Annotated in this window: 101 protein-coding genes, 2 tRNA genes, 1 other RNA gene and 2 pseudogenes (2 of these 106 only partly in view); 57 read left to right on the plus strand and 49 right to left on the minus strand. The window is 65.7% G+C overall.

Features of this window, described 5'->3' with window-relative positions:
- The 5 genes from ppdK to ACW18C_RS12035 all read right to left on the minus strand — a co-directional run.
- On the minus strand, positions 1–1,325 hold the 5' end (the start) of the coding sequence (gene ppdK, locus ACW18C_RS12015) for a pyruvate, phosphate dikinase (protein ID WP_492071082.1). 1,354 nt of this gene lie to the left of the window's left edge; only the first 1,325 of its 2,679 coding nucleotides appear in the window; its start codon is at positions 1,323–1,325; the stop codon falls past the left edge of the window.
- A gap of 453 nt (positions 1,326–1,778) precedes the next feature.
- The gene (glyS, locus tag ACW18C_RS12020) at positions 1,779–4,298 is read right to left on the minus strand and encodes a glycine--tRNA ligase subunit beta (protein ID WP_492071084.1); all 2,520 of its coding nucleotides are present in this window, start codon (positions 4,296–4,298) and stop codon (positions 1,779–1,781) included.
- Positions 4,298–5,191, minus strand: coding sequence for a glycine--tRNA ligase subunit alpha (locus ACW18C_RS12025; RefSeq protein WP_154725358.1), 894 nt, complete (start codon positions 5,189–5,191; stop codon positions 4,298–4,300). The genes glyS and ACW18C_RS12025 overlap by 1 nt, the downstream gene beginning before the upstream one ends.
- An 85-nt stretch (positions 5,192–5,276) precedes the next feature.
- The gene (locus ACW18C_RS12030) at positions 5,277–6,149 is read right to left on the minus strand and encodes a 4-(cytidine 5'-diphospho)-2-C-methyl-D-erythritol kinase (RefSeq protein WP_492071085.1); all 873 of its coding nucleotides are present in this window, start codon (positions 6,147–6,149) and stop codon (positions 5,277–5,279) included.
- A gap of 5 nt (positions 6,150–6,154) precedes the next feature.
- Positions 6,155–8,056 carry a tetratricopeptide repeat protein gene (locus tag ACW18C_RS12035; RefSeq protein WP_492071087.1) on the minus strand — a complete coding sequence of 634 codons (1,902 nt, stop codon included), beginning with the start codon at positions 8,054–8,056 and terminating at the stop codon, positions 6,155–6,157.
- A gap of 100 nt (positions 8,057–8,156) precedes the next feature.
- Here ACW18C_RS12035 and ACW18C_RS12040 point away from each other — a divergent pair, with 100 nt between their 5' ends.
- Complete coding sequence (locus ACW18C_RS12040) at positions 8,157–8,372, plus strand: AbrB/MazE/SpoVT family DNA-binding domain-containing protein (protein WP_035305435.1); 216 nt, start codon at positions 8,157–8,159, stop codon at positions 8,370–8,372.
- Complete coding sequence (locus ACW18C_RS12045; RefSeq protein ID WP_492071089.1) at positions 8,359–8,694, plus strand: type II toxin-antitoxin system PemK/MazF family toxin; 336 nt, start codon at positions 8,359–8,361, stop codon at positions 8,692–8,694. Before ACW18C_RS12040 ends, ACW18C_RS12045 begins: the two co-directional genes overlap by 14 nt.
- Before the next feature lie 19 nt (positions 8,695–8,713).
- On the opposite strand, the gene ACW18C_RS12050 is transcribed toward ACW18C_RS12045, so the two are convergent.
- Entirely contained in the window at positions 8,714–10,369 is a 1,656-nt protein-coding gene (locus tag ACW18C_RS12050) for an electron transfer flavoprotein-ubiquinone oxidoreductase (protein WP_492074016.1), read from the minus strand.
- Between the two features lie 195 nt (positions 10,370–10,564).
- On the opposite strand from ACW18C_RS12050, the gene ACW18C_RS12055 reads away from it, so the two are divergent.
- Together ACW18C_RS12055 and ACW18C_RS12060 are read left to right on the plus strand one after the other, a co-directional pair.
- Positions 10,565–11,362: a uracil-DNA glycosylase gene (locus tag ACW18C_RS12055; protein ID WP_492071091.1), complete on the plus strand. Its 798-nt coding sequence runs from the start codon at positions 10,565–10,567 to the stop codon at positions 11,360–11,362.
- 101 nt (positions 11,363–11,463) lie between these two features.
- Positions 11,464–13,158 carry a lytic transglycosylase domain-containing protein gene (locus tag ACW18C_RS12060; protein ID WP_492071093.1) on the plus strand — a complete coding sequence of 565 codons (1,695 nt, stop codon included), beginning with the start codon at positions 11,464–11,466 and terminating at the stop codon, positions 13,156–13,158.
- A 3-nt stretch (positions 13,159–13,161) separates the two neighbouring features.
- Here the strand turns inward: ACW18C_RS12060 and ACW18C_RS12065 are convergent, their stop codons facing one another.
- Entirely contained in the window at positions 13,162–13,302 is a 141-nt protein-coding gene (locus ACW18C_RS12065) for a hypothetical protein (RefSeq protein WP_492071095.1), read from the minus strand.
- Between the two features lie 95 nt (positions 13,303–13,397).
- Entirely contained in the window at positions 13,398–14,042 is a 645-nt protein-coding gene (locus tag ACW18C_RS12070) for a glutathione S-transferase (protein WP_492071096.1), read from the minus strand.
- A 226-nt stretch (positions 14,043–14,268) separates the two neighbouring features.
- Here ACW18C_RS12070 and ACW18C_RS12075 point away from each other — a divergent pair, with 226 nt between their 5' ends.
- Positions 14,269–15,585 (plus strand): UDP-glucose dehydrogenase family protein, encoded by a 1,317-nt coding sequence (locus ACW18C_RS12075; protein WP_492071097.1) that lies wholly within the window; start codon positions 14,269–14,271, stop codon positions 15,583–15,585.
- Positions 15,582–16,559 carry an SDR family NAD(P)-dependent oxidoreductase gene (locus ACW18C_RS12080; protein WP_492074018.1) on the plus strand — a complete coding sequence of 326 codons (978 nt, stop codon included), beginning with the start codon at positions 15,582–15,584 and terminating at the stop codon, positions 16,557–16,559. The genes ACW18C_RS12075 and ACW18C_RS12080 overlap by 4 nt, the downstream gene beginning before the upstream one ends.
- Positions 16,560–16,580: 21 nt before the next feature.
- Here ACW18C_RS12080 and cysN read toward each other — a convergent pair whose 3' ends face one another.
- Positions 16,581–18,494 (minus strand): sulfate adenylyltransferase subunit CysN, encoded by a 1,914-nt coding sequence (gene cysN / locus ACW18C_RS12085; protein WP_492071099.1) that lies wholly within the window; start codon positions 18,492–18,494, stop codon positions 16,581–16,583.
- The gene (gene cysD / locus ACW18C_RS12090) at positions 18,494–19,453 is read right to left on the minus strand and encodes a sulfate adenylyltransferase subunit CysD (RefSeq protein WP_492074019.1); all 960 of its coding nucleotides are present in this window, start codon (positions 19,451–19,453) and stop codon (positions 18,494–18,496) included. Before cysD ends, cysN begins: the two co-directional genes overlap by 1 nt.
- Positions 19,454–19,621: 168 nt before the next feature.
- On the opposite strand from cysD, the gene ACW18C_RS12095 reads away from it, so the two are divergent.
- Entirely contained in the window at positions 19,622–20,173 is a 552-nt protein-coding gene (locus ACW18C_RS12095; RefSeq protein WP_492071100.1) for a lipocalin family protein, read from the plus strand.
- Positions 20,174–20,227: 54 nt separating this feature from the next.
- Here ACW18C_RS12095 and ACW18C_RS12100 read toward each other — a convergent pair whose 3' ends face one another.
- On the minus strand, positions 20,228–20,797 hold the full coding sequence (locus tag ACW18C_RS12100) for a hypothetical protein (protein ID WP_492071101.1): 570 nt from the start codon (positions 20,795–20,797) through the stop codon (positions 20,228–20,230).
- Positions 20,798–21,118: 321 nt separating this feature from the next.
- Here ACW18C_RS12100 and ACW18C_RS12105 point away from each other — a divergent pair, with 321 nt between their 5' ends.
- From ACW18C_RS12105 to ACW18C_RS12160, 12 genes are all read left to right on the plus strand, one after another.
- Positions 21,119–22,918: a long-chain-acyl-CoA synthetase gene (locus ACW18C_RS12105; protein ID WP_492071103.1), complete on the plus strand. Its 1,800-nt coding sequence runs from the start codon at positions 21,119–21,121 to the stop codon at positions 22,916–22,918.
- 86 nt (positions 22,919–23,004) lie between these two features.
- The gene (motA, locus tag ACW18C_RS12110) at positions 23,005–23,871 is read left to right on the plus strand and encodes a flagellar motor stator protein MotA (protein ID WP_183197950.1); all 867 of its coding nucleotides are present in this window, start codon (positions 23,005–23,007) and stop codon (positions 23,869–23,871) included.
- Between the two features lie 149 nt (positions 23,872–24,020).
- On the plus strand, positions 24,021–24,350 hold the full coding sequence (locus ACW18C_RS12115) for a hypothetical protein (RefSeq protein WP_492071104.1): 330 nt from the start codon (positions 24,021–24,023) through the stop codon (positions 24,348–24,350).
- 81 nt (positions 24,351–24,431) lie between these two features.
- Complete coding sequence (gene mnmC2 / locus ACW18C_RS12120; RefSeq protein ID WP_492071106.1) at positions 24,432–26,204, plus strand: tRNA (5-methylaminomethyl-2-thiouridine)(34)-methyltransferase MnmC2; 1,773 nt, start codon at positions 24,432–24,434, stop codon at positions 26,202–26,204.
- A 67-nt stretch (positions 26,205–26,271) separates the two neighbouring features.
- Positions 26,272–26,694, plus strand: a complete 423-nt coding sequence (locus ACW18C_RS12125; RefSeq protein ID WP_492071107.1) for a DUF6491 family protein — start codon at positions 26,272–26,274, stop codon at positions 26,692–26,694.
- 76 nt (positions 26,695–26,770) lie between these two features.
- Positions 26,771–27,229, plus strand: coding sequence for a hypothetical protein (locus ACW18C_RS12130; RefSeq protein WP_008260774.1), 459 nt, complete (start codon positions 26,771–26,773; stop codon positions 27,227–27,229).
- Positions 27,230–27,528: 299 nt separating this feature from the next.
- Entirely contained in the window at positions 27,529–27,951 is a 423-nt protein-coding gene (locus ACW18C_RS12135) for a DUF305 domain-containing protein (RefSeq protein WP_492071109.1), read from the plus strand.
- A gap of 6 nt (positions 27,952–27,957) precedes the next feature.
- Positions 27,958–29,385, plus strand: coding sequence for a YncE family protein (locus tag ACW18C_RS12140; protein ID WP_492071111.1), 1,428 nt, complete (start codon positions 27,958–27,960; stop codon positions 29,383–29,385).
- 9 nt (positions 29,386–29,394) lie between these two features.
- On the plus strand, positions 29,395–29,913 hold the full coding sequence (locus tag ACW18C_RS12145) for an RNA polymerase sigma factor (RefSeq protein WP_035305343.1): 519 nt from the start codon (positions 29,395–29,397) through the stop codon (positions 29,911–29,913).
- Positions 29,910–30,683, plus strand: coding sequence for an anti-sigma factor family protein (locus tag ACW18C_RS12150; protein ID WP_492071113.1), 774 nt, complete (start codon positions 29,910–29,912; stop codon positions 30,681–30,683). The genes ACW18C_RS12145 and ACW18C_RS12150 overlap by 4 nt, the downstream gene beginning before the upstream one ends.
- Before the next feature lie 80 nt (positions 30,684–30,763).
- Positions 30,764–31,105, plus strand: a complete 342-nt coding sequence (locus ACW18C_RS12155; protein ID WP_492071115.1) for a YybH family protein — start codon at positions 30,764–30,766, stop codon at positions 31,103–31,105.
- A 361-nt stretch (positions 31,106–31,466) separates the two neighbouring features.
- Positions 31,467–32,093 carry a winged helix-turn-helix domain-containing protein gene (locus tag ACW18C_RS12160; RefSeq protein ID WP_492074021.1) on the plus strand — a complete coding sequence of 209 codons (627 nt, stop codon included), beginning with the start codon at positions 31,467–31,469 and terminating at the stop codon, positions 32,091–32,093.
- Between the two features lie 42 nt (positions 32,094–32,135).
- Here ACW18C_RS12160 and ACW18C_RS12165 read toward each other — a convergent pair whose 3' ends face one another.
- Positions 32,136–32,849, minus strand: a complete 714-nt coding sequence (locus ACW18C_RS12165; RefSeq protein ID WP_492071117.1) for a response regulator — start codon at positions 32,847–32,849, stop codon at positions 32,136–32,138.
- 135 nt (positions 32,850–32,984) lie between these two features.
- On the minus strand, positions 32,985–34,601 hold the full coding sequence (locus ACW18C_RS12170; protein ID WP_492071118.1) for a GMC family oxidoreductase: 1,617 nt from the start codon (positions 34,599–34,601) through the stop codon (positions 32,985–32,987).
- A 137-nt stretch (positions 34,602–34,738) separates the two neighbouring features.
- On the opposite strand from ACW18C_RS12170, the gene ACW18C_RS12175 reads away from it, so the two are divergent.
- From ACW18C_RS12175 to ACW18C_RS12185, 3 genes are all read left to right on the plus strand, one after another.
- On the plus strand, positions 34,739–35,854 hold the full coding sequence (locus tag ACW18C_RS12175; RefSeq protein ID WP_492071120.1) for a GAF domain-containing protein: 1,116 nt from the start codon (positions 34,739–34,741) through the stop codon (positions 35,852–35,854).
- A 364-nt stretch (positions 35,855–36,218) separates the two neighbouring features.
- Positions 36,219–37,331, plus strand: coding sequence for a cytochrome P450 (locus ACW18C_RS12180; protein ID WP_492071122.1), 1,113 nt, complete (start codon positions 36,219–36,221; stop codon positions 37,329–37,331).
- A gap of 29 nt (positions 37,332–37,360) precedes the next feature.
- Complete coding sequence (locus ACW18C_RS12185) at positions 37,361–38,284, plus strand: alpha/beta fold hydrolase (protein WP_492071124.1); 924 nt, start codon at positions 37,361–37,363, stop codon at positions 38,282–38,284.
- Between the two features lie 14 nt (positions 38,285–38,298).
- Here the strand turns inward: ACW18C_RS12185 and ACW18C_RS12190 are convergent, their stop codons facing one another.
- The 3 genes from ACW18C_RS12190 to ACW18C_RS12200 all read right to left on the minus strand — a co-directional run bounded on the left by ACW18C_RS12190 (position 38,299) and on the right by ACW18C_RS12200 (position 41,217).
- Positions 38,299–39,204 (minus strand): cation diffusion facilitator family transporter, encoded by a 906-nt coding sequence (locus ACW18C_RS12190; RefSeq protein WP_492071126.1) that lies wholly within the window; start codon positions 39,202–39,204, stop codon positions 38,299–38,301.
- A gap of 214 nt (positions 39,205–39,418) precedes the next feature.
- Positions 39,419–40,366: a subclass B3 metallo-beta-lactamase gene (bla, locus tag ACW18C_RS12195; RefSeq protein WP_492071127.1), complete on the minus strand. Its 948-nt coding sequence runs from the start codon at positions 40,364–40,366 to the stop codon at positions 39,419–39,421.
- A gap of 113 nt (positions 40,367–40,479) precedes the next feature.
- Entirely contained in the window at positions 40,480–41,217 is a 738-nt protein-coding gene (locus tag ACW18C_RS12200) for a carbohydrate porin (protein WP_492071129.1), read from the minus strand.
- Positions 41,218–41,349: 132 nt separating this feature from the next.
- On the opposite strand from ACW18C_RS12200, the gene ACW18C_RS12205 reads away from it, so the two are divergent.
- Positions 41,350–41,790, plus strand: coding sequence for an alpha/beta hydrolase fold domain-containing protein (locus ACW18C_RS12205; RefSeq protein ID WP_492074022.1), 441 nt, complete (start codon positions 41,350–41,352; stop codon positions 41,788–41,790).
- A gap of 251 nt (positions 41,791–42,041) precedes the next feature.
- On the opposite strand, the gene ACW18C_RS12210 is transcribed toward ACW18C_RS12205, so the two are convergent.
- The 3 genes from ACW18C_RS12210 to ACW18C_RS12220 all read right to left on the minus strand — a co-directional run bounded on the left by ACW18C_RS12210 (position 42,042) and on the right by ACW18C_RS12220 (position 45,066).
- Entirely contained in the window at positions 42,042–43,511 is a 1,470-nt protein-coding gene (locus ACW18C_RS12210) for a TonB-dependent receptor (RefSeq protein WP_492071130.1), read from the minus strand.
- Between the two features lie 51 nt (positions 43,512–43,562).
- On the minus strand, positions 43,563–44,204 hold the full coding sequence (locus ACW18C_RS12215; protein WP_492071131.1) for a hypothetical protein: 642 nt from the start codon (positions 44,202–44,204) through the stop codon (positions 43,563–43,565).
- A gap of 76 nt (positions 44,205–44,280) precedes the next feature.
- On the minus strand, positions 44,281–45,066 hold the full coding sequence (locus tag ACW18C_RS12220; protein WP_492071132.1) for a hypothetical protein: 786 nt from the start codon (positions 45,064–45,066) through the stop codon (positions 44,281–44,283).
- Between the two features lie 256 nt (positions 45,067–45,322).
- Here ACW18C_RS12220 and ACW18C_RS12225 point away from each other — a divergent pair, with 256 nt between their 5' ends.
- The 4 genes from ACW18C_RS12225 to ACW18C_RS12240 all read left to right on the plus strand — a co-directional run bounded on the left by ACW18C_RS12225 (position 45,323) and on the right by ACW18C_RS12240 (position 49,224).
- Positions 45,323–45,766: a hypothetical protein gene (locus ACW18C_RS12225; protein WP_492071133.1), complete on the plus strand. Its 444-nt coding sequence runs from the start codon at positions 45,323–45,325 to the stop codon at positions 45,764–45,766.
- Between the two features lie 45 nt (positions 45,767–45,811).
- Positions 45,812–46,567 (plus strand): fimbrial biogenesis chaperone, encoded by a 756-nt coding sequence (locus ACW18C_RS12230; RefSeq protein WP_492071134.1) that lies wholly within the window; start codon positions 45,812–45,814, stop codon positions 46,565–46,567.
- 672 nt (positions 46,568–47,239) lie between these two features.
- On the plus strand, positions 47,240–47,980 hold the full coding sequence (locus tag ACW18C_RS12235) for a hypothetical protein (RefSeq protein ID WP_492071136.1): 741 nt from the start codon (positions 47,240–47,242) through the stop codon (positions 47,978–47,980).
- A 110-nt stretch (positions 47,981–48,090) separates the two neighbouring features.
- Entirely contained in the window at positions 48,091–49,224 is a 1,134-nt protein-coding gene (locus ACW18C_RS12240) for a Fic family protein (protein ID WP_492071137.1), read from the plus strand.
- 150 nt (positions 49,225–49,374) lie between these two features.
- Here ACW18C_RS12240 and ACW18C_RS12245 read toward each other — a convergent pair whose 3' ends face one another.
- Together ACW18C_RS12245 and ACW18C_RS12250 are read right to left on the minus strand one after the other, a co-directional pair.
- Positions 49,375–49,929 (minus strand): hypothetical protein, encoded by a 555-nt coding sequence (locus ACW18C_RS12245; protein ID WP_492071139.1) that lies wholly within the window; start codon positions 49,927–49,929, stop codon positions 49,375–49,377.
- Positions 49,930–50,328: 399 nt separating this feature from the next.
- The gene (locus ACW18C_RS12250) at positions 50,329–51,021 is read right to left on the minus strand and encodes a hypothetical protein (RefSeq protein WP_492071141.1); all 693 of its coding nucleotides are present in this window, start codon (positions 51,019–51,021) and stop codon (positions 50,329–50,331) included.
- Between the two features lie 226 nt (positions 51,022–51,247).
- Here ACW18C_RS12250 and ACW18C_RS12255 point away from each other — a divergent pair, with 226 nt between their 5' ends.
- From ACW18C_RS12255 to ACW18C_RS12270, 4 genes are all read left to right on the plus strand, one after another.
- Positions 51,248–52,372: a hypothetical protein gene (locus ACW18C_RS12255; protein WP_492071143.1), complete on the plus strand. Its 1,125-nt coding sequence runs from the start codon at positions 51,248–51,250 to the stop codon at positions 52,370–52,372.
- The gene (locus tag ACW18C_RS12260; RefSeq protein WP_492071144.1) at positions 52,369–54,564 is read left to right on the plus strand and encodes a hypothetical protein; all 2,196 of its coding nucleotides are present in this window, start codon (positions 52,369–52,371) and stop codon (positions 54,562–54,564) included. The genes ACW18C_RS12255 and ACW18C_RS12260 overlap by 4 nt, the downstream gene beginning before the upstream one ends.
- Before the next feature lie 354 nt (positions 54,565–54,918).
- Entirely contained in the window at positions 54,919–59,925 is a 5,007-nt protein-coding gene (locus ACW18C_RS12265) for a glycosyltransferase (RefSeq protein WP_492071146.1), read from the plus strand.
- A 298-nt stretch (positions 59,926–60,223) separates the two neighbouring features.
- The gene (locus ACW18C_RS12270) at positions 60,224–61,129 is read left to right on the plus strand and encodes a restriction endonuclease (protein WP_492071147.1); all 906 of its coding nucleotides are present in this window, start codon (positions 60,224–60,226) and stop codon (positions 61,127–61,129) included.
- Positions 61,130–61,321: 192 nt separating this feature from the next.
- On the opposite strand, the gene ACW18C_RS12275 is transcribed toward ACW18C_RS12270, so the two are convergent.
- Positions 61,322–62,728, minus strand: a complete 1,407-nt coding sequence (locus ACW18C_RS12275; protein ID WP_492071148.1) for a restriction endonuclease subunit S domain-containing protein — start codon at positions 62,726–62,728, stop codon at positions 61,322–61,324.
- A 2-nt stretch (positions 62,729–62,730) separates the two neighbouring features.
- Positions 62,731–65,445 (minus strand): type I restriction-modification system subunit M, encoded by a 2,715-nt coding sequence (locus tag ACW18C_RS12280; RefSeq protein WP_492071150.1) that lies wholly within the window; start codon positions 65,443–65,445, stop codon positions 62,731–62,733.
- A 202-nt stretch (positions 65,446–65,647) separates the two neighbouring features.
- On the opposite strand from ACW18C_RS12280, the pseudogene ACW18C_RS12285 reads away from it, so the two are divergent.
- Together ACW18C_RS12285 and ACW18C_RS12290 are read left to right on the plus strand one after the other, a co-directional pair.
- Positions 65,648–65,719 (plus strand): annotated as a pseudogene (locus ACW18C_RS12285) (transposase domain-containing protein); the annotation flags it as partial.
- Between the two features lie 133 nt (positions 65,720–65,852).
- Entirely contained in the window at positions 65,853–66,257 is a 405-nt protein-coding gene (locus ACW18C_RS12290) for a hypothetical protein (protein WP_492071151.1), read from the plus strand.
- Between the two features lie 15 nt (positions 66,258–66,272).
- On the opposite strand, the gene ACW18C_RS12295 is transcribed toward ACW18C_RS12290, so the two are convergent.
- From ACW18C_RS12295 to ACW18C_RS12310, 4 genes are all read right to left on the minus strand, one after another.
- Positions 66,273–66,599 (minus strand): DUF2293 domain-containing protein, encoded by a 327-nt coding sequence (locus ACW18C_RS12295; RefSeq protein ID WP_492071152.1) that lies wholly within the window; start codon positions 66,597–66,599, stop codon positions 66,273–66,275.
- Positions 66,600–66,607: 8 nt separating this feature from the next.
- A complete protein-coding gene (traI, locus tag ACW18C_RS12300; RefSeq protein WP_492071154.1) occupies positions 66,608–68,401 on the minus strand; it encodes a TraI/MobA(P) family conjugative relaxase in 1,794 nt (597 codons plus the stop codon).
- Complete coding sequence (locus ACW18C_RS12305; protein WP_492071155.1) at positions 68,398–68,727, minus strand: plasmid mobilization protein; 330 nt, start codon at positions 68,725–68,727, stop codon at positions 68,398–68,400. Before ACW18C_RS12305 ends, traI begins: the two co-directional genes overlap by 4 nt.
- Before the next feature lie 385 nt (positions 68,728–69,112).
- Entirely contained in the window at positions 69,113–69,709 is a 597-nt protein-coding gene (locus ACW18C_RS12310) for a hypothetical protein (protein ID WP_492071156.1), read from the minus strand.
- Between the two features lie 115 nt (positions 69,710–69,824).
- Here ACW18C_RS12310 and ACW18C_RS12315 point away from each other — a divergent pair, with 115 nt between their 5' ends.
- Positions 69,825–70,070, plus strand: coding sequence for a MerR family transcriptional regulator (locus tag ACW18C_RS12315; protein ID WP_492071158.1), 246 nt, complete (start codon positions 69,825–69,827; stop codon positions 70,068–70,070).
- A gap of 143 nt (positions 70,071–70,213) precedes the next feature.
- A complete protein-coding gene (locus ACW18C_RS12320) occupies positions 70,214–71,077 on the plus strand; it encodes a tyrosine-type recombinase/integrase (protein ID WP_492071159.1) in 864 nt (287 codons plus the stop codon).
- A gap of 94 nt (positions 71,078–71,171) precedes the next feature.
- Here the strand turns inward: ACW18C_RS12320 and ACW18C_RS12325 are convergent.
- A tRNA-Ser gene (locus tag ACW18C_RS12325) sits at positions 71,172–71,261 on the minus strand.
- Between the two features lie 138 nt (positions 71,262–71,399).
- Here ACW18C_RS12325 and msrA point away from each other — a divergent pair.
- From msrA to ACW18C_RS12365, 8 genes are all read left to right on the plus strand, one after another.
- Positions 71,400–72,050 carry a peptide-methionine (S)-S-oxide reductase MsrA gene (msrA, locus tag ACW18C_RS12330; protein WP_492071160.1) on the plus strand — a complete coding sequence of 217 codons (651 nt, stop codon included), beginning with the start codon at positions 71,400–71,402 and terminating at the stop codon, positions 72,048–72,050.
- Positions 72,051–72,143: 93 nt separating this feature from the next.
- Positions 72,144–73,466: a VOC family protein gene (locus ACW18C_RS12335; RefSeq protein ID WP_492071161.1), complete on the plus strand. Its 1,323-nt coding sequence runs from the start codon at positions 72,144–72,146 to the stop codon at positions 73,464–73,466.
- 58 nt (positions 73,467–73,524) lie between these two features.
- A complete protein-coding gene (locus tag ACW18C_RS12340) occupies positions 73,525–73,812 on the plus strand; it encodes a type II toxin-antitoxin system RelE/ParE family toxin (RefSeq protein ID WP_008260460.1) in 288 nt (95 codons plus the stop codon).
- Positions 73,812–74,111 carry a HigA family addiction module antitoxin gene (locus ACW18C_RS12345; RefSeq protein WP_492071162.1) on the plus strand — a complete coding sequence of 100 codons (300 nt, stop codon included), beginning with the start codon at positions 73,812–73,814 and terminating at the stop codon, positions 74,109–74,111. The genes ACW18C_RS12340 and ACW18C_RS12345 overlap by 1 nt, the downstream gene beginning before the upstream one ends.
- A 63-nt stretch (positions 74,112–74,174) precedes the next feature.
- Complete coding sequence (locus ACW18C_RS12350) at positions 74,175–76,022, plus strand: acyltransferase family protein (protein WP_492071164.1); 1,848 nt, start codon at positions 74,175–74,177, stop codon at positions 76,020–76,022.
- A 151-nt stretch (positions 76,023–76,173) separates the two neighbouring features.
- A complete protein-coding gene (mdoH, locus tag ACW18C_RS12355; RefSeq protein ID WP_008262960.1) occupies positions 76,174–78,138 on the plus strand; it encodes a glucans biosynthesis glucosyltransferase MdoH in 1,965 nt (654 codons plus the stop codon).
- Positions 78,139–78,268: 130 nt separating this feature from the next.
- A complete protein-coding gene (locus tag ACW18C_RS12360) occupies positions 78,269–78,586 on the plus strand; it encodes a hypothetical protein (RefSeq protein WP_008263590.1) in 318 nt (105 codons plus the stop codon).
- 66 nt (positions 78,587–78,652) lie between these two features.
- On the plus strand, positions 78,653–79,639 hold the full coding sequence (locus ACW18C_RS12365) for an SDR family oxidoreductase (RefSeq protein WP_492071165.1): 987 nt from the start codon (positions 78,653–78,655) through the stop codon (positions 79,637–79,639).
- A gap of 57 nt (positions 79,640–79,696) precedes the next feature.
- On the opposite strand, the gene ACW18C_RS12370 is transcribed toward ACW18C_RS12365, so the two are convergent.
- From ACW18C_RS12370 to rnpB, 13 genes are all read right to left on the minus strand, one after another.
- Positions 79,697–79,981 (minus strand): GNAT family N-acetyltransferase, encoded by a 285-nt coding sequence (locus ACW18C_RS12370; RefSeq protein ID WP_492071167.1) that lies wholly within the window; start codon positions 79,979–79,981, stop codon positions 79,697–79,699.
- 60 nt (positions 79,982–80,041) lie between these two features.
- Positions 80,042–80,425, minus strand: coding sequence for a membrane protein (locus ACW18C_RS12375; protein ID WP_035309608.1), 384 nt, complete (start codon positions 80,423–80,425; stop codon positions 80,042–80,044).
- A 10-nt stretch (positions 80,426–80,435) separates the two neighbouring features.
- Positions 80,436–81,128: a DUF4870 family protein gene (locus ACW18C_RS12380; protein WP_492071168.1), complete on the minus strand. Its 693-nt coding sequence runs from the start codon at positions 81,126–81,128 to the stop codon at positions 80,436–80,438.
- 136 nt (positions 81,129–81,264) lie between these two features.
- Positions 81,265–82,443, minus strand: coding sequence for an FtsW/RodA/SpoVE family cell cycle protein (locus ACW18C_RS12385; RefSeq protein ID WP_008262287.1), 1,179 nt, complete (start codon positions 82,441–82,443; stop codon positions 81,265–81,267).
- A complete protein-coding gene (gene murD / locus ACW18C_RS12390) occupies positions 82,440–83,843 on the minus strand; it encodes a UDP-N-acetylmuramoyl-L-alanine--D-glutamate ligase (protein WP_492071169.1) in 1,404 nt (467 codons plus the stop codon). The genes ACW18C_RS12385 and murD overlap by 4 nt, the downstream gene beginning before the upstream one ends.
- Before the next feature lie 136 nt (positions 83,844–83,979).
- A complete protein-coding gene (gene mraY / locus ACW18C_RS12395; protein ID WP_008259852.1) occupies positions 83,980–85,089 on the minus strand; it encodes a phospho-N-acetylmuramoyl-pentapeptide-transferase in 1,110 nt (369 codons plus the stop codon).
- Between the two features lie 10 nt (positions 85,090–85,099).
- The gene (locus ACW18C_RS12400) at positions 85,100–86,530 is read right to left on the minus strand and encodes a UDP-N-acetylmuramoyl-tripeptide--D-alanyl-D-alanine ligase (RefSeq protein ID WP_492071171.1); all 1,431 of its coding nucleotides are present in this window, start codon (positions 86,528–86,530) and stop codon (positions 85,100–85,102) included.
- Positions 86,523–87,980 (minus strand): UDP-N-acetylmuramoyl-L-alanyl-D-glutamate--2,6-diaminopimelate ligase, encoded by a 1,458-nt coding sequence (locus ACW18C_RS12405; protein WP_492071172.1) that lies wholly within the window; start codon positions 87,978–87,980, stop codon positions 86,523–86,525. The genes ACW18C_RS12400 and ACW18C_RS12405 overlap by 8 nt, the downstream gene beginning before the upstream one ends.
- Complete coding sequence (locus ACW18C_RS12410; protein WP_492071173.1) at positions 87,977–89,749, minus strand: peptidoglycan D,D-transpeptidase FtsI family protein; 1,773 nt, start codon at positions 89,747–89,749, stop codon at positions 87,977–87,979. Before ACW18C_RS12410 ends, ACW18C_RS12405 begins: the two co-directional genes overlap by 4 nt.
- Positions 89,746–90,177 (minus strand): cell division protein FtsL, encoded by a 432-nt coding sequence (ftsL, locus tag ACW18C_RS12415; RefSeq protein WP_050771666.1) that lies wholly within the window; start codon positions 90,175–90,177, stop codon positions 89,746–89,748. The genes ACW18C_RS12410 and ftsL overlap by 4 nt, the downstream gene beginning before the upstream one ends.
- Positions 90,174–91,142, minus strand: a complete 969-nt coding sequence (gene rsmH, locus ACW18C_RS12420; protein ID WP_492071174.1) for a 16S rRNA (cytosine(1402)-N(4))-methyltransferase RsmH — start codon at positions 91,140–91,142, stop codon at positions 90,174–90,176. The genes ftsL and rsmH overlap by 4 nt, the downstream gene beginning before the upstream one ends.
- Complete coding sequence (locus tag ACW18C_RS12425; protein WP_304934548.1) at positions 91,139–91,618, minus strand: division/cell wall cluster transcriptional repressor MraZ; 480 nt, start codon at positions 91,616–91,618, stop codon at positions 91,139–91,141. Before ACW18C_RS12425 ends, rsmH begins: the two co-directional genes overlap by 4 nt.
- Before the next feature lie 467 nt (positions 91,619–92,085).
- Positions 92,086–92,475: RNase P RNA component class A (gene rnpB, locus ACW18C_RS12430), an RNA gene on the minus strand.
- Between the two features lie 78 nt (positions 92,476–92,553).
- Here rnpB and ACW18C_RS12435 point away from each other — a divergent pair.
- Positions 92,554–92,751 carry a hypothetical protein gene (locus tag ACW18C_RS12435; RefSeq protein WP_492071176.1) on the plus strand — a complete coding sequence of 66 codons (198 nt, stop codon included), beginning with the start codon at positions 92,554–92,556 and terminating at the stop codon, positions 92,749–92,751.
- A complete protein-coding gene (locus ACW18C_RS12440) occupies positions 92,752–93,048 on the plus strand; it encodes a type II toxin-antitoxin system RelE/ParE family toxin (protein WP_492071177.1) in 297 nt (98 codons plus the stop codon).
- On the opposite strand, the gene ACW18C_RS12445 is transcribed toward ACW18C_RS12440, so the two are convergent.
- From ACW18C_RS12445 to sppA, 3 genes are all read right to left on the minus strand, one after another.
- Positions 93,045–93,806 carry a peptidoglycan recognition protein family protein gene (locus ACW18C_RS12445; RefSeq protein WP_492071178.1) on the minus strand — a complete coding sequence of 254 codons (762 nt, stop codon included), beginning with the start codon at positions 93,804–93,806 and terminating at the stop codon, positions 93,045–93,047. The two genes, ACW18C_RS12440 and ACW18C_RS12445, sit on opposite strands and share 4 nt — an antisense overlap.
- An 11-nt stretch (positions 93,807–93,817) precedes the next feature.
- A complete protein-coding gene (locus ACW18C_RS12450; RefSeq protein ID WP_492071179.1) occupies positions 93,818–94,141 on the minus strand; it encodes a hypothetical protein in 324 nt (107 codons plus the stop codon).
- A 115-nt stretch (positions 94,142–94,256) separates the two neighbouring features.
- A complete protein-coding gene (gene sppA, locus ACW18C_RS12455) occupies positions 94,257–96,035 on the minus strand; it encodes a signal peptide peptidase SppA (protein ID WP_492071181.1) in 1,779 nt (592 codons plus the stop codon).
- Between the two features lie 223 nt (positions 96,036–96,258).
- Here sppA and panD point away from each other — a divergent pair, with 223 nt between their 5' ends.
- Positions 96,259–96,615: an aspartate 1-decarboxylase gene (gene panD, locus ACW18C_RS12460; protein ID WP_492071182.1), complete on the plus strand. Its 357-nt coding sequence runs from the start codon at positions 96,259–96,261 to the stop codon at positions 96,613–96,615.
- Positions 96,616–96,714: 99 nt separating this feature from the next.
- Here panD and ACW18C_RS12465 read toward each other — a convergent pair whose 3' ends face one another.
- Positions 96,715–97,467 (minus strand): SIMPL domain-containing protein, encoded by a 753-nt coding sequence (locus ACW18C_RS12465; RefSeq protein WP_492071183.1) that lies wholly within the window; start codon positions 97,465–97,467, stop codon positions 96,715–96,717.
- A gap of 236 nt (positions 97,468–97,703) precedes the next feature.
- Between ACW18C_RS12465 and ACW18C_RS12470 the strand changes: the two genes are divergently transcribed.
- Both ACW18C_RS12470 and ACW18C_RS12475 read left to right on the plus strand, forming a co-directional pair.
- Positions 97,704–97,779, plus strand: a tRNA-Ile gene (locus ACW18C_RS12470).
- A 291-nt stretch (positions 97,780–98,070) separates the two neighbouring features.
- The gene (locus tag ACW18C_RS12475; RefSeq protein WP_492071184.1) at positions 98,071–99,843 is read left to right on the plus strand and encodes an SIR2 family protein; all 1,773 of its coding nucleotides are present in this window, start codon (positions 98,071–98,073) and stop codon (positions 99,841–99,843) included.
- A 90-nt stretch (positions 99,844–99,933) separates the two neighbouring features.
- Here the strand turns inward: ACW18C_RS12475 and ACW18C_RS12480 are convergent, their stop codons facing one another.
- Entirely contained in the window at positions 99,934–103,551 is a 3,618-nt protein-coding gene (locus ACW18C_RS12480; RefSeq protein ID WP_492071186.1) for a hypothetical protein, read from the minus strand.
- Positions 103,552–103,740: 189 nt separating this feature from the next.
- Here ACW18C_RS12480 and ACW18C_RS12485 point away from each other — a divergent pair, with 189 nt between their 5' ends.
- From ACW18C_RS12485 to ACW18C_RS12505, 5 genes are all read left to right on the plus strand, one after another.
- Positions 103,741–104,682 (plus strand): TnsB C-terminal domain-containing protein, encoded by a 942-nt coding sequence (locus tag ACW18C_RS12485; protein ID WP_492071188.1) that lies wholly within the window; start codon positions 103,741–103,743, stop codon positions 104,680–104,682.
- Positions 104,679–104,939 carry a hypothetical protein gene (locus ACW18C_RS12490; RefSeq protein ID WP_492071189.1) on the plus strand — a complete coding sequence of 87 codons (261 nt, stop codon included), beginning with the start codon at positions 104,679–104,681 and terminating at the stop codon, positions 104,937–104,939. The genes ACW18C_RS12485 and ACW18C_RS12490 overlap by 4 nt, the downstream gene beginning before the upstream one ends.
- A 258-nt stretch (positions 104,940–105,197) precedes the next feature.
- Positions 105,198–105,764 (plus strand): hypothetical protein, encoded by a 567-nt coding sequence (locus ACW18C_RS12495; protein WP_492071190.1) that lies wholly within the window; start codon positions 105,198–105,200, stop codon positions 105,762–105,764.
- Positions 105,765–105,836: 72 nt separating this feature from the next.
- The gene (locus tag ACW18C_RS12500) at positions 105,837–106,817 is read left to right on the plus strand and encodes an HlyD family secretion protein (protein WP_492071191.1); all 981 of its coding nucleotides are present in this window, start codon (positions 105,837–105,839) and stop codon (positions 106,815–106,817) included.
- Complete coding sequence (locus ACW18C_RS12505) at positions 106,772–108,073, plus strand: peptidase domain-containing ABC transporter (protein WP_492071192.1); 1,302 nt, start codon at positions 106,772–106,774, stop codon at positions 108,071–108,073. The genes ACW18C_RS12500 and ACW18C_RS12505 overlap by 46 nt, the downstream gene beginning before the upstream one ends.
- A 147-nt stretch (positions 108,074–108,220) precedes the next feature.
- Here ACW18C_RS12505 and ACW18C_RS12510 read toward each other — a convergent pair whose 3' ends face one another.
- Genes ACW18C_RS12510 through ACW18C_RS12520 form a run of 3 tightly spaced genes read right to left on the minus strand, consistent with a single transcriptional unit; the run spans position 108,221 to position 112,727 of the window.
- Entirely contained in the window at positions 108,221–110,692 is a 2,472-nt protein-coding gene (locus tag ACW18C_RS12510) for an ABC transporter permease (RefSeq protein ID WP_492071194.1), read from the minus strand.
- Between the two features lie 10 nt (positions 110,693–110,702).
- Positions 110,703–111,386, minus strand: a complete 684-nt coding sequence (locus ACW18C_RS12515) for an ABC transporter ATP-binding protein (protein WP_492071195.1) — start codon at positions 111,384–111,386, stop codon at positions 110,703–110,705.
- A 27-nt stretch (positions 111,387–111,413) separates the two neighbouring features.
- Positions 111,414–112,727: an efflux RND transporter periplasmic adaptor subunit gene (locus tag ACW18C_RS12520; protein ID WP_492071197.1), complete on the minus strand. Its 1,314-nt coding sequence runs from the start codon at positions 112,725–112,727 to the stop codon at positions 111,414–111,416.
- A 108-nt stretch (positions 112,728–112,835) separates the two neighbouring features.
- Here ACW18C_RS12520 and ACW18C_RS12525 point away from each other — a divergent pair, with 108 nt between their 5' ends.
- The 4 genes and pseudogenes from ACW18C_RS12525 to ACW18C_RS12540 all read left to right on the plus strand — a co-directional run.
- Positions 112,836–113,822, plus strand: coding sequence for a sigma-54-dependent transcriptional regulator (locus ACW18C_RS12525; RefSeq protein WP_492071199.1), 987 nt, complete (start codon positions 112,836–112,838; stop codon positions 113,820–113,822).
- A pseudogene (locus tag ACW18C_RS12530) lies at positions 113,819–113,869 on the plus strand (hypothetical protein); the annotation flags it as partial. The gene ACW18C_RS12525 and the pseudogene ACW18C_RS12530, both read left to right, overlap by 4 nt.
- 30 nt (positions 113,870–113,899) lie before the next feature.
- Complete coding sequence (locus ACW18C_RS12535; RefSeq protein ID WP_492074024.1) at positions 113,900–114,112, plus strand: helix-turn-helix domain-containing protein; 213 nt, start codon at positions 113,900–113,902, stop codon at positions 114,110–114,112.
- Positions 114,102–115,343 carry the 5' portion of a sensor histidine kinase gene (locus ACW18C_RS12540; protein WP_492071200.1) on the plus strand. Its footprint extends 6 nt past the window's final position, so 1,242 of the gene's 1,248 nt are visible here — the first part of the coding sequence; the start codon lies at positions 114,102–114,104; the stop codon falls past the right edge of the window. The genes ACW18C_RS12535 and ACW18C_RS12540 overlap by 11 nt, the downstream gene beginning before the upstream one ends.

A 115,343-nucleotide genomic window follows, 5' to 3' on the forward strand; every position in this document is an offset into this window, starting at 1 on the left:
TCGCGCACCAGGATGACGGCTTCGCCCAGACCGGCCAGGCGCTCGGCCTCGTCGGCGTCGAACACGATCTTGCCGGTGGCGGCGCCCGGCGAGGCCGGCAGGCCGGCGGCGATGACGGTGCGGACAGCCTCGGGGTCCAGGGTCGGGTGCAGCAGCTGATCGAGCGCGGAGGGCTCGACCCGGCTGATGGCCTCCTCCTGGGTGATCACCCCCTCGGCCGCCAGATCGACGGCGACCTTCAGCGCCGACTTGGCGGTGCGCTTGCCGTTGCGGGTCTGCAGCATCCAGAGCCGGCCCTGTTCGACCGTGAACTCGATGTCCTGCATGTCGCGGTAATGGCTCTCCAGCGTGTTCACCACCTCGACGAACTGGCCGAACACCTCGGGCATGGCCTCTTCCATCGAGGGGGCGGTCTCGCCCATCTCCTCGCGGCCGATCTTGGTCAGGGACTGCGGCGTGCGGATGCCCGCGACCACGTCTTCGCCCTGGGCGTTGATCAGGAACTCGCCGTACAGGCGCGCCTCGCCGGTCGAGGGGTTGCGGGTGAAGGCCACGCCGGTGGCCGAGGTCTCGCCCATATTGCCGAACACCATCGACTGGACGCTGACGGCCGTGCCCCAGCTTTCGGGGATGTCGTGCATGCGGCGATAGAATTTGGCCCGCTCGTTCATCCAGCTGGCGAAGACGGCGCCGACCGCGCCCCACATCTGGTCGCGCGGGTGCTGCGGGAAGGGATGGCCCAGTTCGCGTTCGACCACGGCCTTGTAGTCCTCGACGACCCGCTCCCAGTCCTCGGCCTTCAGGTCGGTGTCGACGCTGACGCCCAGCCGGTCCTTGTGGGCGTCCAGCACCTCCTCGAAATCATCGTGGCTGAGGCCCAGCACCACGTTCGAATACATGGTGATGAAGCGGCGGTAGGAATCGAAGGCGAAGCGCCGGTCGCCCGACAGCCTGGCCAGACCTTCGACCGTCTGATCATTCAGGCCCAGGTTCAGCACCGTGTCCATCATGCCGGGCATCGACGCCCGCGCGCCCGAGCGAACCGAGACCAGCAGCGGATTGTTCACGTCGCCGAAGGTCTTGCCGACGATCGCCTCGACCTTGTCCAGGGCGGTCTTCACCTGGGCTTCCAGATCGGCGGGATAGGTCTCGCCGTTGGCGTAATAGTGGGTGCAGACCTCGGTGGTGATGGTGAAGCCCGGCGGGACGGGCAGACCCAGCGAAGACATTTCCGCCAGATTGGCGCCCTTTCCGCCGAGAAGGTTCTTCATCGACGCATCGCCGTCGGCGGAGCCTCCGCCGAAGCCGTACACCCACTGAGTCATCTTGCAGTCCCTGAGCTTTGTATAAGGTCCGGCGGGTTCGCCCCGCTCGCACGCGGCATGACTAGCGTGGCGAAACCGGCTTGACCATGGCGCATGTAACAAAACGTGAGCACGAAACCGGTTTCCTTGGGGGTCGGATGCGCCTGTGGGCGGAAAACAGCGGTCGCCGGGGCGCCGACAGGGCGGTCGAGTCGTCCGGATTCAGACTCGGCGTCGAAAAAACACCGTCTAAAGAGTCTAATTAGTCTGAAATCCCCCTGCCCCGCCCCCGGGCCGGAGGCGAAACCAGGATCGCATGGTTTTGGAGGGCGCCGGGATCAGGTGGGCAAGATTGTTGCAAGCCATTGGAATCCCTGGAACCGGACAGGCGGAATTGAGAGGGCAAGGCCTTCGCGGCCTTCACCCCGCCCGAGTCGTCGTCTCCTCCCCGCACAGCGGAGAGGAGACGGGAGATCAGCCGGCGATCTGGCCGAAGTCGGCGACCTGGCCCATGACGTCGCGGACCTGGCCCAGCAGTTTCAGCCGGTTGTCGCGTTCGGCGGGCACGTCGGAGTTGACCAGCACGTCCTCGAAGAACCGATCCACCGGGGCGCGCAGACGGGCCAGGGCGGTCATGGCGGCGGCGAAGTCCTCGGTCTCCAGCGCGGTCTCGACGGCGGTGCGGGCGGCGCCGACGGCGAAGGCCAGGACGGTCTCGGGCTCGGGCTGGTTCGGCAGGCCGGTCTGGACCATGCCGGTCGGGACGGGCCCCTTCTTCTCCTCGGCGCGCAGGATGTTGGAGGCGCGCTTGTAGCCGGCCAGCAGATTGGCCCCGTCGTCGGTGGCGAGGAAGGCGGCCAGGGCCTCGACCCGGCGCACGATGCGGACGAGGTCGTCGTCGCCCAGGGCGAAGACGGCGGCGACGAGGTCGTGGCGCTGGCCTTGGTCGCGCAGGAGGACGGTCAGGCGGTCGGCGAAGAAGTTCAGCAGTTCATCACGCGCTTTCGCTGTGCGCAACGAAATTTCGGGAAATGCTAGTAGGGCCTTTGACTTCCAATCATCGAGTTCAGCCGGATTAGAATGATAGAAATCTCTAATGCGGGGATCAAAATGCTCACTAGCGGTCAGTATGAGAGAAAGAGTGTCATAGAGGTCTCGCGACGCCGGTTTTGTAAGGGCTTCGCTTGGAACTCCAAGCGCTCCAACCATTCCAGACACCACAGCTAAGTCTAGCCCGCTCAGATATCCGCCAACGACGCGTTTTTCGGTTTCAACTAGATAGGTCTTGGCGTGGCGCGCCTCGTCGGTATCAACTAGAGCATTGAACACTGCGTGATAACGGTCCCAAGGCAGTGCGAAAAATCGGTGCTGAGCCTGCGCTATCAGGTCACCGAATTCAGCCCGCACCCCGTTCTCCAGCACCAGCCGGATCACGCCCAGCGCCGCTCTCCGCAGCGCGAACGGGTCCTTCGAGCCCGTGGGCTTTTCGTCGATGGCGAAGAAGCCGACCAGGGTGTCCAGCTTGTCGGCCAGGGCGACGGCGACCGTGACGGGCGCGGTCGGGACCGTGTCGGCGGGGCCTTGCGGCTTGTAGTGGTCGCGGACGGCGTCGGCGATGCGGTCGCGCTGGTCACGGCCCCACCCGCGGTCGGCTTCGCCTCCCGGTCCCTCCCCATGAAGGGGAGGGAGAGGATCGGGCGCGGTTTCTCCCTCCCCTTTATGGGGAGGGACGGCGGAGCGCAGCGAAGCCCGGGTGGGGAAGTTCGTTGCGGTGCGGGCGTAATAGCCGCCCATGATCCCCTGTAGTTCCGGGAATTCGCTGACCATGCCCGACAGCAGATCGGCCTTGGACAGGCGGGCCGCCATCTCGGCTTCGTCGGGGTCAGCGCCCACCAGGGGGGCGATCTCGCGGGCGAGCGCTGCGATGCGGTCGACGCGTTCGGCCAATGTGCCCAGTTTGGCGTGGAAGGTGACGCCGGACAGTTTGGCGTTCCAGGCGTCGAAGCCGACCTTCTGGTCCTCGTCCCAGAAGAAGCGGGCGTCGTTCAGGCGGGCGGACAGGACGCGGCTGTTGCCGGCGGCCAGGGCCTTGCCGCCGTCGGTCGCCTCGACATTGGCGACGACCAGGAAGTTGGGAGCCAGGCCGTCTTTCGAGGGATCACGGACGGCGAAATACTTCTGGTGCACCTTCATCGACAGGCGCACGACCTCGGGCGGCAGGGCCAGGAACTGCGGGTCCATGTCGCCCAGGATCGGGGTCGGCCATTCGGCCAGCCCCGCCACCTCGTCCAGCAGGCCGTCGTCATCGACCAGCACCAGGCCCTTGGCGGCGCAGGCGGCCTTGGCCTGATCGAGGATGCGCAGCTTGCGGTCGGCCACGTCCAGCAGGACGAAATTCTGTTCCAGCTGGGTGCGGTAGTCGACGAAGTCGCTGACCTTCAGCAGCTGGCCCGAGCCCATGAAGCGGTGGCCCTCGGTGATGGCGTCGGATGGGATCCCGTCGATCTCGAACGGGACCACCTTGCCGTCGAACAGGCACAGGATGCGCTTGATCGGGCGCACCCAGCGCAGGGTTCCGGAGCCCCAGCGCATCGACTTGGGCCAGGGGAAGGTGCGGATGACCTGGTCCACCGTCTCGGCGACCAGATCGGTGGTGGCCCGGCCCTTGGACGACAGGACGGCGAACAGGACACCGTCGCGCTCGGTCAGTTGATCGCGGGTCAGGCCGGTCTTGCGCAGGAAACCTTCCAGCGCCTGTTCCGGCGCCGAGGCGCGCGGGCCTTTCAGCTCTTCCTCGCGGTCGGGCGTGGCGGCGGGCAGGCCGTCGATGACCAGGGTCAGGCGGCGCGGACCGGCATAGGTCGTCAGCGCGTCCCAGGTCAGGCCGGCGGCCTTCAGCCGGTCGGAGACCATGCGCTCCAGGTCGCGCGCGGCGCCCTGCTGCATGCGGGCGGGGATTTCTTCGGAGAAGATTTCGAGGAGGAGTTGGGGCATCAGGCGGTTTTCCGCTCTTGTTCAACGTAAGCGAGGGCGCAGGCTTTGCAGAGTTCGCGGATGCGGCCGATGTAGCTCTGGCGTTCGGCGACGGCGATGGCGCCGCGGGCGTCCATCAGGTTGAACAGGTGGCTGGCCTTCAGCACCTGGTCATAGGCCGGCAGGACCAGGGGCTGATCCTGCGGGCCGCGCATGTCCAGCAGGCGCGAAACCTCCGACACCATGTCCTCGAACCGGCGCTTCAGCCCGTCGACGTCATAGCCGTGGAAGTTTGCTTCACTCTGTTGGCGCTCGTTCTCCAGGAAGACCTCGCCATAGGTCAGGCCTTCCTTGGTGAACTTGAGGTCATAGACGTTGTCCACGCCCTGGACATACATGGCCAGACGCTCCAGCCCGTAGGTCAGCTCGCCCGAGACCACGTCCACCTCGATGCCGCCGACGCCCTGGAAATAGGTGAACTGCGTCACCTCCATCCCGTCGCACCAGACCTCCCAGCCCAGGCCCCAGGCGCCCACGGTCGGGTTCTCCCAGTCGTCCTCGACGAAGCGGATATCGTGCAGTTTCGGATCGATCCCGATCGCCGCCAGCGAGCCGAGGTACAGTTCCTGAAGATTGTCCGGGTTCGGTTTTAGTATCACCTGGTATTGGTAATAGTGTTGGAGGCGGTTCGGGTTTTCGCCATAGCGGCCGTCGCCGGGGCGGCGGCTGGGCTGGACATAGGCGGCCTTCCACGGCTTGGCGCCGAGCGCACGCAGGACGGTGGCGGGGTGGAGCGTGCCGGCCCCGACCTCGATGTCATAGGGCTGGAGAATGGCGCAGCCCTGCTCGCCCCAATAGCGGTGCAGGGTCAGGATCAGATCCTGGAAGGCGAGCGGCTCGGTCGAGGTGGTCAAATCGGGCTCGGGAGGGGCTGGAAAAAGGACGGCGGACCATAGGGCCCGGCGCCGCGCGCTTCAACACGCGCTGGGGATTTATGGCTCAGGCGGCGGCGAGGCGGGTCGCGACGACCCAGGCCGTGGGATGGGCGGCCGACAGAGCGGCTGCGGCGGCGGCCGCGTCCGCGCTGGACCGGCACAGGCCGAAGACGGTGGCGCCCGAGCCGGACATCCGCGCCAGGGCCACGCCGGGCGTCGCCGCCACCGCACGAACCGCGTCGGCTATGGCGGGCGTCATGGCCTCGGCGGGGGGCTGAAGATCGTTGCGGAGGCCGGCCAACCAGTCGATGACGGCAACCGGGCTCCAGTCCAAAGGCGGCGCGGGCCGGTCGGCGGCGCGCGGCGGACTGGCGTCATAGGCCCGGTAGACGGCGCCGGTGGGCGACGGAACGCCCGGATTGAACAGGACGGCCCACAGCGGCGGCAGACGCGGCTCGTCGGTCAGGACGTCGCCCCGCCCCTCGGCCCAGGCGGTGCGCATCCGCAGGCACATGGGGCCGTCGGCGCCGACCACCCCCGCCACGGTCTCCAGGGCCGCATCGTCGATGTCCAGACCCAGGGCCTGACGCGCCAGCTTCAGCGCCGCCCCCGCGTCCGACGAGCCCCCGCCCAGGCCGGCGGCGATGGGCAGGCGCTTGTCCAGCGTGACCTTCAGCAGCGGTTCGCCTGCGCCGGTCGCCTCGCCCACGGCGCGAAGGGCGCGCAGGATCAGATTGTCGGGCTCGGCCGCCAGGCCCCCGCCGAACGGGCCGGTCACGGTCAGCGACAGCCGCGCCGCCGGTTCGACCGTCACCCGGTCGCCCACATCGGCGAAGGCGACCAGGCTGGACAGCGGATGATAGCCGTCGGCGTCCACCGGGCCGACGTGCAGGAACAGATTGATCTTGGCCGGAGCCAGGGCCGTCAGCGCGGACATGAGGCCTAGTGCGACCCGCTGGTCGCGGGCGCCGCGTCGTCCAGGCCCTTGGCGATCTTGCGCTCGACCTCGGCCTTGCGTTCGGGCTCGGGATCCAGGCTCAGGACGCGGTTCCACAGCCAGACCGCCTCGCGCTGGCGGCCCACCCGCCAATAGGCGTCGCCCAGGTGGTCGTTGATCTCGGGATTGGCGGGCTCCTTGTCGACCGCCTCCTCCAGAGTGACGACGGCGGTGTCGAAATAGCCCTGTTTGAACTGGGCCCAGCCCAGGGAGTCCTGGATGTTGCCGTTCTCGGGCTCCATGGCGTAGGCCTGGGCCAGAAGGCCCGCGCCCTGATCGACGCGCAGCCCCTTGTCCACCCAGAGATAGCCCAGATAGTTCAGGGTGTTGGCGTTGTTCGGATCGGCCAGATGCGCGGCCCACAGCTCCGCCTCGGCCTCGGGGATGCGGTCCAGGGATTCCAGGGCGGCGCCGCGCAGGAAATGGATCTGGGCGCCCTGGGTCGCCGTGTTCAGCAGCGGGCCGCTCAACAGGGCCAGGGCCGCCTCATACTGCTCCAGCTGCATCAGCTGGCTGGCCATGACCAGGGCGATACGGGGATCGTCAGGCTCGGCGGCCGCGGCGGCGCGCAGCTCGGTCAGGGCGGCCTGCGACTGACCGTCCTCTTCCAGGTTCAGCGCCAGCTGGGCGCGGGCGTTGGCGTACAGCACCGGATCCTCCGGCCCGACGCGCGACAGGGCGGTGCGGGCAGCGGCCTTCAGTCCGACCCGGTCCAGCACCTGGGCCAGCTGGATCTGGGTGGCGGCGTCTTCTTTCAGGTTCAGGGCCAGGCGCAGATAGACCACCGCGAACTCGTTGCCGCGCTCGGCCACCGCCTGGGCCGCCGCCGTGGTCAGGGCCTGGGCCGCGCCCTGGCGGTAGTCGGGCGACGCAGGGGCGCGCCTCCCGGCCTGAAGCCGCGCCAGAGCGCGGGCGGTGGCCAGATCGACCTGCTGGCCCTCCATCGCCGCCTGATAGACGGCCAGGGCCTCGTCCCGCTTGCCGCGTCGCTCCAGGAACTCGCCATAGGGGCGGTGGAACAGGGCGCCGATGGTCGGCATGTCGGACAGGGCCTTTAGCTCGGCCTCCGCCTCGGCGTATTTCCGACGCTTCTCCAGCAGGAGCGCCCGGTTCTGGCGGGCGAAGGCCAGGGTCAGGACGTCGCCCTGGGCCGGAGGCGCGGCCAGGGCGCGGGTCCAGTCGCCGGCGGCCGCCGCGATCCAGGGCGCGACCATCAGACCGGCGCGGCTGTGCGGCGCGGCGATGGGCCGGGCGACCAGGGCGGCGTTGGCGGCGCGGGCGTCGCCGTGGACGAAGGTCTGGACGGCCGAGATCAGCCGGCCGATCTCGATGAAGGCGGGCGCGGCGTCGGCGGTCGGCGCCAGTCGGCCCGCCACGTCCAGATCGCCGCTGAGCAGGGCCGAGGTGAAGGCCTGTTCGCGCACGCGGGGCTGTTCGGGCGTCAGGGCCGCGGCCTGGGCCAGCCAATCGGCGCCCTTGGCCCCCTCGCCCGTCATCAGGGCCAGTTTGCCGGCCAGGTACAGGCCATAGGCGCTGCGGCCCTGGGCGTTCAGCGGGACCGGCGCCCAGACCTCGGGAATGGCGGGCTCGGAAGGGTCGTCGGCGATGACGATATGGGGCGGGACATCGCCCTCGGGCGTCTGGGGCGCGCCGTCTTCCGGTTCGTCCTCGAACGGCGCGGCCTCCTGAACCTGGTCCGGTTCAAGTATGACGGCGGGCGGATGGGCGTCGGACGGATTGGCGGGCGCCGAAGCGGGGCCCATGTCCTGCGCCGCCGCCCCCTGGGCCAGGGCCAGGGCGAGGACGGTCAGGGAGGCGGCGAGCAGGCGCGAACGGGAGGCGATCATGCCGCGACCCTTCACGGTTTCCCCTGCCCCCGCAAGAGGACAGATGGTTGACGAGGGCGGGCGACGGCGTATCGTAAGGAAAATCCTTACCGAGGCGATGATGATCACAAGCCGCCTGACGTCAAAGGCCCAGACCACCATCCCCCAGCCGGTGCGCGCCGCCTTGAAACTGCAGGACGGCGACGAGCTGATCTACGAGATCGAGGGAGAACGGGTTCTGTTGAAAAAGGCGCGCAAAACGGCGGCCGACGATCCCTTTGCGACCTTCGAGGAATGGGACAGCGAGGCGGACCGCAAGGCCTATGCCGGACTTTGAACGCGGCGACGTCGTCCGCATCCCCTTTCCCTATACCGACCGCAGCACCCGCCAGCATCGGCCGGGATTGGTGGTGTCCGCAGGCGGGATCGGCGATGAGGCCGGTTTGATCTGGGTGGTGATGATCACCAGCGCCGCCAACCGACGCTGGCCCGATGATCTGGATCTGGAGGACCGTTACGGGGAGGCAGGGCTGCCCGCCCCTTCGGTCGTGCGCCCCTCGAAGATCGCCACTATTGAAGCCTCAGCCGCCGAAAGGATCGGCCGGCTGGACGAGGCGCGACTGGCCGTTGTCATGGAGACGATCCGGCGCTGGCTATGACCCCAGCGCCGGTGTTGCGTCACATGTTCGGATAGTTCGGGCCGCCGCCGCCTTCGGGCGTGACCCAGACGATGTTCTGCGACGGATCCTTGATGTCGCAGGTTTTGCAGTGGACGCAGTTCTGGGCGTTGATGACGAAGCGCGGGTCGGTCTTGGCGACCTCGTCCGCATAGACGACCTCATAGACGCCCGCCGGGCAGTACAGCCGGGCCGGTTCGCCGTATTTGGGCAGGTTGACCTGGATCGGCTTGGACGGGTCCAGCAGCTTCAGGTGGGCCGGCTGGTCCTCGGCGTGGTTGGTGTTGGAGATGAAGACGGACGACAGCTTGTCGAACGACAGCTTCCCGTCCGGCTTGGGATAGGCGATGGGCTTGTGCTTGACCGCCAGTTCGGTCGAGGCGGCGTCGGTCTTGTCATGCTTCAGCGTCGGGATCGGCGACCAGCCGCCCAGCAGGGTGCGGCACCACATGTCGAACATGCCCAGCGCCCCGCCCAGGGTGGTGCCGAACTTCGACAGCAGGGGCTTGGCGTTCCTGACCAGGGACAGCTCCTTGTGGACCCAGCTCTTTTCGAAGGCGGTCTGGTATTCGACCAGTTCGTCGCCGCCACGCCCGGCCTGAACGGCGTCATAGGCGGCGTCGGCGGCCAGCATGCCGGTCTTCATCGCATTATGGCTGCCCTTGATGCGGGGCACATTCACGAAGCCGGCCGAGCAGCCGATCAGGACGCCGCCGGGGAAGGACAGCTTCGGAATCGACTGTAGGCCGCCCTCGGTGATCGCCCGGGCGCCGTAGGAGATGCGCGTGCCGCCCTCCAGATGCGAAGCGATGGACGGATGGTGCTTGAAACGCTGGAACTCGTCGAACGGCGACAGGAAGGGGTTCTTGTAGTTCAGGTGCACCACATAGCCGATGGCCACGTAGCGGTCGCCGAAATGGTACAGGAAGCTGCCGCCGCCGGTGTGCTCGTCCAGCGGCCAGCCGGTGGTGTGCTGGGCCAGGCCGGGCTGGTGCTTGTCGGCGGGCACCTGCCACAGCTCCTTCAGGCCGATGCCGTATTTCTGGGGCGACTTGCCGTCCTGGAGCCTGTGCTTGGCGATGATGGTCTTGGCCAGGGAGCCGCGCACGCCCTCGGCGATGAAGACATATTTTCCGTGCAGTTCGATGCCCGGCTGGAAGTCCCCGGTGGGCTTGCCTTCGCGGTCGATGCCGAACACCCCGGCGACGACGCCCTTCACCCGGCCGGTGCCCTCTTCCCAGACGACGTGGCTGGCGGCCATGCCGGGATAGACCTCGACCCCCAGGGCCTCGGCCTGTTCGCCCAGCCAGCGCGCCACATTGCCCAGCGAGGCGATGTAGCAGCCGTGGTTGTGCATGAAGGGCGGCAACAGGGGCATGGGCAGGGACGCCGCCCCCTGCGGACCCAGCAGAAGGAATTTGTCCCTGGTGACGGGGGTCTCCAGCGGCGCGCCACGGTCCTTCCAGTCGGGGAAGAGTTCGTTCAACGCCTTGGGATCGATCACGGCGCCCGACAGGATGTGGCCGCCGACCTCGGCGCCCTTCTCCAGCACGGCGACGGTGATCTCCTTGCCGTCCTTTTCCGCCCGCTGTTTCAGGCGGATGGCGGCGGACAGGCCGGCGGGGCCGCCGCCGACGATGACGACGTCATACTCCATCACCTCGCGCTCGACGCCCTGCAGCGCCTCCAGCGGCGGCAGATTGTCGATGATCGCTTCCTGGCGGGCGTTCTCTGCGCCGCCCTCGATGGCTTCTTCGGCCATGTCTTCCCCTGAAATCCAGCTTGTTCGTATGGTTATGCCGCTTATCGGAAGGTGACGCGAGGGCGGTCAAGGCCTATCGGTACCTTAGACATGAACGCGCAACCCCATGACATAGCTGCAGTCGAAAGCCTGCTCGCCTTCTGGCGGGATGCGGGGGTGGACGCCTGCTATGGCGATGCGCCGGTCGATCACACCCATCTGGCCCCGCCCCCGGCCCTGAAGGCGGTGCAGAAGGCCACCGCCTCGGTCGTCATGCCCCTGGCCGGACCCAGCGCCCAGGACGCCCTGGCCGAGGCGCGGCGTCTGGCGGCGGGGGCCTCGACCCTGCAGGATCTGGCGGCGGCGGTGGCGGCGTTCGAGGGCTGTCCCCTGCGCGGCATGGGGGCCAGCCAGTCGGTGTTCGGGCGGGGCAATCCCAACGCCCCCGTCATGGTGATCGGCGAAGGCCCCGGCGCAGACGAGGACCGGCTGGGCCAGCCCTTCGTGGGTCGGGCCGGCAAGCTGCTGGACCGGATGCTGGCGGCGGCGGACCTGACCGACAAGGTCTTCATCACCAACACCGTCTTCTGGCGCCCGCCCGGCAATCGCACCCCGACCCCGCAGGAACAGGCCGTGTGCGCCCCCTTCGTCGAACGCGCCTTCGCCCTGCTGCAGCCCAAGGCGGTCTTGTTGCTGGGCGCGGCGGCGGCCAAGTCAGTGCTGCAGACCGAAGACGGGATCATGAAGATGCGCGGCCAGTGGCGGGAGTGGCGGCTGGCTGAAGGGGGCGTGTCCGCCCCCGCCCTGCCGACCCTGCACCCCGCCTTCCTGCTGCGTCAGCCCCAGGCCAAACGGCAGGTCTGGGCCGATCTTCTCGCACTTGCAGCAAAACTGGACGGCTCAGGTTGAGGTTAGCGCCGCTTTAAGGCATGCTGGTCGTTTGACGACCAACGCCAAACGATCCCCGCCTGACGAGAACGGGCAGGGTGACGCCAACGGGGCCGCCGCGTATGAATATGTTCCGCCGGGCTAGTCTGGCCTCGACGCTGGTTTTTGCGCTCGCCGCTTCAGGTTGGGCCGCCGCAGGCTCGGCCCTGGCGGAGACGCCTTTTGACGGAATGTCCGGCGCCGCTTCCGGTTCCGTCCGCCCGACGGCTCTGAGTTCGGCGGATCGCCTATCCTACACCACCGCCTTCGACGCCCTGCGGCGCGGCGACATCGAGGCCGCCCGCGCCTCGGCCCGTCAGGCCCAGGACCGGGTCCTCCTGGGCCAGGTCGAGTTCGAAAGCCTGTTCCACCCCGATCACGTCGCCACCTATGACGAACTGACGGCCTGGCTTGAAACCTATTCCGACCTGCCCTGCGCCGACCGGGTCTATACTCTGGCCCTGCGCCGCCGGCCCGACGGGGCGCCCGAACCGGTCAAGCCCGGCGGTCTTCTGGGTCGGACCTGGAACAGCGTCGTCTCCGCCGTCTCGGGCGGCCCGGCCGTCGATCCGATGAAGGCGGCGCGCATCGCCTATAACAATGACGACCTGACCGGCGCCTCGGCCGTCGGGCGCGAGATCGGCGACTGGTGGACGGTCGGGCTGGCGGAATGGCGGCTGGGCCAGTTCCACGAATCCTTCGCCGCCTTCGAACGCGTCGCCAACGATCCGACCGAAGACCCCTGGGTCCGCGCCGGCGCCGCCTACTGGACCGCGCGCGCCGCCTCGCAGTCGGGCCGGCAGGACCGGGTCAACGACTATCTGCGCCTCGCCGGACAGTGGCCGGCCACCTTCTACGGCCAGATCGCCCTGCGTCAGCTGGGCGAGGAGCCGACCATCGAGAACATGGGGCCGCGCGCCTACCAGGCGGAACCGCGCCTGCAACGCGCCGTCTATGTGCCCCAGGGCGCGCGGGTCGAGACCGGCGAACTGGAAGCCTTTGTCCAGACCGACGCCCGCGCCAAACGCACCGTCGCCTATTATGAAGTGGGCCGACGCACCGAGGGCGAAAGCGAATTGCGCTCGGGCCTGCGCACCGCCGTGGGCGACGCCGCGCGCATGTGGACGGCTCTGGCGCGGGTGATGATGTCGGGCAATGGGGGCGACGCGACCCGGATCGACGCGATGCGCTTCCCCATGCCCGTGCTGGAGCCGGAGGGCGGCTTCGTCATCGAGAAGGCGCTGGTCTACGCCCTGGCGCGCAAGGAGACCGACTTCAATCCCGACGCCCGGTCCAGCGCCGGCGCCTATGGGCTGATGCAGGTGATGCCGACGACGGCGGCGGAGATGACCGGGGACCGGACCTTCGTCACCGATCCGTCCAAACTGCTGGTTCCCGCGACCAACATGCGGCTGGGCCAGGCCTATATCAACCGGATGCTCCAGCTGCCGGCCTTCCAGGGCGACCTGCTGCGGGCCGTGGCCTCGTACAACGCCGGACCGGGGCCGATGCTGACGGCGGTGCGCAAGCTGGGGCCGGACGCCGATCCCCTGCTGCTGATCGAGACGATCGACGTGCCCCAGGCGCGCGACTACGTGGAAAAGGTCGTGGCCAGCTACTGGATCTATCAGCGGATGTTCGGCGGACCGCTGAACACCCTGGACGCCGTGGCCTCGGGCGCGAAACTGGTTCCGGTCTCGCTGGACTATGTGCCGCCCGCGCCGGTCGCCGAACCCGTACTGGTCGCCCAGGCGGCCACCGTCGGCGGCGGTCGATAGGGTTCAGAACAGGGCGGTGAGCAACATCGCCCAGAAGGCGGCGCCGACGACGGCGGCCAGCACATAAGCCATGACGGGATTAAGCGGGCGGGCCTGAACCGGGAGTTCCGCCCCCTGTTTCGCCACGACTAAGCGGGTCGGCATCGGTCTTTCTCCCCGGCGAGACGCGCGATCCGCGTTCACATCCGGGATAACGACGTCGCCTTAACACCCGGTGCGAAAGCTTGGTTTCCCGGCTTTTAAGTCAGAGCCTCCGTCTCCCACAGACGGAAGTCCGGGTGAGCCAGCAGGCTCTGGACATAGGCCGAGGCGACGCCGTCGTCGCCGTGGTCGGCCAGATCGATCTGGAAATGGCGGACACGCGCCGCGACCGGAGTGAAGAAGGCGTCGGCGATCGACCAGTCGCCGAACAGCCAGGGACCGTCCCCGCCGAACCGACGCCGCATCTGCCGAAACAGGGCGACGATCCGCGCCAGATCCCGGTCCAGCGCCGGGTCGGAAGGGGTCTCTGACCGGGCGTCGCCGACCATGGGCCGGTCCGGTCCCATGCCGCAGAAGGTCCGAAGGGCGGAAAAGCCGGAATGCATCTCGGCCGTCGCCGACCGGGCCAGGGCGCGGACAACGGGATCGGCGGGCCACATCCGCGCCTGGGGATAGTGTTCAGCCGCCCATTCGCCGATGGCCAGGGTGTCCCAGATCATCTCGCCGTCCACCCGCAGCACGGGCACGAATCCGGACGGGGAGAGATCCCGCAGCGCCGCCTTCTGGGCCTTTGTGTCGTAGCACACGTCGATGACGCCGAAGTCCGCGCCGGTGTGCTTCAGGGTCAGCCAGCCGCGCAGCGACCAGGTCGAATAGGTGCGGGGGCCGATGATCAGTTCCATGTCGCGTCCTTCGCTCGATTCGCAGGCGGACACGCCGGGCGGCGCGCGTCTGATGGGATGGCGTTTTGCCCCATCCGGCGAATTTATGCATCCGGCCTGACCCGCCAGGAAGCCCGGCCGTATATAGGGGGCGCCCGACACTACGTTTGACGCATGGGCCTCCCGCGCCGTTGCGTTGAAACGTGCCGGATTCTAAGGCTGCACAACGATGAACGGGATTTTCTAGATGCGCGTCGCAATGATCGGCACAGGCTATGTGGGCCTGGTGTCTGGAGCCTGTTTCGCCGACTTCGGCCATGTGGTGACCTGCATCGACAAGGACCCGTCGAAGATCGAACGGCTGGAGCGGGGCGAAATCCCGATCTTCGAACCCGGCCTGGACGATTTGGTCGCCGCCAACGTCGAGGAAGGCCGGCTGTTCTTCACGCTGGAGAGCGCGGAGGCCATCCGCAACGCCGACGCCGTCTTCATCGCCGTCGGCACCCCGACCCGCCGCGGCGACGGCCATGCGGACCTGAGCTATGTCTATGCGGCGGCCGAGGAGATCGCCGGCCTGATCGACGGCTTCACCGTGGTGGTGACCAAGTCCACCGTGCCGGTCGGCACCGGCGACGAGGTCGAGGCCATCATCCGCCGGGTCAATCCGAACGCCGACTTCGCCGTCGTGTCCAACCCGGAGTTCCTGCGCGAAGGCGCCGCCATCGGCGACTTCAAACGCCCCGACCGGGTCGTGATCGGCGTCAACGACGGCGAGACGGCGCCGCGCGCCAGAGAGGTGATGAGCGAACTCTATCGTCCGCTGAACCTGAACGAGAGCCCCCTGCTGTTCGTCGGCCGGCGCACGTCGGAGCTGATCAAATATGCGGCCAACGCCTTCCTGGCGATGAAGATCACCTTCATCAACGAGATGGCCGACCTGTGCGAGGCCGCCGGCGCCGATGTGCAGCAGGTCGCGCGGGGCATCGGTCTGGACAAGCGGATCGGCTCCAAATTCTTGCACGCCGGCCCCGGCTACGGCGGCTCCTGCTTCCCCAAGGACACCATCGCCCTGGTCCGCACGGCCCAGCAGTACGGCGCGCCGGTGCGGCTGATCGAGACGACGGTCGAGGTCAACGACGCGCGCAAGAAGGCCATGGCCGGCCGGGTCGAGACGACCCTGGGCGCCAGCGTCGCAGGCAAGACCATCGCCCTGCTGGGACTGACCTTCAAACCCAACACCGACGATATGCGCGACGCCCCGTCGCTGGACATCGCCCCGGCCCTCATCGCCGCCGGCGCACGGGTCCAGGCCTTCGACCCCGAGGGCATGCACGAGGCCGGCAAGCTGTTGCCGGACGTGGTCATGAAGGCCAACGCCTATGACGCCGTCGAAGGCGCCGACGCCGTCGTCATCATCACTGAATGGGACCAGTTCCGGGCCCTGGACCTGGACCGGGTCAAGCTGCTGATGAACCAGCCCGTGCTGGTGGATCTGCGGAACGTCTATCGCCCCGAGGACATGCTGAAGCGCGGCTTCAGATATTCCGGCATCGGACGCGGCTGATGGCGGCGCCGATCCTGGTCACCGGCGCGGCCGGCTTCATCGGCATGCACACGGCCGAACGGTTGCTGGATCGCGGCGAGACCGTGATCGGGGTCGATAATTTCAACGACTACTACGATCCCGCCCTTAAGGAGGCTCGCGCCGCCAGGCTGGAGACCCGCGCGGGCTTCACCATGGTGAGGGCCGACATCGCCGACCACGAGCGGATGCTGGCCCTGGTGCGCGACCACGGCGTGGAGCGGATCGTCCATCTCGCCGCCCAGGCCGGGGTTCGCTATTCGATCGAAAACCCCTTCGCCTATGAGCGGTCCAACCTGGCGGGCCATCTGTCGATGCTGGAGGCCGCGCGCCACAACGGCGTGAAACACCTGGTCTACGCCTCGTCCAGTTCGGTCTACGGCGACCGGCCGCTGGAAGGTTCGGGCTTTCGGGAAGACGATCCGACGACGGATCCCGTGTCCCTGTATGCGGCGACCAAACGGTCGTGCGAACTGCTGAGCCAGAGCTACGCCAAACTGTACGGCTTTCCCCAGTCGGGCCTTCGCTTCTTCACCGTCTATGGCCCCTGGGGCCGGCCCGACATGGCCTATTTCAGCTTCACGCGGAAGATCGCGCGCGGCGAGGCGATCGAGGTCTATGGCGAAGGCGAGATGGCCCGCGATTTCACCTATATCGACGACATCGTCGACGGGATCGTGGGGGTGCTGGACCATCCGCCCGCGCAGGGCGGGCACGAGATCTACAACATCGGCGACAGTTCGCCCGTCGGCCTGATGGAGATGATCACCACCCTGGAAGACGCTCTGGGCGCCGAGGCGGACAAGGTCATGCGGCCCATGCAGCCCGGCGACGTCACCGCCACCTACGCCGACGTCTCCAAGCTGAACGCCCTGACCGGGTACAGGCCCAAGGTGACCCTGGCCGAGGGCCTGCCGCGCTTCGTCAAATGGTGGCGGGGATACGAAAACGGGTGACCGGCGCCCTGCCCGGCCGGATCAGATGCTGAAGTCTTCGGTCGAGAACCGGCCGTCCAGCCAGGCGACGATCCGTTCGGCGGCGTCTTCGGCGGACATGGTGGTGGTGTCCACGACGATCTCGGGGGCCTCGGGCGCTTCGTAGGGGCTGTCGATGCCGGTGAAATTCTTCAGTTCGCCGGCGCGGGCCTTCTTGTAGAGACCCTTGACGTCGCGCTGTTCGGCGACGGCCAGAGGCGTGTCGACATAGACCTCGACGAACTCGCCGGGCCCCAGCAGGTCGCGCGCCAGGCGACGCTCGGCGCGGAAGGGCGAGATGAAACTGACCAGGACGATCAGGCCCGCGTCCACCATCAGTTTCGACACCTCGGCCACGCGGCGGATGTTCTCGACCCGGTCCTCCTCGGTGAAGCCCAGGTCGCGGTTCAGGCCGTGGCGGACATTGTCGCCGTCCAGCAGATAGGTGTGACGGCCGTCGGCGTAGAGACGTTTTTCAACCAGATCGGCGATGGTGGACTTGCCGGCGCCCGACAGGCCGGTCAGCCAGACGACGCGGCCCTTCTGGTTCTTGATCGTGGCGCGCGCGGCCTTGTCGACCGACAGCGCCTGCCAGTGGATGTTGTGGGCGCGGCGCAGGGCGAAGTTCAGCAGGCCCGCCCCGACCGTGCGGTTCGAGATCCGGTCGATCAGGATGAAGCCGCCCAGGTCCTTGTTCTCGACATAGGGAGCGAAAGCCACCGGGGCGTCCAGCGACAGGTTGCAGACCCCGATCTCGTTCAGCTCCAGCCGCTTGGCCGGCTGCTGTTCCAGGGTGTTGACGTTCACCTTGTGCTTGGGCTCGGTGATGGTCGCCCCGACCAATTTAGCGCCGATCTTGAGCAAGTAAGGGCGGCCCGGCAGCAGGGGCTCGTCGTCCATCCAGACCACGGTGGCCTCGAACTGGTCGGCAGCCTCGGGCGGGGCGTCGGCGCTGGCCAGAACGTCGCCGCGCGAGACGTCGATCTCATCAGCCAGGGTCAGGGTGATCGACTGGCCGGCGACCGCCTGGGCCAGGTCGCCGTCGGCGGTGACGATGCGGGCGACGGTCGAGGTCTTGCCCGACGGCAGGACGCGGACGGGATCGCCGGGGCGCACGGTCCCGGCGGCGATCTGGCCGGAGAAGCCGCGGAAGTCGAGATTGGGCCGATTAACCCACTGAACCGGCAGGCGGAACGGATCGGCCTGAAGATCGTCACCGACCTCCAGCATCTCCAGCAGGCCCATCAGCGGCGGGCCGGCGTACCAGGGCGAATGGCGGCTGGGCTCAGCGATGTTGTCGCCGCGCAGGGCGGACATCGGGATGGCGTCGAAGGTCTTCAGCCCGATCTGGTCGGCGAAGACGCGGAAGTCGGCGACGATGGCGTCGAACACGGACTGCGACCAGCCCATCAGGTCCATCTTGTTCACCGCCAGAATGACGTGGCGGATGCCCAGCAGGCTGACCAGATAGGCGTGCCGCCGCGTCTGGGTCAGAACGCCGCGCCGGGCGTCGATCAGGATGACGGCGGCGTCGGCGGTCGAGGCGCCGGTGACCATGTTGCGGGTGTATTGTTCGTGGCCGGGCGTGTCCGCGACGATGAATTTGCGCCTTTCGGTCGAGAAGAAGCGATAGGCCACGTCGATGGTGATGCCCTGCTCGCGCTCGGCGGCCAGACCGTCGACCAGCAGGGCGAAGTCGATGTCGCCCCCTTGCGTGCCGACGCGGCGGCTGTCGGCCTCCAGCGCCGCCATCTGATCCTCGAAGATCATCTTGGAGTCGTACAGCAGCCGCCCGATGAGGGTGGACTTGCCGTCGTCCACGCTGCCGCAGGTGATGAAGCGCAGCAGGCTCTTGTGCTGGTGGGCGTCCAGATAGGCGTCGATGTCGCGGGCGATCAGATCCGATTGGTGGGCCATCAGAAATAGCCCTCCTGCTTCTTCTTCTCCATCGAGGCGGACTGGTCGTGGTCGATCATCCGGCCCTGGCGTTCGGAGGTGGTGGTCAGCAGCATTTCCTGAATGACCTCAGGCAGGGTCGCGGCCGTGCTCTCGACCGCCCCGGTCAGGGGGTAGCAACCCAAGGTGCGGAAGCGGACGGACTTCATCTGCGGCGTCTCGCCGGGACGCAGCCGGAAACGGTCGTCATCGACCATGATCAGGGCGCCGTCGCGTTCGACCACCGGCCGCTGCGCCGCCAGATACAGGGGCACGATGGGGATCTGTTCCAGGTGGATGTATTGCCAGACGTCAAGCTCGGTCCAGTTGGAGATGGGGAATACGCGGATGCTCTCGCCCGGCCGTTTGCGGGTGTTGTAGAGTCGCCAAAGCTCGGGCCGCTGGTTCTTGGGGTCCCAGCGATGCTCGGCCGTGCGGAAGGAGAAGATCCGCTCCTTGGCCCGCGACTTCTCCTCGTCGCGCCGGGCGCCGCCGAAAGCCGCGTCGAACCCATAGTGCGACAGGGCCTGTTTCAGCCCCTCGGTCTTCCAGAGGTCGGTGTGCAGGGCCGAGCCGTGATCGAAGGGATTGATCCCGCGCGCCAGGGCCTCAGGATTCTGGTGGACCAGCAGTTCGACGCCCAGGTCGGCGGCGGCCTGTTCGCGCATCGCGTACATGGCGCGGAACTTCCAGGTCGTGTCGACGTGCAACAGGGGAAAAGGCGGCGTGGACGGATAGAAGGCTTTTCGCGCCAGATGCAGCATCACCGCCGAATCCTTGCCGACCGAATAGAGCATGACCGGGCGCTCTGCCTCGGCCGCCACCTCGCGCATGATGTGGATGCTCTCGGCCTCCAGGCGCTGAAGATGGGTCAGCCGCTCGGGACGGGGCGGCGGCGCGGACGGGGTCGGGGTTTCGGTCAGAATAGCGGCGTCCACCAGGTCAGGTCTCCATCGAACGCTGACGTGAAACGCCAGTGTGCGACGGGTCGCAAGCGATTGATACTGCCACACACTGTGAGATTTTCGGACCTGGCGGTCGAGGGGCGGCGTCCGCCTTGTGGAACTGGGCCGCGTGTGGCGACTTTATGGCGTTGAAATGGAGTCGCAATGCCCATCGTCAAATCCCTGATCGCCGCCGTCGTCGCCTCGGCCGCGCTGGCGGCCTGCGTCACAGCCCCCTCCCCCGCCGAATACCGTGCGCCCCAGCCGATCAAGGCCGTCGACGTGGATCGTCTGTGGTCCGGGCGCTGGCATGAGGTCGCCCGCCTGCCCGACCGGCTGACCGACGGCTGCGTCGCCGGCGCTTCGATCTACACTCCGGTCAAGGCGGACCGCATCCATGTGCGCGACACCTGTCAGGTCGGCTCACCGGAAGGCAAGGAAAAGGCCATCGAGGGCGGCGGCCGTATTCTGGACCCCGGCATGAACGCCAAGCTGCGGGTCCGGTACCTGCATGGTCTGGTGACCTGGGACTACTGGGTGCTGGACCGGGCGGACGACTACAGCTGGTTCATTTCGGCGGATCCGACCTTCGAGCGGCTGTTCATCTACACCCGCGAGGTTCCCAGCGAGGCGGAGGTGCGCGCCTTGACGGATCGGGCGCGGGCCCTGGGTTATGACGTCAGTCGGCTGGAGTTTCCCGCCCTGCCCAGGCGATAGGCCGACAGCAAAAGGCCCCGGCGAACGCCGGGGCCTTTTTCATGGGTGACGGCGTCAGTTGACCGGCTCGACGGACACGGTCGGGGGCGGCTGGATCTGAACCGAGGCCGGGGCGGACGCCGCAGGGTTGGCCGCCGTGTTCAAGGCCGCCGTGGCGGCGCTGTAGGGACGCGGGCCGGTCGGCTCGACAGGCGTATCCACACGCGGGGCCGGACGTTCCGCAGGTGTCGCCGACGGGGCCGCCCGACGCGCAGCGGGCTCAGCGCGACGCGGAACCGGGGCAGGCGTCGTCTGCGGCGTCGTCTGGACAGGGACGGGTTGGGCGAGCGGAGTCTCAACCGGCGTCAAAGCCGTCGGCGCGGTCTGTATCTGCGGCGCAGGTGTCGAAAGCGGCGGCGCCGAAGACGCCGGCGCGGCCGGCGCGTCGCCGCCCATCATCAGGGCTGCGGCCGTGCCGATCACCGCCAGGGCGCCGATTGGGGCGATGATCATCCAGGTCTTGACGGATTTGTTGCTTCGGCTGCGACGCTGAGCATAGCGCGGCACGAAGACCTCGTCCGCGGAACGCCCCGTCGCATCGACGGCGGCTGTGTTGGTCGTAACGTCTGCATAAGTCATCGACATGATGTGTCCTCCATGAGATCGGCAGGAAAACACGCCGTTCTTCGAGGTCGTTCCGATAAACGGTCAATGACCTTGAAGATGCACTGATACGGCCCCGGCTAAGGCGAAATCAGATCTATTATAGGCCAGAAAAGAGCAAATAAGGCGGAAAATGCGCGTTTCGCTCTGGATTTCCCCGACGTCACCGAAACAAATGGGACACGGCCTTGTCTGATCGCGGTGGTTTCTAAGGCGTTTGTCCGCCTCGCGGTTGACCGAACAGGCTCCTTTCGTTCATCACGAGCGCGGGTGGAACACGCAAAGACCGGAGTAACGGCGAGCATGGGTTTTGTAGCCAATATCCGCAGGGACGTGCGCTTCGCGCGCGGACTGTTCCGCCTGCTCAAGCGTATCAAGCCGATCGAGCTGGATAGCGACATTCTGCTGTGCGACGACTTTGAAGAAGCCGTCGACAAGTTCGCGGACAACGTCGCCGTCGAGGACGAGCGCCGCAGCCTGACCTATCGCGACCTGGACGCCATGGCCAACCGCTACGCCCACTGGGCCAAGGGGCGCGGCCTGAACCGGGGCGACACCATCGCCCTGATGATGACCAATCGCGTCGAATATCTGGCGGCCTGGATCGGCTTCTCCAAGGTCGGCATCGCCACCGCCCTGATCAACACGAATCTGACGGGCCAGGGGCTGGCCCACTGCCTGACCATCTCCAACGCCTTCCAGGTGGTGGCGGACGAGGATTGCTGGCGCCAGGTCGAGGCGGCCCGCCCCCTGGTCGGCCACACCCTGATGCTGTGGGTCCTGGACCTGGGCGACGAGGACGAATCCAGCGACCGGCGCGGCCTGGACAAACCGGTGCGCGGCGCCTCCTCGGTGCGGCCGTCCCGGTCGGTGCGCGAAGGCCTGACGAACCGCGACACGGCCCTGTATATCTACACCTCCGGCACCACCGGCCTGCCCAAGGCGGCCCGTATCCCGCATTCGCGGGCCCGCACCTATATGCGCGCCTTCGCCGGCGCGACCCGTTCGACGCCCAAGGACCGGATCTTCAACGTCCTGCCGCTGTATCACTCGACCGGGGGCTTGGTCGGCGTCGGCGCGGCCCTGCTGAACGGGGCGCGTCTGGTGATCCGCAAGCGGTTCTCGGCCAGCAGCTTCTGGCCCGACGTGGTGGCGTCCGGGGCCACCATGTTCGTCTATATCGGCGAACTGTGCCGTTATCTGGTGAACAGCAAGCCCCAGGCCTATGAGCAGAAGCACAAGCTGCGCCTGGCCTTCGGCAACGGACTGCGCGCCGACGTCTGGCCCGAATTCCAGAGCCGGTTCCATATTCCCGAGGTGCTGGAGTTCTACGGCTCGACCGAGGGCAATGTCTCCCTGTTCAACTTCGACGGCAAACAGGGCGCCATCGGCCGGGTGCCGAGCTATCTGAAGAAACAGATCAATATCCGCCTGGTCCAGTTCGACGTGGACAGCGAACAGCCGATCCGCGGCCCGGACGGCCTGTGCCGCCTGACCCGCGTCGGCGAGATCGGCGAAGCCATCGGCGAGATCGGCAATGACATCCGCCACGACTTCTCGGGCTATGCCGACAAGGCCGCCTCGCAGAAGAAGATCCTGACCGACGTCTTCAAGAAGGGCGACCGCTGGTTCCGCACGGGCGACCTTATGAAACAGGACGCCGAGGGCTATTTCTACTTCGTCGACCGGATGGGCGACACCTTCCGCTGGAAGGGCGAGAACGTCTCGACCTCCGAGGTCGAGCAGGTGCTGATGGAAGGCCCCGGCGTGTCCGAGGCCATCGTCTACGGCGTCCCCGTGCCCGGTCAGGACGGCAAGGCGGGGATGGCCGCCCTGGTGACGGACGCCAAGTTCGACCCCAAGGCCTTCGCCGAACACGTCGAGGCCCGCCTGCCCGCCTACGCCCAGCCGGTCTTCGTGCGGCTGATCGAGGCGGCCGAGACGACCGGCACCTTCAAATACCGCAAGGCCGATCTGGTGGCCGATGGGTTCGATCCGGAAAAAACCGGCGCGACCCTGTATGTGCGCGGCGGCAAGACCGGCTACCAGAAGCTGACGACGGCGGGGCGGACGGCCATTCTGAACGGCGAAGGCCGGCTGTGACGGTATAAGACGGCGTTTCCCGAAACGCCGTCTTAATCAATAACGGTCATCACTTGACGCCTCTCGCGTCAGGATACCGCGTCTCCATGTTCCAGATCATCGGCATCGTACTGCTGTTCGGCCTCGTGTTCGGCAGCTACGCCATCTCGGGCGGCAAGTTCGAGGTCATCATGCACGCCGCGCCCCACGAACTGATGGCGATTGGCGGCGCGGGCATCGCGGCCTTCCTGATCTCCAACTCCATGACGGTGATCAAGGGTTCGTTGGCGGGTCTGGGCAAGACCTTCGCCGGGCCGAAGTGGAAGAAGCAGGACTACAAGGACCTGCTGTCCCTGCTGTTCCAGCTGACCAAGACCATGAAATCCAAGGGCGTCGTCGCGCTGGAAAGCCATATCGAAAAGCCCAAGGAATCGACCATCTTCCAGAAGTACCCCAAGGTGCTGAAGGACCATTTCGCCGTCGACTTCATCTGCGACACCCTGCGGATGATGACGATGAACCTGGAGGATCCGCACCAGGTCGAGGATGCGATGGAGAAGCAGCTCGAGAAGCATCACCACGAGCATCTCGACAACGCCCACGCCTTGCAGAACCTGGCGGACGCCCTGCCCGCACTGGGCATCGTCGCGGCCGTGCTGGGCGTCATCAAGACCATGGGCTCGATCACCGAGCCGCCGGAAATCCTGGGCGGCATGATCGGCGGCGCCCTGGTCGGCACCTTCATGGGCGTGTTCATGGCCTATGGGCTGGTCGGCCCGTTCGCGGCGCGCCTGACCTCGATCATCAATGAGGAGGCGGCCTACTACAAGATGATCCAGTCCGTGCTGATCGCCCACCTGCACGGCAACGCCGCCCAGATCTCGGTCGAGATCGGCCGCGGCGACATTCCTTCCGCCTCCCAGCCGTCCTTCGCCGAAATGGAAGAAGTGCTGAACAATATCGGCAACGACTGAAGCTGAGCGGGCCGGAACGTCCGGCCGCGCGACGAGTTTCAGACACGGCATGACGCCGCCGTGATCCCGGCTTGCCCCGAGGTTCACGGCGGCGTTATCGTTTCCAGCGAGGCTTTCGGCCTCGCGAACAGCCTTCGGAGGATTGTCCCATGCGCATCACCGCCCTCATCGCCGCCTCGGCCGCCGCCCTGATCATCGCCGGGTGCCAGAAGGCGCCGGAAGAAAAGGCTCAGGAAGCCGCCAGCGACGCGGTCGAAGCGGCCGGAACCGCCGCCGACGCCGCCCTGACCGCCGACCAGGCCGCTGCGGAAGCCGCCGCCGCCGCCAATGAGGCCGCTCAGGACGCCGGCGCCGCCACCGCCTCCGCACCGGCCGCCGAAGGCGCGCCTGCGGCGACCGACACGGCGGCCGGGCAAGCCGCCGCCCCGGCGACCGACCACGGATCGGCCCAGGCCGCCGGCCACGACACCGGCCACTGAGTCCTTCCCCGACCCCACGACGGGGCCGCCCCGCGGGCGGCCCCTTTTTCGTATCGGCGGCGGAGGTGCTAGAGCCGCGCCATGACGACCGACGACACCGCCCCGCACCTGACCTGGACCGATGACGACGAACCGCGCTCCGGCCGGTTCGGCGACGTCTATTTCTCACGCGACGACGGTCTGGCAGAGACCCGCGCCGTCTTCCTGGAAGGCTGCGGCCTGCCGGACGCCTGGGCCGGGCGACGCCATTTCACCGTGGCCGAGCTGGGGTTCGGCACCGGGCTGAACATCGCCGCTCTGCTGGACCTGTGGCGCCGGACCCGGCCCGAGGGCGGGCGGCTGCACGTCTTCTCCGTCGAGGGGTTTCCCCTGACCGCCGATGAGGCGCGACGCGCCCTGGACGCCTGGCCCGAACTGGCGGAGGCGGCCCTGGCCCTGATCGAGGCCTGGCCGGAGCGGACGCCGGGCTTTCACCGGGTCGATCTGCCGGGGTTCCACGCGGTGCTCGACGTCGCCGTCGGCGACGTCGACTGGGCCCTGGACCAGTGGTCGGGATCGGCCGACGCCTGGTTCCTGGACGGTTTCTCGCCGGCCCTGAACCCCGGCATGTGGTCCGAAACGGTGATGGACCGGATCGCCGCCCGGTCGGCCCCCGGCGCGCGAGTCGCCACCTTCACGGTCGCCGGCGCGGTTCGACGCGGCCTGTCGGAACGCGGCTTCGTGGTCGAGAAGAAGCCCGGCCACGGCCGCAAGCGTGAACGGCTGGAGGCGCGGCGGGACGGCGCCCCGACACCCGACCAGGCCCCCCGCGTCGCCGTCATCGGGGCCGGAGTGGCCGGGGCGGCCGTGGCCCGCGCCCTGGTCGCATCAGGAATCACGCCGGTGGTGATCGAGGGCGAGCGGCCCGGCGCGGGGGGATCGGGGTTTCCGGCCGGACTGGCGACGCCGCGCCTCGACGCCGGGGATGCGGCCATCGCCGGCCTGTACGCCCAAGCGCTGGAGCGGGCGCGGCATCTGTATGACGCCACGCCGGGGGCCGTGCTGGGCCAGGGGGTCCTGCAAATGCCCCAGGCGGCGCGCGATCCTGCGCGCTTCGACAAGATCGCAGCACAGCCCCTGTGGCGCGACGGCGCCATGTCGGTGATCGACGCCGAGGCCGCCGCAGACCGACTGGGCGAACCGACCGCCGAGGGCGGGCTGATGATGGCCGACGCCCGCGTGATCCAGGCCTCCGCCATCCTGTCGGCCTGGCTGAAGGCCGTGCCCATGATCACCGCGACCGTGGCCCGGATCGAGCGCGGCGACGCCGGCTGGACCCTGAGTGACGCCGAGGGCCGGATCCTGGCCCAGGCGGACGCGGCGGTGGTGACGGCCGGCTGGGGAACGGCCGGATTGCTGGCGGACGCCGGCCTGTCGCCCGTCCGGGGCCAGGCCGACTGGGTCGAGGGTCCGGCGTCTCCGGGCGTGGCCTGGGGCGGCTATGTCGCGCCCACCGGCACGGGCGTCCTGTTCGGAGCAACCCACGACCGCGGCGACGTGACCCTGGAGGCGCGCGATGCGGACAGCGCCCGGAACCTGGACGCCCTGCGCGCGCGCCTGCCGCATCTGGCCGCCCAGGCTGAGACGGGCGTCCGCCATCGTCGGGTCGCCATCCGGGCCACGACACGCGACCGGCTGCCGCTGGCGGGGCGTCGAGCGGACGGGCTTTATCTGCTGTCGGGCCTGGGTTCACGCGGCTTCTGCGTGGCGCCTCTGCTGGGCGAACATGTCGCCGCCCTGATCGCCGGTACGCCTTCGCCGCTTCCTGCAACGCTTTTTGGACGGATCGATCCTGACCGTCAGGGGCCGGCTTGATCGGCCTTCAGGCTGTGTTCATGTGCGGCGTCTCTTCCTTGTTCCAGATTCCGTATTGGAGACTTCGATGCGTATCCTGCTGACCTCCGCGCTCGCCGCCTCGACGGTGGCGGCCATGAGCCTTTCCGCCTGCGCGCCCGCCGCGACCAAGGCCGTCGCCGCCGCCGACGGTGAAAAGTCGATCGCCCGCTGCTTCCGTACAGACAGCGTGCGCAACTTCCGCGCCGATCGCCAGTCCGACCTCTATATCCGGTCGCTGCGCGACGATGTGTTCCAGATCAACACCAGCGGCGCCTGCTGGGATCTGGATTCGGCGGTGTCCATCGCCGTAACGCCGACCCTCGGCGGATCCGACACCGTCTGCGTCGGCGATCCGGTCCAGATCATCGTGCCGAACGCCGACCCGGGTCGCCGCACCTGCCGGGCCTTCGTCACCAAGTCTCTGACCGCCGAAGAGGTGGCCGCCCTGCCGGATCGCGCCAGACCCTGATCCGCCGCCGGTCGCGGAGGCGGCTTGAAATCGGGCGGCCGCGGGTATCAAATCCTCTCATTCACGGGAGGAAGACATGCGCGGAATCGCCAAACTGACCTTTGCCACACTGACGGTTGTCGGCGTCGCGGCCCTGACGGCGGCGACGCCGGCCGCAGCCGAGACCTGGACCCGTTTCTCGGCCAGCGACCGGACCGTCTATCTGATCGATCAGGACACCCTGACGCCGGTCGACGGCGTCGCCACGGCCCGCTTCGCCCGCGTTCCCGCACACGGCGACGCGGCCGATCAGAGCCATGAGGTCGAGGAGTTGGCGGTCCGCTGCTCGGATGGCCAGTCCCGCACCGTCGCCACCATTGTCCACGGCCCGGACGGCGCGGAAGCGGAACGGATCGCCGAAGACGCCCCCTGGGACGCCACCCCCTCCGGCGGCGTGTACGGCGCCCTCAAGTCCTTCGCCTGCGACGACATGCGTCCCCAGGGCGCGCCCTGGCCGACCATCGCCGCCTTCATCGCGGGTGGCCGCGGGGGCTAGGCGCCCCCGGCGGGGCGGCTCTGCAACCGACGGCGCCCGCACGTCCGGCGAGCCGTCAGTCGCCCTGCGGTGGAGACACCTCATCTTTGGTATCAGTCAGCGGTCGCTACCGGCGTGGCGTCGCTTGCCTCCGCGCGGCAGGAAATACCCCACGGCCCCTGGGTTTCGGCCCGCAGTGCAAGGCGGATAGGCGCCGTGGATCAGGGCTAGACGCAGGAAAAGGCCATCGCCGGGAATAATAGGCCGCCTCGCGGTGTCTATCGATCAAGTCCACCCTGTCCGATCAAAGGCCGCGATCAATGTCGATCTCCTCCCGCAAGTCCGTGATCCGGTTCGCCGTGCTCGCTGCGCTTGGTCTGTCCACACCGCTGGCGGCGAGCACGCCTTCGGAGCAATTCATGGCCGAAAACGACGCGGTCATGGCCCGGATGCACGCGGCCATGGAAATCCAGCCGACGGGCGACATCGACAGGGATTTCGTGGCCATGATGATCCCGCATCATCAGGGCGGCATCGATATGGCCGTGGCGGTGCTTCGCCACAGCAACAACGAACAGATTCGTCGTCTCGCCCAGGAAATCATCGTCGAGCAACAGCAGGAGATCGCCGCCCTGCGCCTCGCCGTGGGCGAGCCCTTGCCTGCCTCCTATCCGGCCCCGACCAGCCCCCCGCCCACAGCGCCCGTCGGCGTCGAAGCCCCGCGCCGCCATCACGAAGGCTGAAGCCCCATGACTCGTCCCATCCTTGGCCTCGCCGCAAGCCTTTCGACCGCCCTTCTCGTCGCGGGCGCGGCCCAGGCCCAGGTCGCCACCATCCAGTCCAGCGATCGCGTCTATGCGGCGGAGCAGTTCTCGAACACCGTGTCGGTCACCGATCCCTCCACCAACCGCCTGGTGGGTCTGATCCGTTTGGGAGATCCGTCGCCGGCCAACTTCAGCCCTCTCTACCGCGGACAGTTGCTGGTTCACGGCCTGGGCTTCTCGCCGGACGGCAAGACGCTGGCGGTCGTGTCGATCGGCTCCAACTCCGTCAGCTTCATCGACACCGCCACAAATGCGGTGAAACATGTCACCTACATCGGCCGCTCTCCGCACGAGGCCTTCTTCACCCCCGACGGCGAGGAACTCTGGGTCACCGTGCGCGGCGAGGACTATGTCTCGGTGATCGACCCGGTCAGCTACAACGAGATCCATCGCATTCAGACGCCTGGCGGGCCGGGAATGACGATCTTCTCGCCGGACGGTCGTTACGGCTACATCTGTTCGTCCTTCAATCCCAAGACCGTGGTGGTGGATGCCGCCACCCATGAGATTGTCGGGGAAGTGGCCCAGCCTAGCGCCTTCTGCCCCAACATCGCCGCCTCTCCGGACGGGTCGCAGGTGTGGTTCACCCTGAAGGACATCGGCAAGACGGTGGCCTTCAACGCCCGTCCTCCGTTCAACGTGTTGGCGACCCTGGACACCGGCCCTCTCACCAACCACGTCAACTTCGCCCGGACGGCGCGCGGCCAGTTGGCCTATGTGACCGTGGGCGGGGAGAATGCGGTCAAAATCTTCCGGACGGACGACTTCAGCCCCGTCGCGACCATCCCTGTCGGGGCCCTGCCGCACGGCCTCTGGGCGTCGCCGGACGGATCGCGCGTCTATGTCGGTCTGGAGAACGCCAGCGAACTGGCGGTGATCGACACCGCCTCCAACACGGTGGTCGCCAATGTCGGCGTCGGCCAGGCGCCCCAGGCCGTCGTCTATGTGCCCGGGGCTGCGCCCTCGGGCGCCGGCGACCGGAACCTGCAGCCTCGGTCTGACGCCGGTTCTGTCCTGATCCGCATGCGCGTCAGCGACGGGACGGAGGCCGACACCACCATCAGCCTGTATGATCAAGGCCTGATCCAGGTCGTACAGGGATCGGTGTCGGGGCTGACGCCGCGCTCGCCCTATGTCCTGGCCCTGGCGAACGCTGCGGACGGCTCTGGCCCCCTGGAGCCGATCGCCGCCTTCACGAGCAATCCCGCCGGCGCCGCCATCGTCAATGCTCTGGGGCCTATTCGCCAGCAGGTCCGCGCTGAACAGGGTGTGTCGCGGCGCTATCTGGTGATCGCCCCCGGCACGGCGGCCATGCCCGGGGCTCCGGTTCAGATTCAGGTCGCGGCGCCCTAGGATGAGCACATGACGGACATGGGCCAGTTGATCGAGCCGGTCATCCCGGGGCTGCGGCGATACGCCAACGCCCTGGTTCGCGATCCAGCCGAGGCCGACGACCTTGTCCAGGATTGTCTGGAGCGCGCAGTCACGCGGTGGGGGCAACGCCGCGGCGATGGCGACACCCGCAGCTGGCTTTACGCCATCCTGCATAATCTGGCGGTCAATCGCTGGCGCTCGCTTCGCCGAAGGGGAGTGATGGCCGCGATCGAGACGGTCGATCCGGCGTTTCTGTCCGTGGCGCCAGCCCAGGAGCACGGACTGGCCCGGGCCGACGTTCTGCGCGCACTGGATCAATTGCCGGACGAATATCGAGCCGTGATCCTGCTGGTGACGGTCGAAGGCCTGTCCTATGCCGAAACGGCCCGTATTCTGGGCGTGCCGCTCGGCACCGTCATGTCTCGGCTCTCTCGCGGGCGCGCCCGGCTGGCCAGTGCGATGGCCGAAGACACGCCCGTCAGATGTCATTTAAGGAGGATCAAATGACCGGGGACCGCCCGATTAGCGAAGACGACCTCCACGCCTTTCTGGACGGGGTGCTCGAAGAAAGCCGGCGCGACGCGGTGCGACGCTATCTCGACACCCATCCCGAGGCGCAGGAGAGATTCGCGGCCTACCGCGAACACGGCGAGGCGTTGCGCGACGCGCTGGCGCCGGTCTCCGACCGACCCCTGCCCGCGGAACTCAACCTGAAGGCCCTTGTCGAGCGTCGCCGAAAGACTTTGGCCGGAAGGCGTCAGATTGCGGCGGCTGCGGCCATTCTCTGCATCGGAGGCCTGTCGGGCTGGATGGGGCGCGAGGCGGTTTCACCCCCGGCGCGGGGGATTCAGGCCCTCGGCCGCGAGGCCGTCGACAACTATGTGGTCTACGCCTCCGATACGCGTCGTCCGGTCGAACTGGCGTCTGACCAGCGTGCGACGCTGACGCGCTGGGTGTCCGATCGTCTCGACACGCCGGTGCAACCCCCGGATCTGGAAGGCGCCGGCTATCGCTTCCTCGGCGGCCGACTGGTGACGACGCCGAATGGTCCCGCCGCCCTGTTCATCTATGAGGGGGCGGCGGCCGAGCGGCTGGCCGTGATGATGCGGCCGATGGAGATCGAAAAGAACCGGTCCATGTCCGAGCAATCCTACGGCGCGCTGGACGGCGTGACATGGTCGCGGGACGGTCTCGGTTTCAGCGTCGTGGCGCCCCGTGCATCGACGGATCTGCTTCCCGTGGCCGAGGATGTTCGACGGCAGACACCCTTCTCCTGACCACCCTCTCAGGTCGGATCGGCGGCGCGAACTCGGGCCACTGAACGAGGGGTTCGGTCCCCGACTGCTCATTTCTAACCTTGGAGACCCAGATGTACGTGAGACTTCCCAATCCGATCGCCGACTATGTGGACGCCATCGCGCGAGGCGACGTCGAAGGCATGGTGCAGCCCTTCGCCGCCGACGGCGTCGTCGTCAGTGACGACGGCCGGCGTCATCAGGGCCGCCCGGCGATACGCACATGGATCAAGGAAACGTCGGCCGCCAACGGGACGGTCCTCACTCCGGACACCCTATGCCACGAGACCAGCAGAATCGTCGTCGAGGGCGTCAAGACCGGCGACTTCGAGGGGAGCCCCCGGCGGTTCGTCCTCGCCTTCGAGCTTGACGGCGGCGCGATCAAGACGATGGAGGCGGCATGACGGCGGAGCGCCGCCCCTCCGCTCGATCCGACACATCCAGGCCCATGGGGTCATTCGCAAAATAGGGACAATGCGGGACTGTTTCAGCCGCAACCGGTTTCTCGCACCTCTCTGCGCGCCCGACCTGTATCGATAACCTATGACCACGCCTGCTCCCCAAGCCCGTTCCACAATGGATCCGGCGAACCGTCAGTCCTCCCTGGCGGACGCGGGCGCAGCGAACGACCATGGGCGACCCCAGACGGCTCCGGCGGCGGTCGGTCATCCGTCCGACCTGCTGACCGTCCGGCCTCGCATCCTTTTCGCCGCCCGCGCCGCCAGTCCGCTTCAGGACCTCTGTTCGCCCCTTGAGAAAGACGGGATGCGGGTTGTCACGACGGAAACCCCCGCCGGCCTGTTTCGGCGTCTCGGCGACCATCCAAGCCTGGTGATCCTGGACCTCGAGCTCGGCGGCGACGGCCTCAACCTTCTGCGACGCCTGCGTGCGGCGTCGGAGGTTCCGATTATCCTCACGGCAGCGAACTCGCGCCACGCCGCCGACAGGATCGTCGGCCTCGAACTGGGGGCCGACGACTATCTCGACGATCCCGTCGATCCGCGCGAGCTCAGCGCCCGAATCCGCAACATCCTGCGCCGACGCAACCGCTTGTCCGGAGCGGTCCGCCTGCATCCCCGCACGCACGTCCGGTTCGGCCCCTGGGAACTGGATTGCCGCACACGGCGCCTGTCCCGGGAGGGTGCTGTCGTCGTCCTGACCCTGGGCGAATTCCGGCTTCTCAACGCCTTCATCGTCGCGCCGCAACGCGTCTTGTCGCGTCAGGATCTGCTCGACGCCACGGGGATGCGCGAGGACCTGTCGGACCGTAGTATTGATGCTCAGGTGTTGCGGCTCCGGCGCAAGCTCCAGATCGGACCGGACAGCGCCGAGGCGATCGCGACCCTGAGGGGCCTGGGCTATATGTTCAAGGCGGAGGTGGAGGCGTCCTGATGCAACCGCAGAAATCGGTCCGAGCGATCCCCAACTGACCGGTCAAAAGGCTTCAACCGAAACGGCGATCCCATATCCGACGCCCCGCTCGGTTCGGATGATGCGCTGAGGGCCGGGCGCGGTTTGAAGCTTTCGCCTCAACCGCAGGATCATGACGTCGATGCTGCGGTCATTCACCTCGTCCGGATGGACTCGGCTGGCCGTGACCAACTGATGACGGGTCAGAATCTGGTTCGGGCTCCTCAAGAGGGCGGTCAAAAGGTTGAACTCCGCTGTCGTGAGCTTGACCAAGGCGCCGTCCGGCGAGGTGAGGCTTCGCCGACGCAGGTCGAGCTCCCACCCGGCGAACCGCCACCGGACGCGTTCCCGCGCCTTCGCCGGGCGCGCGCGACGCAAGACGGTGCGAATGCGGGCCAGCAGTTCCCGCGGGCTGACGGGCGTGCTCATGCAATCGTCAGCGCCCAGCTCCAGCGCAACGACCTTGTCCGGCTCGCCGCCGCCAGCATCGGTGATGCTGATCACGGGGGCTTCGTCCCGATCGACGACGCCCCGCATAAGATCGAGGCCGTCCTCGCGCCTTATCCCGAGATTGAGGACCACCAGATCGATGGGCCGGGCCCTGAGAATTCGCCGCATGGCCGCGCCGTCGGCGGCCGTGCTGACCTGAAAGGCATGCTCGTTGAGAAATCCGCCAAGCGCATCACGGGCTGAGGCGTTGTCGTCGACGACGAGGACGTGTCTTTGAGCGTACATCATGAAGAAGCACTTTCCTGACATGAACAGACTTGCAGAGGATTGGACGAGGCCCGCCCCGCACTTGAACAGGCGCTTCGACCTTGACCGGGCAGGCGGCCGCCGGTCTCCAACCAGCGGCCGCCCGTTTTTCCGGCCCTAGACCCCGTGAGCCGCGCGGATATAGCGCGAGGCCTTCTCACCGATGATCGTGCAGGGCGCCATGGTGTTGCCCGTCGCGACCCGCGGCATCACCGATCCGTCAGCGATGCGCAGCCCCTTGACACCATAGACGCGCAGACTGCCGTCCACGACGGACAGCGCGTCCCGCCCCATCTTGGCCGAACACGTCTGGTGCCAGTAGGTCACCGCCGCGTCTCGAACGTAACGCTCCATGTCCGCCTGCCCCAACGGGCCGGGCATGGCTTCACGCGCGACCAGCGGCTCAAAGGCCCGGGTGTTGCCCAGATCGCGGCACAGCTGGACGCAGGCGACCGCAGCGCGGAGATCGTCCGGATGGCTGAAGGTGTTGAGTTCGATGCGCGGCAGGGACAGGAGATCCCCGCTCGACAGGCGAACCCGACCGCGGCTCTTGGGGTGGGCGAGGCCGGCGAACATGGTCCAGCCGTGCTCGGGGAGGCCTCGACCGGCGGTCTCGGGGCTGGGCACCGGGAATTCGACCTGACAGAACAGCAAGTCTGGTTCGCTCAGGGCGGGGTCGGACTTCCAGTAGAGGGTCGCCTCGCTGCCGCTGTTCCGCGGCGCGATCGGCTCGCGGTATTCCCAGATACAGCCGAAGGACACATGGTCCTGCAGGTTGCGGCCTACGCCGGGCAGATGATGAAGGACCTTGATGTCTGCGGCGCGCAACTCGTCCTCGTCGCCGATCCCGGAGCGCATCAGGACGGTCGGCGTCATGATGGCGCCGAGCGACAGTATGACCTCATGGGCGGCGTCAAACCGTTCGACCACCCCGTCCCGCACCGCCTCGACCCCGACGGCGCGACCGTTCTGAACGATCACCCGGTTCACCTGGGTGCGGGTCAGGAGCGTCAGATTGGGCCGGTCGAGGTAGGGATAGGTAAAGGCGCGGAAGATGGAATGCCGTTTGCCGTTCCGCGTCAGGACGTCGGAGATGGCGCAACCGCCGTCCCCCTCCATCATCTGGCCGTTCGGACTATCGTAAGTGGGTATGCCGAGCTCGAGCGCGGCGTCCAGCATCGCCAGAGCCGCCGGCCCCGGATCGGGCGTCGGCTGCACAAAGACTGGCCCGCCCGTGCCGCGATACAGGGGATCGGGCGCGCCCTGCCAGTTCTCAATCTCAAGGTAGAGGCCGAGGACGGATTCATACCCCCAGGACTCGTCGCCGCTCTCCTGGGCGAAATAGTCCCAGTCGCTGCGGTGGCCGCGCGCCCAGACGCCGACGTTGATGCTTGAACCGCCGCCCAGAACCTTGCCCATGGACATCGGCATGGCCCGTCCGTTCAGCTCGGGATTTGGCTCGGCCACAAACCCCCAGTCTGTCTCGCTGCCCAGGTTGGTCGGCCAGGCGGCCGGCTCCATGACGCTCGGCCGATCATCACTCCCGCCGGCCTCGATCAGCAGCACATGGACAGCCGGATTTTCCGCCAGTCGTCGAGCGAGGACCGAGCCCGAACTGCCCGCGCCACAGACGATGAAATCGTATGTTTTCCGAAGGTTCGCCAGCCGCTGAGCCTGATTGGCCGCGACGCGGGCCGCGAACTCCCCCTCATCGGTTTGCAGTCCATCCGACATTCTCAAATCTCCACATTGACGATTTAGGTATCAAATCTACCAATTTCATCAAATGCATCAGATTCTGGCGGAGGTGTGGCGGAGCGGGAGCGCGCCTCCATATTGACGCGAGACCGCGATCAGCCGCAGGAGAGACCATGGACGCCGCCGAGAAGGAGATCGTGACCACCACGGACGCCGCGAAGATTCTCGGCGTGTCGGTCAGAACCGCCCAGTTGCTGATCGAGGGCGGATCGATCCCTTCGTGGAAGACGCCCGGCGGCCATCGGCGGGTTTACCGGAGCGACGTCGTGGCGCTCGTCAAGGGTCAGGAACTCCCGGCCACGCCGGCCTCGGCCAGGGTCATCGTCATTGCGCGGCCCGAACGGTTGCCGCAGTTCAAGGCCGCGCTTGAGAGCGCGCCTTCCTGCTTTGTCGAAACCTATCCCGAGCCGTTCACCGCCTTGTTGGACATAGGCGGCCGCTCGCCGGCCGCCGTGGTCATCGACGCAGAGTCGTTCGCCATCGCTGATGGCGTGCTCCATGCGCTGGGCTCCGATGTCGCCCTGCAACACACCGTCATACTGGTCGTCGGTCCTGAAGGCCGCCAGACTGTCGTCGACGCGTCCCAAGGAGCGGGCCGGGTTCGGTTCATCAACGACATCGACGATCTGGCCGAGGCGGCTGAGGCGGCCGTAAGGGGACCTGCTCAGCCGGGCGAGGGTCTGGAGGCGACCTCCTTGTTTCCCCTTCCCGGCAATGAGGCGCAGCGTCTACTCGCTCTTGAACGCTCCGGCCTTGTCGACACGCCGCCCGAGGACGCCTTTGACCGACTGACATGGCTGGCGGCGCAGACGCTCGGCATGCCCATCTCGCTGATCACCCTGCTGACGCCGACGCGGCAGTGGTTCAAGTCGCGGCATGGGCTGGAGATGGCCGATACGCCGAGAAGCTGGGCGTTCTGCAACCACACCATCCTGCAGAACAGCTGCATGATTTCAGAGGATCTGTCCGCCGACCCTCGGTTCTCCGACAACCCGGCTGTCGCGGACGCCCCGAACTTCCGCTTCTATGCTGGATGTCCTGTGGTCGATCCCGACGGTTTCACCCTCGGGTCCCTGTGCGTCATCGACACCCGTCCACGCACGCTTGATGACAGCCAGAGGGCGATCCTGACGAATCTGGCGGCGCTGGTGTCGGACGAGATCAAGTTGCGGGCGACCGACAGTCGTCTGCGGCGGGCCATGGAGGCCCTGGACCGAAAGTCTCACTGACCCGGCGCACTCTGATCGGACGGATCGAGGGGTCGGTCCGATCATCCGCGCCCATGCGCCGACCAAGTGGTTTCATCTGTCATCGATGATCACGGATCCTGAAGCTCGCCGGTGACACGGCGCGCTGAACATGTCGCATCGGCCGTGGCCCACAGCGCCTGCACGGCCGCCGCTCCGACCTACAGGACCAGCGATGACTACGACACTGACCGCCGCCCAGGACGATCATCAGACCACTGCGGACCAGCAACCCGCTCCGTTTCTTGAGCTATCCCCGTCAGGCGAGCCAATCCCTGTCGTCTCCTCACTGGACCTGGAGCGCGACCCCCACGGCCTGTTTCGCCAATGGCGTTCAAAGAGCCCCGTGATCCAACGAGAGGACGGGGCCTGCCTTGTTCTCCGCGCGGATGATGTCGAGCGGCTTCTCAACGATCCCAGGACGCAGCAGATCGACGGCGCTCTCTATGCGCGCATGCGGGGCGTCCCGCCGGGTCCGCTGTTCGACCTCCTGGCGACATCCGTATTGCTGTCAGAAGGCGAGGCGCATCGCCGACGACGGGCGCCCCTGTCGCGCACCTTCGCCTTCCGGGCCATCGAGTCCCTACGCGATATGGTGCGGACGGCCGCCGAAGGCTTGATCGACGGCTTTGAGGCCGATGGCGCGGCGGACCTGGTCCAGGCGTTCTGCGCGCCCCTGCCGCCCCTGGTGATGAGCCAACTCCTCGGCGCCCCGGCGAGCGACGCGCATGAGTTCGCCCGGGCGGTTTACAAAGTCTCACCCGCCTTCGCTCCGGCCCTGCCTGGCGAAGATATGGACCGAATGGTCGATGGGGCCCGTTGGCTCACAGACTATGTAAAGGCGCGTCTAGCGGACGCGGCTTCCGGCCAGACGCCCCCCGCCGCGCTGCTTGAAGACATGCTCGCCGCCATCGGCGCGGGCGATCTGACCGAGGCCGAAGCCGCCGTCCAGATCGTGACCTTGATCATCGGCGCCAGCGACACGACCCGGGGCGCACTGGCGGTGCAGGTCAGCCTTTTGGCCGAGCGCGGTGCAGACTGGTCCGACTATGGCGACAATCCTGAACTTGCGCGTGCGGCCGTGGCGGAGGCGCTGCGGTTCGAACCGCCGGTGGGCTCCTTCCCCCGGTTCTCGACAGAGGCGATCACGCTGGACGGCATGGTCATTCCGGCCGGCTATCTGGTGTCTCTGTCCACCCTCTCCGCCATGCGCGATCCGGCCCGCTTCCAGGATCCGGACGCCTTCCTCATCAACCGGCAAGATCATGTTCGCTGGCACATGGCGTTCGGCGCCGGCGCGCATCGGTGCATCGGCGAGGCCCTGGCCCGACTGGAACTCGAAGAGGGCCTGATGGCCCTTTGCCGGAAACTGCCCCACCTCCGGCTCGCCGGGCCGCCGGTCAAGGTGGAGGGCTATGCGGGGATCCGACGCATCGGCCAGTTGCAGGTGACGTGGTGACCCAGATCCACTTCAAACGATCGCGCGGCATGACATGGCGCGCCCTCGGTCTGGGGCTCGTCCTCTTGCCCGGCCTTCTCGGCTGTTCGCCGCACCCATCCTCGCTCGAAAGCCTTCCGCCCGAGCGCGCCCTGCCTAGGATCCCCATACAGGGCGGCGTCTGGCGAGAGGCTGCCCATCTTTGGTACGGCGTGATCGGCAGCGGTCCCCCTGTGATCCTGTTGCACGGAGGACTGTCCAGCCACCGGGCCTGGGGCCGACAGGTTCCCGCTCTCCTTGACGCCGGCTATCAGGTCATCCTCATTGACAGCCGGGGCCACGGTCGCAGCACCCTGGGTTCGACACCTCTGAGCTACGATCAGTTGGCCGAGGATGTCGGAGCGGTGATCGATCATCTGCAGTTGAACCGACCCGCAATCATAGGCTGGAGCGACGGTGCCATAACGGCGCTCGTGCTCGGCATGGACCGAGGCGATCAACTCGGCCCCATCTATGCGTTCGGCGCCAATATGGATCTGCAGGGTGTCCGCAAGGACGCCGGCGATGCGCCGATCCTGAAACAGGTGGGGACACGGCTCGCCGCCGATTATGCCGAGCTCTCGCCCGCCCCGGATTTCTCCGGGCTGACCCGGTCGGTCAGGACCATGCAGACAACGCGACTTCACTACGGCCCCGGTCAACTCGCCCTGATCCGGGCGCCCCAGGTTCTGATCGTCGCGGGCTCGGAGGATGAATTCATAACGCCGCAGCATGCCGCCTATATAGCCGACGCCATCCCAGGCGCCGGTCTTCAGTATCTGGCGGACAGCGGGCATTTCGCGCCTTGGCAGAGCCCGGAACTGTTCAACCAGTCCATGATCCGGTTTCTGAAGTCAGCCGGATACGCGCCGGACACGGCGGAGACCGAACCCGCAGAGAGGGCCACAATCGGTCGCGGTTCATCGTCAAGCTGACGACGATGTCCAAGTCAGTTCCGCGACAGATTTTGAGGAAGACTAAGGAACACCCGATCAATCAGCGCGTCACAGTCTTTGACAGCCTCGATCACCTGACGGACGGCCACATTGACCTCTCCCGCCGGCTCAAGATGCAGGCAAACCACCACCAGGATACGCTTCGGGCCCAATTGCAGTGTGAGGACCTCCGTCACCTCCGTGACCGCGGCATGTCGCTCCAAGGTCTGTCGTATGTGCCGAACCAGATCATCAGGCGCCGCCTCCCCCGTCAGCAGGCTGCGGGTTTCATGGGCGAGAAGGGTCGCGACGCTGATGAGCAACAGCCCGATGGCGATGGAAGCCGCGGCGTCAGCCCAAGTCAGGTTGAAGAGGCTCGCGCCCGCGACGCCCAGGAGGGCGATGGACAGCCCCGCCAAGGCAGCGCCGTCCTCAAGAACCACCGTGAAGACCGAGGGATCTTTGCTCCGTCGCACAGACGACAGCACGCCGCGCCCCGGCTTCCTCGTCTTGTTGAAAGCTCGGAACCCGACCAGCTGGGAGGCGCCTTCGAACAACAGGCTCACGCCAAGCACCAGACAGCTCACCCAAGGCATCGCCATCGGCGAAGGGTGCTGGAGCTTGTGCAGGCCCTCATAGATCGACACCGCACCGCCTAGCGCGAAGATCATGAGCGAGACGACGAACGACCAGAAATAGACCTCCAGGCCGTAGCCGAACGGATGGGACGCGTCCGGAGCCCTGTCACCCCGTTTTTCGCCGAGCAGAAGCAGCGCCTGGTCGCCGGTGTCAACTAAGGAGTGGATCGCCTCGGTCAGCATGGCCGAACTGCCCGTGTACGCCCAGGCGCAGAACTTGGCGCCGGCGATCCCAAGATTGGCGCCGCCGGCGGCCAGGATAACCGGATTCAGCTTGGCCACCGCGCCGCCTCCCGGCGTCTCGGCTCACATTGCGCAACGACCGGGCTTCTGACTGTGGCCCGGCGCGTCGGCCATGGGGCGCCATCGAAGCGGCAGGATCGCCGCCGCCCCGTTCGATCCGTCGTGTGGGGGCCATGCCCCTGCCGAGCCTGGCGAAACCGTCGTAGAGTCGGGGCGATCCGCGCGATCGACAAGGGCTCGCGGACGCTCATCCTCACGATGACGTATCGGATGGGGCGAGTTCATGATCGACCTCGTCTTCGAACGCGTGCTTCTTGCCGGCGATAAAGCGCCTATAGCCGTCCGGATCGATCCATGCGCTCACGCCCTCCGTTTCGGCCCGCTTCCGCTTGCCTTCGAAGCCGTAGTGTTCGTTGTGCTGCGCCAGCCAGATGTCCGGCTTGATCATCTCGAGCGTGTGATGGGTACTGCGGTAGTCGTCTGTGATGCCGGGGTACGAAGGATCTTTCGCCAAGCGGTAGCCCGGATTGAATCCCGCACCGTCTGGAAACGCCACCACATAGGCCTTGCCGTCGACCACCAGGTTCGCGATCCATGTGGTGGCGCCGCGGGTGTGGCCGGGCGTGTGGTAAGCCGTAAGGAGCACGTCGCCCAGCTTGATGGTGTCCCCGTCGCGCAGGACGCGATCCACTGTCACGCCTTCGAACGCCAGGTCGTCGCCATACTTGAAGTCATCGCGGTCGCCGCTTTCCATCGCCGCGACATCGGCGTCCATGACGGCCAGTTGCGCTCCTGTAAGCCTCTTGAAGAAGCCTATCGCGCCGGCGTGATCGATGTGAACATGGGCGTTGATGATGATCTTGATGTCTTCCGGCTTGAAGCCAAGCTTGCGGATCGAGTCCACGATCATCGGTCCCGATGACGGCATGCCCGTGTTCATCAGGATGTGGCCTTCCGACGTGGTGATCAGAAAGACCCCCAGCCCCTCGGTGCCGACAAAGTAGATCGGGCCAACGATCCTAACAGGGTCGGCCGGCTCTTCCCATTTCATCAGCTTGTTCGCCCAGAAGAGGAAGAATTTATTGTCGCTCGCGAGCTGCTGTTCGGACGGCAAGTTCGGCGGCGCCTGCTGTGCGGAGGCCGAGCCAGGTATGGCCAGAAGGATCGCTAAGGTTATGGATGCGCGAAGTGGAATCGACATTGTTCTTTCCTGCTGTTGGCGGGTCAGTTTACTCGCGCGTTTAGCGGCCTTGCGGGCCGTTTTTCTCACCGGGCGCACATCTAGCGAGCCGGCCGCCGCGCATTCCCGTATCGTCACCATGCGGCCGAGAGGCGTATCTGAAAGAGGTCAGTGCTCTTGCGGCGTTCGATGACCTCGGCCGCGAGCGGATGCCAAATATGCTGGTAGCTCGGGATCAGCCGCACCGCGGGTGTGACGGCGAAATTGTAGAACACCTCCATGCCGCTCTCGTCGTGGACAGCCGTCTGGCCGCCCGAGATTGACTTGATGCTGGTCTTCAGTTTTTCGCTGATCTCGTCGTAGTAGAAGCCGAGGCCGATACTGTCGTGCTCCCGACGGTCCCACATGCCGTGGGCGAACAAGGCGACGCTGACATCGCGGGTGATCGGATTGGTGTCTTCGGGGGCATAGCCTGCCCGCGCAAACACGCCGATGCCGTGGATCTGTTCCCCAGCCTTGCGCTTGCGCGCCACGGTCGCCGCATCGTCCTTCAGGAACAGAAATTGCGAGCCCGTGCCATAGACGAACCAGCTCTCATCCCTGAAGTTGGTCGGCAGACCCTCGTCCGAGGCGAGGCCCAGCAGGCTGCCGATCGCCTGCGCCCGTTCAGCGGCCGAACCCAGCGTCTTGAACGGCGAGTCCAGATCGATCTTCGGCTTGTTGGACCAGGTGTAGACGGCCGAGACCTGACCGGGGCGCCCGCCCATGTCGTAGGATATTGCTGAGGTCAAATAGATATTGACCTTTTCGAAGGACTCGGACGTGACGAAGCTGTCCGCCTCGGTGTCGGGATCAAGCACGCCGCCGGCCATGCTGAACCTGGGGGTGAAGGACCAGAGGCCGATCGCCCCCAGGGCGGACGGGTTGAAGAAAGTCGTCGAAATCGGGTCGGCACGTCCTGGCTATCGATCGGCGGCGAGTCCGCCGGGTCCAATCTCGCCGTCCTGACGCTGCTTCGGCTCCGCGAGGCCGGGAAAGGCGACGCCTTCAAGGCCGCGAGCCTGCTGTACGGCGTCTTCGATCTGTCGCTCACCCCCAGCGTGTTTCGGGTGACGGGCGCACCGTTCATCAACCTGGAGGTGATGCGGGAGTTCACGGGCGCGTTCGCAGGCGCGACGGATCTGAAGGATCCCGCGCTCTCGCCGCTCTATGCCGACCTGCACGACCTGGCCCCGGCGCTGTTCATTGTTGGATCGGCCGATCCCCTGCCGGACGACAGCCTGTTCATGTTCATGCGTTGGCAGGCGGCGGGCAACCGCGCGCACCTGGCGATCTATCCCGGCGGCACGCACGGCTTCAATACGCTAGACGGCGAACTGGCCGCCGCGGGCAATCGGGGGGTCGCGAAGTTCCTGAAGGCGATGCGGACTGAGGTGGCGGGCTGAGCGCGCAAGGACAGGGGCCGCCCGAGCAACACGCGTGGCTCATAGAAGGCACTGAGCCGGGGCGCGACCAGCGCGCCCCGATGGTCAAGGCACAGACCCAGTTGCTCGTTCGACGTCATGGCGCGGTACGCGCCCATCGCGCGCCGCCGAAAACGACCGTCCTTCAGACCCCACACAACGTCAGTTGCAGGCTATTGCGTCACCAACTGCGGACGAAATCTATCCGCCTGTTTCCGAACCGCAAAAAGGCGTCAGAAGCGGCGAGATAGTTGAATGCGAACAAGCCGACCAATGGGGTCCTGATCATCCCTGCCATAGCCCGGAGCCTGTCGGCCCTCACCGAGGGTTGCTTCCGGGCGCGCATCCAGAAGATTCTCAATCTCGATCACCAACTGCCCTCCTGCGACAGCACGAGGGTCGCCTCTGCCTCCTTCTGGTCGCGGGCTTGAGCGCATCATCTTGAAGACTAACCGCAGATTGATGAGCGCCAAATCATCGATGATTAGGTCGTCGGGGCCAGCCGCCTCGGCGCGCCGAAGGCGGTAGCCCGATTGCCATCGCGCCGATGCGCCTGCGTGCCAGCGCCCGCGATTAGTTTCGACATGAACGGTGGCGTCCCGGCGGGGCTGCCCACCTCCGATCCCCGCTAGGCGATCAAGGACAGGCTCCCCCGAACCGAACCGGGTGATATCACGCAGGTGATAGCTTGAGTTGAGGTTGACGGTGACTGCCTGCCGCTCCTCATCTTTTCCGTGGGGAACAGGTAACGCCACACTCAGCGTGGCGGACACGGTATCCGAGAGGCTGGACGCCATGTTCAAAGGGCGCCGGTCGATGGCGATAAGGCGTCCCGCCGCGTTGCGGATGAACCGATCAGGATAGGCGGCCTCAAGGACGGTGCTGGGCGCCGTCAGTTGGCCAATGCCGTCCTTCGTATCCGACCGCATGTAAGTGAATCCGACCATGAGAACCCGCGACGTGAAAGGTCCGGCGTTCAAGCTCGCTAAGATCTGGTCGCTACGGGGGGCTCGAAGGTTAGGGTTGCCGCCCGAAATCGGGACGACCTGAACAGCCTCTCCGGTGATAAAATCGAACACCGTCGTGGGCTGACCATAGACCAGGGGTGCGTAAAGCTGTTGCGGGGAAGGCGCGGCCGTTCCAGTCGTGATCACCGCATTGAGAAGAAGCTTCTCAGCAGGGTTCCAGGATAAGTCGGCGCTCAGGCCCTGTCCGCTGCCGGCATGGCCGGTCGCCATATTGCCCCCAAGGCTGAGGGTCGCGTCACCGTACCGGCTGCGCCGAGTACTGCGGGGCTCGCCGCCACCGAAAAGCGGCAATGTCACTCCCCCCCTGAACGCAGCGGATGAAAACGTGCCGACAGTGGTCCCGTTCTGGCCGTCGATAGCTGCGCCCTCGGCAGCGGTGCGTGAGGCGGAAAAATTCGTGGACAGATTTGCCAAGACTTCGCCCATGGGCAGCGACAACAGGCGACGGCTTCCCTGTGCATCGACGCCAACGGATTCGACACGCTGCCGGCTGTCATAAAGACCGCTTTGTTCGCTCCGCGCCAGACCAAGGGTGACCGACGTTTGGGTGGTCCAGCCCGCGAGATCGCCATTCAAACCCGCCTGCACCGTGAAGGCATCGGATCGATTCCGATAGGCCACGCGTTGGTCTGCAACATTCGTTGTGGCACGGCTTTCCATCGAACGAACATCCATGCGCAGGCTCGATGACCATTCACCAAGGGGACGGTTGAAACCCAAATTAGCTTAGAATAACTGCGTCTGCGGCAGGAGCGTGGTCAGGTCGCCGCCGGGCTTTGCGAGGGTGTATCCTGATCGTTCTCCCGCACGCAGCGCCGTGCCGATCGTCGCTTGCGCCCCGATGAAGCTCGCGGATTGATCCGCCAGCACGGAGCTTCGGAGATCGGTCTGAATGCTGGAGGTCCGTCCCGAAACGGGACGGCTGCCACCGGTCTGTAGCGTCGCGCTTCGGAAATGTTGCTCCAGAACGAGATTCATGACGCGCCGGTTCGACGCTTCACCATACATGGCCGCCGCCTGAGGGGGGAGGACTTCAAGCCGGACCATCGCGTCCGGCGGAAAGCCCGTGAATATCGATGGATCGGCGACTTTACGGCCATTGATAAGGATCACCGGGGGCTCGTGATCGCCGATCCGTTCGGATACGCGCCGCACGACCTCGGCGATGTCGTAGGCAGCCAGATTATCGATGGCCGCGCCGTCAAATTCACGCTCGGCCGAGATCCTCGCAGAACCACGTCGCGCCAACACCTCCACGTCTTCAAGCACGACCGCCGGTGCGTCTTCCTCATGCTGGGACGGTGGCGTTCGTTGGGCAGAAAGCTCGACCTGCGCGGACAGACAGAGGGCAAAGATTGGCCAAGCCATTTTCACCTACATCCGTTCGCGGCGTATTCGCTTCGTCGTTGGAAAAGCGGGACAGGCCAATGCCCAGGAACGAAAACTAGGCAGCGTCCGAAAGACGAGCCGCATCTTCATAGGCGTCCAAGGCAGAACTCAATTGCGTAGCCGATGGAGAGATACTTCCCGCATCTGCAAACTCTCGGCGTTCAAACGCGTCCTGGCGCGACGCGAGCATGTCGCCAAACCAAGCGTCCGCTTTATCCATCCAATCGCTCGGGAAAACAGGGCCCTTCCAGGCTTCGATATCTTTCGCGACGTTGTTGAACCATTCTAGGCTCACCGATTGATCCGTCTCACGCGCAAATTTCATGCGCTGGAACAGTTCATCTGCTGCGGCAGCATCCGTGGGAGACGGCGAATTCCCCTGATCATCCACCATCAGCATTGCCGGACCACTGATGAATAGATTGTAGCCGGTGACGGCACGGAACAACGCCTTGTCGTCGTCGGTGATTTTAGACAGATCCGCTGCGGTCGCCTTGTCCGCTTCAGTCCAGGTCGATTCCGGTCCGAGCATCAAGAACTTGGTCATCGAGTCCTGTGGTGTCTCAATGAACACGCCCTGTTTGGTAACAGGACTGCCAAGATCGCTAACCTTGACCGTTCCATCTTCATTCAACTGAAAAAGCTGCGCCAGTGTGGACGGATTTGTCAGTGCGGACTGACCGATAAACTGACCGTTGGAAAAGAGCGAAGGCGCCTTGACGGACTCGCTCGAAGCCTTTGGCGACCCCGCAACCTCGGACCTAGATGCGGGCGGCGGAGTTTGGCTCGCCGTACAAAACCGACGCGTGTACGCACCTTGTGTCGCCGATCCGACAGACATGGGGCTCTCCAGACAACCTGCGTATGTGCTCGCAAAATGCGCGCCCCCGCAATCGATATATATTTCTATTTGAAATCAATCACTTGCTAAGCGACAAAAGCCAGCACACTGACACGTCGCCAAATAACTCCCCTTTTGGATGCAAAAGATTCCCAGTGACTCGGCAGATCGACGACGAAAGCCGCCTTCTAAAAATCACGTTGGGGTTGTATATTGACCTTGTCGCGATCCCGCGATCATCCGTTGGAGGAATAGTATGACGAAGCTGCAGAATGCTCTGATGTCAGCGGCCATGGGGGCGTTCGCCCTTGTCGCCAGCGCCCCCGCGCAAGCACAAACCAGCGACTGGTACGGAACGGTCTCTGCACCGGTCATCCGGCAGACCAACACCACCTACACGTCCGGCAATATCTGGCCCGGCGCGACACCCAGCGGCGCAGTGGTCACCAGCACAGCCTGGTACTCGACCTACCCTTCCGCGCCGGGTGGTACTTCGTTCCAAATTCGCCATTGCCGCACTGCGACCAGCACCTGCTCGCCGTACAGCGGCTTCAACTCCGGCACCAGCACCTTCCACTCGGGCGCGGCTGCACTTCAGCAGTTCTACTTCAACGTACGCATCAACGCTTCCAGCACCTACACCTTAGGCGGCAGCTATGTGAGCACGCCCCTTCAACTCACCGTCTACTATTCGTACTGATCAGGATAAGATCGGCGCGCGACACCATCGCCTGCCGTCATTCCCATGGCGCGTCTCCACATCTTATTCTTCTTGATAGCCGCATCGCTCGCCGGTCCTGTACTGGCGGACGGCATCCCCTCGCCCACCCGCGTGATCATCCCAGCGCCGGGCCAGTCGGCACCCTTGACGATCACGAACACCGGCGCGCAACCGAGCAGATTCACACTGACCCCCCTTCAGTGGCAGCAAGGGGAAGATGGCGTCCCTCAGCTTTTGGCCACCGAAGACATCGCGCTTTCTGAGGAGACGCTCTCGATCAAGGCCGGAGCAAGCGCCACCGTGCAGGTGCGGTCTCGCGAAGGGCTGCCACAGGGCGAGCATTCGTATCGCATTTCCATTCGTCCGTCCGACAATGTTCCCGAAGCAAATCAGGGGACTAAAATCCTCCGCGTGATCGACCTTCCCGTCTTCGTGGGAACGCCCCTTCATCCGGCCGATCTTCACCTCGACGGCGTTCAGTTTCACGCCGGGATGCTTTCGGCGTTGCTTGTCAACCACGGCGACGGCTTCGTGCGTCCGCAAAGGGTCGAGGTCATCGGATTTGACGCCGCAGGAAATGAAGTGATCCGGCAAAGCTGGGAGGGGTGGTACATCCTGGGGGCTGGACGCCGCCGATATGAGCTTTCCATCACACCCGATCAGTGCGCAGCCGTGGCCCGTTTCAACTTGGACGTGACGATGTCAGATGGGGCTGAAAAGGGATCAGTCACCCCCTGGACCGCTGACGTCTGTATGACTCTGGCGGCGAGCGAGCCATAAGATGTTTGCAAGATCCGCAGCGTGGCAGAGCCCCCCCAGCCAGTTTTTCCGTTCGGCTTCGAGATTCCCGAGACGCCCGTCCCATGACGGCCCCGGAATATTCGGCTCAGCGGTCGGCCCTGGCAAAGCAGCTCGGGCTGTCGGCTATGACGGCCGCCAGAACATCACATCCGCAGACGTCTCATCTCAGGCCGTAGCGACCAGAAGCAGGGCGAGACCTATCGGAGATGACCATCAAATGGGATGTTTAGGTCCGACTGAAGTGTCCTAAGTTGTTCTGGGTACCTATGTCCGCACGCTCGAACAAGCCTGAGACGCGATGAACAGCCTTCGAGAGCTAAACTCAAGCGCAAACCCGTTGGCGGGCTAGTTGGTGGGCGAGAACCCGACAGGGTCAAAAAATCTTTTAAAAACAACGCGAGTGGCGGACAGAGAGGAAGTCATTTCTTCTCGTGAATTCAACGCCTTGTATCGTCTAACGGGGTGTAAGGCGCATATTGAAATCCTTAGGGATTTTTCCCGTTTGGCTAACCCCTCGGGACGCCTCTCGGACACGAAAAACCCCGCCAGCGTTGCAGCGCTCGACGGGTTTCGGATGGGCTTGGCACAACACTCAAGGCCGCAAGGATTCTACCCCCTGCCCTGCCCGGCCGCAACGTCGGAGGTTCGCCAATGAGCCGCCGCCTCGATCCTGAAAACTTCGCCGCAGAGAAGCTAGCTTGGCATCAGCGGATCGCCCGTGATCCCAAAATCAGCCTTCAGGCCAAGGCGGCCGCTGGCCTCATTCTCCACGACCTGAACCCCCGCGAGGGCGGCGCATGGCGCGGCCAGGAGAGTATGGCGACTAGCCTGGGCGTCAGCCCCCGCCAACTGCGACGCCTACTCGGCGAGCTGCAGAACGCCGACTATCTCGAGGTCGAGGTCCGTCGGGGGCGCGGCCGCACCAACATCTGCCGCGCAACCGTTCCCGACGAAGCGGTCGAGGCGTCGCAAAACCGGTCATCCGCGACCGATCAAAACCGAGGAAAGCGGTCACAGGCGACCGTTCAAGCGCCGAAAAACAGGACATCAGCGACACGAAAACCGGTCACCGGTGACCGACAATACCTTTATGAACCCATTAAAAGATTTCGCGCCGCCGAAAGCCGACGACCAGATGGCGGCGTAGGGACGCCGGCGCGGCTCATCCCGTTCGCCCAGGCCGACATCCGCCAGGCGGTCGTCAAAATCGCGGGGGAAGACGCGGCGGTAAGCTACCTGGATCACGCCAGATGGGAGCCCGACGAACGGCGCATCCTCTGCACCAGCCCCACGGCGTTCGCCCGACTGAAGGATCGCGTCGGCGGGCCGCTGGCGGCGAGAGGCGTGTCCATCGCCTTGCAGCCCTTTAGTCCCCAACAACTCGCGGCCTGATCGAGAGGCATGCGGCCAATACACCCGACATTCACCGCACAATTTGCGTCGATTACGCCTTGCCCTTGCGGCGAATAGCTTCCACATTCACCGCAGAAAGCGCGGCAAATATGACCTACATCCACGAACTGGCCGATTGGCCCAACCTGACCTGGGACGACAGCGCCCTCGCCCAACCGCTCGCTGCCGTCCGCCATCGCCAAGGCCGGCTGATCGGACGGATGGAGGCCCTGGGCTTTCCGCTGCGCGAGGAAGCCGTCCTCCGCACCCTGACCGAGGACGTGCTGAAGTCCAGCGAGATCGAGGGCGAAGTCCTGGACCGGGAACAGGTCCGCTCCTCCATCGCCCGCCGCCTGGGCATGGATGTAGTCGGCCTGGTCCCAGCAGATCGCAACGTCGAGGGCGTCGTCGAAATGATGCTCGACGCCACCCAGAACTACGCTCAGCCGCTTACCGCCGACCGCCTGTTCGGCTGGCACGCCGCCCTTTTCCCGACGGGCCGCAGCGGCATGACCAAGATCACCGTCGGGGCCTGGCGCACGTCGGACGGCGACCCGATGCAGGTCGTCTCAGGACCGGTCGGCCGCGAACGCGTCCACTACGAGGCGCCAGCCGCCGAGCGACTGGACGCCGAGATAACCGCCTTCCTAAATTGGTTCGAAGCGGCCGCGCCCGACCCGGTGCTGAAGGCCGGCGTCGCCCACCTGTGGTTCGTCACCAACCACCCCTTCGACGACGGCAACGGCCGCATCGCCCGCGCCATCGCCGACCTCGCCCTCGCCCGCGCCGAGGGCACGCCCCAGCGCTTCTACAGCGTGTCCGCCCAAATTCGCGCCGAGCGTAAGGCCTACTACGACACCTTGGAGGCGACCCAGAAAGGCGACCTGGACATCACCGCCTGGCTGCTGTGGTTCATCGCTTGCCTCGACCGCGCCTTCGATGGCGCCGAGATCGTTCTAGCCAGCGTCATGCGCAAGGCGCACTTCTGGGAAACCCTGGCCGATCAGCCGTTGAACGAACGCCAAAGGAAGGTGCTGAACCGCCTGCTCGACGGGTTTGACGGAAAGCTCACCAACGCCAAATGGGCTGCGCTGGCAAAGACGTCGCCGGACACAGCGCTGCGGGATATCAACGATTTGGTGCAGCGTGGGGTCCTGCAGAAAGACGTGGGTGGTGGGCGGAGCACCAGCTACTCGCTGGGAATCAAACACGTTAAACGAGCAAACTTAATGCGAAGAAGCTGAATGAAACGACGCCACGGTTCACGCCGCTCCTAGACCCGATGCGACTTCACAAATGCGCCAGGAGCAGACACTGGCGTGCTGCCCATTAACGGACATTCGATGGCGAAGCGCTAAAGGTCTTCTATGGACCGAGAGCTGAGATTAGCCGACCTAATACAGGTTCCGACTGATCTCTTCCTGCATTTCGGCGACGAGCCGCTTCGTCAGGTCATGATGGGCCTTGAGCTTAGGCCAAGCTTGTTCAACTACATGCCATTGATCAGGTGCGATTGACCGCTGACGTTCGGCGTCGAGCTCGAGCGCCCACGCGCTACGCACAAGGTCGCTGTAGGTCCGAAAGCTCTCCAAAAGTCCCATTGCCGTTGTGTACGCGGCAACGATCGACATGCGGAGCTCGTCCGCCTTGATGTGGCCCAGCTGCCCGGCACCCGATCTATAGACCGCGAAATACTCCGTGGTCGATTCCCAGACCTGGTCCCAGTACTCGTCGGCCGGCACAGCTTCGATCACGCTCCCGACGTTGACCATATAAGTCGCCCAAACGGTATCCATCTCTGTCCCGAGGGCCTTGAGGAAGGCGCGCAGCGCTTCCGCGTCCTGGACCTTTCGGCGCTTCTCTTCGCCACGCTGCTGCATCATCACACCGGCTAGCGTGAAGGCTCCACCAACAACGGCGCCGCCGAAGCCGATCGCCGCGCTGAGCAAGTCGCCACCTCCGTTTCCTAGTGACATATCGACCCCCATGAGTGTTCCCGATCAACTCCGCGCTAGAATGCAAGCTACACGCCCCCGCTTGAGCTGCGCGTCCTATTCCTGACTGAACCTGCCGTTGGCGCAACCTACGCGGCTCGGCACACTCAGCGCTTGTCGCGCCGACGGTCGGGCCGCGGGTCGGCACTGCGCCACAAAAGCGGACGCTATATTCATTCCGGAAGCGGACCTACGCAGGCTAGTTCTGGCTCTGGCAACTTGCTAGCGTGGTTGCAGTTGACACCAATATACCACGACCGTGTCAAGGTCTCAGTTTCGGAAGCGCCAACCCACGGGGGCTTTGGCAAGCCACCATTTAATGTGTGCTTAGTAGTTACTACGTGGTCGAAGCGATCAGTCCAGCGAATCGTATTCCTTGCCAGCGGCTTCAGCCACCCGGCGCTTCTCTTCTTGGCGCTCAGTATGAATCCGCGCCCGCTCTTCGAGAGCAGCGACCGCGTTCTCTAGCGTCTCGGCATGATTCCCGCCGATATCCGGATACCGAAACGGTTCTACGCCGATATCGTCGCGGATATCCTTGGCGATCGTCCAAGCCTCCCAGCCGATCCTCGCGGCACCCTCGGAGAAGATTTCTCGCGCGTCACTCTCATCAGTCGCAACGTATTCAAAGTGGCCCTGCACACCCTGACGTCGGATTTCGACCCGAAGCTCGATGTCCCTCGCCTTCATCATCTCGCGCGCGCCGAGGAGTTGCCATTCGATATCGGCAGGCCACTCGGGGAATGTCGGCGGCGACATGGCCCCTTCGGCGTCGTACTCGCCGTTCGCCCAGATCGTCTCTGCACAGCTCCTGGCGAACCCTTCCAGATGCCGGACGACAAGGGCTTTAGAATAGTTCTCCCGCGCCTGAAGCTTAGCGTTATCTCGGTCTCTCGCGGCTTGTTCGTCTTTCAGACGGTCTGAGCGCGTTGTTTTGGCGAGAAGAAACGCCGTCACCGTCTGGATGATCCCCCCGACGACAACCCCAGCCAAGGCGGAGATGGCAGGCACATACTGCAGAAAGGGATTTACCGGAGTTGTGGCCATGCCGCGGTTCTGCGTTTCAGCCTGACAGATCGCAAGTGGAAAGTATCGACTGCTTGGCCATCCGTCGCGGTTGCGCCAAGAGCGCTCATCGTTATCACGCCTGGAAGCCGACCTTCGTTGGAGGCCGCCGCCAAGTGTGGGTGTGGGGGCCGGCAGCCTGCACCTCCCCCTTGATCAATCGCTGTGATCCTGCTCAGTCGCAGGCGCTAAACTTGGGGAGCCGGCCGTGCGGATTGCGAAGCGTTCCACTATAGCGGCGACGGAGGCCACCCTGGCCGAAGTCGAGGCGTTCGACGCCCCCCTAGTCCTGCCCAGTAACCTTTTGCACACCGGCATCGGTGCGGAAGCCGCGCTCGTCCAGGCCATTCTGACCTGGGCTCGCCGATCCAGTGCCAAGGTCGAGACCTGGGCGGACTCCGAGGAGCAGGCGACGGAGCTGGTCCGCAAGCTGCCAGGCTTGGTCGCGGGGCTATGCGGTCATGCCATCGAGGACTCCAAAGGGCACGACAGGACAGCGGCTGTGAGGGCCGTGGCCATCGAACGCCTCGACTTGCTCCAAGGCATTAGGCCTCAGGACGCCTATCGCGGCCAGACCGTGGAGGTGGTCTGCGCCGACCACCTTGGCCTCGGTACGCCCTATCTGCTCTACACCCCAGACCCTCGCGGCGGACACCGGCTGCGCACGCGCGAGAATTTCCGGAGCCTCGCCGCATGGCTACTCACACGGATTCTCCGGCGGACCTACCGCGCCCACTTCGACGCCCAAGCCGACGAGGCCTTGGGTGCCATGCTCTATGAGGTGTTCAAGAACACCGAAGAGCACGCCCTCCATGATCATGCCGGCGATCTCTTGCCCCTCTCGGTCCGCGTCCTGAGCGCAAAGCACCATTCGAGCTCGCCGAATGACTTCGACCGGATCACCCAGGGCTTTGGGCCTCTACAGTCCTACTGCCGCTCGTTGGAGCCTCCCTCCGGAGGCACCCACGCACACCTGTTCGAGCTCTCGGTCATAGACGCTGGCCCCGGCTTCGCCAGCAGCTGGACACGCACATCCACCGAAACGCTGACCCTCAAGGAGGAGGAGAAGGCCGTGCGGGACTGCTTCGGCGTCGGGAGCACCAAGGGAGCGGAGCGTTTCGGACAAGGCCTCCCCCACGTACTACGCCTGCTCGAGAGGCAGAAGGGGTTCCTCCGACTACGCACCGGGCGCCTCTCGTTCTTCGTCGACTTCGCCTCCGAGAACCCGATGGACGGACGCGCCCTTCAACGCCACGATCCGCCAGATGGCCAAGGTTGGTCCTTGGTCGCCGGCAGCCTGCTTACCCTCCTCGTCCCGATGAGGCGGCCATGAGAACCTTGCACTCTCTGAGGCTGGAGGTCCGCCGAAAGGTGCGTTCCCAAGACGTGCTGTTCATTTTCAACGCCCTCGAGACGCTGCGGGTGGAAGAATTTGGCACCCTGCTGGAGGACGAAGTCGAGGCCAACCTTGTGCCCGACCAGGTGATCCTGGTGGTCCGCGAGCCTATGTTCGAGCAGACGTTCGAGCTGCTCTCCCAAGACCCACAGGTGACGACGGCCCTCGCCCGCCTAGGCGGACGAAGCGTCGTGACCCTAATCGGCTACAACCTAAAGGGGGAAGAAGCCTCGCGACGCACGCTCGACGGCAGCACCCCAGCGCTTAAGGTCGAGCTGAAGGATATTCGCAGGCGCGCCTTAGCGGCGATTTTCAGCCACCGCCACGGCTTCGTGGAGTCTACGTCGACCTATCATTTCGAGAACCCGTCCGGCCGCCACTCCGACCGCTTCATCAGGGTGTCCAACATCCTTACCCAAGGGGCGGAGATCACCTTCATCGCCTTCTGCGCACTGCCCATGATCCCCGACGATGTGCGCCAAGCCTATATCGACACCCCTGCTCTATTCACCGTGGTGGCCGCCATCAACGAGCAATGGCGTTCGTTCGACCGTGAGGGGTTGCTGGTCGACAACTTCTCCTCCTACGCGGGGGCCAAGGGGGCGGAGTTCGACACCGAGAGGTCGTTCGTACTCATCTCGGCCTCCTCCAGCGGGTCCTTGGCGAATGAGTTGACGGGCCTGCGCGGGTTCGCGGCTCGACAGGTCGTGCACCTGCTCTTCCTGGGCGACAACGCCGCACAACATACGGTCGTCGGCGACCTCCAGCTCGACGCGCTGCTAAATCCAGACGGTGTTACAAGGACGACCGTGTCGACAGCGAACGATTGCGTGCCCTGCCGAAACGGCTCGCACGCCATCAAGCTCCAAGGCGACCAGTTCGAGTTCGCGGGTCCCCAGCACGACTCCCTGCTGATCAAGAGTGACGACAGACCGCCAGGTCTCGACGGTCTGATGGCTCGCCTTGCAGGAACTGGTGTCTTCGCTGTGGGTCTCGGCGCTAGCGGCAAGCCGCCCCGCCAATTCGAGGTGTCCGCCACGCAGCTGATGGCCGCGCCCCCCTTCCTGGAGCGTCTGGACTACGCGGCGCGGCGATCCATCCCGGCGAGAACAGGCCACATCATCGCGGCCGACCCGCAATCCGAAACGCTTGCCCACCACATCAGGGCGACCGCAGCGCCGCAGGCGAAGGTGGTGGGCCGTGAGGCGATCGATGCCGAAGTCGATAAGGCGTCTGACACCGCCATCGTCATCGTCGCCACGGTCATAGAGAGCGGTCGGACCCTGCTGGACTTGAGCCGGGACCTGAGGAGCATTGCCCCCGACGCGCCGCTCACCTACCTGGTTGGCCTCTCCAAGGGCACTGGCGATCCCGGCCGGTCGTCGCTCGCTGCCAGCCTGAGGAAAACGCACAATCCCTACCCCTATGAATTCCTCGCCATCGAGGAGATCGTCCTCCCGGCCTCGAGCAGCCACAACGCTTGGGCCGCTGAGGCGCAGCTTCTACAGCGAGCTTCTGCGTCCGTGGTCCCTCCCCCCGTGGCGGCTCTGGTCAAGGCGCGTCTCGACCGGCTGAGACGGGCTTCGGAGCCCCTCGCGGACGACCTCTTCCTCGGCAACGGCTCGGATCGGTCCCTGAAACTGCAACCAGGGTTTGTGTTCTGGCCACGGGGATTGCCCGAAGGGGATCACACTCAAGCCGAGGTCTATTTCACCATCGCGTCGGTCCTGCAACAGCTGCGCGCCAACGCGGGTAGGGGCGGCAAGCCCGGCAAATCGGCGATCCGCACCAACTGGTTCCAGCAGACCCTGCTCGCCCCGGGAAACTTCGGTCGCTTTAATGACGATGTCATCCAGGCGAGCATCCTACGGGCGGCGCTGCCGGCGGAGCTTAACTACCGGGATCGCCCTGAGGATAGCCGCGAAATGGGTCGATTGATCGCCCGTATTCTCAAGGCGGCGGGTGTCGATCGGGGCGGTGCCGCCGCTGAGTTCCTATTGGCCTTAGGGACACGCCGGCTTCAGCTACGGCGCGACGACCTCGACATCGTCCTCAAGGTCGAGGTCGGGGGGATCGATCTGGTCCGATGGCTTCAAGGAGTCTGTGCCGAGACCCTTTCCGACGTCTGACGAACAGGTGCCTGGGAAGCCGTGTGTGAAGATCAGGCAGCGGCCTCCAAGGGTGTCAAGCGAGGCACCATGCCCGAGCAGAACGCGTTTCGAATGCCGTACGGAGCGCGGATCAACTAACTGCTGGCGATCGACTAGCCCGCAGCCGCACCCATCCACCTACAAGCTGGAAGCCGACGCTCCGAACGTCGCCTATGAGTCCAAAACGGATTATCGGCATCGGCAGCAGGCTGTCCCAACTCTTCCTCGGAGCTTGCAAAAGTCGCTTCCTAGCTGTCCAAGCAGACAACCTTGAGTACTGCGTAACTTCGACTCGGCTTCCGACGATGCTGAGCTATCATGCCCGGACCCCATATGCCGACGCCCCATCTTTCCGAACGTCTCTGGTATCCGCTCGACGCCTCCGTGCCGCTCGAAAACGGATACCTGACCCCTAGAAGCGGCGATCTGGGCGCAACCCTGTGGGCCTTGGCCTCCGTCCCGTGCCTCGTGCTTCTTGGTGCGCCAGGCATGGGCAAAAGCCATGAAGCCCGAGCCGCCTATGAGGCTGGGAAGAGCCGCGGAGAGGCTATCGACCTCCTGGACGCTCCAAGATCCAGAAATCCCGGCGAGGCATTGCTCAACATTCTAAACGGCGACATAGCCGCCCCGTGGCGAAATAGGCAGGGCGGGTGGGAACTGCTCGTCGACAGCCTTGACGAGCTGGAAGGCGGAGCCGCCGCCTTCATCCAAAGTCTCATAGGTTTCCTCGAGCAGCTGGTCGCTCGTGGGGGCGACCTCGCGACGTTTCGGCTTCGGCTCTTCTGTCGCACGGTCGACTGGGCCGCAACGCTCGATGACGCCCTCGCTTCGGTTTGGCCGGACGCCGACCGAGAGAAACGTCAGTTGGCTCCGTTCCGCGAGGCCGACGTAAGAGCAGCAGCGGAGTCAGATCTGAGCAGGCCCGATGAGGTTCGGGCCTTCATGGACGCGGTGTCCCGCGCGCACCTCCAAGCGCTCGCCGCGCGCCCCGTGTCCTACCGCATGCTCGTGAACCTGTTCGCGAGTCATAAGCGGTTGCCAGCGAGACAGGCCGACATCTTCCAACAAGGCCTGCGGGCGCTCCTGATCGATGCGACCAGACCACGATCCGGCGAAACATCCTACGAGGGCGAAACCGCGGGCGGTGGCTCTGTCCGCATGCCCCTGTCGCCTGAGCGCCTGATCGTCCTCGCCGGTCGGATCGCCTTGGCCATGGCCATTTCGGGAGCTGGGAGCGTCACGATTGGCGAGCCCCGTTCTGGAGTGTTGAGTCTGCAGAGCTTGGCGGTGGGGGTAGAGCCGAGCCCGCCTTACACTTTCCGGGTCCGCACGACCGACCTACTCGATGTCATCCAGTCACCTCTGTTCATCGCCGTCAGCGCCGACACATTCATCTGGTCCCATCAGACCTTCTTGGAATTCCTGGCCGCGCGTTATCTCGTCGATCACGAGATCGAGGCCGGTCGAACTTTAGACCTGCTGAGCGTCAAGGATCCAGACAACCGGGCGGAAGGGGTCGTCCCGCAGTTTCGGGAAATCGCGGCTTGGACCGCGACCTTGTCGCCAGCGATCTTCGACGCCCTGATCGATCGCGAACCCGACATCCTCCTTCAGAGCGATGTCGCCTCGGTCGAAGATCGCAGCCGAGCGCGTCTAGTCGACGCGCTCCTATCCCGACTGGACAGCGGAGAACTGGCTCCCGGCTTCTGGCAGTTGCGGCCGTCCTTCAGCCGTCTCAGCCATCCCGGCCTCGCGGACCAATTGCGTGGCGTCATCTTCGATCCCGATAGAGACTTCCTGACGCGACGAGGCGCGCTGGATATCGCAGAAGAGACCGGAGTCCGAACCTTCGTCCCAGAGCTCGCTCAGCTTGTGCGAGACCCGGAGGCGCATATTTCGCTACGTCGCGCCGCTGCTGGCGCGATCGAGGAGCTCGGAAACGACGCCGAGAAAGCCGTGTTGGTCGATTTCTTGACCGACAAGGACGTAGCCCAGCTCGATGATGAAATCCGAGGAACCGCTCTAACCGCGACCTGGCCCGAGCGTCTTTCGGTGCCGCAGCTCCTGGCGTCTCTGACCCGTCCGCAGCAGCCGAACTTCATCGGCGTCTATTCGATGTTCCTGTACAGGTTCCAGCCTGGAACGCTGTCGAACGATGATGCTCGAGCTGTGTTCGCCTGGCTCGAAGCCACTGTGCAAAGAGCGGCCGATGGGGACGACCCCGAGTGGTCGGATCGAGGCGTCCGATCCAGACTGCTTTGGGCGGCCGTGGCGAGGATCGATGATGCCGCCGTCAGGCGCGCTTTTGCTCACCTGATCCTTCACGCATTCGACCATCAAGCGACCTTCCTGTTCGAGAAGGAGGATCCGAAGCCGGAACAGCTAGGGACTTCAGAAAGCCGGCTGGCTGTAGTGCTCGAGGTGCTGCGCCAAGCAAAGGATCCGGTCATCGCCGGACGCTATCTCGCACATTTCGCCGGACCGCTATTCGATCCCTCGGATCTTGACTTCTACCTGGCCGAGATCACGCGGCTCCAACCCGATGCGATCAAGGCCGCATTCTCGGAACTGCTTATCTCTTTAACGCGCGATCGCGATCTCGACGAACTGGGCGCGGTCTGGGCGCTCGCTGAGCGCGACAACGAGCTCCGGGCCGCTTGGCGGAGCCACTATTGGATCGCCATCGACTCGCCCGTTGTCGAATGGCTTCGCAACGCCGAAACCCGCAAGGCCACGACGTCGTCCAGGCAGGGCGAAAGAGCCGAAGCACGCCAACGGGCCGATGAGGTGCTGCAGACGCTTTTGGCGGAGTCGGAGACCGACCCATCCGTTTGGTGGCGGATCAATCTACAGCTCTTCGTTTCGGACCAGGGAGACTTTAAACCGGAGCTCGAGTTCGAGTCAGATCTCACAACCACTCCCGGGTGGCTCCGCCTAGGCGAACCGGACCAAGCGCGGGTTATCGACGGCGCTGATCGATACCTTCGCCGCTATCGGCTCGAAACCCTGCGTTGGCTTGGCACCGACACCCAGCACCGCCCGGCGTCGGCTGGCTATCGAGCCGCACGCCTATTGTTCGAGCGCAGGCAAGAGGCTTTCCATGCTCTCGACGCAGATGCTTGGGCTGCCTGGGGCGGGAGCGTCGTCTCGTTTTTCGACAACGACGCTAAGGGCGCGGCGAATGTGCAGCCGAAGATCCTGAAGCGAGCCTATGAGCTAGCGGCGCCAGCAGTCCACACGGCGCTGACGAGGATGGCTTGGGGGCCCAAGTCCAGGGGTCTGTCGAGCCGAACATTCGAGCTTCTAAGCACCGTCTACGATGATGCGCTCGGCGACCTGCTGTCTCGACTCCGAGGCCATCGACTGCGCGGCGAGAACACAGAAGCGCTCATCATCGGCTTCTTGGTCCGTCAGAACTATGCGCCGATAATCAACGAGACCATCGCCGTTCTGGCGAGCAAGGCTGGCCGTCGATCCGACAGCGCTGAAGACGGCGATCTGACCGACGCTCTCGTCGGCGCAGCGGCGGAACTCTTGGCAAACGGCCAGGAGGAGCCGTGGAGGCTCGTGACGGACCTTGGTCGTACCGAGCCTAGGGCGGCTCAAAAAATCTGGGAAACTGCGGTCTCGAACCATAGCTTCGGTCGATATCCGAACGTCTCTCAGATTGGCGACGCGCTGATCGCAACTGCTTATCTCGATCTGGAAGCGCTATTCCCACTCAGCGCCGAGGAAGACGAAACCGGCGCCAGGTTCTTGACCACGGTCGACTTCGTCGAGCGGCTTCGCGCCGGCCTGATCAATACCCTCGTCACGCGAGGCACGCCGGGTTCCATCGCCGCCCTCGAACGTTTGGCGACAACCGCCGTGCGTGGCGAAGATATTCGCTTTCGACTGCCAGAGGCGCGTCGCAAGTACCGCGCGAACACCGGCAACCGCGACCCGATCGCGGTGCTCGAAGAGATCGCGGTGCTCGGTCGGGACTATCCCGAGCAGTCCGAGATCGAAGCGCTCGCCGATCGGCAGGCTGAGGTCGAACCGGTCCAACAAGTCCCATCGTATGACACAGGACCAACGGCCCCCAACACCCTGCCCAGCCCTTCTGGCAGCGGCTCGGCGTCACGCCCCCTGAAAATCGTCGCCGTAGCAACCGAGTGGCGGTCGGGTCACGGCGGTGTCTCCACCCTGAACCGTGAGCTCTGTATCGCCCTCGCCACGCTCGGTCACACCGTCTATTGCGCCGTGACCTCGGCATCGGCCGACGAGCAGTTGAACGCCGCCGACGCCGGCGTCCAGCTCGTGACGTGTTCGCCGATCGTGGGGCTTAGCGGAGCCGAACCGCTTCTCGCACTCGAGCCGGAAGACTTCGGCAGCGCCCCGACCGACGTGATAATCGGCCACGACCAGATCACCGGGCCTCACGGGCTTTTCCTCGCCAACAAGTTCGAGAGACCCTACGTCCACGTCTTGCACACAATTCCGGAGGAGATCGAACCGCAAAAGGGGCGCACTCGAGCAGCGCGCGGCGGGTTCTTTAGGGGTCACAACAAACGTGAAGCTCAAAACGAGCTGTGTAAGCAAGCAAGCTTGGTCATCGGAATCGGGCCGCGGATTTTTCGGCAGATCCCGATAGGAAGATCCGCGCCGTCACACGAGTTGATCCCTGGGCTCAATACAGAGCTTCTAAGCTTGTCGTTCACTCGAGCCGGAGAAGCGAGCTGCCTGTTGACAGGTCGCATGGAGGATGCGGACCTCAAGGGCCTGAGAACCGCGGCGCAGGCTATCAAAAACCTCCGAAGCAGCCGTACGTCGGCGCTGGAGGTTAGTGCGCCTTCCCTCGTCGTACGGGGATTGGACACAATCTATGGCGAGGACGAGCTGCGTGAAGCGGGGTTGGACCAAGAGCAGCGCGGCGGATGGCTGCGGCCGCGACCATACAGCGAAGACGCAGCCGACATCTACGCGGACATTCAGACGTCCACGCTCGTCCTGATGCCCTCACTTTCGGAAGGGTTCGGGCTCACTGGCTACGAGGCGATTGCCGCAGGTGTCCCAATTCTCATGAGTGAGGATAGTGGCCTTGCTGATCTCATGAAATACGCTGAGACGAACCTTCTGATCGACGCTGGGTTCGCAGCGGCATGCATAGTTGCGTCCGGCGTCAACGAGCAGGTAACCCAAGATAGGTGGTCGGATCAGATCCGGGCTTTGCACGCGGATTTGGACACGGCCTTCAATCGAGCGGCATCAGTACGGACACGTATGGAGAGCCGCTTCACCTGGAGCAATGCCGCGAGAGAGCTTGTCGCCAAACTCGAGACTCTGGCCTCCGCTCATTAATTAGATTCAGCGGAGCTCGCCTCGTCGCGATAAGGTCCGCGACCTCGACAGCGACAATGCGCTCGTTCCCTCATTGGGCTTGCTTGGTGCAGCCCAATGCCAAGCGCGGGAAGGCTGGCCCAGCAGCAGACATCTGGAACCGAAACTTTGAGGCAAAAGCCGGCGCCAGTAACTTCACAAGCGAAAATGATCGGGCTTGAACTTAGGTGCTCGGATGGACCTGACCCGACCACTGCCTCACCGCATTCAATTTCTGGTCGCCACATCGGCGATAGGCTAAGCCCGTCTGGGAGGCGTCATGGCGAATATCACACGGGCCCGCACGGGCGAATTTTTGCGTAAGCTGTTTGAAGTGCTGTTGGCGGAGCCTGAAGGGTTGCACGCAGCAGCGGCCATCGGCATGGTCCGATCCGCAGTGAAGCTGAGCGACTATGAGGCTGGTTCTTATCCGTCCGGCGGACAGCGGTTCGAGAAGATCCTGCGGTTCGCGACCGTGGACTGTGTGAAGGCTGGTTGGTTGCGCAAGGACGACGGTGTCTGGACCGTCACCGACGCCGGCGCCAAAGCGCACAGCGCGTTCAAAAGCCCGGAGGCGTTCTACAAGGAGGCTTGCCGCCTCTACGGCATCTGGAAGGCTGAGAGAGATGCGACCTTGGCTGTGCCGGCCAGCCCTGCCGCCGAACCCGAGGCGATCGAGGATGCGGCTGAAAAGCTGAGCGTCACGGTCGAGGCGGCGGAGGATCATGCCTGGGCCGAGATTTCAGCCTTCCTGCATGCCAGTGACCCGTTCGAGTTTCAGGAAATGGTCGCCGATCTGCTGCGCGGCATGGGTTATCACGTTCCTTGGGTCTCGCCGCCCGGCAAGGATGGCGGAGTCGATGTGATCGCCTTCACCGACCCGCTCGGCGCCACCGGGCCGCGCATCAAGGTCCAGGTGAAGCGCTGGCAGTCCAAGGTCGACAGTGACGGCCTGAAGTCCTTCTTGGCGTCGCTCTCAACCGGCGATGTGGGCCTATATGTTTGCCTGGCCGGCTTCACCAAGGATGCTCAGGACTACGCCCGAAATCAGGAGAACCGGCGCGTCACCCTGATCGACGCGCGCCGTTTCGTCACCTTGTGGGTGGAGACCTACAACAAGCTGGCCGACGAGGCGCGCCGTCGTCTGCCGCTGGTGCCGGTCTATTTTCTCGCGCCCCAGGACTGACGCCATTTCTATGCCGTGGGCGGCGCTGGCGAAGACGTCATCGGATACGGCGCTGCGGGATGTGAACGATTTGGGGCAGCGTGGGGTGCTGAAGAGAGACGCGGGCGGTGGGCGGAGCACGAGCTATTCGCTCGCACTCCTAACCTGACAGCCTGAGCGTTCGCCTTTCGCCGCCTTAGGTGCAACGCCCCATTATCCCGGCTCCCTAAACGTTTGGCCTTCTGCGCAGGCAAGCAAGAGATCGTCGGCCCTGCGATAGATTGACTCCGCTTCTAGCGCCGACCTCCTCAAGTCCGCAGCCAGGCTGTCCAACTCCTCGACCACCTGGTCCTGCGTCCTTAAATCGACGTCGATCCACGGGAGACGGTGCAGCTGTGACGGGAATATATTCGTATTGTTGCCTAGGCCCTTCTTCTCGCCGTAGATCAGTTTTTGATAGAAGGTGCCGGTCAGCGCGTATCGTAGGAATCGCGACCGAAGCCGGGTCTCGTCCGGTCGCAGGCGGATAACGAAGTCGGCGAAGCGGCCATCAATTTCTTCCTCAACGACCGCCACCTTGCCGATTGTTCCCTCGCCCGATCGCGCCATGAGAACATCGCCAACCTGTAGGCTTCGGCTTTGATGGTCCTTGGCGTAAGTATCTGTCACCTTCGGGCACGGTGTCACATCCAGACGCCAGTCGCGCAGCGCGGCCATCGTGACATACTTGACGTTTGACTCTTCGCTGTAGTCGGTTTCGGGGCGCACCCCATGTCCCAGCACGGCGGGTTCGGACAGGAAAGTTCCAAGACGACCCGCCGAGCAATCCATTAGGATTCGCCGGGCCTCCTGCACGTCCGGAGCGTGGTACCTCCAGGAGAATCGGGCGTCAGGATTGGCGGAGATGCTGGACAAGGCTATCCGTTTCATCTGCGGAGAGGGTCGCGCAGCGATCTCGGCCGGATGCAGCCCGAAAGTCTTGGCGAAAACCGGGTCCACCAGCCGATCGAGCCGAACGGCGGATTGCGCCAGACCCAGCGCCCTCGCGCGAAGGGGCTCAACCTGACGCAGGAGCTCATCCTGTTCGTCCAGACTGACGACGGGGATCTGGAGCCGAAGAAGAACGTCCCCATGAATTCTCGGATGCTGTTTGCCTGTCGAGAGACATGCAGCCAGCCGCGCATAGGCATCGCTCAATAGGATCAGCTGTAGAAATTTCGGCCTGATCCTAGTCTTGTCCACCTTGATCGCAATCCATTCTGGACTGACCAGAACCGGTTCCCGGGCCAGGATTAGCGTCTTCCTGAGATAGGGTCTCAGCCGAGTTGTAATGATGTCGGCGTCCTCGAGCCGAACCCGGGTCGAGCCGATTTGGGTCTGAAGCGGGCAGAAGCGCAGATTCCCCACTGAGTCCGCGTGCTCAAGGTCGATAACGACTGTCTCTTCGTCCAGCGGCCCAGCCTGCACCTTCCCCTCTTCGACAGGCGTGCAGAAGGTGCCGATAGGAGCCTGCGGAAGTTGGCTGGCAGGGAAGATGGCCAATGGCCTTTTCTGACTGGCCAGGCTGATGAATCGGGCAGTCAGTGGCAGAGCCGGGATGGCCGCCAGGCGATGGAGCATCGTCAAGGGTCCACCCACAAGCCGGCAGCACGCATCGTCTCCAGGATCGTCTGGGGTTGGGCGCGCGAGGTGATGATGTCCCCGCTGCGGTAAGAGGCCATGATGGGAAGATCGAACACCGCACGAAGTTCCGGATCGGTTCGATCCCTGAAGGCGTCGAGGAGGACGCCGCCCTCGTAGAACCGCGTCAGAGCTGCATGGACGCGCTGCGCGACGACTTCGGCGGCCTCTAGGGCGCTGCGGGCTCGCAACAGCCTCTGATCGGGCAGTGATGGCCCGACCAAGGTATCGGGCCCTGCACTTGCTTTCGACTTCGCCCGCTCAGCCTTGGCGGACAGCACCGCGACAAGAGCCTTAGCGCGACCGACGTCGTCCTCGAGCTCTCGGCGCACCGCCTCGACGTCAAGCACCTGCGGCGCTGCCTCGGTCTCGAACAGCTGGTTGGGCTGCACGTTGACCCCACGCTTGCTCCGCTTGTATCCAACGCTCGTGGCTTCCGCCGCAAAGAGCTCCCTATCATGAGCCCGCGCGACCCTGTCGAAGACCCACGCCGTGTTGCAAGCTCCGAAAAAGTCGCCTGGCTCTGAGTCCCGCTCCGCGACCTCCTCGATAAGGAGCCGCCGCCTAGCGACAAACTCTGCGAGGGTCTCCGCCTCCAGAGGCGCGGCGTCAGCGCCAATGAACGCTTCGATCGCGTTGCGGAGATCCCCCTCGCTCTTGCCCGCGAGTGAGGTCAGTCTGTTGGGGCTGCGACCGTTGATGTATACCTCGATACAGTTCGTCGCGATCGTCCGCAGCTTGCCGTAGGCGCTGACGGCGTCGTTCCAGTCACTGGCCCAGGCGGCGACCGCCGCCTCTGTTTTCTTGCGCGCAAAAAGAAGGCTGGTCTTGGTTTGGGTGTACGGCTCGAACGCGAGTTGCGGCAAGCTGACAACGGCAATCACGTCGAAATACCAAAACAGAAAAAGTCGGATGTACTTGTTTTCGGTCGTGTCGAAGACAGATTCAGGCAGCACAGCCGCGAGCCGGCCGCCCTCACGGAGGAGCTGGTAGTAACGCTCGATGAAGAGGTTCTCGGAGTTTTTCTTTTGGCCGAAGATGAAGCTACCCCCTAGCGATCGCTTCGTGTCGGGGTCGAGATCAACGCTGAACGGCGGATTGGAAATGATCACGTCGAACTGAGCATTCACATCGCGTTCGCCGTAGACGCGTGAGCGCTCTGTGTGACGCAACCGCTGACCCGCGCTCGTCGGCCATGCGTAATGATGGAACGGTTTCAGGCCGTCCTGGTGGAAGATGTTAGATGAACCATCGCCGTGCAGGATCATGTTGACCTTCGACGCGGTTGCCAGATCGAAATTATGCTCCACGCCGTAGATGAAATCCCGCGCCCACTTGTGCTCGCGGCTATCGGGCATGAGCAGGTCATCAAATCGTTGCTGCACCGCGCGAGCGCGCAGGAGGTCGCCCTTCCGGCGCCGCTTCAGCTCATGAGTGACCATCCTCATCGCCTCGATAAGGAAAGTCGCGCTGCCGCATGAGGGGTCGATGATGTAGGGAAGAGTCGACCGGTTCAGGGCCTCTACGGCGAGCGTGTCGAGCTCAAGCGCATAGAGCATGAACCGTACAATCGGCGGAGGCGTGAAGAATTGGCCTTTGGTCTGTTTAAAGCCGTCACGCTGAATGCGCTCGAAGAACTCGCCTAGAATGTCGCGGCCCGTCAGGCTGTCCTTCCCGTCGATAAAGGAGAAGCGCTCGATCTGATTTACAGTGTACATCACCTTGTTAAGTGAAAATTTTTCCCGATTGACGACCCACTGGTCCTCCGCCGGTCCCTCTTTACCGAGCTGGCGCTGAAGTGCGGTCCGGTACAGCTGGTTGATACGTTTGAAAACTTCCTCCGGTGCCTCCAGATCATCGCCATGGGCGAAAACCTGAAACTTGTAGTCCTCGCCGGTCTGGGTGTCGTACTCGTCCTGCACCTTGGCCAATATTAGGTTGACCAGGCTCGAGAAGACCTCAGTGTCGCCCGTCGCTCCACCACCCCAGAGTACATTGTGGAGGTTGTTGGCGATGCCCTCGATTTCCGCCATGGAGAAGTTGTGTACGAGGTCGCGGGCGCCCTCCTTTGTTAGAGGCGTCCGGCGTGGCCTATTGTAGCTCCCCGGGATCTCCACGCCGATTGAAGGTTGGCCGTCATCGGACCATGCGTCGTAGCTAAGGTATTTCGTGCGATCGATGATGATCGCTTTGTCGACCAATACCCCGGCGTGATCCTCAATCGTGTAGTAGACGAGGTAGCGAACCGGCTTGCCGGTTTCACTCTCGTGCAAGCCCGCGACGGCGAACAGCTGCCCTTTGATGTCCACCTTGTCGGCTTCATACCTGTCCGGATCCTTCAACTCCATCAACAAGAAAGCGGCTCCGTCGGCATCCTCCAGGATAAGGTCCGCCCTAGGCTTGCTCTTGCTGGAACTGCGGCCTGCGGAATATTCTCGCTCAAGCTGAAGCCGGTCGGCGCGATAGCCCAACTCATGGACAAGACGGTTGACGATGAACGCGCGGACAGCCTCCTCCCTTCCAGTCAGCACCTTTAGGCGATCGCCGCCCCGGATGTCTTGGCTGTAGCCGATCGCCTTCTTCGGGAGATCAAGCGTCACGGCCGGACGTGTCTTCTGGGTCCTACAGATCGCGTCGACGCGCTCAAACAAATCCAACTGTTTTCTCCAAGCGAGAGGGCTGGGGTTAAGTACGGCGTCGCGAATTCGGGAAGTGCCCGAGGGCCCTAAGCTGGTGGACTGGCCTACAGAATCGGCCGACCTCAGTTGTTAAAAGGGTCCCGCGACGCTCCGGGAAAGGTGGACACGGCGGGGATAGAACCCGTGCCCCCCTCGATGTCAACGAGATGTGTCCGCTCCGCGCGCCGCGTGCATGTACAGCCTCATCGTCACAGCCAAGATGAATGACATCGATCCACAGGCCCGGCTCAGTCACTCAACCTGACAGCGCTTCCAGAAGGTACAGTCAAAGCCAATCCAGCGACACTCGGTCAATTAGAGAATCGCGATATATGAAACACGCTAAGTACTGAGTTCCGGTCAACCTCCTATGAGGAGCGTGTTGAGTGGCTACTGAGCGTGAGCTATTTCGAGTGCGCCACGATCCAGTCGAATGGCGCGGCATCGTGAAACGCCTTCTGGAAATTGCAGATCAGAATGGTGTCGATGACCGACACCTCGTGATTATTGAAAGCCTGAACGCCCAAACAGAACGCGTCGAGCTTAGTCATCGTCAAGCCGAATGGCTGTTAGATGCGAGAGATGACAGCGAATTTGTAACCAAGTATTTCGACTTCAGCATCAAGCTGATGCTGACGGAATGCTATCAAAATCGCCTCGGCATGGACGATGAGGACGAGCAAAAGTGGATAGAAAAGGCGTATAACGAGCGCCTGGTTCGACTTCGAAAAAAAGATGCCAAAATGCTTTTTGAAATTGCAGTGTCGCTCGGCGTGATCGACTCGAACTAGTTCCTCTCGGTGCATTCATAAGTCGGTGTCCTTTGCCTTCGACCAAGCTTTCAGCAGCTCATCATGCTCCGCCTTCACCACCAGGCGCGCTTCGTCGCGCGACAGCTTATGCTTCCGCATAAGGGTGTCGTAGTCGGTTTGTTCGTGTCGGACGTAGGTGGACATCACGATGCCCACGGCTTGTCCAAGGCTGACCGGCGGCTGCCAAAGCCGGTCGGCGGTCTCGCCGCCAAAGCGCTGACGCAGTTCGGGCGAAAGCCCAGGATGTTTGTTGTCGAGGTGGGACAATACCCGTTCGAGTGTGAACTGGGCGGCCTTCTTCGCGCGGCGTGACTTTGCCATTCGGGCTCCTAAAGGCTGAGCTCTGGGCCGCTTCGACCCCGTGAGTGATCGCGCTCCCTCTCGATCTGGATCAACCGTTCGTCACCTCGCAGTTCAGCAATAGGCGTGGTCGCCCTTCGGACTGGCTCCGGCGCCGGATGTTTCCGCTCTTCCTCGTGCGCGACGCTTCTGCGCGCCTTCTCCAAGGCGGGATCTACGAACGTCACCTGGAAGATGGGGTGAGCCGACATTTCGAGGACCGCCGCCCGGAAGGCAGGACTGCCTTCCACAACAAGCGGCTGGCCGGGGAAGCGATCCGACGCCAGGGCCAAGGCCAAAAACACGGCTTCGCGCGACAGGGTGTCGGTCCGCACCTCGGCGGCTCGATCCGTGACACGGCCGCCGTCCGGGGTCTGATAGACCACATCGCCGTTTCGCATGACGGTCGGCATGCGCGGCTGATACAGGACGTCCTGCACGGCCCGGAGATCCTCGGCGGTGATGATGTCGCCAAAGGCGCCAGCCCGGCGAACCGTGCGCGACCGCAGAGCCGACAGCGCCGCCTCATCCCCACGCGATGCTTGCTCCTCCAGAAACCCCTGCCAGGTCGGAAGCGGATGCGCGGCCTTCACCGCCGCCCGATCATCGGCCAGGAGCCGGTCTCGCTCGACATAGGCCGACTTTCTGGACGCTTCGACGCGACTGAGGGCTTCGCGGCGCAGCGGCCCTCGCAAGTCGTGTCTTATGCGGATGCCCGCCTTCTCCTTGCGATAATGCTCGCGGAGACGCTGAGCGTAGTCGCCGTGCCGCGTATTGACCTCGGCCATTGCGGCGGCGCGCCCTCGTTCGGCCGCCGTGCGGGCCGCCTGATAGTCGGCGTGCAGACGGCGGGCCTGGGCGCTGCGCTGGACGGCGCCGTCATAGGTCTGTTGCGGTCGCCCATAGTCGTAGAACTGCGCCTTATAGGCGCCGAGACGGTCGGTCAGCGCCTTGGCGGATAGGCTCCGGTCGATGCTGCTGGCCTTCACCCAGGTTTTTGAGCCCGGCACGCCGGCGACAAGCCCTGCCCCCTTTGGCCGAAGCTCCAAACCGTATCGGGCGAAGACCTCATGAATGACCTCCCAAGATGAGGCCGTGGCAGCGACCGTCAGAATGTCATCGCGCGCGTGGGTCGCGATCCAGCCCGAAAGAGATTGACGCCCCGAATGCGCCTCCATCGTCTTGGCCCGTTCCGGCCTCCGCGTCGGCTCCGCCTCCTGGCCAAGATTGTGGATCTGGTCGCTGATCAGTCCGTGATTATCCAGAAGGAGATCATGGCGTAGCTCCAGCTCGCGACACGCCGCCATCAGCTTGGGATAGTCGTGATGGGGGGCGACATTCCTCAGGGTCGTCGGATGCACCTTGTTGATCGCCACATGGACGTGAAGATTGTCCGTGTCGTCGTGGACGGCGGAGATCCGCTGGTGCTCGGAGAAGCCTATGGCGGCGACGAGGTGATCCTCAATGTCACGCAGCTGCTCCAGGGTCGGCCGTTCGCCGTCGGGGAAACTGATGACCAGGTGATAGGACTTGTCCGACTGCGACCGCGTGTTCCGGGCCTGCACCAGTTCAATCTCGGTGATGGCCATCTCGAGATCGTCGTCGGCGCAGTTGCTCACCCGCGCGGCGACCACCCGATGCCCGCCGCCGACGCGATCAACGACATAGCCAGCGAGCCGGTCGAAGGCCTGTTCGTCGGTGGGATGTTTGATGTCCAGGATATAGCAGCCGAGCCGCGTATAGGCGCTAGCCCCGGCCTTGCGCGCGATGTGATGCGCGATCAAAGGGCGCGCACCTTGTGACGGATTTCCTCCGATGTGGCGGCGATCTGCTCGGCGAGGGCCGCGACCTCTTGAGAGCTCGCGCCCTCGCCCGGCCGCTGATCGAGCCACAGCTTCAAAAGGTTGCCCAGGCGATTCAGATCGCCCCTAGTGCGGATGATCTCCTCGACTCGCTCCCCGTCCAATCGGGACTTGAGCTCGACGCCCTTCGTGAGCCGGCGGACCACCTCGGCCATCGACATCTTCGTCGCGGCGGCCAGCGCCTTTATGCGGGCGTGCTCCTCGTTGCTCAGCACCACGCGGAGCCCGCGCTGACGAGCGGTGCTCATGCCGCCGCCTCCCTAATCCCCGCGTCAGCGGAGCGTCGAGCCGAAGGCGAGTAAGCCGCATTCCGAAGAGGAGAGCATCGCGAACTGATATCGGAATGCATATCCTGCCCTCTAACGGCAGGCAAAAGGACGCAAATCAAGGAAAGCGGGTCAGACTTCCAACCGCGCGTCGCAGCTATTGCCTTGATTTGCCTTGTTTTGCCTTCCGACGCCACGAAACGCCGACGCCCGTGAAGGCAAGGAATCGCATCTATTCGCATCTATTCGCATCCTTTCGCATCTCATGAGGGCCCAGGACGCGAGGAGACCGGGCGGCGGCAGCCGGTCGGCGGCCTAAGCCAAATCGAACCGAACGTAGAGATGGGTGATCGGGACATGGTGACCGCTACGGCATCGCCGCCGCGATCCGCTTGATCGCCAGCTGATCGATCGCGCGGGTGACGGACATCCCATCCATGATGGCCCTATTGATCAGACGGTCCTTCATGGAGATCCCTTCCCAATCGTCGGGATAAGTCATGCCTGGGTTCTCCATCATCGTGTCGATGAACTGGATCTCCTCCTCTTCGACGACGATCTCCGCCCGCATGTGGGTTGCAGTGACCCTGATCTGAACATCGTCCGACTGAAGGTCTCCCAGAAGGCTGCATTCCGGGGGTGCACGCCCATGTAGCAAGGCCGCATGGAACTCGATCATATGAGCCAAAGCGTCTTCGAACTTGATGTCGCCGATGAGCTCCATGTTCCGATTAAAACGCTCATGCCGCAGCTCACCAACCAGCTGGGTGATGGCCTCACCTTCCTGCAATGAGTCGGCGGACAGCATGACGATGAGGATGCGGGCAGCATCTAACGAAGAAAGATGCTGAGCGCTTCTTCCTCGCCCCGTAGTCGAGATCAGTCCGCCTTTGCGCAGCACGGAGTAATAGGACGTGACCGTCGCCTCAGGGCGCCCGATCGCACCCGCTATCTCTTTGATCATGTCACGCGCTGTAGCCATACCGCCTCTTACCTGAAAAAATCAGAACGAACATTGACAAACTGACCGTTCTGAATCTTTCTTATCGGAACAGCAGTCTCAGAACGTATGGCCGTCTATGTCCCGCAAACAGCCCGACTTTCCAAACAGCCTTCCCCCTCGCGGCCTGAGCCGCGACTTGGCGAGCCGATATATCGGCATCAGCGTCTCCAAGTTCGATCAGCTCGTTGACGAAGGAAGAATGCCGGCCGCCAAACGGATCGACAGTCGTAAGCTGTGGGATCGAGATGCCCTGGACACAGCGTTCTGGGCGTTGCCCGAGGATGGTCCCGACCCTCAAGACAACCCCTGGGACGCGGCGTGAAGAAAAAGCCGCCCCACACCTCCTCCTATAGGGACATCAGAGGCAAGCTCAGGTGGCGATATCGCCGCGTCGGTTTGCCTGAGTCTCAAACTACAGCTCTGTTTGGATCTGAGGATTGGTGGGCTTGGTATCATGGCGCGTCGGTGGCGCAGCCGAAGCCGGCGGCGTCCAGTCGGACTAAGCCTGGCTCCATCCATGCGCTCGGCGTCGCGTACTATGGATCAGCCGATTTCTTGAGGCTGCGACCGAGCACCCAGCGGACCTACAAGGGCATCTTCGACCGCTACCGCGACAAGTACGGCGACAATCCGGTGGCACTGCTCGAACCCAGGCATATCCGGAATCAAATGGACAAGCTGGCGGCTCGTCCAACCGCCGCCAACAACATGCTCAAGGTGCTACGCGCGGTCATGCGGTTCGCCGTAGATCGCGGCTTTGCGCAATCGGATCCGACAACCGGCGTGCGGATGCTGAAGTATCGAGCCGAAGGCTTCCACACCTGGACCGACGCCGAGGTCGCTCAATTCGAGCGCCGATGGCCCATTGGTTCCAAACAGCGGCTTGGCTTCGATCTTCTGCTCCACACAGCTCAACGTTCGGCGGACGTGAGGCAGATGACCATTCATCAGATCGCCGGTGACCGAGTCATCGTGCGTCAAGAAAAGACCGGTCAGCCGATCGACATTCCCCAACACCCCCGACTTCAAGCGTCACTCGGAGCGAGCAAGCTGGGACACGTCGTGCTTCTGATCACAAAGGACGGGAAGCCATACGGTGAGAAGGGTTTCGGAAACTGGATCAAAAAGGCGGCGGTCAGCGCCGGTTTGCCGCATTGCTCGGCACACGGGCTGCGGAAAGCTGCCGCCCGCCGTTTGGCAGAAGCTGGCTGCACGACTCATGAAATCGCAGCGATCACGGGTCATCAGAGCCTCAAGGAAGTCGAGCGCTACACGCGTGAAGCCAATCGTCGCGGCCTCGCGGATGGGGCCATGAAGCGCATTGGTTGAAGCACGAAGGCGGAACAAATCTGTCTAACTAAACGGGAAAGGTTAGACACATGGAGAATTATGATGTTGAATTTAAATAGATATTTTTACGGGGTGGCGGACAGAGAGGGATTCGAACCCTCGGTAGGCTTTCACCTACACACGCTTTCCAAGCGTGCGCGATCGACCACTCCGCCACCTGTCCGTTTCACGCCACGTCTTGCGCGCCGCCGGAGGTCGATCCGGCGGGAGGCGGGCCTGATAGAACACACTCGCCCCCTCGGCAAGCGCCTCTGACATCCCCATATAGGCGTCGAAGTCATTTTTCGTCCGAGGAGCCCCGATGTTGTTCAAGAAAAGCGCGGAACTGCCCACCGCAGAGACCGCCCTGCCCGGCCGCGCCGAGCCGCTGGCGACCGACGAGGTCCATTATGTCAGCGGCCATCCGCTGAAGGGCCCCTATCCGGACGGGTTCCAGACGGCGATCTTCGGCATGGGCTGTTTCTGGGGCGTGGAGCGGATCTTCTGGAACCTGCCGGGCGTCTGGGTGACCTCGGCCGGCTATTCGGGCGGGATCACGCCCAATCCGACCTACGAGGAGACCTGCACCGGCCGCACCGGCCATGCCGAGGTGGTCAAGGTGGTGTTCGACCCCAAGGTGATCACCTACGCCGAACTGCTGAAGGCCTTCTGGGAGAACCATGACCCGACCCAGGGCATGCGCCAGGGCAATGACGTGGGCACCACCTACCGCTCGGCCATCTACACCCTGAATGGCGAACAACAGGCCGAAGCCGAGGCGTCGCGCGACGCCTATCAGGCGGCCCTGACGGCGGCGGGGCGTGGGACCATCACCACCGAGATCGAACCGGCGGGCGAGTATTTCTACGCCGAGGCCTATCATCAGGGCTATCTGGCCAAGAACCCCGCCGGCTATTGCGGCATCGGCGGCACCGGCGTGGTCTGCCCCATCGGGGTCGGCGTCGAGGCCTGATCCCCCGATATCGGGCGAAATGTCCTGTGGCCGCCGGCTAGGCGTCGGCGGCCGACAGGCGTAGGGAACGGCGAAAAGGTCCAGGGAGCCCTCATGTCCGACTTCGTCCAGCCCGATGAGATTCGCAGCCGTTTCTCGGCCGCCCTGTCCGCCATGTACCGGGCCGAGGTGCCCCAGTACGGCGAGCTTCTGGCCCTGGTGGCCGAGGTCAACGCCGGGGTTCTGAAGGCCGATCCGGCGGCGGCGGACCGTCTGGCGGCCTCGGGCGAACTGGCGCGGCTGTCCGAAGAACGTCACGGCGCCATCCGCGTCGGCACGGCCGATGAACTGGCCACCATCGCCCGCGCCTTCGCCGTCATGGGCATGGCGCCGGTCAGCTACTACAATCTGGCGCCCGCCGGGGTGCCGGTCCATTCGACGGCCTTCCGCCCGGTCGATCCGGCCGCCCTGGCGCGCAATCCCTTCCGGGTCTTCTGCTCCCTGCTGCGGATGGAGCTGATCGAGGACGAGGCCCTGAGGGCGGAGGCCGCCGCCGCCCTGGCCCGGCGCGACATCTTCACCCCCGGCGCCCGCACCCTGATCGAAACGGCCGAGACCGCCGGCGGCCTGGACGAGGATCAGGCCGACCGGTTCGTCTCCGAACTGCTGGAGACCTTCCGCTGGCACGCCCAGGCGACGGTCAGCGCACCAACCTATGAGCGGCTGGTCGCGGCCCACCGGCTGATCGCCGACGTGGTCAGCTTCAAGGGACCGCACATCAACCACCTGACCCCGCGCACGCTCGACATCGACGCCGCCCAGGCCGCCATGCCCGAACGCGGCATCACGCCCAAGGAGACGATCGAGGGTCCGCCCGACCGCGCCTGCGCCATCCTGTTGCGCCAGACCAGTTTCAAGGCCCTGCAGGAGGCCATCGCCTTCCCCGACGCGGACGGGACGACCCAGGGCGTCCATACCGCCCGGTTCGGCGAGATCGAACAGCGCGGCTGCGCCCTGACCCCTGTCGGCCGGGCCCTGTACGATGCGGCCCTGGCGAACAAGGACTTCTCGGCCCTGCCCGACGACTGGGCCGCCCTGCGCCGGGACGGCCTGGCCTGGTTCCGCTATCGCGCGACGCCCCAGGGCCTGGCGGCCCGCGCCGAGACCGCCGATCTGGAGGCCCTGATCGCCCTGGGACACGTCGTCGCGGAGCCGATCACCTACGAGGACTTCCTGCCCGTCAGCGCGGCCGGCATCTTCCAGTCCAACCTCGGGGCCGAGGTGCGCGAAGCCTATGCCGTCGACCCGGCCAAGGCCGATTTCGAACAGGCCCTGGGCCGGTCGGTGCTGGATGAGATGGCGCTCTATCAGGCGGAGCAGGAGGCTTCGATCGCCGCGACGCTGAAGGCCCTGGGGCTGACCACGGCGCCGGCCTGAACCTCGAAATCCGTCAACTGTCACTTGACAGTTATCACGCCGGACCTGACATTGCCACTTGGAGATCGAAAGCATCAGGCACAAGGCTCTGCGGCATTTCGCGGAAACGGGGAAAGCCAAGGGTCTGCCCGCCGCGCTGGTAGGCCGGATCACCAATATCCTGGCCTATCTCGACGCCATCGCCACAGAAGATGAATTGCTGGCGCCGCCCAACTTTGGCGCACACCGACTGACGGGGGATCGCGCGGGCGTCTGGTCCCTGACCCTCACCAGGAACTGGCGGCTCACCTTCCGAATCAACGACGCCCTCGCGGTCGAGGACATGGACTTGGAGGATTATCACTGATGGCTATCCGACTTCATTCCGCCTTCGCCGTCCACCCGGGCGCCTGGCTTCGGGACGAGCTTGTGACGCCCCGGAATCTCAGCGTCACGGCCTTGGCCGAGGCGCTCGGCGTGACGCGTCAGGCCGCCAGCAACCTGCTGAACGGGCGGTCGGGCGTGTCCGCCGAAATGGCCATCCGCTTCGAAAAACTGTTCGGTGTCAGCGCTGACACCCTGGTGCGCATGCAGGCCAGGCATGACCTCGCCAAGGCCCGCGCCCACGAGCAGGACATCCGGGTGCGTCCGCTGGCCGCAGCCTGACGAACCCCTCTCCAGATCATACCCGTATTGCCTGACGCCGCGCACCGGATCATAGACGCGGCCGTGCCCCCCTCTGCTCCCTCGTCCGCGCGCCGTTATGATCTGGACTGGATCCGGGTCGGGGCCTTTGGCCTGCTGATCCTGTATCATGTCGGCCTAGTCTACGGGGTCTATGGCTGGCATGTGCACAGCGTCCACACCTTCGAGTGGATGCGCGAAGCCATATTGATCACCAATCCCTGGCGGCTGACCCTGCTGTTCCTGGTGTCCGGGGCGGCGCTGCGGTTCATGACCTTCCGGCGCAGTCCGCGCGAAGTGGCGCGCGCCCGGTTCGCGCGACTGGTCCCGCCCCTGCTGTTCGGCGCCGTGATCCTGGTGCCGATCCAGTCGTGGATCGAGGCGATGGACAAGGCCGGCTGGCCCAGCGGCCTGGCGGGTTTCGCCGCCTGGATGGTGCATGAGTTCAGCTGGAGCGGCCTGGCCGACGGGGTTCCGGTCAACCACCTGTGGTTCATCGTCTATATCGCCGCCTACAGCGTCGTCACCGTGCTGCTGTGGCGTCGGCCGGGCCTGATCGACCAGATGGGCGCGTGGCTGGAGAAGGCTCTGGCCGGACCGCGGGTGCTGATCCTGCCGATCCTCTACCTGATCGCCATCCGCATCCTGCTGTTCCCCTGGTTCGGGGTGACGAACATCCTGCACTGGGACTGGTACAATCACGCCCTGTCGCTGGGGGCCTTCGTCTTCGGCTTCTGCATCGTCGGGCGCGAGACGATCTGGCGCGACATGGAGCGGTATCGCTGGGTCGCCCTGGGTCTGGCCGCGGTCGCCCTGCCGGTCATGATGGCCCAGGTCTGGCATCCGGGCGGGCGGGCCTTCTGGGGCGTGCCCAAGGCCATGGTCTATGGCCTGGACCAGTGGGCGACGATCGTCGCCATCCTCGGCTTCGGCAGCAGACATCTTCGGTCGCGCGGCGGACCGGTGCTGAAATACCTGACCGAGGCCACCTTCCCCCTCTATCTGGCGCACCAGACCATCCTGGTCGCCGCCGTCTGGATCATCCGGCCCGCCCGCCTGCCCGTCGGGCTGGAAGCCCTGTTCCTGTTGCTGATCACCTTCGCGGGCAGTTTCGCCGTCTTCGAGGTCGTCAAGCGAATCCCCGCCATCCGCCCCCTGTGGGGGCTGAAGCCGCTGGACGGCCGGCCCTGGCCGGTGGACCTGGCGGCCTTGCGACGCCCAACCGCCCGCTATCACCGCCGCCGGCGTCTGCTGGCCATCGGCGTGGCCGCACCGCTTCTGGCCCTGACGGTGGTGGCCGCCGCCATCGCCGCCTATCCCGGTTTCGACAACGCCACCCAGTATCTGAGCGAACTGGGCGGGACGACGGCCCCCGCGCCGATCATCTTCAACGGCGGGGTCTTCGTCGCCGGGGTGATGGCGGCCCTGGCGGGGATCGGCTTCGGCCTGGCCGTCTACGCCCTGACGGAAAAGCGGATCGCCGCCGCCGTGATCGCCGTGGTCTTCGTCCTGGCCGGGGCGGGCATGTCGGCCTCGACCCTGTATCCCTGGCCCGATCCGCGCCACATGATCATCAATCTGGCCCTGGGCATCCAGCTGGCGCCGGTTCTGCTGCTGTGGGGGCTGGCGTCGCGCCGGGACGTGCCCCGGCTGAAAATCTTCCTGGCCGCCACTTTTGTCATCATGGCGATTCTGACGGTTGTTACAAAACACCTCGTCTTCCCCGGCACGGTCAACGACGACAATGTCGGCTGGTGGGAGCGCGCCTACGCCATTGTTCTGGTGTGCTGGGTGGGGATCGCGGCCTGGGTTCTGGACCGTAAACTGCTGCAGGACGCGGTGAAATTCCCGCAGCGCCTGCCTGACGCCGCCCCGGCGGTCAAACCTGGGTAAAGATTCCCGATATTTTTTGCCCATATCAACATTGCGTGATTGAAAGTCGCGCGAATGTGATCGACTATAGGGCTCGTGCTGCAATGCAGCGCGCCGCCCCCTTCCTGCCTTCGGAAGCGGGGTCGGTCAACACGGGGGCGTCCAGAGCGGCATGAACAAGCTGGCGATCCGGCCTGTCGAACAGGCTGATTTCGAGACGACGAACCAGGCGGCTCAAGGGCCGTCGTGGTCCTGGCTGCCTGACGAGGCGCCGCTGGCCATGCCGGTTCAATCCTTGGCCGCGCCCGACGCCGTCGCCGATACGACCCCGGCCACCGCCCCGCGCACGGTCGCCCTGCGCCGCCTGATGCTGCTGGCCGGCACCGTGGCCCTGACGGGCCTGTCCGCCATCACCCCCTTCTACCTGTACGCCCGCAAGGGCTGGGACCCGACCGAGATGCTGGCCTTCGGCATCTTCATGCTGCTGATCACCGCCATCTCCTGCTGGTTCGTCAGCGGCCTGATGGGCCTGGCCGTCATGCTGCGCGGCAAGGATCAGGCCGATCTGGCCTTCGCCCCCCACCCGGCCCTGCCGCGCACGCGCACCGCCCTGCTGATGCCGCTGTACAATGAGGACGCCCGCGCCTCCTTCGCCCGTCTGGCGATGATCGACCAGTCGCTGACCCGCCTGGGCGCCGCCTCGGCATTCGACATCTTCGTGCTGAGCGATTCCACCAAGGAAGAGGCTGCGGCCTCCGAACGTTCGGTCTTCCAGGCCTTCCGCCTGGCCGCCGGCTGCAAGTCCTTCTACCGCCGCCGCTCGGACAACGCCGAGCGCAAGGCCGGCAACCTGGCCGAATGGGTCCGTCGGTTCGGCGGCGCCTATGAGAACATGATCGTCCTGGACGCCGACAGCACCATGGCCGGCGAGACCCTGCTGCGCATGGTCGACGCCATGGAGCGCAATCCCGGCGTCGGTCTGATCCAGACCGCCCCGGTCATCATCAAGGCCCGCACCATCTTCGCCCGCGTGTCCCAGTATTCGGTGCGCCTGTACGGCCGCGTCGCCGCTGCGGGCCTGGCCTACTGGACCGGTTCGGAATCCAGCTACTGGGGCCACAACGCCATCATCCGCACGCGCGCCTTCGCGGCCTGCTGCGGCCTGCCCCACCTGAAGGGTCGCAAGCCCTTCGGCGGCCACATCATGAGCCACGACGTGGTCGAGGCCGCCCTGATGCGCCGTGCGGGCTGGGCCGTCCACGTCACCGCCGCCCTGGACGGCTCCTGGGAAGAGACCCCGCCGTCGATCACCGACTTCATCCGCCGCGATCACCGCTGGTTCCAGGGCAATCTGCAGCACCTGGGCCTGATCGGCGCCAAGGGCCTGTCGCCGATGAGCCGCCTGCAGCTGGCCATGGGCTGCATGGCCTATCTGTCCTCGCCCCTGTGGCTGGCGTCGCTGATGGTCGGCCTGTTCATCCAGATGTTCTATCCGGTCGACTGGACCAGCTTCTTCTACATCCTGAACCCCCAGTTCACCCCCTTCATGCTGGCCTCCTTCCTGTCAGGCGTCCTGCTGATCGGGCCCAAGTTCATGGGCGCCGCCCTGGTCCTCAGCCGTCCGGCCGAGTTGCGCGCCTTCGGCGGGCGTCGCGCCATCGCCAAGGGCATGGCCGCCGAGATCGCCCTGTCGGCCATCCTGGCCCCCATCCTGATGGTCGCCAACACCAAGGCCTTCATCCAGATCCTGTCGGGCCACGACACCGGCTGGACCACCCAGCAGCGCGAGGCCGACGGCCTGGCCTGGTCCGACGCCTTCCGGGCCATGCGCTGGCAGATGGTCGCCGGCGTCGGCTTCATCCTGCCCCTGTGCGTCCGCCCCGACCTGGCCACCTGGTTCGCCCCGATCGTCCTGCCGCTGCTGCTGGCCGCCCCGATCGCGGTCTGGACCTCGCGCGTCCGCTCGGGCGACGCCCTGGCCGCCAAGGGCTTCCTGGTCACCCCGGTTCAGGACGGCGTCAGCGTCAACCCGGCCGTCCTGCACGCGCCGCGCTCGCCCCTGCGGGCGGTCGCCGGCGGCGTCCTGGCCCCGGTCGCAGCCCCGGCCATGGTCCCCGCCCGCGCCCCGGAACTGTAGGTCCCGGCTTTAAGCCAGCGAAAACCGATGCATGGCAGCCACAGCGCCGCCACAACCGCTACGGTCAAGCTCGACGCGCCGGGGCGCAGCCGCCATTTTCGATCCTCAGCTCTGCTGGGGACCCGATTCCATGACCAAGAAAACCGGCGCCGATTCCAAACCCGACCTGCGGCTCGTCGGAACCGAGGCCGCCGTCTATGACCTGATGCGCGCGCCCCAGAGCAACGCCGAACGGGTCAAACGCCTCCAGCTCGAGGCTCACGCCCTGGCCCTGGAGGAGATCGAACAGTTCGAGAAACTGCTGACCCAGGCTGCGGAAAAGGCGAAAGACATCGCCTCGGGCGGCGACGCCTATCCGGTCGGCGTGCGTGAAATCGCTGCGCGCCTCGCCGCCGACCTGCCGCCCCGGGCCGAGACCATCCGCACCATCGTCGGCCGGGTCGGCTAAAAACGGGGAACGGCTCGCCGCCCGGATCGCTCTCCTGAAGCCCCCCCAGTCTTCAGGAGACCCGTCATGGACGACCGCTTCAACGCCCGCGCCGACGACATCGCCGACCAGGAACGCGCCATCCAGCGCGACATCGACGCCAAGGACCAGCAGTCCGGCGGCGATGAATCCTCCGGCGCCGTCCAGGCCGGCGCCCGCCCCTATCCCGCGCCGCCCTTTCCCAAACAGCACCAGACCAAGCCCGGCGACGAGGCCGCCCTGGACCCCGCCCCGATGTACGACGCCCCCTTCTGGAAGGGCTCGGGCAAGCTGGAGGGCTTCGCGGCCCTGATCACCGGCGCCGATTCCGGCATCGGCCGTTCGGTCGCCGTCCTGTTCGCCCGCGAAGGCTGCGACGTCGTCATCTGCCATCTGGACGAGGACAATGACGCCAAAGCCACAAAGGCCGCCGTCGAAGCCGAAGGCCGCCGCGCCGTGGTGCTGAAGGGCGACGTCGCCGATCCGGCCTTCGCCGAGGCGGCGGTCAAGGCCACGCTGGACGCCTTCGGTCGCCTGGACGTCCTGGTGCCCAACGCCGCATTCCAGGAACACGTCAACACCTTCGAGGACCTGACCTACGAGCATTTCGACCGGACGCTGAAGACCAACCTCTACGGCTATTTCAACATGACCAAGGCGGCGGTCCCGCACATGAAGTCCGGCGGCGCCATCGTCATGACCGGCTCGGTCACCGGCCTGATGGGCAGCCAGGCCCTGCTGGACTATTCCATGACCAAGGGCGGCATCCACGCCTACGCCCGCTCGCTGGGGACGCATCTGGCGCCGCGCGGCATCCGGGTGAACGTCGTCGCCCCCGGCCCGGTCTGGACCCCGCTGAACCCGGCGGACAAGGACGCCGAGGCCACGTCGCAGTTCGGCGCCCAGACCGTGATGAAACGCCCGGCCCAGCCCGAGGAAATCGCCCCCGCCTACGTCTTCCTGGCCTCGCCCCAGATGTCGAGCTTCATCACCGGCGAGATCCTGCCCATCATCGGCGGCTATTCGGGCGGCTGAATTGAAAACGCCGCCGCCTCGCGCGAGGAGGCGGCGTCCCGGCCGCGCTGAAAGGTTTCAGGCCAGCACGTCGTCGTAGTCGGGATGCCGCTTGTGCCACACCACCGCATAGCTGCAACGCGGAAACAGTTTCAGCCCCTTCTCGCGGGCGTATTCCGCCATCGACTGCATGAAACGGCCGGCCGCGCCCGAGCCGCGCAATCCCTGTTCGGCCTCGACATGCAGGATCATCCGCGCCCCGCCGCGCACGGCGTAGTCGGCCCAGACCCGGCCATGCTCGGTCTCGCTGTCGAACTCCTGTTCGAAGCGGTTCTCATCTGTCGCGTCCGTGAACGGTCCCATACTCAACTCCCTTTTGCCTTCAACAGCTTGGGAGGCGGGATGTTCCATCGGCGGATCGCGTCAGATCGGCCGGTTCTGCAGCAGATTGATCAGGCCCAGGACGCTCTTCACGGTGAACCAGACGCTGAGCAGGAACCAGATCAGGACGAACAGCAGCAGGAAGGGAATGCCGACCAGAAACACCGAAGCCAGGGCGCTGACGGCGATGCCGATCCAGGCGGCGATGGTCCACCAGAAGACCGACCAGAACAGGCTGATCTGGGCCTCGATATGCTGGCGCGCCACGCCCACAGCCGTCCCCCGCGCCACATAGGACACGACCAGCCCGACCAGAACCAGCACATTGGCGCTGGGGATCGACAGGATGAACAGGGCCCAGGCGATCAGGGCGGCGACCTTGCCTTCCGGCTCCTGGCCTGCAGTGAAGTTCGGCTCGGTCGTCATGATCGTCCTTTCAGAACAGCCAGGTGCGGGGATTGTCGATCGGCCGCCCGGCCTTCAGCCGCATGACGCCGAAGACGCCGCGCGCCAGCACCCACAGGGCCAGCAGGAACAGGACGAAGACGCCGATATTGACGATCACCAGCAGGGCGCCCAGCACCACGGCCACGGCCGCGCTCCACAGGGTGCGCTGCTGATAGATGAAGTGGCTGGCGGCCACGGGCTCCTGCGGCCCGTCGCGGCCCGTCACCGCCAGCAGGGCCAGAACGGCCGCCACGCCCAGCGTCGGCACCGCCAGCAGGATCAGCACATAGACGGCGTACAGGCTCATCGGCGCGGTCTGCGGCGCATTGCGGCCCACGGGTTCGCGTCGGGGGGGCTGAGCGTCCTTGGCCGCCCGCTCGCGCCCCGCCGAAAACCGCGTTTCCCGCGCAGCGGTGAAGGGCTCGGTGCGATCGAAAGGTCCCGGTTCAGGCCTGGGCTCCGGGCGGGCTTCCGCAGCGAACACAGGCGACACCGGCGCAGGTTCCGGCGGGTCGAACAGGTCCGGCTCACGCTCCAAAGGCTTGGAGGACACAGCGGGCTGCGGCTCTGGCGCTCTGGGACGACCCGCCAGCGACGCGGGCGAGACGAAGCCGACATGGGCGTCGTGATCGTGGTCGTCTTGCGCGGCCCCTGGGCCTGTCGGATCGCCGGGTTCGGCCATGACTCTCGAACGCTTCTCTCACGCCGCAGCAGCGACTGGATTCGCGACCGACAATGGCCGTGCGCGGCCATGGACGCAACCTGACCCTCGCCCTTTCGTCAATCCGGACAAGGCGGGGTCTGGACGGCGGCGGGGTCTAAAGCAGCCGCCGCCCCGGTCGCGACAGGCTGGCCCCCGGTTCATAGGCCCCCGGCCGGCGCCGCGTCAGGGCCAGGGCGAAGCCCATGGTCAGGCCCATGGCCAGCATGGACGAGCCGCCATAGCTGATGAAGGGCAGGGTCATGCCCTTGGTCGGGATCAGGTTCAGGTTCACCGCCACATTGATGCAGGCCTGAAGCCCGATCAGCATGAACAGGCCCGCCGCCGCCGTCTGTTCGAACGGATCGGTCAGCTTCATGGCCCGACGCATGCCGCGCACCACGATGAAGGCGTACAGGCTGATCATCGTCAGGCTCAGCACCAGGCCGAACTCCTCGGCGCCGACCGAATAGATGAAGTCGGTATGCAGATCGGGAACATGGCGCTTCATCACCCCTTCGCCGATGCCGCGTCCGACCAGGCCGCCGGCGCGAATGGCCTCCGCTGCGCTGTCGATCTGATGCGTGTCTGTGGTCTCGGGCGAGAAGAAGCGGCTCAGGCGGTCGCGCATGTGGCCGAACACGAAATACAGCGACACCAGGCCCGCCATCCCGGCGCTGGCCAGGACCGCCATCCATTTGAACGGCACCCCGGCCATAAAGAAGACGGCCATGAAGGTGGTGGTGATCAGCAGGGTCTGGCCGATGTCCGGCTGGATCAGCAGCAGGCAGACGGTCAGGGCGTAGAAGCCGAAGGCGATGGTGACGCCGGGCACCCCCTGCCCCTTCTGCGCCTCGGCGAACATCCAGGCGGCGAAGACGATCAGGCCCGGCTTGGCGAACTCGGACGGCTGCAGGCTGAAGGGGCCGAAATTCACCCACCGCGCGGCGCCCTTCACCGTGTCGCCGATAAACGGCAGGGCCATCATCACCACAATGGCGCCGAACAGGGCCAGGACGGCGATCCGCCGCACCCCGCGCGGCGACAGCAGCGAACTGGTCAGCATCAGGGTCAGGCCCGCGCCCGAGAAGACCATCATCCGCCAAGAATAGTGGAAGGGATCGGTGATCGATTCATCGGCCAGGATGGCGGCCGGGCTGGAGGCGAAGCTGAGCGCCACGCCCAGGCCCATCAGCGCCAGGGCCGCGCCCAGCAGGCCGCGATCCACGGTCCAGAACCACTGGGCGACCGGGCTCTGGTCGTTGCGCGAGAAGGCGGGGGTGTAGGAGGCGCTCATCGGGCTGTCTCCGGGGTTGCGCCGAGGGCCAGCACGGCGGCGCGGAAGGCTTCGCCGCGCACCTCGAAGTCGGGGTACTGGTCGAAACTGGCGCAGGCGGGCGACAATAGCACGATCTGGTCGCCGCCTGCGGACGCGGCGTCTGCGGCGGCGGCGACGACGGCGGCGTCCATGGTCTTTGAGATGACGTGGGGCGTGTCACCGAGGGTGGCGGCGAAGGCTTCGGCCGCCTCCCCGATGAGATAGGCCTTGGCCACGCGCGGGAAGAGATCGGCCAGGTCGTCGATGCCGCCCTCCTTGGGCTTGCCGCCGGCGATCCAGAAGACCTTGGGATAGGAGGCCAGGGCCTGACGCGCGGCGTCGGCGTTGGTGGCCTTGGAATCGTTGATGAAGCGAACGTGGCCGATATGGCCGACGGCCTCCATCCGGTGGGCCAGGCCGGGGAAGGTCAGCAGGCCTTTGACCACCGTCTCCTCGGGAATGCCCATGTCATTCACGGCGAGAAAGGCGAAGGCTGCGTTCTGGGCGTTATGCCGACCCGGCAAGGAACGAGCCTTCGACAGATCGACGATGGGGGCGGGACGACCGCCCGCATTATAGGTCAGCCAATCGTCCATCAGATACATGCCGAGGTCGTCATCCATCGGCCGCTCGACCGAGACAGGATCGACAGCTCTCCCCTCCGCTTTCAGTTCCTGCCAGATGGCGAAGCCGTAGGGATCGTCAATCCCCACATAGGGCGCGGTCTTTCGCGACTGGAATATACGCCGCTTGGCGGCGACATAGCCCTCCATCCCTCCGTGACGGTCCAGGTGATCGGGGCTGATGTTGGTCAGGATCGCCGCGTCGGGCGCGAAGCGGGTCGTCAGGTCCAACTGATAGCTGGAGACCTCGATCACATAGACGGCGCCCGGCGTCGGCTCCGGCAGGGCCAGGACGCCGATGCCGATATTGCCGCCGACATGGACGGTCAGACCCGCCTGCTGCAGCACCCATCCGATCAGGGCCGTGGTCGTGGACTTGCCGTTGGTGCCGGTGATGGCGATCACCCAGGGACGCCGGCCTTCCGGCAGGGCGTCCAGCGCGCGGGCGAACAGTTCGATATCGCCGACGACCGGCACGCCCGCCGCGCGCGCCTTGTCCACGGTCCAGTGCGGCTTGGGATGGGTCAGGGGCGCGCCGGGCGACAGGACCAGGGCGGCGAAGCCGGACCAGTCGGCGGCCGTCAGATCCTCGACCACGAACCCCTCGGCCTGGGCCTGAAGCCGGCCCGAAACCCCGTCGTCCCACAGGACGGGGGTCGCGCCCCCGGCCTTGAGCGCGCGCGCGGCCGTGATCCCCGACCGTCCCAGGCCGAAGACCGCGACCCGCCTGCCCTCGAAACCGGGAACGGGGATCATCTCTGACCCCCGTCATCCTCGGGCTCGACCCGAGGATCGGAGGATCCGCCGCTGGCGCGAACGGCCGGCCGCACAGTCAGGTCCACGCCCGATCCTCGGGTCAAGCCCGAGGATGACGGAGAATGGGGGAGCCCGCTCATCTCAGCTTCAGCGTCGACAGGCCGATCAGCGCCAGCGCCCCGGCGATGATCCAGAACCGGATGACGACGGTCGATTCCGGCCAGCCCATCTTCTCGAAATGGTGGTGGATCGGGGCCATCAGGAAGATGCGTTTCTTGGTCAGCTTGTAATAGCCGACCTGGATCATGACCGAGGCGGCCTCCATCACGAACAGGCCGCCGACGATGCCCAGCACCAGTTCATGCTTGGTCGTGACGGCGATGGCGCCCAGGGCGCCGCCGAGGGCCAGCGACCCGGTGTCGCCCATGAAGATCTTGGCCGGGGGAGCATTGTACCAGAGGAAGCCGGCGCCCCCGCCGATCATGGCCGCGCAGAAGATGGCCAGTTCGCCGGCGCCCGGCACATGGTGGACCTGAAGATACTGGGCGAAGACGAAGTTGCCGGCCAGATAGGCGATCAGGCCGAACGCCCCCGCCGCCATCATCACCGGCACGGTCGCCAGCCCGTCCAGGCCGTCGGTCAGGTTCACGGCGTTGGAAAAGCCGACGATGGTGAAGGCGGCGAAGGCCACATAGAACCAGCCGATGTTCAGCAGCACGGCCTTGAAGAAGGGGAAGGCGATCGAGGTCTCGAGCCCCGGCGAGGTCGGCGAGACCTTCATCCACAGCACGGTCAGAACGCCCGCGATCACCGCCACCACCGTCTGGGCCGCCAGCTTCTGTTTCGAGGTCAGGCCGGCCGAGGTCTGTTTCGTCACCTTGGCGTAGTCGTCGATGAAGCCCAGCACCCCGAAGGCCGCCGTCACGCCCGAGACGATCCAGATATAGGGATTGGTCAGGTCGCCCCACAGGAAGACCGCCACGCCGATGCCCGCCAGGATCATCAGCCCGCCCATGGTGGGGGTGCCGACCTTGGACAGGTGGGACACCGGGCCGTCGTCACGGATCGGCTGGCCCTTGCCCTGTTTGGCGCGGATCCAGTTGATGAACCGGCTGCCCATGGCGGCCGCCACGATGGCCGCCGTCGCCAGGGCCAGGGCCGCGCGGACGGTCTGGTACTGGATCAGGTTCAGCAGCGGATACTGGTGCGCGACGTCGGCGTAATAGAGATACAGAAGGTAGAACATGCGGGGGTCTCTATCGGGTCGCGCGCGGCGCGTCTGGGCTTGAAGAGGCGGTTTGCAGGTCGGCCAGGGCCTTGGCGATCAGGGACGCCCTGGATCCGTTCGATCCCTTGACCATGACGATATCGCCGGCCTCCGCCAGCGCGGACGCCTCCGCCGCGAGTTCGACGGCGGTTTCGCGCCACAGGCCGCGTCGCGAGGCTGGCAGGGCGTCGTACAGGCGCCGCATCTCCGGCCCGGCCGCATGGACCAGGTCCAGACCGGCGGCCTCGATCGGCTGGGCCAGACCCTCGTGCAGGGCATGGCTCTGGTCGCCCAGTTCCAGCATGTCGGTCAGGACCACGATCCGCCGGCCGGCCGTCGGGCGAGCGCCCAGGCTCTTGAACCCGGCGGTCATCGACAGGGGATTGGCGTTGTAGCTCTCGTCGATCAGGGTGAAGGCGCCGCCGGGCACGGCGACCGTGCGCGTCTGGCCCCGCCCCGCCAGCGGCTGGAAGCCGGCCAGGGCCTGAAGCCCCGTCTCCAACGCCACGTCCAGCGCATCCAGCATCAAGAGGACGCACAGGCTGTTCAGTCCCCAGTGGGCGCCGGACTGGGCCAGGCGGTAGTCGATCCGCTGTCCGAACAGCTCGGCCGCGACCGCCGCCCCTTCGGCGTCCGGGCGGAAGTCCAGCAGCCGGGCGTCGTGGCCCGGATCGGTCCCGAAGACGACCAGCCGCGCCCCGACCGCCCTGGCCGCGTCGCACAGGACGCCGGAGAAGGCCACGTCGCCGTTCGCGACAGCCGTCCCGCCGGGAACCAGACCCTGGAAGATCGAGGCCTTCTCGCGCGCAACCCCCGCCTCGCCGTCGGCGAAGGCCTCGATATGGACCGGGCCGACGGTGGTGACGCAGGCGGCGTGGGGCGCGACGAAGCGCGACAGGGGCGCGATTTCGCCCGGAGCATTCATGCCGATCTCGAACACGGCGCGCCGGGTCTCGACCGGCATCCGCGCCAGGGTCAGGGGCACGCCGATATGGTTGTTGTAGCTCTTGATCGAAGCATGGGCGGGACCGGCCAGATCAAGGCCGGCCTTGATCGCCTGGGTCACGCTGGTCTTGCCGACGCTGCCGGCGACGGCGCCGCGCTTGACGTGGGGCGCCCGCTCGCGCGCGGCGACGCCCAGGGCTTCGAGCCCGTGCAGGGTGTCGGGCACGACGACATAGGCCCCGCCCTCGACCGGCCGTTCGACCAGGGCCGCCGCAGCGCCCGCCGCAAAGGCGTTCGCCGCAAACTCATGCCCGTCGCGCGCGCCCTTCAGGGCCAGAAACAGGTCGCCGGCCACGATCTCGCGGCTGTTGTAGGTCAGGCCGGTGATCGGGCGGTCGTCGCCGTGCAGCACGCCGCCCGTGGCGGCGGCGACTTCGGCGGCCGTCCAGAGCGGGCGGGCGGTGGATTCAGGCATTCAGCGACAGGGCCTCGGACGCGACGGTGGCGTCGTCGAACGGATGAGTCGTCCCGCCGACGATCTGGCCCTGTTCATGCCCTTTTCCGGCGATGACCACCACATCCCCGTCGCGCATCATTTCGATCGCCGCTTCGACCGCCGCGCGGCGGTCGCCGATCTCGACGCCTTCGGGGCAGCCCGCGCGGACCTGTGCGCGGATCGAGGCGGGGTCTTCGCTGCGAGGATTGTCGTCGGTGACGATGGCCACATCGGCCAGGCGGCCGGCGATCTCGCCCATCAGGGGCCGCTTGCCGCGATCCCGGTCGCCGCCGGCCCCGAAGACCACGATCAGCCGGCCGGTCGCGTGGGGCCGCAGGGCGGTCAGCACCGTCTCCAGCCCGTCCGGCGTATGGGCGTAGTCGACATAGACCTCGCCGCGTCCCGTCTCGGCGCCGATGCGTTGCAGCCGGCCTTGCGCGCCGGTCAGGCCTTCCAGCGCGCTGATCACATCCTCGGGCCGGTCGCCGGCCGCGATGCACAGACCCGCCGCCACCAGGGCGTTCGAGGCCTGGAAGGCGCCGGCCAGCGGCAGCAGGATGTCGCGAACATCGCCGCGCACGTCCAGGGTCAGGCGCTGGCCCTCCGGCGTCGCCTGGCGGCCGATCAGGGCCAGGTCGCGCCCGCGCTCGCCCACGCCCATCACGCCCAGCCCGGCCATGATCGAGGCGGCGGCGAAGGCGGAATAGGCGTCGGAATCGGCGTTCAGCACCGCCGTCCGCCCGCGCGGCAGCAGGGCCTCGAACAGGCGCATCTTGGCGGCGCGATAGTCGTCCATCGTGCCGTGATAATCGAGGTGGTCCTGGGTCAGGTTGGTGAAGGCCGCCGCCTTCAGCGCCACCCCGTCCAGACGCCGCTGGTCGATGCCGTGGGACGAGGCTTCGACCGCCACATGGGTCACGTCCTTGGCCGCCAGCTCGGCCATCAGGCGCGCGGCCTCGGCGGCGTCGGGGCTGGTCAGGCCGGGGCCGGTCAGGGCGTAAGTCCTGTCGCCCTTCTGGCCGACGACGCCCAGGGTGCCCATGCTGGCCGACTTGTGGCCCAGGCCGGCCCAGATCTGGCGGCAGAAGGCGGCGACCGAGGTCTTGCCGTTGGTGCCCGTCACCGCCACGCAGGTCCTGGGCTGGGCGCCGTAGAAGCCGCGCGCGGCGATGGCGTAGGCCCGGCGCACGTCGCCCGAGGTCACCAGCACCGGCGCGGCGCTGTCCGGCGTGTCGGTCGGCGCCAGCACGGCGGCCGCCCCCTGGGCCAGGGCTTGGGGAATGAAGGCGCGGCCGTCCGCCGCCGTGCCCGGGAGGGCGACGAACAGGGCGCCGGGCGCGACCTTGCGGCTGTCGGAGGTCACGCCGGTGATGATCGGATCGCTGGCCACGTCGCGGCGCAGCAGATCGGACAGGTGCAGGGCGCTCACAGGCCGTCTCCCTGCACGTCCTGATATTCCGGAATCTTCTCGCCGGTCGCCGTGCGCCAGCGGTCGGCGCGGCGCTCGACGCCCAGGAAGCCGGCGATCCGGTCAGCGACATTGCGCACCGCAGGCGCGGCCACATAGGCGCCGGTCTTGGGATAGGTTCCCGGCTCGTCCATCAGGATGAAGACGGCGTAGCGCTTGGCGTCCAGCGGCCCATCGACCGGGAAGACGGCGGCGAAAGACCCCAGCGCACGGCTGGGATCATAGCGGCCGTTGACCAGCTTGTTGGCCGACCCCGTCTTGCCCCCGACCCGCAGGCCCGGCGCATCGGCGAACCCGCCCGACCCCTTGACCACATTGCTGCGCATCAGCTCCAGAATGGCGCGCGAGGTCTCCTCGGTGACGATCTGGTGCGGCTGGGCCCCGCGCGCGCCGCCGCGACGCAGGGACAGCGGCACCATCCGCCCGCCGTTGGTCAGGGCGCCCATGGCCTGAACCATCTGGGCCGGGGTGATCATGATGCCGTAGCCGAACGACAGCGAGGCCAGGGTCGAACTGTCCCAACGGCGCGGCACGACCGGACGCGCCGATTCCTTCAGCTCGATCCCGGCGGCGTCCAGCAGGCCCAGACGGCGGAAATAGTCGCGCATCGTGTCCGGACCCATCTGCACCGCCAGCTGCGACGTGCCGATGTTGGACGAGTGCAGATAGACTTCCTCCAGCGTCATCACCCGGTTCTGGGCGTGGAAGTCCTTGATCTTGCGGTCGCCGATCTGGAAGGCCTGCGAGGCGTCGAACAGGGTGTTCATGTCGGCCCGCCCGGTGTCGAGCCCGGCGGCGACGGTGAAGGTCTTGAACACCGACCCCATCTCATAGTGGCCCGAGACGGCGCGGTTCAGCGTCGCCCCGTCGGGCGCGGCGCCGCGATTGGACTGGCTGAAGTTCGGCCAGCTGGCCATGCCCAGGACCTCGCCGGTCTGGACGTCGGTGACGATGCCGACCGCGCCCTTGGCCTGGTTCTTGACGGCGGCGGCGGCCAATTCGTTCTCCAGCACGCCCTGGACGCGCAGGTCGATGGACAGGGGGAAGCTCTCGCCCCGCTGACCCGCCGCCCGGATCTCGTCGTTGAACGCCAGTTCGGCGCCCGAGACGCCCTGGCCGCCCGTGTCCGCATCCCCGATCAGATGCACCGCCGAGGTTCCCAGCGGATAGGCGCGGCGGTCTTCCGGTTCGAACGTCACGCCGCCCAGGGCCAGGTCGTGAACCGCCGCCTTCTCCTGGGGCGTCAGGCCGGTCAGCACGATCAGGCGCCGATCCCCGTCCAGCACCCTGCGCAGCCGCGCCGCCTGCAATCGCGGCAGGGCGCGACGCAGCTGACGGAAGGCCAGGTCGCGATCCCAGATCTCGGCCGGGTCCAGATAGAGGCCGTAGTGGACGATATTGGTCGCCAGCAGTTCGCCGTTGCGGTCGGTCAGGTCGCCGCGCACCAGGGCGTCGGGATTGACCCCGGCCCAGCGGCCGCCCGCCTCGCCGAACAGAGCCTTGTACGAGGCGCCGATGGCCAGACCGGCGAAGACGCAGGAGAAGACGATCAGGATCAGGAAGATGCGGACCCGCGTGTCCTCTTCGGGCCGCCCATCGGCGCGCGCCCGCTCGAATCCGTGCTCCAGCCGCCAGACCAGTTCCGACAGGCCGCGCCAGAAGGGCGACAGCCGGCCCTGCAGGTCCACGCCCGGCGCGGGACGGTGATAGCGATGATCCTGAACGCTCATTGCACCGCCTCCGGCGCAGCGGCGGCGACCTCGGCGGGGGCCGCCTGCGCAACGGCGGGCGTGGCCGGCGCCGGGGCGGGCGCAGCCTTCAGCGCAGGAAGCTGATCTTCCTTGGCTTGACGATGCACCTCGACCGGCGCCAGGCCGATCTGACGCGACAGGCTTTCCAGCCGCGCCGGCTGCTCCAGCCGGGCGACCTCGGCGCGCAGCAGGCGGACCCGCTGGCCGTTCTCGCGGATGTCCTGCTCCAGCTGGGCGATGCGGCTGCTCTCGCGCGCCGCCGCCGCCTTGGCCGCATAGACCGAGACGATCATCACGGCCACCAAAGCCACGCCGATGATCTCGATCCAGCGCACGCCGCGCACCTTCCAGTCAAACAGGCGATGCAGCGCGGTGCGGGAATAGGTGAAGAAGGGCGCCGTGGTCATGCTGCAGCCCTCCCGCCGATCCGGCCCCAGGCCGGCGCCTCGGTGCGGACGGCGGCGCGCAGCTTGGCCGAACGGGCGCGGGGATTGGTCGAGCGTTCCCCCTCCCCTGCTTCGCGCGCGCCCTTGAACTGAAGCGTGAAACTGGGCTTGCGCGGATCGACGGCGATGGGGGCGTGACGCGATCCGGCCGGCGTATTGCCGGTCCGCTCGGTCAGGAAGGCCTTGACGATCCGGTCCTCCAGCGAATGGAAGGTGACCACCGCCAGGCGGCCGCCGGGCGCCAGGGTCGCCTCGGCCGCCTCCAGCCCGCGCTCCAGCTCGCCCAGTTCGTCGTTCACCGCGATGCGTAGGGCCTGGAACACCCGCGTCGCCGGATGGATCGGCGCGCCGCGACGTCCGCCAAGGGCTTTTTCGACCACCTCGGCCAGGTCCAGCGTGCGGTCGAAAGGCCGTTCGACGCGGCGGCGCAAAATGGCGGTGGCGACGCGGCCCGACTGGCGTTCTTCGCCATACAGTTTGAAGATATGGGCCAGCGGCCCGTGGTCCCAGCTGTTGACGATATCGGCGGCCGTCGCGCCGTCATCGGACATCCGCATGTCCAGCGGCCCGTCGCGCATGAAGGAAAAGCCGCGCTCGGCCTGATCCAGCTGCATCGACGAGACGCCGATGTCGAACACGGCGCCGTCCAGCCTGGCCTTGCCGCTGTCGGCGAAGGCCTGGGCCAGACCCGAGAAGGGCGTCCGCACCAGCTGGAACCGGTCCGGGAAGGCGGCGGCCACCGCATCGGCGTGCGGCTGAACCGTCGGGTCGCGATCCAGGCCGATCACCTGGGCGCCGGTCGCCAGGATGGCGCGGGCGTAGCCGCCGGCGCCGAAGGTGGCGTCGATCACGACGTCGCCGGGACCGGGCTGCAACGCCTCGATCACCTCGGCCAACAGGACGGGGGCGTGGGGCGCTTCGGTCACGATCCGCCTCCCGCCGCCAGCTTCATCTGGGCCGCCAGCTTCAGGGCGCCGATCTGGGCCATGCCGGCCTTGGCCGCAGCCCGCTGTTCGGCGCGCCGGGCCGCCCATTTCTCGCGCGACCAGATCTGGAACCGGTCCTTCAGACCCACGATCACGACCGTGTCTTCCAGCCCCGCCTCGGCGCACAGACCCTCCGGCAGGGTGATGCGGCCGCCGGAATCATAGGCCAGGCGCACCTGCTCGCCCATCACCTGCCACTCCAGCGCCGACCGCTCTTCAGAGCCGAACGGCAGGGACTCGATCATCTCGGCATAGACGGCGAACAGGCGATCCCCGCCCGCTTCCAGACAGTCGGCCTCGATGGAAGGGAAGATGAACACGCCGCCGGCTGCGCCGTTTTCGGTCGTGCGGAAATCGTTAGGGATCAGGAGACGGCGCTTGCCGTCCAACTGTTTCTCGTAGGTCGAGAGAAACACGCCCTGTCCATCGAGCCCTTCAGCCCGCCCCTAGATGCCCTGACGAACGCCCGACGCGCCCGCCTCTCAGCCCCAAATCATGCGACTGGGATAGCATGGGACGAAATGGGTCTCAATGGGATCGAAGCCAAGATTTAACCATGTTTTGACATGTGACGACTTAGGCACGCTTGAACATACAGAACATACACGGAACACGACTAGTATTCACAGGCTGTGGGGCGTTCTAACCTTCCCTGACCCGTCAACAGGTTAACGACCGCAAAACTGCGGGAGCGCCGCCAGAACGCTGAAATGCGGGGATAATCCGAACCCGGACCAGGCGACGCACAATGGGGAGGCGCCAACTTCCCACCCCACGGGCTCAAGAAGGCCGATAGGCCCGAGAAAAACCGGCCTCAAGCAGCGCGAAGCGCGATAGGCCCAAGAACCGCCTCAAGCAGCGCGAAGCGCGATAGGCCTTAAAAAATGCCAGACGGCCTGTAAGCCGGGTTTTGTTCCGCCCCAGGCCGAAACCTAGAACGACGACGATCATTCCTCTGGACCGTCCATTGCTGAACGGTTCTCGCGACCTACCCGGACATCTGAGGCGGTGAGCCCCGCGAGGCGAACCCCGCGCGATGTCCCTATTTGGTCTTGCTCCAGGCGGGGCTTGCCATGCCGTCCCTGTTGCCAGGCACGCGGTGGGCTCTTACCCCACCCTTTCACCCTTACCGGTCTCGCGAGGCCGGAGGTTTGCTTTCTGTGGCGCTATCCCTCGGGTCGCCCCGGGCGGAAGTTATCCGCCGCCTTTTCACCGTGGAGCCCGGACTTTCCTCGACGAGATCAAGTCCCGCCGCGACCGCCCAGCCGTCTGGCGGGGGCTAGATGCGCCGCCGCAGCGTGCAGGTCAACCAACGGATGCGTCGAGGCCGTAAATGGGATATCATTATCCCATGGCCGAACCCGCCTCGAAGATGACGACGCCGGAAAGCGCGGAGCAGCGCGAGCGTCGGCTCGTCCATGAGCGCGCCCTCCTGGCCGAAGCCTATGCCGACATCGCCGCCGGGCGCGTCATTTCCGGTGACGAAGCCCTAGAGTGGCTGGATCGCTGGGCAGCCGGTGAAGACCTCGAAGAACCCCGCCTCAGCTGAATGGGCGGGCCTTATCGGGTCATCTTCACCGCTCGAGCGCGCGCCGACCTGCTGGCCGCGCGGCGTTGGCTGTCTCAGCCTGGCAGCGGGCTGAAGGCGCGCTTGCGATCCGCCCGCATCACTCGCGCTATCGTCGAACTCCAGTTCACGCCATTCCGATGGCCGGAAGGTCAAACGTCAGGCGTTCGAGAGCGCCCTGTCGAAGGCCATCGCATCCTTTACCAGGTCGATGATCGCGCCCACACGATATCTCTACTGCGCGTCTTCGGCCCCTTCCAGAACCGCACAGACCCCTAGTCCAGCACGCCCGTGACGCTTTCGACGCTGGCCAGTTGCAGCAGGCCGACCAGCCGCGCCCGCGTCTCGCCGTCGGCGACGCCGTCGATGCGGTCGGGGCGCCAGTGGCGCTGGAAGGCGCGGACCGTGGTTTCGGTCTCGGCGTCATAGTCGCCGCCGGGCGTCAGCCCATAGCCCAGCCTGTGCAGGCCGGCGCGGAGCACGACCACGCCGATTCCCTGATCGCCCTTCTGCAGCAGGCCGCCCAGGGCCTTGATCCGCTCGGGCGCCGGTTCGAACCAGAGGCCGTGGCCGGCCTCGGCCAGGCGCTTCCAGGGGAAGAGTTCGCCGGGATCGGTCTTGCGCGCCGGCGCCAGGTCGGAATGGGCGATGATGCGGTTGTCGGGAATGGTCCAGCGGTCCCGGATGTCGCCGATCAGGGCGATGACCGCCGCGATCTGGGCCTCGGGAAACAGCCGATAGCCGAACTCATGGCCCGGATTGACGATCTCTATGCCGATGGAGGCGGCGTTGCAGTCGTCCTCGCCGCGCCAGACCCCCGCCCCGGCATGCCAGGCGCGCCGTTCTTCGGGCACAAGCTGGAAGATCCGACCGTCCTCCTCGACCAGATAATGGGCCGACACCTTGGCTTCGGGGTCGCGCAGCCGCGCCAGGGCGGCCTCGCCCGTCTCCATGCCGGTGTAGTGCAGCACCAGCATGTCGGGCGGCGACCGGCGCGTGTCGAAGTTCGGCGAGGGCGCCGGGATCAGGTCAACCATGGCTTCAGGCCTCAGCGGCCGTGGCGTTCCCAGCCGTAGGCGACCCAGGTCCCGTCCACCTTGTGCGCCTCGATCACGTCGGGATCCCCGGCGCGGCGGCGCGGCGCCAGGTTGCGGCGCGCGCGCATGGCCAGACCGGCCAGGAAGACCAGCACCCCGGCGAACAGGGCGATCACTGCGACGGCGGCGGCGGTGAACACGGCCAGGACCGCGCCCACGGCCATGGCGGCGACGGCGGCGATCATGCCGGCGATCCACATCACGGAGGCCACGAGGCCGTTGGGCCGGCGGCGAGCGGCGATTCCGATGGTGGCGAGACGTTCAGGCTGGAACATGGGTCATCCTTTCAGGCGTCCCGAAGAACGCCCATTCCACAATGTCGGTCCATCGGGCCTCGCGGTCAATGGATCCGCCTTCAAGCCTGCGTGCGATGGATCGTCACTGCCGGCCTCAGAACATCGGCTGGTCGGCCAGGACCACCGCGCCCTCGCTGCGCATCCGCTCGCCTTCGATGCGGCGCATCACCGCCTGGGCCTGGGGATCGGCCATGACGCCGCCCAGCATGACCAGGGCCTGGGCCGCCTCGCTCTGGACCCCGAACATCTCGGACAGGGCTTCCCACGGCGACTTCGACTTGGGGAAATGCTTGAAGCGGACCGATTCCCCGGCGGGGATCTTGGCCAGGGCCTTGGCCTTGGCCACCGCCTCGGTCAGGCCGCCCAACTGATCGACCAGGCCCAGCGGCAGGGCCTGGGCGCCGGTCCAGACCCGGCCCTTGGCGATCTCGCGCACGCGGGCCGGCTCCAGTTTGCGGCCCGTGGCCACCCGCGTGATGAAGTCGTCGTAGATCCGGTCCATCGAGCCGGCGAAGGCGGCGCGCTGGCTGTTGGTGAAGGACTGGGTCGGCGAGAAGGCGTCGGCGTAAGGACCGCCGACCGTCAGTTCACGCATGTCCACGCCGAACCGGCCCAGGGCGTCAGCGATCACGAACTTGCCGCCGAACACGCCGATCGAGCCGGTCAGGGTCGAGGGCTGGGCCACGATCCAGTCGGCTTCCGAACTGATCCAGTAGCCGCCCGAGGCCGCATAGGCGCCCATGGACACCACCACCGGCTTGCCGGCGGCCTTGGCCGCGCGCACGGCGGCCAGGATCTGTTCCGAGGCTTCGGGCGATCCGCCCGGCGACGAGACGCGGAAGACGATGGCCTTCACGCCCTTGTCCTCGATGGCGTCATAGATGGCCTCGGCCGTGTCGTCCGAATGGATCGAAGAGCCGCCGCCGAAGCCGCCGCCGTCGCTGCGTCCGGTCACGATGGCGCCCTCGCCGCCGACGATGGCGATGGCGTTCTTGCCCGAGCCGGTCCGCTCGCCCTTGTCCGACGTGTATTGGTCGAACTCGACGATTTCGGCGCCCTTGCCGGCGCGGCGCTTGATCTCGGCCTCGGCCTCCTCGACCTGGCCAACCTTGTCGATCAACTTGTTCGCCAGAGCCTGTTCGGCCGAATAGGGGCCGGCCTCGATCACGGTCTTCAGCGCCGCCGGCGTCGTCTTGCGGTCCTGGGCCGCATTGGCCAGGGCGCTGTCATAGAGGGAGGTCATCCAGGCGGTCATGGCCTCGCGGTGCGGGCCGGTATAGTCGCTCTGGGTGTATTCGTTGACGGCGTTCTTGTACTCGTAGCGCTGCTCGAAATCGGCGCGCACCCCGTATTTCTCGAACGCCCGCCCCAGGAAGATGCTATCGGCCGAGAAGCCCGTCGCCTGGAAGCCGGCCGTGTTCTGCATCCACAGTTCCGAGGCCGAGGCCCCGACCATATAGGTGGACATCACCGCCCCCATGGGCGCGAAGCCCTGGCTGTGGGCGATGACCGGCTTGCCCGAGGCGCGGAAGCGGCGGACCGCCTGGCGCAGTTCGTCCGCCGTCGCCGGGGTCATGCCGCTTTCCGGCAGGCGGATCAGCAGGGCCTTGACGCTCTTGTCCTCCTCGGCCTGGGCCAGGCCGTCCACCACCTGGGTCACCGACAGGCCGGACCCGCCGAAGGCCGCGAACGGATTGGTCGAGGGCTGGTCGCTGACGCCCTCGCGCAGGTCCAGCTCCAGCACCGAGGTCGCTGGCGCCGTCGGCTTGGACGAGCCGGCGATCGCCACGGTCAGCAGCACCACCGGAATGACGACGACGAACAGGATCAGTCCGGTGAAGACACCCAGGACCGTCAGGAAGAATTGCTTCATGGGAGAAGGCGCGCTCGCAAGGGGCCGAAAATGGCTCGGCTTCACCATAGCCTCGGAACGGTCACCGTCAAATGAACGTCCCGCAACGTAGGCGCGTCGGATCGCCCCGGATCCACCATGTTGCGGCGCCGCGTGACGATTGATGCGCGTCCCGGAAATCCCTATATGAGCCGCAAGCGAGCTGGGGCCTGTCGCCCCCGCGCCATAGACCGGAGACCGCCCCATGCTGGTCACCCTGATGAAATCCAAGCTGCACCGCGCCACAGTGACCCAGGCCGACCTCGATTACGAAGGCTCGATCGCCATCGACATGGACCTGCTGGACGCGGCGGGCATCTTTCCGCACGAACAGGTCGATGTGCTGAACATCACCAACGGCGCGCGGTTCACCACCTACGCCATCGAGGCGCCGCGCGGCTCTCGGGTCATCGGCGTCAACGGCGCCGCCGCCCGCCTGGTCCAGAAGAACGACAAGGTGATCGTCGTCACCTACGGCCAGCTGCCCCAGGAAGAAGCCCGCCAGTGGACGCCGAACGTGGTGCTGCTGGACGATAATAACGAGATCAAGCGCGCCGGCTGACGCCCGCCCCTTTCCCCCCAGGGAAACGATCGACCCTCATGCCGAATGCAAAAAAGGCCCGCCGTCGCCGGCGGGCCTTTCTTCATTCCGAACCGGGGATCAGCGGGCGATGTCGTAGACGCCGGTGATGTCGACCCGGACCGTCAGTTCGCCGGCGGCGACCGGGGTGCTGTCGCGGCTTTCCATCGCCATGGCGCGCACGGCGAACAGCTGCGGCGGCGCGGGCGAATAGCCGCCGCCTTCGCTCAGGTTGCGGATGCCGGCCAGCTGGACGTTCAGGGCCTGGGCGTACAGCTGCGCCTTGGCCTGCAGGGCGCGCACGGCCAGCTGACGCGCGCGATCCTCGGCCGCGCTCGAATCCTTCAGGCCGAAGCTGATGCCGTCGATCTGGTTGACCCCGGCGGCGACGACGGCGTCGGCGGTGGTCCCGACCTTGCTCAGGTCGTTGATCGTCACCGTCACCCGGTTCACCGCCTGATAGCCGCGCAGCTTGGGCGGTTCATTCTGCACATAGTCATATTGGGCCGACAGGTTCAGGCCCGAGGTCTGGACGTCGCGCTCGGCGATCCCGGCGCGGCGCAGGGCGGCCATGACCTGGATCATCCGGGTCGCATTGTCGCGCATGGCCTCCTGGGCCGTCGCCGCCTCGGTCTGGACGCCGAAGCTGATGGTGGCCATGTCCGGCGCGGCCTTGACCTCGCCATAGGCCGACAGGTTCAGCGACGGCGCGGGCTGCATCATCTGGATCGCGCCCGGCTGCAGGGTCTGGGCCATCGTCGGCGCGGCCGCGCCCAGGGCGACAGCGGCCGTCAGGGCCCCGCCCAGCATCAGGGTTTTGAACGCGCGTTTCATGCAGAAGTCTCCGTAGAACGATCCCGACCGACGGGTTCGTCGATCCATGGCCGCAACCTTGGCCTTTTACACCTGAACCAACGTCCGCGCCTCCCCGTCGGTTTCCGTTCATCTTCATGAATTCGCCGAAAACCGTCCGACGACCCCGCGCCCCTTGGCAAGCCGCGCCAACCCCTGCTAGGCGGTTCCTCCCGCCGCACCGCGCGCCAGGGACCGCCGGTCCCGTCGCGTCCTGGGGGCCTGTAGCTCAATGGTTAGAGCCGACCGCTCATAACGGTCTGGTTGGGGGTTCGAGTCCCTCCGGGCCTACCACCTTTTTGTCGGGACCACTTAAAAGTGGCTCAAAACCACTTAAGAGTGGCTCAGCACCTTAGGACACAGCGGCCGCTTGATCGTCCGGCGCTGACGCATAGTAGATGTTGGCAAGGTCTTCTCGAAGGCGAAGGTCGGGCCGATCAGTATGTCCATGCTTCAGCCAGTTCGGGCCGGAGACCTAGCTCATAGTCCCGCCACTGATGCACCGCCGCCTCGCGAAACGCTTCGGCCTCTGCTTCCCAGAACGAAGGTCATTTACCCCTGGCGATCCGCGGGCGATCATTCGCCATGATCGATTCTGCCACTGCGCTCGCTTTCTCGATGTTCGAAAACCGGGGCGTTTACGCCCTGATCCTGGGAAGCGGCGTCTCGCGCGGTGCCCGGATCCCGACCGGCTGGGAGATCACCCTGGATCTCGCCCGCCGGCTCGGACATCTCGAAGGGGTGGAGGATCAAGCCGACTGGGCGGGGTGGTATCAGGAGCGTTTCGGCAAGGCACCCGGCTATTCCGACCTGCTCGACGCCCTGGCGCAGACCCCGGGCGAACGCCGCGCCCTGCTACACAGCTACATCGAGCCGACCGACGAGGACCGGGAAGAAGGCCGCCGTCTACCGACCCCGGCCCATAAGGCCATCGCGCGCCTCGTCCGCGACGGCTACGTGCGCGTGATCGTGACCACCAATTTCGACCGCCTGATGGAGAGCGCGCTCCGGACGGAGGGCATCGAGCCCACTGTCATCCGGTCCGACGACGATCTGGCCGGCGCGGCACCCCTTCCCCATGCGCGTTGCTACATTCTCAAGGTCCACGGCGACTATCTGGACACCCGCCTGCGGAACACCGAAGGCGAACTGGCCAGCTACAGTCCGGCCCAGGACGCCCTGCTCGATCGCATCCTCGACGAGCACGGCCTTATCGTGTGCGGCTGGTCGTCAGACTGGGACGCAGCCCTTCGCGCCGCCATCACCCGCGCGCCGTCGCGCCGTTACCCGCTGTTCTGGGCCAGCCGCGCCGATCCCGGCCCGTCGGCCATGGACATCATCGCCCAGAGAGGCGGCAAGGTGGTGCGCATCGACGACGCGGACGGCTTCTTCGTCGGCCTGCAGCAGAAGCTGGAGGCGCAGGCGGCGCTTCAACGGCCGAACCCGCTGAGCGTCGAACTTCTTGTGGCCACGCTCAAGAAGCAGTTGGCGAAACCGGAACACCGCATCGCCCTGGGCGAGACGGTGGAACAGGAGGTGCGACGAGTGCGCAAGATGCTGGCCGGCGCCGCCTTCGCGATGAACGCGCAATTCACACCGGAAACGTTCAGGCAGCGGGTGTTCGCCTATCGGGCCCTGTGCGAACCCATGGTTCGAATGGCCTTCACGCTCGGACGGTGGGGCGACGGGCCGGAGTTCAACCTCGCCAGGGACCTGATGCTCTCGGTCTCAGAGCGACCGTCGGGCGGATATGCCCCCTTCCTCAACCTCTCCACCTTTCCCGCCGTCCTCAGCCTCTGGGCCTATTGCCTGGGCGCCGCCAAGGCCGAGCGTCCTGACGTCATCCTGCGCATGCTTCATGTCCCGATCCACAAGGAGCACCGTTCGACCTCCGAAAAGGCCGTCGAGTGTTTCGTTCCTGAGGTCTGGTCGGCCCAGGACGTGGCGCTCTGGCAGACCTTCGAGGGCATGGCGCGACATTACCTCCCGGCCTGCGACCTGTTGCACCCGATGTTTGCGGAATGGCTGACCGACGAGTTCCTGACGCCGAAGGCCTTCGACCTCGCCTGGGGCTGGGTCGAAATCCTGTCCGGGCTCGAGTTCACGGCGGCGCGCACCGATAAGGAAACCTTGCGGATGGTCCTGGCGAGGGCGGGGAACGGGCGAGGGTATCTGCCGAGTCCAATCGGCCGGATGACATATGACAGCGAAACCGGTCCACGCTTGTTCGACCGCCTTTCCGTCCCCTCCGTTCAGACGAGCCTCGCCGCAGCAGGTTTCGCGGACGGAGACGCCGAGTTCATCGGCGTCCTTCAAGAAAACCTGGCCGTCGTGGTGGATCAGGCAGGATGGCGCTGACGCGGTGAATACTCAAGGGCGCTGAGCGCGAGAGACGCCAGGCGCGGGTTGCTGCGGCGACCCGCTCTTCAGCCACGAGCCTGACGATCACTAGAACGTTCGTCGAGCTACGGCGAACCGTGTGTCCCGGAGAGCGGCCTTCATCGCGTCGTGATCCGTTCCGGGCCAGGTTTCAAGCAGGCGGACATCGCTTCGGCCGCCGACATGACAGATCGTCTGCGCGGCGACCGCGAGCGCGCGGTTCGAGGGAGCGTCCGGTAGCCAACGACTCAGGGCGCCGACGATGCCCTGCCGGGTCAGGCCTGCGCCGAGCGCCCGGTCCAGGGCGGACTCGATCGGAAATCCGCGCACGGTCCAATCTTCGAATGACTTCAGCAGGTCATCGACGGTCCGGTCGACATGGCTGTCCGTGATAAGTGGATCCAGCAGGCGGCGGCGGGTCGCAAACCAGCCGCGCTCGTCACAACAGTCTGCGAGCTGATTGATTTCATGCGGCTCAAGAAACTTCAGATAGGGCGCTATGCCGAGGATCTGATCCTCGCGGGTGACGCCGACGTTGTCGTTGGTGCGTATGCCCCAGGTCGAGGTGAACATGTCAAAGAGCGTCGTCGGATCATCATGGTGATCAACGATGGCGGCCACCCTGCGGTAGAGCTCGGGCGTGCCGACGTAGAGCGCGATCTGGATGAACCGCGGCGACCGGGCCAAAACCGGCCAATGCGACAGCAGCAGCCTTTGCGCGTCGGCCCGCGGCATGCGCAGGAAGACTTCAGCCAGCACGTATGGAACCTCTCCTTCCGGCAGGCCGAAAGCCTCGGGGCGCTCGCCGAGTTCCACGAGCAGGGCCTCGAACGCAGCGGCGAGCAGCGGCGACCAAGCGTAGCGCAAGGAGTAGAGCCAGCGTGAGCGGTCCGGCCCCTGCAGCCTTGAAACGAGCTCCGGGTGAGCGGAGACATCGCCCCGTTCCAACCGCTTGGAGAAGGCCCGGTCGGACAGGTCCTGATCATCCTGCAGCGCTCTCAGTATCGGCAAATCTCGAGAATCGCGGCTGGAACTCCACCAGTCGAACGCGGCGATGCGGCGAGCATGATCCGCGTCTGTGTCCCGCCACGCCGCAAGAAGGGCGGCGCGCGACTCCGCGCTCATCGGGGCCCATTCGGCGTCCGATTGATATCGCCAGTGCATCGAGCGGAGCCCGGATGTCGTATAGCTGTCGAGCGAACGGCGCCGCGCCTCCGCAAGCACATCGACGATGAACAACACGACCTTGGGGTCATCGACATCCTGCAGCATGTGCTGGATCGGCCAGTCGAGATCCGGCGACCGCGCGCGAGCGAAGAAATAATCCAGCGCGCCCATTGGCGGCAGGCGGTTGACGGCTAAGCGGACCTCATTGGACGCCAGATTATAGACCGTCGCGCCACGACGATCCGGTTCATACTGTTTGGGTGCCGGCAGGGTCGCCCACAGGCCGCACACCGGATCCAGATCGGCAGCTGCCTGCTCCGGCGTAGTACAGCGAGCGAAGGCCCACAGATAATCCCGCAGAAAGGCCATCCGGTCGCCGGCTTCGTCCCAGGCGCGGCTGAGGCACGGGCGCAGGCTGGGCGCGCCCGCGATCCCGGCCAGGATCAAGAGCCCGCGGCGTCGAGGACTTCCCGCTTCGCTCTGGTCAAGCGCGGTGGCCAGTGCAGCGACAAGGCCATCGCCCCAGGCATCGCAGGCGATTTCCCAAGCGCGGGGAAGCCAGCTCGCGGCGGCGTTGAGGCCCCAGCGCTCGCAGACCGCGACGCCGCCTTCGATGTCGCCGTTCTTCAGCTTGGCGAGCTGGGCTGCGGCATTGGGTTCTGGGAAGGCGTCGATGAGGGAGGGAATGTAGTCGCCCTGCGCTGGCTCGAGGGCGACCATGGCCTCCCATCGCAGGTGGCGCAAACCCGGCCCCCGGGCCTCCGGCCGGGACAACCACTCCGCCGCCGCGGCCGCAATGATCCCGGCCGAGGGATCGGACGATGCGCCGCCCATCCCGAGCGCCTGAAAAAGAGCGAGGGGATTAAGGTTCGTAATCCGCTCGATGAGGGACGAACGCGGCGGAATCAGCTGCAACAGGCCGGCCATGATCTCTGCATAGGCCGGCTCGGCGACGAGATCGTCATCGAGCTCGCCGGCCTCGAGCAGGGCGAGCGCTGCCCGGGCCAGCATCCAGGCGCGGACTCGGTCGTGCCGGAACCGCAAGGGCCCGTCCGCTGCGCCCTCGAGCCGGAGAAGATCGCCGGCGTCAATTAATCGTTCAAGAGACTGGACGACGTCCGGATCGAGCGACCACGCTAGCACCTTCGTCCATGAAGGGGTTAGGACGCGTCGCACCATCATCTCGCGGCCGAGCCGAAGGAAGGCGCGTGTGAGCGCGATCGCCCGGGTCGCCGATCCCCCGCAGGTCCGGTTGGCGGATTCCTCCACATACCGTCCGATCACCGCTGTCGGATCGGGCGTGTCCCAGTCCCGATTCAAGCCGATGAGGAGCGGATCGTCGCCCAGCGCCCGGGCGATCGCCCCCGCCCGGGCTTTGGACAGCGGCGCTCCGTCGACGCGCGCCGCGCGTTCGACCGCCTGCCGCCCCTCCGACTCGGTCAATGCTGGAGGACGAAACAGCGCCCCCTCGCGCTCACGCTCCAGCGCCGGGCTGGCCAGCGACAGAAGGTGCGGCCAGATGGGACAGAGGATGCGGACCCGGCCGCTCGACGCGCCGGGCGCGGTCTGCGCCGGAGCCGACCAGAGCATGAGTTTGTCAATCAGCCGACCGGGTTCGCGCGAACGGCTGACATCTTCGACCAGCACTAGGAGAGGGCGGTCCTCGCTCGCTAGGCCAAGAACGCTTTCCGTCGCAGAAAGGGAGGGTTCGATATCCTGGAGGGCGGCATGGAGCGCCTGTTCGAGCGACGCCGATCGCTCGACGTGTTCGTGGGCCAGCACCAGACCGAAGCCGCCGCCCGCCACATGCGCCGCCAACGCCCGATGGCAGGCGACCGTCTTGCCGAAACCGGAAGGGGCGACCACGAAGGCGAGGCGACGGGTGTCGACCAGCAGGGCCTCGTCAAGACGCCGCGCGACCCGTTTGGCCGGGTCGTCGCCCGCAGAGAACCGTCCGGCGCTGACTTCGGACAGGCTTGCAAGCAGGTCGGTCGACAACCGTTCCTGCGCGATTCCAAGCCGTTTGCGGCGTATCCATTGGCCGTTCGGGTCGGTGTCCAGCACCTGGGCGATACGGGCTCCGGACCAGAATTCCACGGCCAGCTTTCGTTCCGCCCCATAGGCGGTGACCTCTGACATCAGGTCCTCTTCGATCTCCCGGTTGGTCGTCAGGATCAAGAGCGCGCGCAGGGCCGGGTTACGGCACCGGCGCGCCGCCACGAGGTCGATCGTCTTGATCACGTCGCCCGGGGTCGGCGGCGTCTTTCCCGACCGCCGCCTGACGGTGGCCGGATCGGTCAGCCATTTGGACTTCTGGGCCACTGCGATCGTGTGATGGACGACGATCAGGTGATCAGGGTCGCCCGGGGCGTAGCAGACCCCGTCCACCGGGGATTTCTTGGTCTTGCCGGCCGAGTTCACACCCGGATGCGAAAGGCCTGCGCAGAGATCGTAAGGCAGATCGTGCTGCGATCGCTGGACCGGATGGGTGACTTCTCCCGAAGCGACGCCAGCCTCCAAAGGGCGCTAGCCGTCATCTGGGAAAGTAAACCGCGGCAGCTAGCGCATCATCAGCCGCCATCGGCATCAACCGTCCGCCGCTGGCTACGCCAGCGAGGCGCAGTCACCGATCGCCCACTCCGGGCCATGGTTTCCGCATCCGGACGTGTCTCTCGTAGGAACCGGTTGCCAGCCTCGGTCCGACGACGGATGCACGAGGCTGCTGCAGCGTACTGGTCAAATCTGAAGCTGAGCGTCGGCGATGCCTACGACGACCTGGTGGACCGCCTTCAACGGATCAACGACGCGATTGAAAGTCGATCGGGCGTCGGCGTCCCGGTGCCGTCGAGAGAGGCATTCCGAAAGCATCTTCGCAGCCTGGAGTGCTTTGAGACCGTCGCTGCACGTTACGGGAAAAAGGAAGCGAACAAGCGCTTCAAGGCCACTGGCGAGGGGCTGAATGCGCACCGCCCGCTGCTGCTGGCCACGATCGACCATACGCTTGCGGACATCCATATCGTCATGGATGCGGATCAATGGCGCTACGTCGGGCGGCCGTTTCTGACGCTGATCGTGGACGTTCATTCAAGATGCATCCTCGGGTGGGTTTTGAGCTTCGAACCGCCTTCGCTGTACTCGGTGATCGAGTGCATTAGGCGGGCCAATCGGCCTAAACCCAGGATGCGAAGTCTATTTCCAGACTGCCCGGAGCTCGCTGACATCTACGGTAAGTGCGACGAGATTGTTGTCGATAATGGCCTGGAGTTCATCGGCACGTCGTTCGAAAGCGGAATGACGGATCTTGGTGTCAGCATCCGCTGGGCGCCCATAAGAAGCCCGACCTACAAGGCCATCGTGGAGCGCTTCTTCTCCACGCTAAACTCCATGCTCCACAAGAAGCTGCCAGGCGGGACCTTCCCGCTGCAGAAGCTCAGGGAATGGGAGCTCGACCCCCAAAAATTCGCGGTCCTGACGCTTGAGCAGACGGAAGCACTCCTGGACCTCGCGATAGGAACTTATCATCAGGCCCTTCATCGATCCCTGAAGGATACGCCCGTCCGCACCTGGGTTCGGGGTGTGAACAGCGACACCGGCATAAATATCCTTGGTGACGACCGCCAACTCGACAAGTTGCTTTCCTCAAGCTGGTGATCTTTCAGTTCGTCCAGCAAGCCTATGTTGACGTCACGGACGCCAAATCGGTCGCCCCCGACGTTGATGCTTGGCGCAAGGTCGCCGAAGGCGGAGCCCGATATCCACTGCGCTACACGCTGCACGATCTGGAGCGCCAGTTCGCTGATCGGGGGGACCCAAGCGTCTTCATTTTCGACCCGTTCCCCTGCCGCAACGCTGCGGTGGCGCCTGACCGGCCCGTCGCGGCCTATGATTCAGCCTTCTTTGTCGATTAACTGAAGGCCTTGCTCGATACGCTCCAAATAGGCGTGGCACCTCGTGGGCAGTTTCCTCGGAGGCAGCGTGATTGTGCGATTCTCCGGCGAGAACCTGGAGCGTGTCGACAAGGCCGTGCTGGCCGCACCGGGCGGGTTCGGGCGAGAGACGCATCCAATGATGCGGTTTCCGGCGCTGCCGCTCGTCGGCGACTGGTTGGGCCGGCCGACCGTCTGGTCTCCGCCGCCTGAGGGCGGCCCAGCAGAAGTACGAACTCCATGTTGACCCTGCTTGCCACGCTGCTGCTTGCCCAGGCTTCCGCTCCGGCCCATGCCGCGCCCGCCTCATCCCCGTGTCAGTTGACGGCCGAGGAGCGTGCCGCCAACCGGACGCTGAGTTTTGCAGATTTCGATCAGAGAGGGACGACGCCCTCAACGGCCCGCGCCCTCGACGAACGCGGATGTGAAATCGAGGCGGCGCAGGCGACGGAAGACTATCTGCTCTTCGGGCCGCAGGTGACCGAGTATCAGCGGAACGTGCTCAGCTGGCACCTCGCCCAGTATCTTGCCAGCGCCGGGCGAGAGGCGGAGGCAGCTCACGTTGTCGCCACCACGCGACGCCTGCCGGTGGAAGAGCCCGACGGGTTCGACTGGAACACTTACATCGTCGGGACCTGGTCGTTTCTGGTCAAGGATCGCACTGGTCTGGACAATGCGGTGACGACGCTCGGCACCGCGCCTGGCGTCCGCAACAGCATGAACGCCAAGGTGCTGCGCCGGCTTCAGAAGTGCTTCGACCGTTCCTACAACGACGCCTACACCAGCGCCGACTGCGCGGTGGAGTGATCTCCCCCGATGACGACCTTGTTTCGCGGTGACGCCTCCCCGCGCCCAGGGCGTCTCGAAGGCGCCATAACCTTGCCTTTGCTGCCCGGGGCCGGAATTCTGGCCGCGGTCACCGCGGGGGCTTGCCTTCTCGGATTGATTTTTGTGAGCGTCGTCCGCCTCCCAGAGACCGAGGTCTTGGCCGGCGCCCTGACTCCGCAGGGCGGATTGGTCGAGGTCGTCGCACAGCAGGGTGGAGAGGTTGTCGAGCTTCGGCGCGAGGAAGGCGATACGGTCGTCGCCGGAGACGTCATCGCCGTCATGACCCTCTCGCCGCACCTGCCCGATGGAGATTCCGGCGTGATGGTGCGCGAGAGCTTTGCGCGAGAAGAGGCGGCCGCTCAGGCCGAGGCCCGGAACAGGCGAACGGCCTTGCTTCACGAGGCCGGCGGGCTCCGTGATCGCCGGTTGTCTATCGAACAGGAGCTCGCAGAGACCCGCAATCAGCTTCGGATTTCCACTGAACAATGGGAGCTTGCCCGGAGCGAGCTCGCCCGGTCCGAAGAACTCGCGGCGCGGGGCTATCTGACCCGACGGGACCTGGACGCGCGGCGGGTGTCGGCTCTTTCAGCCGAAGCCCGTCACAGCCAAATGCTCAATGTCGTCCACACCCTTGAGCGCGAGGCGTCGGAGACGGCATCGCGCATTTCAGCCATCCCCATCGAACTCGCCACCCTCGACGCGGAGACCAGCGGCCGGGCAGCGCAGTTCGCGCAGAGGCAGAGTGAGGCGGCGGCACACAATGGATACTTGGTCGTCGCCCCGATCAGCGGCAGAATCGTTTCCTCGCCCGTCGGCGAAGGTAACGCCGCGGAAGGCGGACAGACGGTCGCGGTCATCGTGCCGGAGGGCGCGCGCCTGGAGGCGGAAGTCTATCTGCCGCTTCGCGCCATGGGTCGTATCCAGGTGGGGCAACCGGTGCGGATCTCCTCGTCACCCAACTCGCCTATGGCCCCCTGCAGCAGCGAATGCAGGAACGGATCGCAGCGTATGCGAGCGAGCAGACCCATTTGATGGAAACGGTTCGCGCCGCCGCCACCATCAAGACCATGGGGCGCGAGGCCGAGCGGGTCTCCGATTGGCGCTCGCGCTATGCGGCGGCGATGAACAGCCTGGCGTCGATCGCCAAGTTCCATGCTGGTATCAACGCCTCCCAAACGCTGGTGAACGGCCTGCAGGTCGTGGCGGTCCTTGCCCTGGGCGCATCCATGGTTCTGGAAGACAGGATGTCGACTGGGATGCTGGTGGCCTTCCTGGCCTTCCGTCAGATCTTTTCCGACCGGACCACGACCTTCATAAATCAGCTGATCGAGTTTCGCCTTCTGGGACTCCATCTCGATCGCCTTGGGGATATCATCCAGACGCCGCCCGAAACTCCACCGATGGCGACGATCGCCACGTTCGAGGTTTCAGGGGCGCTTCGATTCGCAGAGGTCAGGTTTCGATACGGCGCCGCGGACCGCGACGTCCTCAAGGGCATCACCCTCGACGTGGAAGCCGGAGATTTCATCGCGATCAGCGGCGTGTCCGGCGGAGGAAAAACCACGCTGCTGAAACTCATGGTCGGTCTGCTGAAGCCTACCGATGGCGTCGTCGAGGTCGATTCGGTTCCGGCATCGCCGGAACGCTGGCGGCACTGGCGTACGCGTCTCGGCTTCGTGTCTCAGGATGATCGCCTCCTCGCGGGAACGATCGCCGAGAACGTCGCGTTCTTCGATCCAGAGCTGAGCATGTCGCGAGTTCGCGAAGTCATCGATCTTGTCGGGCTTCGTGGAGACATCGAGCGTATGCCGCTCCAATACCTCACCCGGGTCGGCGACATGGGCTCGACCCTGTCGAGTGGCCAGAAGCAGAGGATTTTCATGGCTCGCGCCCTTTATGGAAACCCCCAAGTTCTGGTGCTCGACGAAGGAACCGCGAACCTGGACGAGGCGTCGGAAGAGGTCATTACCACTCTGGTGAAATCCTTATCGATGACGCGAATAGTCGTCGCCCATCGTCCGGCGATGATCCAGGCAGCGACCCGAAGATTTCAGATCCACGATGGACGCCTGTTCAGGCTGAACCGGCGACGGAACGGTACGATCCTAATGTTCGGGATTATGCCGACGTGGCGGCAATCTGACCTTTCTCGACAACCGCTCCTACTGACTCAAAGCGGCGGTTGGGAAAGTCTGTTTTTCGCCGCAGCACTGGCCACACGCAGAACGCATGATGGGGCTTTCAGCTGTCCTGAAATCGCTCTCGGTGGTCGCTTTGTGAGCCACTGATCATCGGGTGTTACGGCCGTAGGGCGTCTCGTGCTCGTGCGCCGAGAGGACTTGGATGCGCGCGCCCTGTCGGTTCAGGAGGGGTTCCGGAAGGTCCGCTGTCCGTGCGGCACGGGCTGGACCCTCCGATGGTGTGCCGGGTCGCTCCTAGAGACTTCTCAAAGCCTTGGCCGGCTCGGATCGCGCTGTCGCTACGGCGTGACCCAGAACGGTCAGAACGGCGATAAGAACCGCCCCGACGACTGGCAGGATGAAGGCCAAAGGCGACAGGCCGACGCGATCGTCGAACCGCTCGAGCCAGCGGCTCATCAGCAGGAAGGCCAACGGACAGGCGATGACTGCGGCCACACCCACGGGCCTGAGGAACTCGCTGACCAGCAGACCCAGCACCTCGCTCGTGGAGGCGCCCAAGGTCTTGCGAATGCCGATCTCGCGCGTCCGTCGCGCCGTCACGAAGGCGGCCATGCCGTACAGACCGAGCGCGCCGATCAGGATGGCGACCCCCGCCCCGAGACCGAACAGGCGACTGCGCTGGTCCTCGGGCTTGTAGTACGGCTCCAGCATCTGAGCCACGGTCTTGGCCTCGAAGGGGACGGTCGGCGCAGCGAGGCTCCAGGCGCGTTTCATGGCGGCGCGAATGGCGATCGGATCGCCGTTGTAGCGCACGACGAGGACGCCTCCGGGGATGTCATCACTGCGGTATCGATAGAGGAGTGGCGGAATCTGGTCACGCGGTGACCGGAAACGGACATCGCGCACGATCCCGATCACCGTCATGGGCTCGCCGCCGAATCGCACGGTCTGGCCCACAGCCGAGGCCGCGCTGGAGAAGCCGAGTATCGGAAGGGCGCTTTCGCTCAGCATGACGTTATGGCCGATGGCGCCGGTTTCCGGGGAATCTCCGTCTTCGGCTCTGGAGTCGTCCAGCCTGTTCTCGGGATTGAACGGGCGTCCGGCGGCCAGGTTCACGCCATAGGTCTTGAAGTAGTCGGGGCCAATTTCCTCAATGACCACCGCCGGTTCCTCGCCGACATGACCCGGCCTGGAGACATTGGTCTGCGACACCGAACCGGTGGCGGGCGAACGGCTGGACACGGCGATGGAGACCACCCCGGGGATACGCCGGTATTGATCCAGCAGACCGGCGCGGCGACCGTCCAACTCCGATCCCCAGAACCGTTCCAGGATCAGGATGCCCTCGCGCCTAAAGCCGAGATCGGCGGTGCGCAGATGGTGGCTCTGGACCAGCATGACGAAGGTGCAGATGCTGAACACCAGGGCGACCGTGAACTGGACGACCACCAGGATGCTGCGAAGCTGCGATCCGGCGCGGCCGCCCCCAGGCGAGCGGGCCGAGGCCAGAACCCCGGCGGGCGCGAACCGCGAGAGGGCAAGGGCGGGCCAGGCTCCTGCGCCGACGCCGACGCCGACAATCAGGGCCGTGGCGGCGACCATCAGCACCACGCCGTCGACACCGAGATACTGGAGCTTCAGCGTCGTCCCGCCATAGGCGTTGACCACCGGCAGGATAAGTTCGGTCAGGGCCAGGCCGAACAGGGCGGCAGCGGACGCCAGGACGAGGGCCTCGACCAGGAACTGCAACGTCAGGACGCGTGACGTCGCCCCCAGCGCCTTGCGCACCGCCACCTCGCGCGCCCTCAGACCCGCCCGTGCGCTGGCCAGGTTGACATAGTTCAGGGCGGCGATGACCAGGGTCATCAGCCCCACGATTCCAAGCACCGCCACGTCGGTCGCATTGGCGGATCGTTCCGCATTCGGATCGCGCGCGTCGGCGAAATGAATGTCGGTGAGGCGCGTCAGGCTGTATTTGAGGGTCTCGTTGATCGGGGACGGCAGGGCGTCCGGCGGAATGCGCCGTGTCACGAAGTTCGCCAGATCGGCGCCGACCGCCCGGGCCTGGTCCGCATTGGGGATCCGGAAATAGGCCGAGGTGTTGAAACTGCCCCAGCGGTCGAAGGTGTTGGCGGCCTCGTCGATGTCGAAATCCGCCCGATTGATCGGGAACAGCATATTCAGGTCGAGCGAGCTGTCGGCCGGAAGATCCTTCATCACCGCCGTGACCCGATAGGCCCGCTCCTGGCCTCGCACCAGGCGGACGACCGATCGACCCAGGGCGGAACCCTCGGGGAACAGACGCTTGGCGACCGTCTGGCTCAGCACCACCGAGCCGGGGTCGTCCAGGGCGTGGGCCTTGTCGCCCTCAATCAGGGGCAGGTCGAACACCTTGAAGAAGTCGGTGTCGACAAGGGCCATGCTCTCTTCGATGATAGGCCCTCCCGCCCTGATCCTGGCTCCGCCGCCCATCACCCGTGTTGCGGCGGTGATCTGGGGATAGTCCTCCTTGATCAGGTCGACAGCGACGCTTTGGACATTGCCGGAAAAGCCCGGCTCTCCGCCGGGCCAGCGGGTGACGGCGCTGAGGCGATAGATCTGATCGGCGTTGGGCGTCCAGCGATCAAAGCCCATTTCGTAGCGGACGGTCAGCAACAGGATCAGGAAGACGGCGATCCCGACGGCCAGACCGCCGATATTGATCGCCGTATAGAGCCTGTGACGGCTCAGGGACCGGTAGAGCGTCTTCAGATAGTGGACGAACATGGCGCTCTCCTCAGGCCGCGCGACGGACGCCGGCGACGATGCGCCCGTCCAGCATGTCGACGATGCGACCGGCTTCATCGGCCTGGGCCGCGGAGTGGGTCACCATGACGATGGTGGCCCCCTCGGCGTTCAGACCCTTGAGAATTTCCATCACCTGGGCGCCGTTCTCGCTGTCGAGGTTGCCGGTCGGTTCATCGGCCAGGATCAGGTCGGGCTGGCCGACGATGGCCCGGGCGATGGCCGCGCGCTGCTGCTGACCCCCGGAGAGTTGATGCGGATAGTGGCCCGCCCTGTGCGCGATGCCGACCCGGTCCATGGCCGAGGCGATCCGGCTTTTCCGCTCCGGACCCGCCATCTTGCGGCGATAGATGAGGCCCAGTTCGATATTCTCGGCGACGGTCAGTTCGTCGATCAGGTTGAAGCTCTGGAAGATGAAGCCCAGGTGCCGCGCGCGAATGGCCGCCAGGGCCGCCTCCTCGGCCTGGGCCACATCCTCGTCCTTGAACAGATAGCGCCCGCCGGTCGGTTTATCGATCAGGCCGATAATGTTCAGGAGCGTGGACTTGCCGCAGCCCGAGGGGCCCATGACGGCGACGAACTCGCCCTTCTCGACGTTCAGTTCGATGTCGCGAAGCGCGGCGGTCTCGACCTCATCGGATCGATACAGACGCTGGATTCCGGCCAGAGTGATCATGAATGTTCCTTCGTCGAGGAGAAATCGTCAGCGGAGAACGAGGCGCGGTCGCGCGTCGAAAGCGGCGTAGGAGGAGGCGACAATGCGGTCGTTGGCGGCGAGGCCGTCGAGAACCTCGACCTGGGTCGGACTGCGCCGTCCCAGGCGGATGGCCCGCTTGGTCGCGCGGCGACCGTCGGCGTCGAGCACATAGACAAAGGCGCCGCCGGACCCTTCAAGCCAGGCGCCCGTCGGCAGGACGAGCGCTGGACGGCTCTCGCCGAGCGTGATGCGCAGATCTAGGGTTTGGCCTCGACGCAGGTTCGGCGGCGTCGTCCTCCGGAACACCAGTTCGGCGGTGAACCGGCCGTTGGCGACCTGCGGCAGAACCCGTGAAACCGTCAGGGGCCAGGTCTTGCCTTCAAGGGTTGCTGTCGCGCCCTGGCCTGCGCTGACGCGCGCGAGATAGAATTCGTCCACCTCGGCGACGAGCTTGTAGGCGTCTTCTGAATCGATCTGGCCGACCACGGCGCCCGCCGTCAGGGGTTGGCCGGGCTGGAGGTCAAACGCGGTCAGGCGACCGGCGACCGGCGCGCGAATGGTCAGGGCGTCCAAGCTGGCGCGGACGGCCGAGAGGTTGGATTGCAGTTGGTTGGATGAGGACAAGACGCCCTCGAGCTGGCGTTGCGCCAACTGGTTTTCGGACGGCTCGGCTCGCCTGAGGCTCTGCAGCCGGTTGCGATGGTAGTCGGCCAGAGCCTGCGACTCCAACAGACCGGCGTCGGAGACGATGCCCTTGGCGTGCAGGCTTGAGCGGATGCCCAGTTCGCGCTCGGCGTTGAGCAGATTGAACGCGGTTTCGCTGATCGCCTGTTCCCGATCCAACCGGCTGCGCGAAATCTGGAGCTGCTGGCCCCGGGCGTCGCCGAGTTGACCGGCGATCTGGGCCTCGCTCGCCGTCACCTCCATGCGCAGCCGCGGGTTGGACAGGATCGCCAGGGGCTGGCCGGCGGTCAGACGGGCGCCGTCCTCGACCTGCACGTTTTGGACCTGTCCCCCCTCGATCGCGACGATCTGGACCGTGCGCAGGGGCGCTGCGACGGCGCGGACGGGAAGGGCGTCCTCGAAGATCGCTTGCTGCGCCGTTGCGGTGACGAGGTCGGCCTCGTTCACCACCAGCTCGCCGCTTCCAGGCAGGGTGCGCCAGATCAGCACCGCGATCACGGTCACGAAGGCGGCCGCCGCTACGCCCATGACGACGCGGCCAGGCCTGAACCGCTTGCGAGGCAGGCGACGATCCATGGCGCCCGCCGGCGGCGTGGCGGAAGGCGGGGGATCGGAAGACGGGTCGGCCTGGCTCATGCAACAAAGCTTACCGTGCCGCGTGATATCGACCTAAAGCCCCGCTCGGCTTGATCTTTTCGTCGTCGCGATCTTACCTGTGTTCATTTTCGAACACCGAAAGTCCTTATGTCCGTCACCGCTGCACTCCCCAACGAAGCGACGGCTGGCCGGGTGCTCTTCATCGACGACGACGCTGACGTGTTGAAGGCGGGGACGCTCGTTCTCCGGCGTGCCGGGTTCGAGGTCGCGACGATCCAGCGGCCGGAGGACATCTGGGCGGCGTTGGCTGAAGCGCGTGTCGACGCAATCCTCCTTGACCTGAATTTCCGACCGGGGGCCCGGTCGGGCGAGGAGGGGCTGGACGCCCTGCGTCGGATCGTGGCGCTGGATCCGGATGCGGTCGTCCTTGTCGTCACAGGCCATAGCGGGGTCGGGATCGCCGTCGCGGCCATGCGCGCCGGGGCCGGCGATTTCATCATGAAACCCTGGAGCAACGCGCGGCTGACTACGGCCGTCACCGACGCCGTGGCCTTGAGACGCCGCCGGCGGGAGCAAGGGCGCGAGCCGCCCGCCGTCCCGTCGGACACGCTTATTATCGGCGCCTCTCCCGCAGCGGACCGACTGCGCGCCCGGGTCGGCAGGCTGGCCGGCACGGAAAGCCCGGTCCTGATCACAGGCGAGTCCGGCGCCGGAAAGACGCTCGCGGCTCAGGCGATCCACGCCGCCTCAACCCAGCGGGACCGGCCTTTCGTGTCGCTCGATCTCGCGGCGCTCTCGCCGGAGGAACAGATGGCGCGTGTTCAGGCGGTCGCCGAAGGCGTTCTGGTCCTCAAATCGGCCGAGGCGCTGGCCCCCCAGGTCTTCGGCCTTCTTGCCGGCGTGATCGAGGCCGCTTCGCCGGTCCGTACCCTCGCCACGACGACCCGGACGGAGGCGCTTTCACATTGGCCCGATCGCTTGAGGTTCGGTCTTGCCGGGACCCAGCTTCAGGTTCCGGCTTTACGCCTGCGACGTGGCGATATCCTCGAACTGACCCGACACTTCATTCGGCGGGCCGCTGCTGGGGCCGGCCGTCTTCCCCGACCGGTTCACCGGACGCCGAGGCCTGGCTGACCGGCGCCGACTGGCCGGGCAATGTTCGCGAACTCAGGGCGGTTGTCGAACAGGCGGTCTTCCTGGGAGAAGGCGATGTGCTCGACCTCTCAGATCTGAAGCCCTCCGGCGAGCCTGCGGCCTCGCCGCGCTTCGTCGAGCCGGGCGACGACCTCAATCTGGATCGTCAGGAACGCCGGCTGGTCGAGGCGGCGCTGAAGCGTCACGGATTCAACGTCAGCCACGCCGCCCGCGATCTGGGCCTGACCCGGGCCGCCCTTTATCGCCGGATGGAAAAGCATGGCCTCTAGCCAACGGTTCGGCGCGACCGTCGCCTTCCTCGGAGCCTTCGTCCTGGGGGTCGGTTTCTGGGCCGCTATTGATCGAAGCCTATGGGCGACGGCGGCGGCCTTGGGCGTGTTGGCGGTTCTGGCCTCTCTCCCCGCGCTTGGGCGTCTCGCCCGGGTCTGGTCCCCCACGGGCGGGGGCGCGGCCTCGGGAGTCGATCCTGATGATCGACGGTCCGCCGAGGCACAGCGCCGTTGGTTGGCTCATGTACTTGACCTTGTCCCCACCGCCCTGGTCAGCCGGTCCCCCGATGGTCGTCTCCTCGCCCTCAACCGGGCGTCTCGGACCCTGTTCGTCACGGATGGCCCGATCCTGAGCGTTTCCGATGAGCTGTCACGCGTGGCCGGCGGCCCGTTGATGGCTGACGCTACGCCGCTGATGCTTGGGCTGCCCCGCCCCCGGGCCTATGCGGCTTCGCTCGCCGACATCGTGCAGGAGGATGGCCCGGCGAGGTTGATCGCTCTCGCCGACATCGAAGAGCAACTCCGCGCGCGCGAGACCTCGACCTTCCGGGAGACGCTTGACGTCCTTTCTCACGAGATCATGAACTCCTTGACGCCAGTGACGTCCCTGGCCCAGAGCGCGCGATTGCTGCTCGCCGACGGCGACAGGGAGGGCGCCGGGGACGCGCTGGCCGTCCTTGAGCGCCGGTCCGCCGGCTTGCTTCGGTTCGTCGAATCCTATCGGGCGCTGGCCAGACTTCCGCTGCCGGTGCTGCGCCCGGTGGAGGTTGCGCCTTTGATGGCGGACGTCCAACGCCTGTTCGAGAGGCACGATGCAGGAGACGGCGTCACGCTGGAGCTGTCGCGGATGCCTGACGCGACCGTGCTGGCGGACCCAGACCTCCTGGTGCAGGCCATAATCAATCTCCTGCTTAACGCCGCGCAGGCGGTCGCTTCGAGCCCCGGCGCCGCCGAAGCGCCGCGCGTTCGTCTGTCGGTCGGCGTCGAAAAGGGCGTGGTTCGGTTCGAGGTGTCGGACAACGGCCCCGGCCTCGGCGGCCTGGACCCGGAGACCATCCTAAAACCCTTCTTCACCAGCCGGCCCAACGGCGCCGGCATCGGTCTCAGCCTCGTGTCTCAGATCATCGCCGGCCATAACAGCCGCCTTGATTTTGGACTGTCCGACATAGGCGCAACGGGGCTGCGGGTGAGCTTCTCACTGGGGCGCGCAATCCCGGGGCAGGGCAGTCGG

The sequence above is a fragment of the Brevundimonas sp. FV1ye7S genome, assembly GCF_058680995.1.

Bases quoted from the DNA above. Each gene is read 5' to 3' on its own strand.
- ACW18C_RS12335 (WP_492071161.1), top strand. From the start codon at position 72,144: ATGTCCGACTTCGTCCAGCCCGATGAGATTCGCAGCCGTTTCTCGGCC.
- ACW18C_RS12145 (WP_035305343.1), top strand. From the start codon at position 29,395: ATGACGGACATGGGCCAGTTGATCGAGCCGGTCATCCCGGGGCTGCGG.
- ACW18C_RS12360 (WP_008263590.1), top strand. From the start codon at position 78,269: ATGACCAAGAAAACCGGCGCCGATTCCAAACCCGACCTGCGGCTCGTC.
- ACW18C_RS12450 (WP_492071179.1), bottom strand. From the start codon at position 94,141: ATGTTCCAGCCTGAACGTCTCGCCACCATCGGAATCGCCGCTCGCCGC.
- panD (WP_492071182.1), top strand. From the start codon at position 96,259: ATGCTGGTCACCCTGATGAAATCCAAGCTGCACCGCGCCACAGTGACC.
- ACW18C_RS12095 (WP_492071100.1), top strand. From the start codon at position 19,622: ATGCCCATCGTCAAATCCCTGATCGCCGCCGTCGTCGCCTCGGCCGCG.
- ACW18C_RS12505 (WP_492071192.1), top strand. From the start codon at position 106,772: ATGCAGGAACGGATCGCAGCGTATGCGAGCGAGCAGACCCATTTGATG.
- ACW18C_RS12125 (WP_492071107.1), top strand. From the start codon at position 26,272: ATGCGTATCCTGCTGACCTCCGCGCTCGCCGCCTCGACGGTGGCGGCC.
- ACW18C_RS12170 (WP_492071118.1), bottom strand. From the start codon at position 34,601: ATGTCGGATGGACTGCAAACCGATGAGGGGGAGTTCGCGGCCCGCGTC.
- ACW18C_RS12040 (WP_035305435.1), top strand. From the start codon at position 8,157: ATGATCACAAGCCGCCTGACGTCAAAGGCCCAGACCACCATCCCCCAG.
- cysN (WP_492071099.1), bottom strand. From the start codon at position 18,494: ATGGCCCACCAATCGGATCTGATCGCCCGCGACATCGACGCCTATCTG.
- ACW18C_RS12185 (WP_492071124.1), top strand. From the start codon at position 37,361: ATGACATGGCGCGCCCTCGGTCTGGGGCTCGTCCTCTTGCCCGGCCTT.
- ACW18C_RS12510 (WP_492071194.1), bottom strand. From the start codon at position 110,692: ATGTTCGTCCACTATCTGAAGACGCTCTACCGGTCCCTGAGCCGTCAC.
- ACW18C_RS12130 (WP_008260774.1), top strand. From the start codon at position 26,771: ATGCGCGGAATCGCCAAACTGACCTTTGCCACACTGACGGTTGTCGGC.
- ACW18C_RS12225 (WP_492071133.1), top strand. From the start codon at position 45,323: ATGACGAAGCTGCAGAATGCTCTGATGTCAGCGGCCATGGGGGCGTTC.
- motA (WP_183197950.1), top strand. From the start codon at position 23,005: ATGTTCCAGATCATCGGCATCGTACTGCTGTTCGGCCTCGTGTTCGGC.
- murD (WP_492071169.1), bottom strand. From the start codon at position 83,843: ATGATCCCCGTTCCCGGTTTCGAGGGCAGGCGGGTCGCGGTCTTCGGC.
- sppA (WP_492071181.1), bottom strand. From the start codon at position 96,035: ATGAAGCAATTCTTCCTGACGGTCCTGGGTGTCTTCACCGGACTGATC.
- ACW18C_RS12240 (WP_492071137.1), top strand. From the start codon at position 48,091: ATGACCTACATCCACGAACTGGCCGATTGGCCCAACCTGACCTGGGAC.
- ACW18C_RS12275 (WP_492071148.1), bottom strand. From the start codon at position 62,728: ATGCTCCATCGCCTGGCGGCCATCCCGGCTCTGCCACTGACTGCCCGA.
- ACW18C_RS12495 (WP_492071190.1), top strand. From the start codon at position 105,198: ATGTTGACCCTGCTTGCCACGCTGCTGCTTGCCCAGGCTTCCGCTCCG.
- mdoH (WP_008262960.1), top strand. From the start codon at position 76,174: ATGAACAAGCTGGCGATCCGGCCTGTCGAACAGGCTGATTTCGAGACG.
- ACW18C_RS12175 (WP_492071120.1), top strand. From the start codon at position 34,739: ATGGACGCCGCCGAGAAGGAGATCGTGACCACCACGGACGCCGCGAAG.
- ACW18C_RS12150 (WP_492071113.1), top strand. From the start codon at position 29,910: ATGACCGGGGACCGCCCGATTAGCGAAGACGACCTCCACGCCTTTCTG.
- ACW18C_RS12140 (WP_492071111.1), top strand. From the start codon at position 27,958: ATGACTCGTCCCATCCTTGGCCTCGCCGCAAGCCTTTCGACCGCCCTT.
- ACW18C_RS12315 (WP_492071158.1), top strand. From the start codon at position 69,825: ATGTCCCGCAAACAGCCCGACTTTCCAAACAGCCTTCCCCCTCGCGGC.
- ACW18C_RS12270 (WP_492071147.1), top strand. From the start codon at position 60,224: ATGGCGAATATCACACGGGCCCGCACGGGCGAATTTTTGCGTAAGCTG.
- ACW18C_RS12160 (WP_492074021.1), top strand. From the start codon at position 31,467: ATGCGGGTTGTCACGACGGAAACCCCCGCCGGCCTGTTTCGGCGTCTC.
- mraY (WP_008259852.1), bottom strand. From the start codon at position 85,089: ATGTTCTACCTTCTGTATCTCTATTACGCCGACGTCGCGCACCAGTAT.
- ACW18C_RS12305 (WP_492071155.1), bottom strand. From the start codon at position 68,727: ATGAGCACCGCTCGTCAGCGCGGGCTCCGCGTGGTGCTGAGCAACGAG.
- ACW18C_RS12030 (WP_492071085.1), bottom strand. From the start codon at position 6,149: ATGTCCGCGCTGACGGCCCTGGCTCCGGCCAAGATCAATCTGTTCCTG.
- ACW18C_RS12055 (WP_492071091.1), top strand. From the start codon at position 10,565: ATGAACGCGCAACCCCATGACATAGCTGCAGTCGAAAGCCTGCTCGCC.
- ACW18C_RS12385 (WP_008262287.1), bottom strand. From the start codon at position 82,443: ATGAGCGCCTCCTACACCCCCGCCTTCTCGCGCAACGACCAGAGCCCG.
- glyS (WP_492071084.1), bottom strand. From the start codon at position 4,298: ATGCCCCAACTCCTCCTCGAAATCTTCTCCGAAGAAATCCCCGCCCGC.
- ACW18C_RS12070 (WP_492071096.1), bottom strand. From the start codon at position 14,042: ATGGAACTGATCATCGGCCCCCGCACCTATTCGACCTGGTCGCTGCGC.
- ftsL (WP_050771666.1), bottom strand. From the start codon at position 90,177: ATGACCACGGCGCCCTTCTTCACCTATTCCCGCACCGCGCTGCATCGC.
- ACW18C_RS12375 (WP_035309608.1), bottom strand. From the start codon at position 80,425: ATGACGACCGAGCCGAACTTCACTGCAGGCCAGGAGCCGGAAGGCAAG.
- ACW18C_RS12105 (WP_492071103.1), top strand. From the start codon at position 21,119: ATGGGTTTTGTAGCCAATATCCGCAGGGACGTGCGCTTCGCGCGCGGA.
- ACW18C_RS12520 (WP_492071197.1), bottom strand. From the start codon at position 112,727: ATGAGCCAGGCCGACCCGTCTTCCGATCCCCCGCCTTCCGCCACGCCG.
- ACW18C_RS12380 (WP_492071168.1), bottom strand. From the start codon at position 81,128: ATGGCCGAACCCGGCGATCCGACAGGCCCAGGGGCCGCGCAAGACGAC.
- ACW18C_RS12115 (WP_492071104.1), top strand. From the start codon at position 24,021: ATGCGCATCACCGCCCTCATCGCCGCCTCGGCCGCCGCCCTGATCATC.
- ACW18C_RS12100 (WP_492071101.1), bottom strand. From the start codon at position 20,797: ATGTCGATGACTTATGCAGACGTTACGACCAACACAGCCGCCGTCGAT.
- ACW18C_RS12265 (WP_492071146.1), top strand. From the start codon at position 54,919: ATGCCGACGCCCCATCTTTCCGAACGTCTCTGGTATCCGCTCGACGCC.
- mnmC2 (WP_492071106.1), top strand. From the start codon at position 24,432: ATGACGACCGACGACACCGCCCCGCACCTGACCTGGACCGATGACGAC.
- ACW18C_RS12165 (WP_492071117.1), bottom strand. From the start codon at position 32,849: ATGATGTACGCTCAAAGACACGTCCTCGTCGTCGACGACAACGCCTCA.
- ACW18C_RS12065 (WP_492071095.1), bottom strand. From the start codon at position 13,302: ATGCCGACCCGCTTAGTCGTGGCGAAACAGGGGGCGGAACTCCCGGTT.
- ACW18C_RS12045 (WP_492071089.1), top strand. From the start codon at position 8,359: ATGCCGGACTTTGAACGCGGCGACGTCGTCCGCATCCCCTTTCCCTAT.
- ACW18C_RS12050 (WP_492074016.1), bottom strand. From the start codon at position 10,369: ATGGAGTATGACGTCGTCATCGTCGGCGGCGGCCCCGCCGGCCTGTCC.
- ACW18C_RS12525 (WP_492071199.1), top strand. From the start codon at position 112,836: ATGTCCGTCACCGCTGCACTCCCCAACGAAGCGACGGCTGGCCGGGTG.
- ACW18C_RS12435 (WP_492071176.1), top strand. From the start codon at position 92,554: ATGGCCGAACCCGCCTCGAAGATGACGACGCCGGAAAGCGCGGAGCAG.
- ACW18C_RS12475 (WP_492071184.1), top strand. From the start codon at position 98,071: ATGATCGATTCTGCCACTGCGCTCGCTTTCTCGATGTTCGAAAACCGG.
- ACW18C_RS12200 (WP_492071129.1), bottom strand. From the start codon at position 41,217: ATGGCCGGCGGCGTGCTTGATCCCGACACCGAGGCGGACAGCTTCGTC.
- ACW18C_RS12210 (WP_492071130.1), bottom strand. From the start codon at position 43,511: ATGGATGTTCGTTCGATGGAAAGCCGTGCCACAACGAATGTTGCAGAC.
- ACW18C_RS12135 (WP_492071109.1), top strand. From the start codon at position 27,529: ATGTCGATCTCCTCCCGCAAGTCCGTGATCCGGTTCGCCGTGCTCGCT.
- ACW18C_RS12230 (WP_492071134.1), top strand. From the start codon at position 45,812: ATGGCGCGTCTCCACATCTTATTCTTCTTGATAGCCGCATCGCTCGCC.
- ACW18C_RS12515 (WP_492071195.1), bottom strand. From the start codon at position 111,386: ATGATCACTCTGGCCGGAATCCAGCGTCTGTATCGATCCGATGAGGTC.
- ACW18C_RS12060 (WP_492071093.1), top strand. From the start codon at position 11,464: ATGAATATGTTCCGCCGGGCTAGTCTGGCCTCGACGCTGGTTTTTGCG.
- ACW18C_RS12485 (WP_492071188.1), top strand. From the start codon at position 103,741: ATGCACGAGGCTGCTGCAGCGTACTGGTCAAATCTGAAGCTGAGCGTC.
- ACW18C_RS12295 (WP_492071152.1), bottom strand. From the start codon at position 66,599: ATGGCAAAGTCACGCCGCGCGAAGAAGGCCGCCCAGTTCACACTCGAA.
- ACW18C_RS12215 (WP_492071131.1), bottom strand. From the start codon at position 44,204: ATGGCTTGGCCAATCTTTGCCCTCTGTCTGTCCGCGCAGGTCGAGCTT.
- ACW18C_RS12250 (WP_492071141.1), bottom strand. From the start codon at position 51,021: ATGGCCACAACTCCGGTAAATCCCTTTCTGCAGTATGTGCCTGCCATC.
- ACW18C_RS12345 (WP_492071162.1), top strand. From the start codon at position 73,812: ATGGCTATCCGACTTCATTCCGCCTTCGCCGTCCACCCGGGCGCCTGG.
- ACW18C_RS12310 (WP_492071156.1), bottom strand. From the start codon at position 69,709: ATGATCAAAGAGATAGCGGGTGCGATCGGGCGCCCTGAGGCGACGGTC.
- ACW18C_RS12410 (WP_492071173.1), bottom strand. From the start codon at position 89,749: ATGAGCGTTCAGGATCATCGCTATCACCGTCCCGCGCCGGGCGTGGAC.
- ACW18C_RS12220 (WP_492071132.1), bottom strand. From the start codon at position 45,066: ATGTCTGTCGGATCGGCGACACAAGGTGCGTACACGCGTCGGTTTTGT.
- ACW18C_RS12445 (WP_492071178.1), bottom strand. From the start codon at position 93,806: ATGGTTGACCTGATCCCGGCGCCCTCGCCGAACTTCGACACGCGCCGG.
- msrA (WP_492071160.1), top strand. From the start codon at position 71,400: ATGTTGTTCAAGAAAAGCGCGGAACTGCCCACCGCAGAGACCGCCCTG.
- bla (WP_492071127.1), bottom strand. From the start codon at position 40,366: ATGTCGATTCCACTTCGCGCATCCATAACCTTAGCGATCCTTCTGGCC.
- ACW18C_RS12465 (WP_492071183.1), bottom strand. From the start codon at position 97,467: ATGAAACGCGCGTTCAAAACCCTGATGCTGGGCGGGGCCCTGACGGCC.
- ACW18C_RS12075 (WP_492071097.1), top strand. From the start codon at position 14,269: ATGCGCGTCGCAATGATCGGCACAGGCTATGTGGGCCTGGTGTCTGGA.
- ACW18C_RS12370 (WP_492071167.1), bottom strand. From the start codon at position 79,981: ATGGGACCGTTCACGGACGCGACAGATGAGAACCGCTTCGAACAGGAG.
- ACW18C_RS12035 (WP_492071087.1), bottom strand. From the start codon at position 8,056: ATGATCGCCTCCCGTTCGCGCCTGCTCGCCGCCTCCCTGACCGTCCTC.
- ACW18C_RS12235 (WP_492071136.1), top strand. From the start codon at position 47,240: ATGAGCCGCCGCCTCGATCCTGAAAACTTCGCCGCAGAGAAGCTAGCT.
- ACW18C_RS12365 (WP_492071165.1), top strand. From the start codon at position 78,653: ATGGACGACCGCTTCAACGCCCGCGCCGACGACATCGCCGACCAGGAA.
- ACW18C_RS12400 (WP_492071171.1), bottom strand. From the start codon at position 86,530: ATGCCTGAATCCACCGCCCGCCCGCTCTGGACGGCCGCCGAAGTCGCC.
- ACW18C_RS12440 (WP_492071177.1), top strand. From the start codon at position 92,752: ATGGGCGGGCCTTATCGGGTCATCTTCACCGCTCGAGCGCGCGCCGAC.
- ACW18C_RS12260 (WP_492071144.1), top strand. From the start codon at position 52,369: ATGAGAACCTTGCACTCTCTGAGGCTGGAGGTCCGCCGAAAGGTGCGT.